We start from the raw sequence: 85,653 nt of genomic DNA on the forward strand, positions 1-85,653 counted from the left end.
CGGCTGGTTTCTTCAACATGACCCAGAGAATCACAAAACCCCCGGCATAGCCAGGGGTTTGTCAGCAGGCTGAGGCCCGCACAAGCGGGCCTTTTTTTGGAAATCAGTTCTGGGCTGGCGGATTGGCAGGGGTTGCCGGGGCCGGTGTGGCCGGTTCGCTCTGCGTCGCGGGCGGTGGTGTTGCCGTGTCGGTCCTCGTGCCGTTATTGTAGAAGAAATAGCCGAGAATGATGATTGCAACGAGCAGAACAGCACCCAGAAGATAGCCGCTGCCGCCCCGTTGTGGCGGTGGCATGCCGGAAGGGTCCGACAGTCTCGGATCAGTATTGACCGGGTTTGTTCTGGGGTCGTTTCGCGGATCGAGGGGATCAACCATTGCGCGCTCCTCCAGTTTTCGCATGGGGCTTGCGCGGTCTCCAGCCGTCACAAACCTTGTGTGGAGAGTGAACGCAGTCAAAAGCCGATTGTTCCGCAGCCACGCCGGAGCTAGAGCGCCGTCAGGCGATAGCCCTTGGCCCGCAGCAGTTCCACCACACCTTCCTGACCCGGCAGATGCAGCGCGCCGATTGCAATGAAGACATTGCCTTTTTCCAGAAGCGGAACGGCGCGATCCGCCATGGTGTGGTTGCGATCGGTGATCAGATATTTCTGGAACAGGTCGTAATCCTGATCGGACAATGCATCCGGCACGATCTGTCGCAGCGCGGGCATGATCATGCCAAGCTCGCCTTTCAGATAAAGTGCGGTCGTCGTCTCCATCGCGTCTTCGGACTTGTCGCCGTAATCGACGGTGGCGATGAGATTGCGAATATGAAAGTCGAGCGGAAGTTTTTCAGTCGCTTCGAACTGTTCGGCAGCCGTTTCCAGCCCCGCTATTTCGCGCCCTTCCGCCTTTGCATTGACGGCCAAAAATTCGTCAAGCGACTTTTCACCTTCGCTTTTGCGTTCGCGCTCGCATTCGGGCAGGGATAACAGCGTGGTCAGAACCCACGGCTTCATCTTGGCGACCGCATCGAGAATAATGCCGCGCTCGGCCAGTTTCTTTTCAATATCGTCGCGCCTGTCGGCAGGCAGATGCGATTTAAGCGTGCTGCCATCGGTGAAAAGCAGCAGTTCCGGGCGCTCCAGCTTCAGGCGCAGAAAGTTCTTCTGATCGAGAACATCGGTGGTTTCGATCACGACGGTTCCGGTCGAACGATAAGCCTCTTCGACAGGCTTCGGCACGTCCAGCACGCGCGGATCGCTGAGATGAATCGTGCCGAACAGATAGGACGGCGCTACGCCGTCTTTTTCGATCCTCCAGAGGCGGCCCTGATGGTTGGGCGTTGCTTCGGCTTCCGCCTGCAATTTTTTCCAGAGGGCGGGATCGCTTTTCTCCACGCCATCGACGAGATTTGCGCCTCGAACGGAGCAGGCGGTGGCCTTTTCGTCAGCGCGGGCGGTGACGGACCCGGCGAAGACGGCGCATAGAAGAACAAGAAGCAGCTTTTTCATAAAGTGAATATAGGCGATCTTCCGCGATGTGAAAGGTGTCCGGTTCAGGCTCTCGGATGCGCCTTGTCATAGACTTCCAGCAAACGCTCCGTATCCACGCCGGTATAAATCTGCGTGCTGGACAGGCTGGCATGGCCCAGCAATTCCTGAATGGTGCGCAAGTCGCCGCCGCGACCCAGCAGATGCGTCGCGAAGGAATGGCGCAGTGCATGTGGCGTGGCGCTGTCGGGAAGGCCCAGCCCAGCGCGCAGCTTCTGCATTTCGCGCTGGATGATCGCGGCATGAAGCTCGCCGCCCTTCGCGCCGCGAAACAGCGGCTTGTCGGCAGAGAGATCATAGGGGCAGAGCGCGCGATATTGCGCGACGGCGCGGTGTATGATCGGCAGCAGAGGCACAAGGCGGGACTTATTGCCCTTGCCGGTTATGGTGATCGAAAGCGCGGAATTGTCGGATAGCGCGTCGCCTTTCAAGCCAAGCGCCTCGGAAATGCGCAAGCCGCAGCCATAGAGCAGGGTCAGCACGGCGGCGTTACGGGCGGCGATCCACGGCTCCTCGGCCATCTGGCCATCGGCTGCGACCACACGGCGGGCGTCGTCTGCGGTCAGCGGTTTTGGCAGCGATTTCGGCTGGCGGGGCGCGCGTATGGCACCGGCGCCAGCGGCATTGGCCAGTCCGCGTTTTTCCAGATGCCGCAGCAGCGAGCGCACACCAGCCAGACCGCGCCCCAGGGTTCGTGCGCCTGCGCCGTCATTGCGGCGGCTGGCGAGGAACGAGCGCAGATCGGCAACGCGCAAGGCGCTCACATCCTTCAGCGAGGGCGCTTCGCCCAGATGGCCGGTGAGAAAATTCAGAAACTGCCGCGAGTCGCGCTCATAGGCTTCGATGGTATTCTCGGAAAGACGGCGCGTATCTTTCAATGTCTTCAGCCATTCCTCACGCGCAGCCGCGAGGTCTGCACGGGCGGGAATCAGGAATTCGCCATTCATTGCCATCTTGAAATCTACCGGTTGAAGTTTCGGCAGACAGTTTGTCAGGCAGAGGTTACCGGCTGGTTGCCTTTGATGCTTCCATCGGCGACTTTGCTGAAACCGTGCATTTTTCTTGGCGTTTCGGTCTGAATTCGCTAAGCGATAGGCTAATCAGCAGCGCATATCGGTCCGACTGTCGGGACGATGCGCCCGAATCCAGATCAGGGGCAACCATGCCACGTCCAGAAAATCCGATCCAGCTTGCCATCGTCGGTGCCGCCCATGGCATTCGCGGCGAAGTCCGGATCAAGACATTCACCGAAGACCCGCTGTCTATCGGCGATTATGGCCTGCTCTATGATGAGCAGGGCAAGGGCTACGAAATTCTTGAAGCGCGGGCCGCCAAGACGGTGGTGATCGTGCGCCTCAAGGGCGTCAATGACCGCAATGCAGCCGAGGCGCTCAACGGCACGGCGCTCTACATCGACCGTTCGCAATTGCCGGACGACGATCTGGACGATGACGAGTTCTTCCAGACCGACCTGATCGGCCTCGCGGCCATCGATGCCGACGGCAAAAGCTATGGCATTGTCAGCGCGGTGTTCGATTTCGGCGGCGGCGACATCATTGAGTTGAGCGAGAAGGGCAAGCGCCCGATGCTCATTCCGTTTACCGAAGCGGCTGTGCCGGAGATTGATTTCGAAAAAGGCACCATTCTGGTGGAGCCTTTCGCGGCGGGCCTGATCGCCGATGAAGACGACAATCCGCTGAAGGGCGGCAATCAGCCCAAGAAGCGACCGAAGAAGTCATGACGGGCGAACTTTTCCATGCTTCGGTCCTGACGCTTTATCCGGAAATGTTTCCGGGGCCGCTTGGCGTTTCCCTGGCGGGCAAGGCGCTGGCCGAGGCGAAATGGCAGCTTGATACGGTGCAGATTCGCGACTTTGCCGAAGGCAGGCATCGCATGGTCGATGACACGCCGTCCGGTGGCGGCGCGGGCATGGTGATGAAGCCTGATGTGATTGCGCGGGCGCTCGATTCCGTTGCCGATGATCGCCCAATGCTGCTGATGACGCCGCGCGGTGCGCCGCTGACGCAAAAGCGCGTGCGCGAGCTTGCAGCCGGTCCGGGCGCGATCATTTTGTGCGGTCGCTTTGAGGGCGTGGATGAACGTGTGATCGAAGCGCGCCATCTCGAGGAAGTGTCGATCGGCGACTATATACTTTCGGGCGGCGAGACGGCGGCCATCGTGTTGCTGGATGCTGTGGTGCGCCTGTTGCCCGGCGTGATGGGCAATCAGCAATCGGGCGAAACGGAGAGTTTCGAGACCGGGTTGCTCGAACATCCGCATTATACGCGCCCGCAGGTTTGGGAGGAGCGTTCCATTCCCGATGTGCTGACATCCGGCAATCATGGCGCCATCGACAAATGGCGGCATGCTGAGGCCGAGCGGATTACCCGGGAGCGTCGTCCAGATCTCTGGGATGTCTATCAGGAGACGAAGCGCAAAAGCTGATCGAGCGCTTGAAAAGTATCGTCCCGCAGAAAAATGCCCGGTTTTCACCGGGCATTTCTGTTTCAGGCATGTTGCTTTGCGGATGCGCGAAGGGCAGCTTCCGGCTTGCGAAGCAGGTAATAGACCCCGCCGCCAATGCCGACCCCGAAGAACCAGCCATAGGTTCCCCACCAGTTCGGCAGAAGATTGGTGGCTATCGGCAGGACTGACGAGAACAGCGCGCCAATGGCAAAGGCGATGAAAGCCTTGACGTGCCAGCCGTTCTGGAAGCGGAATTCGCCATTTTCCTGATAGAGATCGGCGACATTCAGCTGTCCGCGACGCAGCAGATAATAATCGACCATCATGATCCCAAAGATCGGCCCCATGGTGGAGCCGAGGAAATTGACGAAATGCGCAGCGCCGGTTTCCCATGGTGCGAACGGATAGAGGATCAGCGCGATCAGCGCCGCGATAAAACCGCCGCGCTTGAAGGAAACCTTCTGCGGAAATGTGTTCGAGAAATCAAAGGCGGCGGAAACGAAATTTGCCACCACATTGATGCCGAGCGTTGCGACGGTAAATGTCAGCGCGGCCAGCAATGCCAGGAACCAACTGTCGAACTTGGCTGAAATCTGGTCGGGATGCAGCAGCACTTCGCCATAGACCGTGAAGGCGGCTGTGGTCGTGACACCGGCCACGAGGCAGAAGGCCAGAAGATTGACCGGCAGGCCCCAGAGATTGCCGCGCCGCAGTGCCGCCTCATCCTTGGCATAGCGCGAGAAGTCGCAGAAATTGAGATAAAGCGCTGCGAAATAGGTGATCCAGGTGGCGGCAACCGCCGCCAGCGCCGGGATGGAACCCGGTTCGCCGGATACGCCTGCATCTCTTGTCTTCTCCAGCAGAACATCGCGCGGGATTTCGCTGCCGAAGGAGAATGTGCCTGCCTTGATGACCAGATAGATGGCGAGAATGAGCATCATGATCCAGACTGCCGGGCCGGCCCAATCCTGAAAACGGCGCACCGTTTCCATCCCGCGCTGGATGATCAAGAGCTGCGCCGCCCAGACCAGCACGTAGCAGATGACTTCAAGGGTCGAATGACCGAGCAAATGGCTGTTCTGGTGAAAAGCCAGCATGCTGTCATTGCGGATCAGCAGCGCAACAAGGGCGCCGGAAGCTGCCGCCGTCTGCGCGCCATACCAGAAACAGGCGACGACGCCGCGCACGAGGGCTGGGAAATTCGCGCCGAATGTGCCGAAGGAGGCGCGGGCCAGCACTGGAAAGGGCACGCCGGTCCGTACGCCCGCATTGCCGACGAGGCTCATCAGGAAGAAGATGACCAGAGAGCCGAGACCGATGGCAATGATAAAGTTCAGAAAACTGCCGCAAAGCAGGAAAAGACTTGCGGCAAGATAGTAGCCCCACAGACTATGGACGTCCGATGTCCAGACGTTGAAAATACTGAAGGCGCCCCATTTGCGCTCAACAGCCGGCGCCAGATCCTCATTATACAATGAGGGTGACGGTTGTTTGCTTGTCATATTGTCCCCATTTTAGCTTTATGCTTTATTCGATTGCTTGCATGCGCAGCCGTCATTTTTTGCAATATTTCTGACATAGACCATTGCGGCTGGCTATTAAAAATTCTGACAGGGCGTGACAAAACCCTCGCGATGCTGTATTGGCGCGTCTGTTCGGAAAAATCCGACATTGCGATGGCTCGTTCGGGCATAGCCCGGGACGTCCGTAAACCAATAAATGGTGCACCGCTCCTGCCTGATATCAAGGGCATAGCCGCAAGGCCAAGGATTGCTTGGCGGCAAGTGCAGAGCGCTCTGACTGTTTGAGAAGAACATAGAAGGAGTCAGACGATGACCGATATTATTCGTCAGCTTGAAGCCGAACAGGCAGCAAAGATCGAAGAAAAGCGCAAGCTTCCAGATTTCCAGCCGGGCGACACGGTTCGCGTTCAGGTTCGCGTGACGGAAGGTACGCGTACCCGCGTACAGGCCTATGAAGGCGTCTGCATCGCTCGTTCGGGCGCAGGCCTCAACGAAAACTTCACCGTCCGCAAGATTTCGTATGGCGAAGGCGTAGAGCGCGTATTCCCGGTTTACTCGCCGATCGTTGAAGGCGTTGAGCTGGTTCGCCGCGGTAAGGTCCGTCGCGCCAAGCTTTACTACCTGCGTGGCCTCACCGGTAAGGCTGCCCGTATTTCTGAAAAGAAAGACAACCGCACCAAGGCCGAGCGCGAAGCCGACAAGGCTGCCGCCGCTGCCGAAGCTGCCAAGACCGCTGCTGAATAAGTTTCAGCCAGAGATCTTTGAAAAAGGCGGCCTGTGGCCGCCTTTTTTATTTGCCAAACGCATTACGACGCATAATATCAGGCATAATTCTGCCCGCTTTGCGCAAGATTGTTACTGCGACACCCTGTTGCTGTTTCAGTTTCTTGACGAAACGCAACAGCAGGTGCATATGACAGCCAAATTAAGAACCGTTCAAAGGAACTCTCGCAATGAGCGCGCCGCGTACACTTTATGACAAGATCTGGGACGACCATGTAGTGGATCAGCAGGAAGATGGGACCTGCCTCCTTTATATTGATCGCCATCTTGTGCACGAAGTGACGAGCCCGCAGGCTTTCGAAGGCCTGCGCATGGCTGGCCGTCAGGTGCGCCATCCCGAGAAGACGCTGGCTGTGGTCGATCACAACGTGCCGACCTCGAAAGATCGCGTCAACGGCATCAAGAACGAAGAAAGCCGCATTCAGGTTGAAGCTCTCGCCAAGAATGCCGCCGATTTCAACGTCGAATATTATTCCGAGCGTGATCGTCGCCAGGGCGTCGTGCACATCGTCGGACCGGAGCAGGGCTTTACCCTGCCGGGCATGACGATTGTCTGCGGCGACAGCCACACCTCGACCCACGGTGCTTTCGGTTCGCTGGCGCATGGTATCGGTACGTCGGAAGTCGAGCATGTGCTCGCGACCCAGACGCTGATCCAGAAGAAAGCCAAGAACATGCTGGTGCGTGTTGAGGGCGAACTGGCTCCGGGCGTGACCGCCAAGGACATCACGCTCGCCATCATCGGCGAAATCGGCACCGCAGGCGGCACCGGTTACGTGATCGAATATGCAGGCAGCGCCATTCGCTCGCTGTCGATGGAAGGTCGCATGACCGTCTGCAACATGTCGATTGAAGGCGGCGCACGCGCTGGTCTCATCGCACCGGACGAAACGACCTTCGCCTATGTGCAGGACAAGCCGCGCGCGCCGAAGGGCGAAGCGCTGGAACAGGCTATCGGCTACTGGAAGACGCTGCATTCGGATGAAGGCGCGCATTTCGACAAGGTCGTCGAGCTGGATGCGGCCAAGATTTCGCCGGTCGTTTCCTGGGGCTCTTCGCCGGAAGACGTTGTTTTCGTCACCGACATCGTGCCGAATCCGGACGATATCAAGGATGAAACCAAGCGTGCGTCCAAGTGGCGTGCGCTGGACTATATGGGTCTGAAGCCGGGCACCAAGATGACCGACATCAAGATCGACCGCGTCTTCATCGGTTCCTGCACCAATGGCCGTATCGAGGATCTGCGCGACGCAGCCCGCATGGCCGCTGGCAAGAAGGTTGCCGATGGCGTCAACGCCATGATCGTGCCGGGCTCGGGTCTCGTGAAGGAACAGGCGGAAGCCGAAGGCCTCGACAAGATCTTCATCGAAGCCGGGTTCGACTGGCGCGAGCCGGGATGCTCGATGTGCCTCGCCATGAATGACGACCGTCTGAAGCCGGGTGAACGTTGCGCTTCGACCTCGAACCGCAACTTCGAAGGCCGTCAGGGCTTCAAGGGCCGCACCCATCTCGTGTCGCCTGCCATGGCCGCCGCAGCTGCCATTGCCGGTCACTTCGTGGACATTCGCGACTGGAACTAACGTGTCCAGACAACACTGAATAGAACAAGCCGCCGGAGCGATCCGGCGGCTTTTCTTTTATGCGCCGCCATGGGTAAGAAAAAAGCTTTGCTCTTATCCGCTTCTTCACGGTTTCCTCGCATATTCCATGTATAAGTAAGTGCTGCTAGATTGGCGCCTACTTTAGAGAAGCCGCTACGAACCAAAGCAGGCGGAATAGGCATTCATGGGCGGGGCCGATTTCATTCTCATCATCAACATGACCGTATCCGGTCTGTTTGCCTTCGCGTTTTTCGGCATTGCCGTTTATGCGAAAGGCAATGCCGCGGCGCGCGTCTTCGCGACGGGCTTCGTCTTTGCGATGCTCTACTTCCTCAGTGAGCTGGCGATGCCGTCCATGCCGAGCCCGCGCATCGGCTATATGCTCGCATTTGCAACCTATCTGATGACACTGGCTTGTCTCGTCATTGGTCTGGCGCGGATGTATTCTTCGCCCGTGCCGTGGAAGACGCTTGGCGCGCTGGCGTTTGTTTCGCTGGTGATGATCCATGCCATATACGGCATCGCGCGCAGCAGCTTGCCCGGTATGTTCCTCTACCAGACGCCTTATTTTCTGACATTGGCGCTCGCCGTCTGGATCATCCTGCGCTCCAGCAGACGCGGAGCTGTCGATATGCTGATGGCCGTGCTTTTTGCCTTCAGTGCTGTGCATTTTCTCATGAAGCCGGTGCTTGCCAATGTGTCGGGCGGCGCGGGGGCTGAGCCGAACGATTATGTGAATACGGCCTATGCGCTTTTTGCCCAGTCGATCGGGGCCGGCCTGTCGGTCGCGGCGGGACTTCTATTGCTATTGAGCCTGATGCGGGAACTGCTTTCGGACATGACCATTCGTTCCGAAACGGACGAGCTTTCGGCGCTGCTCAATCGCCGCGGCTTTGCGTTGCGGGCAGAGGCGGCCATCGAAAAATCGAAGCGGTCTCGACAGGCCCTGTCGCTGGTGGTTTGCGATATCGACTATTTCAAATTGATAAATGACAATTACGGCCACGCGCTGGGTGACCGTGTCATTGCAGCCTTTGCTGCCGAATTGCGCAAGACTGCCGTTGCCCGAGGCGGATTTGCGGCGCGTATGGGCGGCGAGGAATTTGCGGTCCTGCTGCCCGGCAACACCATTCAGTCGGCGTCTCGCTGTGCCGACGGTATGCGTCTGGCCTGCGGCACGATCCAGATACCGAGCAATCATGGCGATATCGATTTCACAGCCAGCTTCGGCGTTGCCGAAATGGAATTCGACGACATGTTTTCCGACCTCTACAAGCGAGCTGACGGTGCGCTTTATGAGGCGAAGAAGGGCGGTCGCAATTGCGTGCGCGCAGCCTCGCCCATTATCTCTGATGAGAATGTCGTGGAGTTTCGTCCGTCAGGCTCAGCCCGCACACGCGGATAATCGGCCTCAACAGCCCGGATGATCCAGAACCGGGGTTTCGCCGCTGTCCAGCCCGTACATGAATGAGCGTCCGCGCAGGACGATGGCGCTTTCGCAACTGCTGTTCGGAGGGCTGACGATATAGGACACAGCCTTGTCCTGCGACGCGGTTATGGTTGTCGTGCCGTGCACCTTGCGCGGCATCCGCAATGTCGGGTCTTTATGCGCTGCACCGACCCGGATGATCTTTGCGCCGCCGCCAGCCTTCTGCATGACGAGGTTTCCAGACGCGTCGGCATAGCGCAAGGTGGTCTCGGCAGAGGCTGTCGCGACCAAGCCACCAAAAGCCAGTGTACATGACGCCAGCAACGCGATCCTGTTTCTGTTTGCCATGGTGCCGTTTCGCCTTCGCCGTCTGACGCAAAAAGAGTTTCCGCACCATCTTAACTCTTTCTTTACCTTTGTCATCCGTGCTGGCTACAATCGGATAAGTCTTTGGTCGCAACTGCTTCGCGGCGTAGTGAGCAAGGACGACTTGAACCGCCCCGAAGGCCAAGGAATGTTCAATGACCAAAGATCATGCCGTCGATATCGCGCTGCTCCATCTTCGTGATGCTCACGAATTCGCGCCGCTGCTTGCCAGCTATGCGCAGGCGCTGAAGCGTGGCGCACCGCGCCGCCCCGACGATTATTATGCCGAGCATCTTCTGCAGGACCGTGCCACTGAAATTCTAGGCGCGCGCGTGGACGGCAATCTTGTCGGCTTCGTGATTTTCTACGATCTGCCGGAGCCGGTATCGGGTCTGCGCGCAGGGCAGGTGGATCATATCTATGTGCATCACGATCATCGCGGCAAAGGCATCGCCAAGGCGCTCATCGACCTGCTGGCCGACAAGGCGGAAGAGCGCAGCTGGTCCAAGCTTGTCCTCAATGCGCCGCGTGTGCCGGAAGACGGACGCAAGCTCTATGAGCAGGTCGCGACGGCAGCCGACTGGTCGAGCTATGTGATTCGATTCGGCGCCTGATGTGCTTTTGCTAAAGTTGATGAAATTACACATGTTTTTTAAATTGCGGCCTTCAAACGATTGAAGGCCGCATTCACGTGAAAGTGTCGCAAAGGTGCGACCAATTGTTAGTCTTTTCGTGAAAAAGCTTCTTTGACGTGGTGGTAAAAGAGCAGTAGAAAGCGGCACATAAGGCCGTATTCCACGGTCTCGCCATATTTTCAGGTCGCACCGGCGCGGGATCGAAAGTTCCGGTTCATTGCGTAGAGCGCGACTTCAAAACTGGGTTTTTAGAAAAACCCGCCATCCGGTACGCCAGATCGATCATTGTCGGTGGGCATTCCGGGGGAGAAACGTCAGGGAAGCCCCACGAGAGGCCAACGAGAACCATGACACAACCGACCGTAACGCGTCAGCGTCCTTTGTCGCCGCACCTGTCCGTCTATAAGCCGGTCATCACGATGACGATGTCCATCGTGCATCGTATCACGGGCGGCGCTCTCTATTTCGGCACCCTGCTGCTTGCAGCCTGGCTTATTTCCGCAGCCGTCGGCGAAGAGTGCTTCAATGCCGTCAACGCCGTGTTCGGCTCCTGGATCGGCCAGCTTGTGCTGTTCGGCTATACCTGGGCGCTGCTGCACCATCTGGCGGGCGGCGTTCGTCACTTCATCTGGGATACCGGCGCAGGTCTTGAAAAGCATACCGCTTCCAAGATCGCCTGGGCTACGGTCGTCTTCTCGGTCATCACAACGATCCTCGTCTGGGTCGTCGCTTACTCGGTGCGCTAGGAGGCTAATCCCATGAGCGGTTCGAATAATGATATGCGCACGCCTCTTGGCAAAGTTCGCGGTCTTGGCTCTGCCAAGGAAGGCACCAGCCATTTCTGGTATCAGCGCGTGACGGCAGTGGCCCTGGTGCCGCTGGTTCTCTTTTTCCTCGGTCTGGTGATTTCGCTCAATGGCGCAAGCTTTGCGGAAGTCCGGGCTGCTCTCTCGCATCCCATTACCGCCATTGTCATGGCGCTGTTCGTTCTGACCGGCGTTTATCACATGCGTCTGGGCATGCAGGTTATTATCGAAGATTATGTGCATGGCGAAGGCATGAAGGTCGTGCTGGTGATGCTGAACACCTTCTTTGCGGCGGTGGTCGGTTTTGCCTGCGTTTTCGCGATCCTCAAGCTCAGCTTCGGAGGTTGATAGCCCGATGGCTAGTGCAGAAAAGAATGCAGCTCCGGCTGCGGGCGAAAAGTCCTACAAGTTTGTCGATCACAAATTCGACGTTGTCGTGGTCGGCGCTGGTGGCGCTGGTCTGCGCGCCACGCTCGGCATGGCCGAGCAGGGGCTCAAGACCGCCTGTATCACGAAGGTTTTCCCGACCCGTTCGCATACGGTCGCGGCACAGGGCGGCATTGCCGCCTCGTTGAAGAACATGGGCCCGGACAGCTGGCAGTGGCACATGTACGATACCGTCAAGGGATCGGACTGGCTCGGCGACACCGACGCGATGGAATATCTGGCGCGTGAAGCGCCTGCCGCCGTCTACGAGCTTGAGCACTACGGTGTGCCGTTCTCGCGCACGGAAGAAGGCAAGATTTACCAGCGCCCGTTCGGTGGCCATATGCAGAATTTCGGTGACGGTCCTCCGGTTCAGCGCACCTGCGCTGCTGCCGACCGTACCGGCCACGCCATCCTGCACACGCTTTACGGCCAGAGCCTGAAGAACAACGCGCAGTTCTTCATCGAATATTTCGCGCTCGACCTGATCATGACCGACGGTGTCTGCACCGGCGTGGTGGCGTGGAACCTCGATGACGGCACCATCCATCGTTTCTCCGCCAAGATGGTGGTTCTGGCGACGGGCGGTTACGGTCGCGCCTATTTCTCGGCCACCTCGGCCCATACCTGCACCGGCGACGGCGGCGGCATGGCTGCGCGCGCTGGTCTACCGCTTCAGGACATGGAATTCGTTCAGTTCCATCCGACCGGCATTTACGGCGCAGGCTGCCTCATCACCGAAGGCGCACGCGGTGAAGGCGGCTATCTGGTCAATTCCGAAGGCGAGCGCTTCATGGAGCGTTATGCGCCATCGGCCAAGGATCTTGCCTCGCGCGACGTGGTTTCGCGCTGCATGACCATGGAAATCCGCGCCGGTCGTGGCGTAGGCAAGGCCAAGGACCACATCTTCCTGCATCTCGACCATCTCGATCCCGCCGTTCTGCATGAACGCCTGCCGGGCATCTCCGAGTCGGCCAAGATTTTCGCGGGCGTGGACGTGACCAAGGAACCGATCCCGGTTCTGCCGACCGTTCACTACAATATGGGCGGCATTCCGACCAATTACTGGGGCGAAGTGCTGAACCCGACGCCGGAAGACCCGGATCGCGTACAGCCCGGCCTGATGGCTGTCGGCGAAGCGGGCTGCGCTTCGGTGCACGGTGCAAACCGTCTCGGCTCCAACTCGCTGATCGACCTTGTGGTGTTCGGTCGTGCGGCTGCGATCCGCGCTGGCGAAGTCATCGACCGCGCCGCGAAGATCCCGGATATCAACGAAGCCGCTGTCGAAAAGATCATGGATCGTTTCCATCGCCTGCGTTACGCCAATGGCTCCACGCCGACGGCAGAGCTGCGCGAGAAGATGCAGCGCACCATGCAGGAAGACGCTGCCGTGTTCCGCACGTCGGAATCGCTCAAGCAGGGCTGCGAACGCATGGAAAAGATCTGGCAGGAACTGCCGGATATCAAGGTTTCCGACCGCTCGATGATCTGGAACTCCGATCTCGTCGAGACGCTGGAGCTGGAAAACCTGATGGCCAATGCGTTGACGACCGTTGTTTCGGCGGAAGCGCGTCATGAAAGCCGCGGCGCGCATGCGCATGAGGATTTCCCGGACCGTAACGATGCCGAATGGCGCAAGCACACCCTGTCCTGGCTCTCGCCGGACGGCAAGGTGACGCTCGGTTATCGCGCCGTTCACCTCGATCCGCTCACGACGGAAGAAGAAGGTGGCATCAGCCTCGCCAAGATTGCGCCGAAGAAGCGCGTTTACTGATTAAGGGAAAGAGCAATGGTTGAACTCGCACTTCCCAAGAATTCCCGCATGCAGGAGGGCAAGACCTGGCCCCGCCCTGATGGCGCCAAGCGCGTCACGGAATTCCGTATTTATCGCTGGTCGCCGGACGACGACGCCAATCCGAGCATCGACACCTATTATGTCGATCGCGATGATTGCGGCCCGATGGTTCTGGACGGTCTGCTCTATATCAAGAACAAGATCGATCCGACGTTGACGCTGCGCCGCTCGTGCCGCGAAGGCATTTGCGGCTCCTGCGCGATGAACATCGACGGTGCCAACACGCTGGCCTGCACCAAGGGCATGGACGATATCAAGGGCGCCATCAAGGTTTACCCGCTGCCGCATATGCCGGTGGTGAAGGATCTCGTGCCCGACCTCAACAACTTCTACGCCCAGCACCGTTCGATCGAGCCCTGGCTCAAGACGGTTTCGCCGGAGCCGCAGAAGGAATGGTTGCAGAGCCATGACGACCGCCAGAAGCTGGACGGTCTTTATGAGTGCATTCTGTGCGCCTGCTGCTCGACCTCGTGCCCAAGCTACTGGTGGAACGGCGACCGTTATCTCGGCCCGGCTGTGCTGCTGCAGGCCTATCGCTGGCTGATCGACAGCCGTGACGAAGCTAAGGGCGAACGTCTCGACAATCTCGAAGATCCGTTCCGCCTCTATCGCTGCCACACGATCATGAACTGCGCGCAGACCTGCCCGAAGGGATTGAACCCGGCCAAGGCGATTGCCGAGATTAAAAAGATGATGGTCGAGCGCCGCGTGTAGTAGCGCCAGCTATCAATTAAAGTATGCAAAGGGGAAGGCTGTTGCCTTCCCCTTTGTTTTTTGCACGAACCGGCAGCAGATCATGCACTCATTGATTGTATGGTCTTGACCTTTACGTTGCCGCCGATATGTCTTGAGATAACAAGGCAGCACGGAGAATGGGCAATCATGCTCGACCATATCGGCTTCAACATTTCCAGCATGCCCAAGTCGCGCAAATTCTATGATGAGGCGCTTGCCCCTCTGGGCATTACCCGCGCCATGGAATTCGGCGACTGGGTCGGATATGGGCGCAACGGTAAGCCGGAATTCTGGATTGGCAAGCAGAAGGGCGCCAAACTGGAAGGGGTTCTGCATGTCGCCTTTTCGGCGGGCACGCGCTCGGAAGTGGATCGTTTCTATGAAGCGGCCATCGCGGCTGGCGGCAGCGACAATGGAAAGCCGGGCATCCGCGAAGGTTACCATCCCGATTATTACGCTGCTTTCGTGATCGACCCGGACGGGCACAATATAGAGGCCGTCTGCCACCTGCCGGAATAAAAGGCGGGATCTGTAACCCCGCCTTTCGTGGTCTCAGACCAGTTTTGCGTCCAGCGTCACTTCGATTGCGCCAAGCGCCTTCGAAAGCGGGCAGGATTCCTTAGCCTTCTTGGCAAGATCGGCAAAGGCCTCAGCCGAAATGCCGGGAATCTTGGCATTGAGGGTCAGCGCGCTGCGGGTGATTTCAAAACCGCCGCCCGAAGCTTGGCCGATGTTGACGGCTGCCGTTGCTTCCAGTTTTTCCGGCGGGGTGCCGTTCTGCGTCAAAAGGGCGGAAAGCTGCATGGCGAAGCAGCCCGCATGCGCCGCACCGAGAAGCTCTTCCGGATTGGTGCCAGCGCGCCCGCTTTCATCCTCGAAGCGAGCTTTAAAATCATAGGGAAGGTCTTTCAGTGCGCCGCTCTGGGTGTTGAGCGTGCCTTTGCCTTCCTTCAGCGTGCCTTGCCAGACTGCTATTGCTTTTCTTTCCATGGGGAAGCTCCTCTCGGTGATTGTCCGTCACGGATATAGGGCGCTTCGCGATGGCTTCCAGCAATGAATAGGCAGCAATTAGGGGGGGGCGGCGGTCAGATCGGCTGCCCTTTCAAAAGGCGGGGCGTATCGCCGGACAATCCGGCTGCCTGCTTGATGAAGAAGGATTTCAGGCTCGGGACGCGATCCACGAGACCAAGGCCGATATCGCGAATGGAGCGGATGGCCGGATTGTCGTTGGAAAACAGCTTGGTGAGAACATCGGTCGTCACGCCCATCTGCACCGTGTCAAAGCGACGCCAGGACTGGTAACGTTCAAGGGCGGCGAACGATCCGATATCGAGGCCGAGGCGATCCGTTTCGACGATAACCTCGGCAATGGCAGCAGCATCGCGGAAACCGAGATTGAGGCCCTGTCCCGCGATCGGGTGGATGCGATGCGCCGCATCGCCGACAAGGGCAAAGCGCGGTTTCACGAATTCGCGCGCCAGCGTCAGGCCAAGCGGGAAGGCGCGGCGCGGGCCTTCGACATGCAGCGCGCCGAGACGATGCCCGAAGCGCTGTTCCAGTTCGGCTTCGAAAACGAAATCATCTTCGCGGATCAGCCGGTCGGCGTCAGCGGTGCGTTCAGTCCACACCAGCGAGCTGCGATTGCCCTTGAGCGGCAGAATGGCAAAGGGTCCGGCAGGCAGGAAATGCTCGTCGGCGCGTCCGCCATGCGGCTTTTCGTGGGATACGTTGCAGACGATGCCCGATTGGCCATAGTCCCAGTTGACGGTCTTGATGCCCGCCTGATCGCGTAGGCGCGAGCGCGCACCGTCGGCGGCAATCAGAAGGCGGGTCTCGATGGCGTCGCCATTGGAAAGCGAAACGGTAACGGTTTCCGGCTTGGTTTCGAAGCCATTCACGCTGGTTGCTTCGAGGAAGTTAATGCCCAGCGCATCGGCCTTGTTGTGCAGGGCAGTATTGAGAATGCGGTTTTCAACCATATGGGCGAAAGGCTCGCCGGGGTCCACATCGCCTGCAAAGGTCAGGAAAACAGGTCGCACCGGGTCGGATACGCGCGAATCGGTGATGACCATTTCGGTGATCGGCTGCGCATCAGACACGATTTCCTGCCAGCAGCCGAGCTTGTCGAGCATGCGTGATGCGGCAGCCGCGATGGACGAGGCGCGTGGGTCGGTTTTCCACGAACCGGCGGGCGCGCCATCGACAACGGTGACGGAAAGATGTGGCGCCGCCGACTTGACCGCAACCGCCGTGACGAGGCCAACATAACCGCCACCGGCGATTAGCAGGTCGGTGTTGCGAGTGCTTGTCTGTCTGGAAGTCGCAGCCATCGGTTCGTCCTTTTCGGAAAGCCTATACCATGCTTGTGCGCTTCTGGCACAAATACGGCAAGAGTGAAGCCGATATTTTGCCGCGGCACTGTGAGGCACACCGACCGAATCCGAAAAGCCTCCGGGCCACTTGACAGATTTCGACCGGCAGGAACAAACATGAGCCTCAACTTTATTAGCTTCATATATGGTCGCAGGAGCCAGGCTGTCCATGTCCGATCGCGAAAAGTCCGAATATCAGCAGTCCGATCTTACATCTGTCTCAGATGAGAGCGCAGGCCAGACGGCTTCCATGCGGCAGCTGCTGTCGATACTCGATCTGGAAACGCTGGAGGTGGACCTGTTTCGCGGCAACAGCCCGCAAGTGGGTTGGCAGCGCGTGTTCGGCGGTCAGGTGATCGGCCAGGCGCTGATCGCGGCGCAGCGCACCGTGGAGCCTGCGCGGCATGTGCATTCGCTGCATGGATATTTTGTGCGTCCCGGCGATCCGGCGATTCCGATCATCTATGAGGTGGATCGCATTCGCGACGGTTCCAGCTTCAACACCCGCCGCGTGCTGGCCAAGCAGCACGGCAAGGCCATCTTCACGCTGTCGGCGTCGTTTCAGGTGGATGAGGGCGGTCTGGACCACCAGATCGCCATGCCCGAAGGACTGCCGATGCCGGAGCAATTGCTGGGCGACCGCGACATCAAGGAGCAATATCTGCATCTCGCTCCGGCCAATGTTCGCAGATATTGGGAACAGGAGCGTCCCATCGAGATCAAGCCGGTGCAGCTGACGCATTATTTCTCGCGGGAGAAGCTGGAGCCTGCGCAGCATGTCTGGGTGCGCGCAAATGGTATTGTTCCTGATAATCGCGCGCTTCAGGCGGCGATCCTCGCTTATCTCTCCGACATGACGCTGCTCGACACATCGCTGCATCCGCATGGGCGTTCGATTTTCGACCGCGATCTTCAGGCGGCAAGCCTCGATCATGCGATGTGGTTCCATCGTCCGTTCAAGCTGAATGACTGGCTGCTTTATACGCAGGACACACCGAGCGCTTCGGGCGCGCGCGGTTTCAATCGCGGGTCGCTTTATACGCGCGACGGCATTCTGGTGGCTTCCGTTGCACAGGAAGGACTAATTCGTGTGCATGAAAACAAAGAATGATTAAATATTAACCACACCAATGCCTTCTGTATAAATATTATGCAATTCGACGGTTTTCAGCCAAGTTCAGCGCTCGGGCAGGGCGCTGAAAAGATGAATCGCTAGAATCACTTAGCCTGAATTTGCCTAAACCTCCGGCACAAAAAGCCCGGCTTTGCGGGGCTGCCGGAAGCCGCAACGACTCGCTTCACAAAAAAATCACATTTTGCGCCGCGCCTTTCTGCAACTGGCACGATTTTTGTTTCTCTTGGTTCGAACCGGTCTTTCCAGCGCATACGCGTTTGAAACCGCCATTCGACGGAGATATTCGATGCTCATAACAGGAAGAATCAAGCCAGCAGCTCTTTTGGCCTCTTTGCCTGCGCTGGTCGCCATGGCTGGAATGGCGATGGCACAGGACGCAGCGCCTGCTGCGGCTCCCACGCCCACTCTCGATACGGGCGATACGGCCTGGATGCTGACGTCAACCGCGCTCGTGTTGATGATGACCATCCCGGGCCTTGCGCTGTTCTATGGCGGCATGGTGCGCAAGAAGAACGTGCTGTCCACCGTGATGCAGAGCTTTGCCATCACCTGCCTCATGTCCGTTTTGTGGATGGTCGCCGGCTATTCGCTCGCTTTCACCGACGGTGGTTCGTCGAACGCTTATATCGGTGGTCTTTCCAAGGCTTTCTTCTCCGGCGTCACGATGGAATCGCTGACCGGCACCATTCCGGAATATGTCTTCATCACTTTCCAGATGACCTTTGCGATCATCACGCCAGCGCTTATTGCCGGCGCGTTTGCTGAACGCATGAAGTTTTCGTCCATGCTGGTCTTCCTGACCCTGTGGCTGTTCATCGTCTATATCCCGGTCGCGCATTGGGTCTGGGGCGGCGGTTTCCTCGCGTCGGACGGCGTGCTTGATTTCGCCGGCGGTACGGTCGTTCATATCAATGCCGGTGTTGCCGGTCTGGTGGCTGCACTCATCCTCGGCAAGCGCGACGGCTATGGTCACACCAACATGGCGCCGCACAATCTCGTTCTCTCGGTCATCGGCGCTGCCCTTCTGTGGGTGGGCTGGTTCGGCTTCAATGCCGGTTCGGCTGTCGGTGCGAATGCTCTCGCCGGTGTCGCCATGCTCAACACGCAGGTTGCGACCGCCGGTGCGGCTCTGGCCTGGATGTTCGTGGAATGGGCAATTGCAGGTAAGCCAAGCGTGCTTGGCATTATTTCGGGTGCTGTGGCCGGTCTGGTCGCCGTCACGCCTGCTGCCGGTTTCGTCAATCCGATGGGTGCGCTCATCATCGGCATCGTGGCCGGTGCGATCTGCTACGTCGCAGCCGTCAAGATCAAGCATGCGCTCGGCTACGACGACTCGCTCGATGCGTTCGGCGTCCATGGCGTCGGCGGTTTCGTGGGTGCGATTTTGACCGGTTTCTTTGCAGACACCACCATTAATTCGCTCGGCGAAGGCGCTTCCATGGGCAAGCAGTTCTTCGGTGCGGCAATCACCATCGTCTATACCGCAGTCGCGACGGCCATCATCCTTTATGTGATCAAGGCCGTGATGGGACTGCGTCCGAGCAAGCAGGCCGAAATCGAAGGTCTGGATATCTCTTTGCACGGCGAATCTGTTCAGTAAGAACAATTCTCCCAAGAAGGAGAAAGGCGCGGGAAACCGCGCCTTTTTTCATTTATAAGAAGAGAGTCCATGGTTAATGGGGAATTAACTATCGCCGGATTAGGATCGGACCGATTCATTCTGCCCATAGCTATTCCGTTATGGGCGACAGCAGAAATTTCGGTTCGGGACTGGCTATATGCGGCAAGGATATTCGCCCTCATACCCGCTGCGTGACGAGCGGATTACGGAAGACAGGCTCCGCCTGACCAATATCTTCCGCAGGCAGTTCTATATATTGTTCGGTCTGGCGCTTCTGTCGCTGACGGCAATGGCAGTCGGTGCACTGGCCACTTGGAATGTGGCTGATCCAAGCTTCAGCCATGCAACCGACAATCCGGTGACCAATGCGCTTGGCTATCCGGGCGCTGTCTTCTCTGATCTCGCCATGCAGTTTTTTGGTCTGGCGAGCGTTCCTGCATTGTTGCCGCTGGTCGTGTGGTCGCTTCTGATGATGACGCGCGGCGGTATTGGCCGCGTTGCCAAGCGCAGCTTTGCCTGGATCGGCGCAGCCCTTCTGTTTGCCGGCATTGCAAGCTGCTTTGCGGTGCCGGAAAGCTGGCCGATGCCGATCGGTCTTGGCGGTGTGTTTGGCGATATGGTGCTGCGCCTGCCCGGCCTGTTCCTTGGCCAGTTCCCGCAGGGCGCAATCGCTTCGGCCATTGCATTGGTTCTCGCCGTTCCCGCTTTGTGGCTCTGCCTTTTTGCAAGCGGCATTATTGGCCGCGGCATCATCAATCCGGTTCAGCCCGTGCAGCGCGGACGGGCGGAGGAAGATTTCATCGATGAGGATGACGAGGAAACCGCAGGCGGCGGCTTCCAGTTCATTGGTGCGCTGACCCATCTCGTGCTGACAACGACAGCCAACTTCAAGCGTCTGACCGGGCTTGGTCGCCGCCAGTCCCGCGACGAGGATTTCGGCGACATGCGCGCCGTGCGCCGCAGTGCCGAAACGCGTAACGGTGCGGAAGCGGGCAGACGTCGTGAGCCGGGCTTCGGTGGGCCGTCGGCGGACGAAGCGCCGTTCGACATGGATGATCCGATGGATGACGGCATGGACGACGTGCCGCTGGCCGGTCAGGAATGGCACGATGCGCCGCCAGCACGCAGCCGCAAGGCGCGTGTCGAACAGGCTGCGCCGTCGCCCAAGCCGGGCGCCCGCGCACAGCGTGAGGCGCAGCCGTCGTTCCTCAAGGACAAGGGCGTGTTTGAAATGCCATCGCTGCATTTCCTCGCCGAACCAAAGCTTGTTCAACGTGATCCCGCTCTGTCGAAGGATGCGCTGGAGCAGAATGCCCGTCTGCTTGAAGGCGTGCTGGAAGATTTCGGCGTGCGCGGCGAAATCATCAATGTGAAACCCGGACCGGTGGTCACGCTTTATGAACTGGAACCTGCGCCGGGCATCAAGTCTTCCCGCGTGATCGGCCTTGCCGACGATATCGCCCGTTCGATGAGCGCGATTGCGGCGCGTGTTGCCGTTATTCCGGGCCGCAACGCCATCGGCATCGAATTGCCGAACCCGAAGCGCGAAATGGTTTATCTGCGCGAAATGCTGGCCAGCCGCGACTTCGAACAGTCCAAGGCGAAGCTGGCATTGGCGCTCGGCAAGACCATCAATGGCGAGCCGGTGATTGCCGATATCGCGAAGATGCCGCACGTCCTCGTTGCCGGTACGACCGGATCCGGCAAGTCGGTGGCGATCAACACGATGATCCTGTCGCTGCTCTATCGCATGACGCCGCAAGAATGCCGCCTGATCATGATCGACCCGAAGATGCTGGAACTTTCCGTCTATGACGGCATTCCGCATCTGCTGACGCCCGTTGTGACCGATCCGAAGAAGGCGGTTGTCGCGCTCAAATGGACCGTGCGCGAAATGGAAGACCGCTATCGCAAAATGTCGAAGGTCGGCGTTCGCAATATTGACGGTTTCAACCAGCGTGTCGGTCTGGCGCAGAAGAAGGGCGAACCGATTGCGCGCACTGTGCAGACCGGGTTCGACCGCAATACCGGCGAAGCGATCTACGAGACCGAAGAGCTGGATCTGGCGCCAATGCCCTATATCGTCGTGATCATCGACGAAATGGCTGACCTGATGATGGTTGCAGGTAAGGATATCGAAGGTGCGGTGCAGCGTCTGGCGCAGATGGCGCGTGCCGCCGGTATCCATGTCATCATGGCGACGCAGCGTCCGTCGGTGGATGTCATCACCGGCACGATCAAGGCCAACTTCCCGACCCGTATTTCCTTCCAGGTGACGTCGAAGATCGACAGCCGCACCATATTGGGCGAGCAGGGCGCTGAACAGCTGCTCGGTCAGGGCGACATGCTCTTCATGGCGGGCGGCGGTCGCATCCAGCGCGTGCACGGGCCTTTCGTCGGCGACGACGAAGTGGAGCGCATCGTGCAGCATCTGAAGCTTCAGGGCGTGCCGGAATATCTGGATGCCATCACTGAGGATGAAGAGGATGACGAGGGCGGCAGCGGACCGGCTGGAACCTCCAATCTGGAAGACTCCGACGATCCTTATGATCAGGCCGTTGCCGTAGTGCTTCGCGACAAGAAGGCTTCCACGTCCTATATCCAGCGTCGTCTCGGCATTGGTTATAACCGCGCTGCCTCGATTATCGAGCGTATGGAAGACGAAGGGATTGTCGGTCCCGCCAACCATGCCGGCAAGCGCGAAATTCTGGTGCCGACTGGTGAGGATGACTTCTAAGCCGAGTGCAGCAGCGCGCCATACTCGCGCCAAACTGGCGGCGTAGTTAAACAGAATGATGAAAAGAGAAAGTATATCAATGATGTTCTCCCGTTTTTCAGCCTTGGTAAAAGCTGGCCGTCTTGCCGCCATGCTGGGAATGGGAGCGCTTGGTCTTGGCGTATCATCGCTTGTTCTGGCGCCTGTTGCCGCGATGGCGCAGGGCGCAGGCAGCGGTGCGGCGGCGCAACAGATTGCCGACCATTTTTCATCGGTACGCACCATGACGGGTGAGTTCGTGCAGTTCGGGCCGAAAGGCGACCAGACCGGCGGCACTTTCTATATCGAGCGTCCGGGCAAGATCCGTTTCAACTACAACAACTCGCCAATCCGTGTAATTGCCGACGGCGAGTCCGTCGTTATCAACAATCGCAAGCTGGATACGTGGGATCTCTATCCGCTTTCCAAGACGCCGCTCAAGCTGTTGCTGGCGGATCGCATCGACCTTGGCGGAGGCCGTTTGCAGAATGTGAAGCAGGAACCGGACATGACCACGCTGGTGCTCGGCGACAAGTCGATCTTCGGCGATTCGAAAATCACCATGATGTTCGATCCGAAGTCCTATGAGCTGAAGCAGTGGACCATCACCGATGCGCAGAAGCTCGATACCACGGTGATGATCTTCAACGTGCGCAGCGGTGTGCGCTTCACCGACGACATGTTCAAGATTGACTATCAGCGCATCGCCATGAAGCGCAAGCGTCCGTAATCGCCAGTTTATGGTCTGCAAGCCGTTTGCATTTGCGCGATAAATGGTTAGGTTCGCGGCATCTTTTTCGTTGCTGCGAGTCCTTCCCCCATGGCTTTTTCCGTTGCTACCTGGAACATCAACTCCGTGCGCCTGCGCATGCCGCTGGTCGAGCAGTTTCTGCGCGACCATCAGCCCGATGTTCTGTGTCTTCAGGAAACCAAGTGCCCGGACGATCAGTTCCCCTCCAAGGGGTTTCGCGCGCTCGGCTATGAGCATATCGCGATCAGCGGCCAGAAGGGCTATCACGGTGTTGCGACCATCTCGCGCCGTCCTTTGTCCGACGTCGACAAGATCGGCTTTTGCGATATGGGCGATTGCCGCCATTTGAGCGCTGTCGTCGAAGCTGGAAACAAGAAGCTCCGCATCCATAATTTCTACGTGCCAGCGGGCGGTGACGAGCCGGACCCGGCAATCAATCCGAAATTCGCCCATAAGCTCGGCTTTCTGGAAGAAATGCGGGCCGTTGTGGCGGACAGGCAGGACGGTCTGTCGTCGATCCTTGTGGGCGATCTCAACATCGCGCCGCTGGAAAACGATGTCTGGTCGCATAAGCAGCTTTTGAAGATCGTCAGCCATACGCCGATCGAGACCGAGACGCTGGAAGACCTGCGCGTCAAGGGCGGCTGGAGCGACCTCATGCGCCAGATCATTCCAGCGGATCAGAAAATCTATACCTGGTGGAGTTATCGCGCCAAGGATTGGGATGAATCGGATCGTGGTCGCCGCCTCGACCATATCTGGGGTTCCGCTGATCTGGAGGTCCATATGAAGGGCTTGCAAATCTTGCGCGATGCGCGCGGCTGGGAGCGGCCGTCAGACCACGTCCCTGTTATCGCGACATTTGATCTGGATTGATTTCGTAACAGTCCCTATATTGGGAGCAGTCTAAACAAGGAGAGAAGAACGATGGATCAGGCAGCACTGTATCAACCAACCAGTGTTTTCAATGTTTCCATGGTTCGCAATGACTGCTCCTCTCACACTTCAGGACGTTTCCTGCATCACGGCTGATGGCCGCACGCTTTTCGAATCCGTCAATTTCAGCGTGACCGAAGGCCGTATCGGGCTGGTCGGGCGCAATGGTGCGGGTAAATCCACGCTTCTCAATATCATGAGCGGTGCCTTGGCGCCGACTTCCGGCGCTGTCACGCGACACGGCAGGCTCGGTGTTCTGCAACAGAATATTGTGACTGACGGCGGGCGGACGCTGGCCGATCTGTTCGACCTTTCCGCAGCGTTCACCATGCTTTCGCGCATTGAAGCCGGGCTGGGGTCGGATAACGACTTTGAACAAGCGGACTGGCTGTTGCCACAGCGCTTTGCCGATGCCTTGCAGCGCTTCGGGCTGGCGCTTGAACCGCAGACACCCCTTGCAACGCTCAGCGGTGGGCAGCGGACGCGCGCCGCTCTCGCCGCCCTTCTTTTCCATCAGCCTGATATCATTCTTCTGGATGAGCCGACTAACAATCTCGATCATGATGGCCGTCTGGCCGTGATGACTATGCTGGCAGAGTGGCGCGGGGCGGCTATTGTCGTCAGCCATGATCGCGCCTCGTTGCGAAAAATGGATGGCATTGCCGAACTTTCGCAAGGTGGCTTGCATCTTTATGGCGGTAACTGGGATTTTTACCACGACAAGAAGCAGGAAGAACGGGACAATGCGGCCCGCAATCTTCAGCTTGCCCAACGCGATGTGAAACAGGTTCAACGCAAGGCGCAGGATGCAGTCGAACGACAAGCGCGCAGCGATGCGCGTGGGCGCAATTCCCGTACCGATGCAGGCATGAGCAAATTGTTGCTCGATGCGCGAGAAGACAGGGCGCAGAAGACAGGCGGCAAAGGTGAGGCGCTTGCGGATCGCAATATGCAGAAGGCTGAGGCGCAACTGAGAGAAGCCGAGGCGCTGGTCGAAACTGTCAAGCCGATGCGTTTCAGCGTCGAGCGCGAGGCGCTTCCCTCTGGGCGCGTCCTTCTGCAAATGGACAGCGTGTCGGGCGGGCCGCGACCAGAAGCGCCCGTCATACGCGATTTTTCGATGAAGATTGTCGGACCGGAGCGCATTGCAATACGCGGTGCGAATGGCGCGGGCAAGACATCACTGCTGCGGCTTGTCACGGGGGAATTGCTGCCGGTTGCCGGGCGCGTGCAGTGTTTCGTGCCGACCGCCATGTTCGACCAGCAGATGAGCTTGATGGACCGCAAAGCCACGCTTTATGAGAACTTCCGGCATCTCAATCCGGATGCGAATGACAATGATGCCCGCGCAGCGCTGGCGCGTTTTTCATTTCGGGGCGAAGCTTCGTCCCGGCTTGCCGGAGAACTGAGTGGCGGTGAGTTGCTGCGCGCAGCACTTGCCTGCGTGTTGGGTGGAACGCAGAAGCCGGAACTGCTGATCCTGGACGAGCCGACCAATCATCTCGATCTCGATTCCATCGAGGCGCTGGAAGCGGCATTGAACGACTATGAAGGCGGCTTAGTTGTCGTCAGCCACGATCAGGCGTTTCTAGATGCTATCGGGATCGAAAGGATGATTGATCTGTAGGTTCAGCGAATTGCCAGGGGGTCGCGCGGAGGATTTGCAGGCGGCTAACCTGCTCTATTCGTCTACAGTGATTCTTTCAAAATTTGGGGGGAATTTTGGATTTGTCCTTCGGGCCAAACCGCCGAAAGAGACTGAGGGGATAGAATAAGATTAGAGAAGGCCGAAGGTGCGGGCTTTCGCGACCGCCTGAACTTTATTCACCGCAACAAGCTTCGTCAGCACGTTGCTGATATGGAAATTCACGGTACGGGTTGAGATATTGAGAATTGCGCCGATGATTTCCGATGTTTTGCCCTCGCTGGCCCAGTGCAGGATTTCCCTTTCACGCGCCGTCAGATTGACCTCGGAAACGCAGTTCATGGTTGGAACATCGAGATGTTCATACATGGACAGATGAAGCAAATTGGCCGAAATCTGCATCTGACGACGCAACGTGGCGATTTCGCCGGAAGTTAATGGCGGATCGCTTCTGATGAAAGACAGCATGCCGAATACGCCCTGCGCGGCCCAGCAAGGCTGCGAAATACCAACCTTGAAGCCAAAACTCTGTGCATCCGTCCAGATTTGAGGCGCCTCGGCATATAGTTTCGCCGACCAGACCAGCGGCTCGATGCTGTTTAATGCTTTACGAATAAGCGGATCTTCCTCCGCGTATTTTTTTGAAGCGTAATGATCTACCCACTCTTGCGGCAGAGAGCCGAAGCTGAGCCATTTCACCACGCCATTGAGCAGTGGAACGCGCATGATATAGGACACATGTGCGAACCCGCGCTGTTTGGCATAGTTGTCTATATGCTCCAGAAGCTGCCCAGCATCATCAGCGGATTGCATGGATTCATAAATTTGTTCCCATTTCATTGCAGACACCCAATAAGAATGTTTTGTTTATGCTCATACGTATAATTTAGTAGGGTATTGTATTCAGATTTACTGAAACAATTTCACCATATTACTCTCTTTTTTACAAGATTTTAATAGGTTTTCTAACAATTTTAATTTAAATGTCGGATGCTGTTTGAAATGTATTCTAAATTAGAAAATTCTTATTTTTTTTCGCTAATAGAAATCTGTTGAGCAGGAGCAGGAGAGAGAAAGGCCGGCTAGTGCTATTTGGGCTTTTGATCCGTATTTGGCTCAAACATCCCCGCGCCGCTGTATCAAATTGCGGAGTCGCTAAAGGCTCTCATCAGGAATGCACATTCTCGAAGATTGGCTCTCGACTTCTGAAAGCTTCAACATACGAGCGTTCAGGTGTCGCGCATTATCTTCATGCTGCTTTGGTCGCCCCTCCCCTTCCCCCCGAAGGCGATGTGCTCAAGCGCGATAAGTTGCGATTGAGCACATCAGTTGGCATTGGTTATTAATATAAGTCTTGCTGGTTATCTCAAAATATCCTCATTTTATGAGAATCTTTTTGAATACCGAGAGAGAATATTCAGTTCTATTATGTGATCCTTTATTCCAAATTCAGGGTGTTCAAAGTGACTCCATCAAGTACCTTTGACCACTCATTGCTTACTGTATAGTCAGCTTGGAATGTTCCTTTATCATACCCAACTATATATTCAGGTTCGATGTATATAATGGAGTCTGATTCTGGTGTTTCGATTGTGTATTCAATTAGTACGGTTCTTCCGATCGATTCATTATTGGTGTTGAATCCGTTAAGGTACAAATAAAGGTATAATGATTCACCTTCCTTGAAATAAGAAGATGCGGGAATTGTAACCTCTATTCCATCTGACGCATTGCTCAAATTAATTATAGTCGTATCATGAGGAAGCCTTGGCTTATTTAGTTTTCTATCTGTATTCGGGTCTGGTTTATTCTCCAACTTATATCCCAGTACGCGGGGGCTGTTTGTATGCCCCAGATAATTTGAACCAATGTTGTCAATTACCATGTAATTGAAAGTGTTTTTTCCGGTGTTGCCCTGGTCGAGGCAGATCGTGGTATAAGGGAATATTACGCCATCTAATGCCTGATCGTTGGATACAATTTTGATGGTTTCCACCCGATTTTTTCCGTCCTCGCTGCTCGCAATCCAAAATACGACATCAGGGTGAACGGCTGGATTGTAAGATACCCGAGGCATAGAGAGCCGGAAGCCCGGATCAATGCTCGACGGCCTTTCAGGAATGTGAATTGGGTTATCAAAATCGACCGAATCGTCATGCATTTCTCCCGAATCGAATGTTGCGATAACGAAAGTATCTATGAGGCTGGACGCTAGCTTTTCGGATCCCATACGGACCTTAACGTTACCCTTGAAACGGTCGACACAGCCAATCCTGAGAACACAAATCCCTTCGGGATCGGTGTGCATGGATATTTCGTTTCCTTTATCTGGTACGGGCGTCCTGTCAGCGTAAAAGTATCTCAACCCGTCAACATTGGGCGATACGGACCAAATCACTTCCTTGCCACCTTGCGGTTTGCCGCCAGACATATATCGGAAGGTGCACGTTATGAGCTGACTATCGTCGTGCGGATCGACCTCCTGATTGACGTACGGATTGTCGGGCTTAGGTCGCGGATTGTGCGCATAGTGGCTGCTGAGCACTAACGTATAGTCCTCGCCCTCGCCCCCTCCTGCGAATGTCAAATCGAATTCCCTTTTGGCATCCGTGTGGTTTGCCTTCACAAGGAAGTGCGCCGTTCCTGCACTCTTCCCTTTGATAGTCGCCTTGGCTTCACCGTTTTCATCAGTGGCAGTTTCCTTTTCAACGCAATAGATATTGCTGTCCCAACTACCCCAGTCGATCGGGTAGTTTTGCAATGGGTATTCGTGATTATGAGTAAGCTTTACGACAATTGGGATATCCTGCTCGATGGGCCATCCGTCAAGATGCGTGGGTGCTATCAGATCCAAATTATTATAAGGGGAGGGGCCCGCGAAGGTTAGAGTAACAGAATCAGAATGAACAGAATGGTCTTCCGTCCTTGCCGTTACCGTTGTGGTGACTCCATCTCCGGGATAGCCAGAACCCGTTCCGAGCGAGAACGTCATTTCGGCAACACCATTTGGGTCGGAGAATGACGAGTCTTTATGGGCAACCGCCGGTGTCCCGACAAAATCCCAGTATATTTCCGCACTGGGCAGCAGATTGTGGTCTGCGTCTTGGACCTTTGCTCGGATCGTAACGTCGGTGTCATAAAGGATCGTTGAAGGATCCGGTTCGCTTATGGTTATGAATGCGGGTTGGTTGTTTTGTTTGACGAATTGCAGCTTAAAGGGGCGCTCGGCAGTCTTGCCTGCTTTGGGGGCCTTGGGGTCGAAAATGACTGTTTTCTCCACATTCCCCTTAATAGTCGCGCTGGCTTTACCCTCACTGTCGGTCGTTGTTATTGGCTTGATGCCTGTAACCGTGAGGCTGGGGTCCCACTCACCCCAGTCAATTGTGTAATTTTCCAATGGGTATTCATCGTTATGTGTCAATTCCACCACGATATCGAATTCTTCGCCAACGGCATGTGTGCTTTGGTCCGCCGGTGAAATCAGAGCCAGATGATTGTTTGTGGCGGGGCCGGTGAACGTCAGGGTCACTGCCTCGGATAGAACGGAGCCGTTCAGAATCTTTGCGGTCACCGTTGTAGAGACCCATTCCTCAGGATACCCGAACTGCGTGCTCAACGAGAATTTGGCAGAGGCGATTCCGTCGGAATTCGTGGTTGACGGCTGCGGGGATGTAACAGAAGGCTTTCCCTCGAAATCCCATTCCACCGTCACGTCGGGCACACCATGGCCTTCAGCGTTCGTCACAACCGCTCGGATTGGCACGTCGGTGTCATACAGGATCGACGAAGGATCCACATCGCTAATCTTGACGTTCGAGGGCAGCTTGCTGTCCTTGACGAAGGTTAAATAGACCGGCAAGTGGGCATTTGCTTCGTCTGAACCAGGATATAATGTAACTAAACCCTCTTCCGTTCCAGATATAATTGCTTGAACGTTTCCGTTCGACCCGGTTTCTGTATCGTGAGTTCCGACTGTAAAGCTATCTGGAAAATTCCATTCGAAAGGATATTTTTTCAGCGGATAATCTTTGCACGAAAGTTTCATCACAAGATGAACCGATTGGCCGACATTCCATGTCGTGTCATTACCCGGCATAAGCAGTGCGACATTATTCTCATTGCCGGGACCGGCAAACCCGAGACCGTCCTTTACGTCTGACTTGGTCGAACCATCCGCGAAGGTGGCGGTCGCCTTGGCGGACACGACAATCGGCTTTTCAGGCAAGCCGTTGGTGGTGGAGTATCGGAACGTGGTCGCAGCGACACCATCAGAATTCGTGTTACTGGTTTTCTGTTGAATGATATAGCCATCCACACTGAAATCCCAAAATACACTTATCTCTGGTAGCCCGACACCGTTGTGGTCAGTAACCATCGCCTGAATCGGCACGTCGGTGTCATACAGGATCGTGAGAGGGTCTACGTCGTCTATCTTGATATTGCCGATTTGTGCTTCCTGCTGCACGAATTGCAGGTCAAAGGAGCAGTGGGCGGCGTTACCTGCTTTGAGAGCCGTGGGCTCGAAGTGGACCGTTTTTTCCATCGTCCCTTGAACGGTCAACCTGGCTTCACCAGACCCGTCGGTCGTTGGCTTGTTTCCTAAAATGTTTACACTTGCGTCCAAAGTACCCCAGTCGATTTCGTAATTTTCCAGCGGATAGCCTGCATCGCTGGTCAATTTGACCACGATATCGAACTTTTTATCGATATCCCATTTGCTGTGGTCCGTTGGCGAAACTAAATCCAAGTGATTGTTTGTAGCAGGGCCTGTGAAGGTCAGTCTCGCAGGTGTGGACGGAATAAGGCCTTCCTGAATGTATGCGGTCGCTATTGTCGAGACCCAATCAACGGGGAAACCTGAACCAGTGCTAAACGAGAAGTTGGCCTCGGCTACGCCGTCGGAATTCGTGGATGATGTCCATGTGTGAGCAACCGACGGCGTTCCTTTGAAATCCCACTCAACCGTCACGCCGGGCACACCGCCGCCTTGGGTGTTCGTCACAACTGCCTTAATCGGTACGTCAGTGTCGTACAGGATCGTGGACGAATCCACATCGTCAATCTCTATATACTTGGGCGATTGATCTGGTTCTAGGAAGTCCAAATTAAAGTATACGTCTTTCCCAGCGGGTGTAGAATAAATGGTAAATCCAGGATATCCCGGATGCTTTGACGCGATGGTGGCAGTGGCTAAGCCATCCTCGTCTGTGCATTTGTCAAGCCGTTGTATATCGAATACATTTTCAAAAATATTCCATGTGATTTCGTAATTTTTCAATGGGTATTCGTTGTTGTGACTCAATTTTATGACAATATCCAGTGGTACGCCAACGGTCCACGTGCTGTCCACTAGGGGCGAAATCAGATCCATGCTATTATCTGGGGATGGGCCGGTAAAGGTCAGTGTCACAGGATCGGACGCTGTGGAGCCATCTCGGAGACGAGCTATGACTGTTGTGGTGACTCCGTCGCCAGGATAGCCTGCCTCGGTGCAGAGCGAGAATAAAGCTTTGGCGATACCCTCGGAACTCGTGGTCGAGCTCTTGGTGTGCGCCACGGGCGGCGTTCCCTCGAACTCCCAGTCTACCGTTTCGTTACCCAGAAAATTGCCATCCTCGTCTGTCACAATCGCCTTGATTGGAACGTCGGTGTCGTACAGGATGGTGGAAGGGTCCACTTTCTCTATCTTGATATGTTTGGTTTGTGTTTCCTGCCCGAAATTCACGTGGACTGGGCAAGAGATATTCGCCTCTTGTGCCCAAACCGTGAAGTCAATCGGTCCACCGACAGTGGCAACGAGACTGGCCTTTGCGATACCATTGACATCGGTGGTCGCGCTGGGGTTTTTGATAGTGAAGCCAGGCCCCGAAGCGGGCCACTCAATGGGATAATTTGTTAGCGGGTATCGGTGGTTCTGCGACAAATCCACGGTGACTTGGACGGTCTGACCCAGGGGGTAGGTCTCAGTTGGTTCGGGAGTGATTAAATCCAGCGCGTTGTCTTTTGCAGGACCAGTAAAAGTCAGCTGCATAGGCTTTGACGCGACGCCGCTCGTGGTTTGCGCTGTCAGCTTTATGGAAGCCCATGGCGCAGGATATCCCGATTGTGTACGATATACAAACGAGCCTTCGACGTGGCCGTCAGAGCCGCTAGTTGATGGGTCGCAGGAGATGTTCGGTGGGTTTCCGTCAAATACCCACTTTACGGTTATTCCAGGGACGCCACTACCGGTCTCGTCCAAAACGGTCGCCTTTATAGCCACCGGGGTGTCGTATAAAAGAGCATCACTTTCTATTGGATCTATCGTGATGTCGCTAGGCAATGTGCCCTGCTCGACATAATTCAGCTGGACGGCAACATCGCCAGCGTCCGTGTTTGGAGCGCTAACAATTATTTCGGTCGTCCCTGTTCTTGTTCCCGTAATTTCCGCCGTAGCTTCACCGTATGTGTCGGTCTCTGACTTATGGGTTCCTAACACGCCTCCATTGCTCGGCTGCCCCCAAGTGATAGGAAAGCGTTTCAGCGGATACTCATCATTATGATCGTTGTGGACGAGTTTAACGCGTACGGTGGTCGATTGGTTAACGACATGTGGGGTCTCGTCGGCTGGCGAAGTGATTTTCAGCCGAGCTTGAGCAGTTTTGCCAGTGAACGTCAGGGATGCTGATTGAGTATGGCCATAATCATCCCTTACTGTCACCGACGTAGCGACTGGTGAAGTTGGTAAACCGCTGTTCTTGGTAGAATATTCCAGCCAGGTCTGGGAGTCGTTCTGAAGATCTGGCGTTTGTGTGCTTTCTTGCCCGGTCACGCCGTTCGTATAGCTCCAGTGCAACCCCACAGAAGATATTTTCCTGTCTTCGGCGTCATAGACGCACGCAGACAAACCCACCTGAGTGTCGTACAGCATGTCTGTACTTTTTGGAGGGTGCAACTCAATTCTTTGCGGATAAGCCGTCAGAGTCTGGAAGAAGTAATTTTCCGAAGTATCAGAGTGGGGTATTGTAATTGGAAGATCCAAGCCTAACCAAGTATGTGGTTTGTATTGAAGAGTGGCTTCGCCCTTATCATTCGTCTTATCGTCAAATCCTATCAGTTGGTCGTCTAATGGCGAAATGCCCCATTTGACGTCATAATTCTTCATCAAGCTGCCAAATTGATTGGTTAGTCGCACCGTGATATTATTTTTAATCATGTAGATAATTACGTTCATGCTTGGTTCTACCAGCGTTAACGCAATTTTTTGAGTTTTCCCGTTGAATGTGACCACCGCCGTTTGGCTACCGGTATAAGGGTCGGCCTCATCAAAGGTTCCCGTTATGGTCAAAACGATATCGTCCGTAGGAAACCCATTCGATGTATCATACCGGAATACGAGTTTTCCTGCCCCATTACTTAATAACGTCGACTTGTCATAAACCAAACCGGCAGCTGACTGGCCGCTCGCTACGGTCACATCCCAGTTTATCTTTGCGGTGCCTATGTTGCCAGTCCACTGGGCTTTAGCGGCGACCCCTATAGTCAAATTGGTATCGTAAAACGACTGACTTTTGTCCGGCACAGTTAAGGTGATAAAGGCGGTTTCCAACGTTGAAATGACGGAGGAGTCCGATTCTTCCGGATATAGGGCTGTCGCTGAAACGTGATCATTGCCGTCGAAATTATCTGCTGAACCCTTGTGTTTGGCAGCTTTGGATACAGTAAATTCGAGCTCAAGCGAAGCATCCGGTTCGTCTTGCGGTGAGACGGCGATGCGGACCAAGGTGCTGGCGCTTGCATCGTCAGGCGATGCTTTAATACGATTGGCGCCCTGACCCTTGCTGTCGGTCACCGTGGTCGACTGCTCCAGAACGGCATCGCCCTCGATAACGCGCCACACGAGTTTGCGATTGGTTAACGGCTTCTGTCGGCTGTCCTTGTAAATGACGGCCAGCTCGACGAATTCATTATTGGGAAGCACAAGATCGGAATCTGCGACCGAAGGCTTAAAAAGCAGCGTATTATTTTTCTGAGTGAGAATGAACTTTTTCATTCTGCTCTCCTATTTGTTTCAACGGGAAAATGTTGCCAGCTCCATCGGAACTGGCAACTCAAGGGCTCCAGAGCGCATAGTGGCTTTTTCAACTGGCAGCGTGTACTTGCACAATTGACAGCTGCATGCTGCGATCTGGCGCTGCAAACCGTATTGTAATTCTGGGCCTCACGCGTTTCGGAACGGCGTGAACGGGCGGTTCGAACAAATCCGGGTGGATCCAAATAGGGGAGAGGCGTCGGTGTTTTAAACTGAAATGGAACCGTTAGAGAAAATCTCTCTTGGTCCCGATAACATCCGCTTTCACGCCACAGCTATTTCCGAGTTAGATTGCGGCCCGAATATTCATCCGCATGGCTTTGTTCTGGCTGTCGAAATGGCCACTGCGGGGTGGGAAACCAGTTCACCGAACTGATTTCCCTGTAAGAAAATTTTTTCTAAGCCACCTGGGTTCGAAGCAACCGGGAGGCTTTGAAGTCAATTAGCTTGCTGCTGGACCGACTGTATTCAAGTCACCAATATTAATTTCTCTGGGCTGAGCCAACCCTTTACCATTTGGGTCTCTCAACATGTAATCAATAGCGAATGTCCCAGCATGACCATGATCATCCATACCATAACCCTGGATGTTCGTCTTTGGGACTGTGATCTTATACGGATCTCCTAATTGACCAGCCACCAGCACCCGACCTTTAATTGAAATCTTATCTGATTTCGGATCATGGTAGAAGCCGTCAAAGCCATTTAGATAGAGGTACAATTCAACGTAATTGCCGTCTTTCCACAAAGGAATAGCATAAGCGTCCTGGGGCGCAGGAATAGTAATAACCAAATCGTCTCTTGCATTGTTTATAATAGTTCCGTCCCACGGCAATTGCGCTCTTTCCATCCAGCGATGGATACCCACTCCGGGCGTATTGTCATCTGGAGTGCCCATGACGGCACGGGTAGGCACTAAAGCAGAAGCGGTATTGCCCGCAAACATTGTAAGAGCAAAGAAGTTTTCTTCGCCTGCTACCGTGTTTAACCAGTCAATCGGAACCCTGAAACCAGTGGTATAAGCTTTCTCAGGCTGCTGTGTTTGAGCGTTACCGCCGTTCACCAACAGGGTTACCAATGCACCTTCCTTGCCCATCATGTTGAGACGCAAGTCGTCGGGTATGTGGAGGGTAATATGGTCTGAGTTATCACCGAAAGAAAGATTTCCGTCGTCATCGCTAGGATATTCGATAGGGCTGAATTCATCATCTTCGTCAGTATCATCGGTGAATGTGACGTAGTTGGGCATACCCTGTGGTGGAGTGAAGAAAGTGGATCCTTCAACGGTAAGAGACGGTTTCAATATTATCTTGTCGTGCGACCAGATGTAAAAAGTCACGATTCCGTCCTGTGCCGACGTGAGTTCAAAAGTAGCACTTCCTGAGTGAATCGTGTCTACTCTCTTTTTATTGGCGTCAAAAACCTGTATGCTGGTTTGGTTAGATGTGAATCTACACTTTGCTTTTGAAACGGGCCCAGTATCACCGTCTACCCTGAATTTCACTTGCAATGCTTTGTCTGCAGAAGGGTTATCCGAGCGGTCTGGCGTGAATAAGTTCGGAAAATTGATAATTGTTATATAATTACTCATAGGGAAGTCCTCTTGTTTGCTATTGCTCACAAAAGGTGCCTTTTTCCGAAGTAAGCAACAACTGTCAGGTTCGGTATGATAATTGGTGGTTTTACCGGTTGCGTGGGCGGCTTTCCCGATTCAGCTGCGATATGGGTAAAGCTTGACCTTCCTCTTATTGGAATAATGAAAGCCGGGGATATAAGTCGTATTAATAACTAAGTTAAATATACATATATTTTATTAATTAATAAATTTTCATTTACACACTAAATTTGTTCTAAATTGACTTAGCATCGATTGTATTTTAATGTAACTATAAGTATACAATATTAATTATTATTATATTCTATATTATTAATATATAATTAAAAATTATTAAGTGACTTTCATGGATTATTTATATATTTAAACAAGTATCAATCTTAATTTAAAATCAGAAGGTGTTAAATGAGGTATTTATTTTATAAAATATCAATTAATAACGATGTGTGGCGTGGAGTACTGAGAAGGTATAAAAATTTCCTGAGTGCGGGCGTGGTGCTCACCATGTACATTTCATTTCCGGTAGCGCCGACACTTGCGCAGACAGTTGGTGGTGCTGGGGGCTATAATGCCTACGAACAAGATTCGGCATCACTGGGCGGTGAGCCCGAACACTCCGGAACTCATCCATTACATGTGAATCCCGATGCGTTGGGCGGTGGGGGAGGTGGTGCCGGAGGGGGGGCTGGCGGCAACGGAAGCGAAGGCCAAGGTCATGAGTTCGGTGGCAAAGGCGGAGATGGTGGCGCTCACGGGCTTGTTATAACGACGATTGCCCCGGCCGGTGAGAGTATCACGGGGGATCAGCTTGGGACGAAGGGGGATGACGGTGCCCCCGGCGATGATGCCCAAAAAACATATTCCAGCGGTGCAGCAGGCGGCGGCGGTGGTGCGGGCGGTTATGGTTTGGTTGTAAAAGTTGGTGGAACAATTACCAACATGGCAACGATCAGCGGCGGTGCTGGCGGCAACGGCGGCGATGGCGGACGCGCGATAGCGACTGTTGTCGCTGGGGTTTTAAATGGCTCCGGGGGGCAGGGCGGTGGCGGCGGCGTTGGTGTCTGGATGACGGCCAAAAATATATCACTGATAAATGGCAAGATCATAAGCGGTGCAGCAGGCGGAAAAGGCGGGGAAACTCAACTTGATGCTGCGTTGGCTGGTAATTCTACCCGTATAGCCGATGGGGGTAATGGCGGCGCGGGGGTTTATAGTTCGGACCCGACAGGAACTTCCGTCGAAAATCAAACAGGGGCTGCTATACAAGGCGGGGCTGGTGGTGATGGCGGCGATACGCAGACCGGGGTCAATGTGATAGGAAGACCCAACCAGGACCTAGGTAATGGTGCTGGCGGCGCCCGTGGGGGGGAAGGGATTTTCGGCGTTCTGCGTGTGGATAATGACGGTACGATCATTGGCGGCGCGGGCGGAAATGGCGGTGTTGGCGATCAGTGGCATCATCAACAGACAACTTCAACTCTCTTGCATGAAGCGACCGGCGGCAATGGCGGCGCAGGAGTGGTTCTCCCTTCACTTCCCGTTGCGGCTAGGGTCACGAACAACGCTAACGGCGTTATCCAAGGGGGGAGAGGTGGAAACGGCGGTAATGCTGCAACAGAGGGTTCAAAAACTCGAGAGCAGAGCATCGGTGGAAATGGGGGTGGAGGTGTCGAGGTAACTGTAGGCGCGGTAATCACCAATGTCGGCCAAATAGCCGGTGGGGATGGTGGTAACGGTGGTACCACGCTGGCAAGTGATTCAAGCAACGGAAGAGGAGGTAAGGGCGGCGGTGGCGTTTATGGGAATGAGTTCACCGTAAACAACAGCGGCAACATTCAGGCTGGCCAGGGAGGTGTCGGGGGAAGTGGTGGTGGGGGCGATGGCGGCGATGGTATTAATGGAGGTGGCCTTACTATTATCAACAGTGGAACTATCCAGGCTGGTCAGGGCGGTGCTTCGGGAAGCTCAAATTTTGCTGGGGGGAATGAAGGACTTGCCATACATTTCCTTGCTGCTCAGGGACCGACTCACGCCAACACGCTGGAAATCCATAATGGCTCAAATATTGTTGGGAAAGTTGTCGCTGAAGCCAATATTGGCGGAAATGTTTTCATACTCGGCGGGGACGACGATGCTACATTCGGTAAAACGCTGTCGGCAACCATAGACCACACCTCAGATTATCAGGGGTTTGGTAAGTTTCAGAAGGCAGGCACGAGCACGTGGACACTCGAAACCCGTTACGATAACCGTTGGGATATTCTCGATGGTTCGCTGAAAATAGACGATCAAGGCTCTCTGGGTGATAACACGATCATCGCAGCGAGTGGTTCTTCCACAGTGGACAGATTTTTGATCTATGATCTTTCCGGCGGCGTAACACAAACATTCAACGGGTTGCTTTCCGGTGAATTCGGACTCCGCAAGGAGGGGGACGGTACACTGGAACTCACGAATAACAATAATGTGGTGAACCTGGGCATTGAATTGAACGGGGGGGTGATTTCGACGAATACGGTGGACGCCCTTGGCAATCGCAATTTGAGTTTCGACGGCGGAACACTACGGTTGGTCGGATGGACGCCATCATCGATGCAATCATTGCAAACGGTCACCCTGAACCCCCATGGCGGTACTTTCGATATTGCCGATCAACTCGGTTCGCTTAGCATTGCGAAAGCCATAACCGGTGTCGGTGGTTTAACCAAGATGGGTTCCGGCGCTTTGATTCTGACCGGTGATAGCAATTATATGGGCGGCACGACCATTTTGGGAGGTGCAATACTGCTTGGCAATAGGGGGACAAAGGGAAGTGTGGAGGGAACCATTAATGTCAGTCAGAATGCACAGTTGATCATCAGCCGTGGGGACAATGCTGCTACGCCTTATGATTTCGACAACAAGACCACGGGTGATGGCCAAGTCGTTGTTGATGGCCCTGGTACTGTCAAGTTCTCCAATGAGGACAGCACCTATTCGGGCGGTACGAAACTAGCCGATGGTACGCTCAGGATTGACTCCGATAAAGTCCTCGGAGCTGGCGGCCTGATATTCGATAGCGGCACGCTCTCGATTGGGTCTAATATCTCGATTGATCATGCCGTTAATGTTCTGACGAGCGGTATATTTGATACCGATCATGACCTGACGTTAACGGGTCCGGTAGACGGAGCCAGCATATCCAGTTTCGATAAAATAGGTAACGGTCGCCTCACATTTGACAGTAGTGCCGACACAACGCAATTTTTCGGTACAGCCAATGTTAAGGCCGGAACGATGGAGGTCAACAGTCAATTCGGCGGCGGGGTCAATGTTGATAACGGCGGCGCATTGGGTGGTGAAGGTTCTGTTGGGCGCACCGAAATTGCAGGTGGTGGAACGCTGGTGGGGACCGCAGGAAAGACGATGACATTTGGCAATGGTTTGGTGCTGGATGCTGATAGCACCGTTCATATCACAATTGGGGCGACGCCGACGAATCCTCCGATGTTCGAGGTTAACGGTGATTTGATCCTCGACGGAACGCTTGAGGTGGAAACCAATCAGTCAACAGCGGGTGTCTATCAAGTGTTCCATTATAGTGGCACCTCAACCGATAACGGATTCCAGTTGGGTACGATCCAAAATGTTGCGAATCAGAACGACTGGTCGCTTCAAATCGGTTCTGGTGCGGTCAATCTTGTCCATACCAACGGCGTTGCGTATCACTACTGGGATGGTTCAAATACGACCGGCGGCAACGGCGTTGCTGGTGGTAACGGAACTTGGAATGCGACAAACACCAATTGGACAAGCGATAATGGCGCGCAGAACGGTATCTGGGATGACGACGCGCTTGCCATTTTTGAAGGGGCTGCGGGTACAGTCGCGGTTCAGGGTCCCGTAAACGCGTCTGGACTGGTATTTCAAACAAATGGTTACGTAATCAACGGTGATCCTTTGACTTTGGTTCAGGCCGGGGGCCAAGCGCCCATCATTCAGGTCGGTGATATTAGCGAGGCCAGTAAATCCTCAATGACGGCGACAGTCGATACCGTTTTGCACGGAACGGATGGGTTGAACAAGACTGGTAACGGTACGTTGATCCTGACCAAAAATGCTGACTATCGCGGCACTACCACTGTATCGGGGGGCACGCTCCAACTGGGCGATGGGGGCACACAAGGGCTAGTCAACACCGATATCATTCTCGCTGGAAATCATTTTGACGACAGCGTTTTGGTTTTCAATCACTCCGGTCCCATCAATTTCGATCATTCAATTTCGGGCGTAGGGGAAGTTATTCAGCGTGGCACCGGAATCACGACGTTTAGTGCAAGCAATAGTTTTTCCGATGGCCTGACCGTCGAGAACGGAACGGCGAAAGCTGGTGTTGCGGTCACGGCATTCGGCTCTGGGCGGGTGAAAATCGATGCTGGGGCTACGCTCGATCTAGCCGATTTCAGTGAAACCGTCGGTGGTCTGATCGGCGACAAGGACGGTGACGGTAATATATCTCTCGGCTCTGGAACATTGACTCTCAATCAGGATTTTAATGATCAGTTTTCCGGTGCAATTTCTGGAACAGGTGGAATTGTAAAAAACGAAAACGGTAAGCTCACCCTATTTGGAAGAACTAGTTATTCCGGTGTCACTGCTGTCAATGGCGGCTCTCTGGTGCAAGGCGCGAAAGATGCCTTCAGCAATACGTCAGCCTATACTGTGGCCAATGGCGCCACGCTCGATTTCGGCGGTTTTGCCACCGGCGTTCGGTCGCTGGAGAATGTTGGTACAGTTGATTTCGGCGGTATGGGTGGCACTACGCTCACCATTGCTGGTGACTATGTTGGTGGCGGTCGACTCGTCATGAGCACTGTGCTGGGAGCGGATAATTCCACCACGGATTTGATGAGGGTCGGTGGCAATACATCTGGAACCACATCGGTTGTCGTCAAGAACCGAGGCGGCCTCGGTGCCGCGACGGTAAATGGCATCGAACTGATCGATATCGCTGGGAACTCGGGCGGCACATTCAATCTTCAAGGTGATTACACGACCAAGGATGGGCAGCAGGCCATTCTGACCTCGTCGGCCTATGCCTACACCTTGCAAAAGGGCGATGCGAGCGGATCGAATACCAAGGATTGGTACTTGGTCAGTCAGTACACCAGAAGCAATCCAGATGGCCCCAATCCGCCGGATTGTGATGATCCGAATGGCTGCCCTGAGAATCCTACTAATCCAAGTGGACCATCCCGCTTTAGTCCTGCCGCTCCGGTATATACGTCCTATGCTGCAAGTATGCAGGCACTGAACCAACTGCCGACATTGCAACAGCGCCGCGGGGATCGTTACCTTAACAAGTCAGGATCACTTCGCGGCTCCTCGGAGGCTGGCGAGACGGATGATCGCGCCATTTGGGCACGTATCGAAGGAGCGCATAACCGTCTGGAGCCGAATACGACCGCCGGGCATGTGCAGCAGGATATCAATACTGTCATCATGCAGGCTGGTGTCGATGGGCAGTTCTACGAGGATGAGAGCGGCCGGTTGATCGCAGGCATTACCGGTCAATACGGCAATGGTCGTGCCAGAACGTCGAGCAATTTCGACGATGTTAACGGTGGTGGCGAGCTGAACACCCAAGGCTGGGGTCTCGGTGCAACCATTACCTGGTATGGCAATGACGGTTTCTATGTCGATGGACAGGCGCAGGCCAACTGGTACAAAACCGACCTTCGCTTTGGCGGCGGCAACAACGGGCTGACGAACGACAATAATGGTTTCGGTTATGCGTTCAGCGTGGAATCTGGAAAGCGTTTCGATATCGATGAAAATTGGTCGCTGACGCCGCAGGCTCAGCTGATGTTCTCATCGGTCGATTTCGATACGTTCTCGGATAGCTACGGCGCGACTGTCAGCAATCGTGACGGCAACAGCCTCAACGGTCGTCTCGGGCTTGCCGCCAACTACGCCAATAGCTGGCAGGGAGCGGATAGCCGCATGGTCAATGCCAATGTGTATGGCATCGCCAACCTCTATCAGGAGTTCCTCGGTGGAACGAGCATCAACTATGGCGGTACCCGGATGAAAGTCGACCAGGACCGTACATGGGCTGGCGTTGGTTTCGGCGGTACCTATGCCTGGGCGGACAACAAATACTCCGTCTATGGCGAAGGCACCGTGAACACTTCGCTCAACCACTTTGCGGACAGCTATGCCGTTAAAGGAAACGTAGGTTTCAAGGTGAACTGGTAGGATAAGCATATCAAGAAGAGCCCAACGGGCTCTTCTTGTCGCTCTATCTCGATGCTGGCGCTGGGCTTGTGGTTTCCCGCTTTTGCTATCGGTTAAGGAGTGACATCAGGCCGTAATGCATTGGATGGACTGAGCGATGTTGACAGACATTCGTCTGTTGCGAGACCTTGAAGCAAAGACTGGTCGAGAGCATTTCCGGTAAATCCGATGGACTTGCAGGGAAAATCGGACGAGACGGCTTCCCATTCATTTTGGATAGGCAAAACATACCCTAAGCACAAAAGAAGCGCCGGTTTGATTGTATCAAATCGGCGCTTTCGTTTTCAGAGCAAGAATTCCGCTCGCCGTGAAACTTCGGTAGATTGTCGCGGTTCAGTCCGAGGGACTGATGGAGCGTTTTAATTCGAGTGGACAAGCTCTACCGAACTCACAGATGGAGTTGGTTCAGTGAAAGTTGGATCGCTTTAGCCGGTTCAACCGCTGCTTCTCACGCGCATCTTATCCGAAACAGTTTCGGACATTTCCGTCCGCGCTCTCGAAGTCAGTCGCCATTCGTCAGGCGGGGCGCGACTTTTTCGATCTCGCCGATCAGTTCCAGCAGATTGCGGCTGATATGGCCATGCAGCGAGGCTGCCACTTCCGGGTATTCTTCCAGAATGCGCCGGAAGATGGAGCGGCTGATGCGGATCACTTCGGTTTCCGCTTCGGCAACCGCGCCGGTCAGGCGTGATGTCTGGGCGATGAGAGCCATCTCACCAAGCATCGCACCGGGGCCAACGGGGCGGATCGATATCCGCCCCTCATCAGCGTCGTGAAACAGGGTAATGTTGCCGGAAACGACGATATAGGCACAGTCCGCGCTCTGGCCTTCACGGAAAAGCTCGCGTCCCGCGCGCAGCACAAGCCGCTCGGCGCCGAAGGCAAGGAGGCGCAACTGTTCCGGAGTGAATGACTCGAACAGGCCCACCGTGCCCAGAATGCGAATATCGTCGTCTAGCGCCATAGAGTGTCAATACACCTGCATCGGGCGCTGTCCATCACGGGACAAGCTTGTATCCCCCGCTTTCTGTGACGAGAAGCGTCGCGTTGGACGGGTCCTTCTCGATTTTCTGACGCAGACGATAGACATGGGTTTCAAGCGTATGGGTCGTCACGCCTGAGTTATAGCCCCAGACTTCCTCCAGTAGCACATCGCGACCGATGACCTTGTCGCCAGCACGGTAGAGATATTTGATGATCGCCGCTTCCTTCTCGGTCAGGCGAATCTTTGCACCCTTCTCGTCGATCAGCAGCTTCTGTCCCGGCTTGAACGTATAGGCGCCGACCGTGAAGGTCGCGTCTTCACTCTGTTCATGCTGGCGCAATTGCGCGCGGATGCGGGCAAGCAAAACGGCAAATTTGAACGGCTTGGTGACATAGTCGTTCGCGCCGGATTCGAGGCCGAGGATCGTGTCCGATTCGGTGTCATGTCCGGTCAGCATGATGATCGGGGACTTGAAGCCGCCTTTGCGCAGAAGCTTGACAGCCTCGCGGCCATCCATGTCCGGCAGACCCACATCCATGATCAGAAGATCGACGATGCCATTGCGGGCAGTCTGAATGCCCTTGGTGGCATTGTCTTCCTGCAGGATCTGGAATTCTTCACACAGCTCAAGCTGCTCGACGAGGATGGAGCGGAGATCTTCGTCGTCATCCACAATCAGAATTGTACGGCCTGTCATGCCTGTCCTCGTTACTCTTTGATTTAAATATGGCTCTTCGTGTTTTATGACACTTAATGGCCAGAAGTTGAAGCGGCGAAACGCGAATCAGGCTTTCGCGCGCCTCAGGGGCGAAGTGTAAACATATTTTGCCCGAAAACTGAAAATGGAGACGGCAGCGTGACCAGATACCAAGGAGGCCGTGGGGTCGGCATCATCAATGTTCGGGCCAAGCCGGGCCACAAAACGCGCGGGCTGCTTACTGCTGGCAATCTGGTGCTGGAATGTGCGCTTGGCAAGGGGGGCATCAGCGCTTTCAAGCGCGAGGGCGATGGTGCAACGCCTCTGGCCGCCATGCGTCTGCTTTATGGATATCGTCGCGGTGACAAGGGCAACCTGCCCTCGTCGCGGCTGCCTCTGCGCCAGATCCGCCGTCTGGATGGCTGGTGCGATGCGCCGGGCGACCGCAACTATAACCGGCCGGTGCCGCTGCCTTACAAGGCCAGTCACGAGGATATGTGGCGCAAGGACGAGCTTTACGATGTTTGCATCGTGATGGACTGGAACATCCTGCCGCGTCGCCGCGGCTGCGGCAGCGCCATTTTCTTCCACCTGGCGAGGCCGGGCTATACGCCGACCGAGGGCTGTATCGCATTGAAGCGCGCCGACATGGCGCGCCTCTTGCCGCATCTATCGGACCGAACGGTCATTCGCGTCCTGCGATAGTTCCGATTTTCAGTGCGCCGGTGCGGGCACGATTTTCACCTCGTTGCCCTGCACGTCGTAGAGCTTTCCGCCGAGGAAATAGTCGCCGTCGTGCAGTTCGGCGATGTGGTGATGACGGATGATGCGCTCGGTACCTTCCGAAAACACCGACATTTGATCGGAATTACCGGTCTTGAACTCATTGAACAGGAGGTTCAGCACGATGGCCATCAGCGCAGCCGAGCTGATGCCCGAATGGAAGATGGTTTCAAACCAGTCGGGAAACTGATGGTAGAACTGCGGTGCAGCGATCGGGATCATGCCGAAACCGATGGAGGTGGCGACGATGATCAGATTGACGTTGTTCTGATAATCGACCCTCGACAGCGTGCGGATGCCGCTGGCCGCGACCGTGCCGAAAAGTACGATGCCCGCACCGCCCAGAACCGCTGGCGGAACACAGGCAATCACGCGCCCCATCACCGGCAGCAGGCCGAGCGTGACAAGAATGAGACCGCCGGTCGCGACGACAAAGCGGCTTTTAACGCCCGTCACCGCCACAAGTCCGACATTCTGCGCAAAGGCGCTCTGCGTGAACGAGCCGACGATTGGGGCAAAAATGCTCGACGCCATATCGGCGCGCAACCCGTTGCCGAGCCTGCGGGAATCGACCTTGGTGCCGATGATTTCGCCCACGGCCAGAATATCCGCCGAGGTTTCCACAAGGGTCACCAGAATGACGATGAACATGGAAATGGTCGCAGCGATGCTGAAGACGGGCATGCCGAAATGAAAGATTTCCGGAAAAGCCATGATCGGGCCTTCGCTGACGCGCGAAAAATCCGTCATGCCGAGCGCCCAGGCGATCAGCGTGCCGCACACCATGGCGAGCAGGATGGACAGGCGGGAAATGGTGGCGCTGCCGATCTTGCTCAGGATAAGCACGAGCGCCAGTGTAAGCCCGGCCAGACCGATATTGGACATGCTGCCGAAATCGGGCGCATTGCTGTTGCCGCCCATCGCCCAGCGGGCCGCAACGGGCATCAGCGTCAGGCCGATGGTTGTGATGACGATGCCGGTCACGAGCGGTGGAAAGAAGCGCGTTATGCGTGAGAAAATCGGCGTTATCAAAAAGCCGATAAAGGCCGCCGCCATGACGGAGCCAAGCACGACTTGCAGGCCTGCTTCGCCGCTGCCGCTGGACGTGACAATGGCCACCATCGTTGCGACACCGGCAAAGGAAACGCCCTGCACGAGCGGCAGCTGGCATCCGAAAAAGGGAATGCCGATGGTTTGCAGCACAGTGGCGACACCGCCGGCAAACAATGAGGCAGTGATGAGCAGACCCACTTCACCGGGGCTCAATCCTGCGGCCTGACCGATAATCAGGGGAACCGCAACAATGCCGCCATACATGGTCAGCACATGCTGAAAACCATAGGCAAGGTTTGCAGCAACCGACAGTTTTTCATCTTCAGGGCGCGAAACTGCATCCGCCCCGGACAGGTGCGTATTCAATGCTACTCCCTCCCGGCAGACGGGTTTAGACCAGTCTGCCCTCTCCGTTCTCCCTGCGCAATCGTGTTGTGGCTGTCCGAGTTGTGCCGCACACAAAAATACGCAATGTCTCCTCCAAGACAGTCGTCAGAGTATAACGGCACCCGTCCGCATGACTGTGCGTGTTTTGCTTGAAATTGTTTTCGACGCGGGAAGGCTAATGTCGTGGTTGGGTTTAGCAACCTGTCATTTTCATCGCTTCTTGCAGAACCGTGAAAACAGCGGGGTCTGTCGATTGCGCCACGTTGAAGCGCAGATAGGCGCTTGCCGTGCGTGACGGGCTGAATACATCGCCGGGCGCCATAACGACACCCTTGTCCAGCGCGTGCCTTGCAATGGTGCCGGAATCCATGCCGTCGGGCAAGCGCGCCCAGAGAAACATGCCGCCTTGCGGTTCGGCCCAGAGTTCCAGCCCTGCGGCTTTCAGGCGCTTGGCGGTCAGCGTCATGGCATCGGCAAGCTTGGCGCGCATGCCTTCGATGTGGCGGCGATAGGTGCCGTCGGTCAAAAGCGCATGGACGATTTGCGCCGAAATTGAATTGCCGCCAAAGGTTGTGGCGAGCTTCAGATCGGTCAGGCCATCGATCCAGTCACTGCGCCCGGCAATATAGCCGACACGCGCCGCAGCCGAGAGTGTTTTGGAAAAACTGCCAATGTGCAGCACGCGCTCGAACCCGTCGAGTTCCGCCAGCAGCGGTGCTGGCGACGGATGGAAATCGCCGAAAATATTGTCCTCGACGAGAATGATGCCGTGTGCTTCCGCGAGCTTCAGAAGACGATGCGCGGTTGCGGGCGACATGACGCCGCCGGTCGGATTTTGCAGGCCCGCATTGGAAATATAGAGTTTCGGGGCGTGTTCGGTGGCAGCCTTGGCGAAGGCGTCGAGGTCCGGGCCGCTATGCGTATAGGGCACGCCGATCAGCTTGACCCGGTGGGTCAGCAGCACGGCCTGAAAGTTGAAATAGCACGGATCGTCCACCAGCACGGTGTCGCCCGGCTGGAGCAGAAAGCGGCAGATGAGATCAATGGCCTGCGTGCCGGAATCGGTCAGCAATATCTCGCCGCCGGAAATATCCATGCCCTGTTCCGCCAACCGGTGCGCGAGATGGCTGCGCAACGGGCGGAAACCGAGTGGTTCGCCATAGGTGGCGAGATCGCTGCGCTCGTCGCGGGCAATGGCGCGCAGCGCACGGCGGATGCCTTCCAGCGGCAGCCATTCATCCGGCAGCCAGCCGCAGCCGGGCTTCAATGTCTTGCCTTCGGTTTCCAGCGATTGGCGCATGACCCAGAACGGGTCGATCTGCCGGTCCTTGTGCGGCGTGGTGGTGGCCAGCGAAAACGGCTGGCGCGCTCGCTCTGACACATAGAAGCCAGCACCACGGCGCGAGTGGATGATGCCTTCTGCCACCAGCCGGTCATAGGCTTCAACCACGGTGGATTTGGAGACGTCCATGGTTTCGGCAAGGCGGCGGATCGACGGCAGGCGGGCGCCGGGCGCAAGGCTCATGGCCGCAATGCGTCCGCGAATAATGGACATGACTTTTTCGACGAGCGAGGTTTTTTCAGCCATGCCATTTTCATCACCGCGCGCGCTATCGACGCCCGCATAGGCGGCTTCCACGGCTTCCAGGCTGCGCAACAGGCCCGTCGATATCATCTGTACTCTCTTTCGTATCAGTACAGTTTGCCAGAATTGTCCGGTAACTGTCTCTGATTATTTCGGCAAGTTCGCGGCATTGTCCGCGAAATTCATAAACGATTTTGCTGAAAGCTGAAAAGACACATGCGTGAGAATGTTGGGAACAACGGTATTGGCAACAAGACCGCCGGTTGGATGAATGGGTTTCTGGGCGTGCTGATTTTCTCCGGCTCGCTGCCTGCGACACGTCTTGCCGTGATCGATATCGATCCGACCTTCCTGACCATGGCGCGCGCGTCGATTGCCGGGCTGTTGGGCATGGCGCTGCTGCTGGCATTTCGCGAACCGTTTCCGCGCAAAAGCGATGTCATTTCCCTGATCGTGGTGGCGCTGGGCGTGGTGGTCGGCTTTCCGCTGCTCACGGGTATTGCGCTCCAACATATGACCTCGGCGCACGCGATTGTCTTTATCGGCCTGCTGCCGCTTTCGACGGCAGTGTTCGCTGTGCTGCGCGGCGGCGAGCGGCCGCGTCCGCTGTTCTGGCTGTTTTCGATCGTGGGTGGGGCTATTGTCGCGTCCTATGCTTACGGGCAGGGCAGCCAGTCCACGCTGCTCGGGGATGTGCTGATGCTGGGCGCCATCATTGTCTGCGGGCTTGGCTATGCGGAGGGTGCTAGTCTGTCGCGCAGGCTTGGCGGTTGGCAGGTCATTTGCTGGGCGCTGGTCTTCTCGCTGCCGATCATGCTGCCGCTGACCATTCTCATGCGTCCTGAAACATGGACAGGCATTGGCGCGATGGCATGGGGCGGGCTGGTTTATGTGTCGCTGTTTTCGATGCTGATCGGGTTTTTCTTCTGGTATCGCGGGCTGGCGCAGGGCGGGGCTGCGACGGTCGGTCAGCTTCAGCTTCTGCAACCGTTTTTCGGCCTGATGCTGGCGGCAGGCATTGCGGGAGAGCCCGTCAGCATGGGCATGGTCGCGACAGCGGGCATCGTCGTGCTGTGCGTCGCGGGAGCGAAACGCTTCGCTTAAGCGGGTCTAAATGAATGCCCAGACGGTCGTGCGCTTGACTTCGGAATCTTCCAGCGCACGCGTCACGGGCACCGTATAGACCGCAAGCTGCTCCAGCCGATCCTTGGGCAAATAGGCGCGGCCCGGATCGCCAACGATGATTTGAGCGCCGCGTTCCGCCAATTTTGCGAACCATGGAATAAGCCGGTCGGCCAGCGGCTTTTCATAGAAGACATCGCCCGCCAGAACCACATCCCAGCCGTGATCGGCGCCGATGAGATCGTCAAGGCTGGCCGTCACTGCAACGCCATTGGCCTTGGCGTTGATATCAATTGCGGGAAGCGCGAAGGGATCAATATCCGAAGCGACGACGCTTTTCGCGCCCGCTTTCATGGCCGCGATGGCGACAAGACCGGAGCCGGATGCAAAATCCAGCACAGTCTTGCCACGCACGGCTTCCGGATGGTCGAGAATATAGCGCGCCACGCCCTGACCGCCCGCCCAGGCAAAGGCCCAGAAGGGCGGCGGCAGGCCGATTGTGGCCAGTTCTTCCTCTGTCTTGTGCCAGAGGTCGTGCGCTTCGTCAGCCAGATGCAGGCGGATTTCCGGCACATGCGGCGGTGCTTGCAGGCCGGTATTGGCCAGAATGAAGCTGCGCGTGCTGGTTTCCGCCGGATCGAGCATCAGATATCTTTGGCGTCGAGGCCGCCCATGCGGCAAACCTCAATCCATTCATCTTCCGTCACCGGCTGAACGGACAAGCGCATGGAGGTGACAAGCGCCATATTCTCAAGCTTCGGGTTCGCCTTGACATCCTTCAGGGTGACCGGCTTCGGCACATCGCGAACAGCCTTGATGTCCACGCAATCCCAGCGCGGGTCGTCGGTGGTGCTGTCAGGGTGCGAAAGCGCGCAAACCTCGACAATACCGACCACTTCCAGCCCTTCATTGGAATGGTAGAAGAAGCCTTTGTCACCGAGTTTCATGGCGCGCATGTTGTTGCGCGCCAGATAATTGCGCACGCCATCCCATTGCTCGCCTTTTTCACCACGGGCCTTTTGCATTTCCCATGACCATTTGAACGGTTCGGATTTGAACAGCCAGTAAGCCATTGTGCGTTCCTCGGTAAGCGACTCAGGCGTTGGCGGGATTTTTGAACGACCAGTTCCACGGGCGCACGGTCACGTCCTGAAACAGACCAGCCTTCGCATAGGGATCGTTGGCGCCGATGGCTGCTGCTGCGGCCTTGTCTTCGGCTTCGACAACGAGAAGGCTGCCATTTGGCTTGCCATCTTCGCCAAGGAAAGGACCGGCAAACTTCAGCACATCGCCAAGGCTCGTAAGGTATTCGAGATGCGTCGGGCGCGTATCGAGGCGCACCTGCAGATGGTCGGGCTTGTCGTTGCAAAGAAGTGCAAAAAGCATCGTCTGGTCCTCTAGTCTTCGGTCTTGAGTGGTCGGTTGATAAGGTTGGTTACAGCCTCGTCGATGGTGATCTTTCCGCTGAGCAAAGCGCCAACCGCATCGATGATGGGCGCGGAAATGCCGTGCTTGTCGCACAGTTCCGCAGCAATCGGCGCGGTCGCGACACCTTCGGCCAGAGGCCGGTTGGTCAGGTCTTCGCCGCGTCCAAGTGCGAGGCCGTAGGAATAATTGCGCGATTGCGAGGATGAGCATGTCAGCATCAGATCGCCGAGGCCGGAAAGTCCCATGATGGTTTCCGGCTTTGCGCCCATGGCCTGACCGATGCGGCGCAGTTCGGCAAAACCGCGCGTCACCAGTGCAGCCTGCGCGCTGGCACCATAACCGCGCCCGACGGCGGCACCCGCCGCAATCGCCAGAACGTTTTTCAACGCACCTCCGATCTCGACACCTTTGAGATCGGTGGTCGAATAGCAGCGGAAAGCAGGGCCAGAAAGAAGTGCAGCCAGCTGGTCAGCGGTGTCGGCGTCCTCGCAGGCAACCGTTACTGCCGTTGGCAGGCCACGCGCAACATCGGTGGCAAAGCTTGGGCCGGATAGGGCGGCGAGGCGGTGGTTCGGCAAAACTTCCGCCACCACTTCCGACATCAGGCGTCCGGTGCCGCGCTCGATGCCCTTTGCGCACAAAACGACGGGCGCGGATTGCGGGATGAGGTTGTTCAGTTCGGAAAGGCCTGCGCGCATGGCCTGTGCCGGGATCACGGCCAGGACGGCGTCAGCGCCGGTTACAACCTCCGAAGCGCTGGCGCTGGCGTGGATGCCAGCGGGCAGTTCGATGTCACCCAGATAGCGCGGATTGCGCCGATCATTGTTGATGGCTGCGACAGTTTCCGCATCGCGGGCAAAGAGCCATGCTTCGTGGCCGCTGGTCGCCGCCATGGCGGCAAGCGCCGTGCCCCATGCACCGCCACCGAGAACGGCGATCTTCGTGTGAGCGCTCATGCCTTGGCTCCACGCCGTCCCGTGCCGATCAGCGGCGCGGATTTTTCATCGAGCGGCCAGCGCGAGCGCGGTGCGATGGCAAGCGAATCCGGAGCCTTGGTCGCGGCATGTTCTGCCCCGGCCCAGGCGATCATGGCCGCATTGTCGGTGCAGAGATTGAGCGGCGGCGCGATGAAGCTGAAGCCGTGTTTGGCGCAAAGCTGTTCCAGCGACGCCCGCAGGGTCTTGTTGGCGGCGACGCCGCCCGCAACCACCAGCGAAGGCGTTGCACAGTCGGGAAACTCTGTCTTGAACCGTTCAAGCGAACGCCCGACCCGGTCTGACAGCGTGTCTGCCACGGCTGCCTGAAACGAGGCGCAAATATCCGCAACATCCTGATCGCTAAGCGGCACCAGCTCGGCTGCCGTCTGGCGCACGGCGGTCTTGAGACCGGAGAAGGAAAAATCGAGCCGCGCTTCGCCTTTCAGCGGGCGGGGCAGGGCAAAGCGTTTCGGATCCCCCTGAAGCGCCGTGCGCTCAACCGCCGGGCCGCCGGGATAAGGCAGGCCCAGAAGCTTTGCCGTCTTGTCGAAGGCTTCGCCCAGCGCGTCGTCTATCGTGGTACCGAGACGCTCATAATCATTGAGCCCGCGCACCAGCACCATCTGCGTGTGACCGCCGGAAACCAGCAGCAGCAGATAGGGAAATTCGAGCTTGTCGGTCAGCCGCGCCGTCAAAGCGTGGCCTTCCAGATGGTTCACAGCATAGAACGGCTTTTGCGCGGCCATAGCGAGCGCCTTTGCCGTCATCAGGCCGACGATCAGCCCGCCGATGAGGCCGGGACCGGCGGTGGCCGCCACGGCATCCACCTCGTCGAGTTGCATATCCGCATCCTGCAAGGCGCGTTCGACCAGCCGGTCAAGCGCCTCGACATGGGCGCGCGCGGCAATTTCCGGCACAACACCGCCATAAGGCTCATGTTCGGCGATCTGGCTCAGAACCACATTGGACAAAATACGGCCTTCGCCCTTATCGTTGCGTTCAACGATAGCGGCGGCTGTTTCGTCGCAACTGGTTTCTATTCCAAGAATGCGCATTTGCGGTTAGACCCTGCCAGTCTCATATTTCTGATACGTCAAGCAACCCGGTACCATGGACGACGCGATATGCAAACACCATCCTTGAAGATTGGCACGCGCGGTAGCAAGCTGGCTCTGGCCCAGGCTTACGAGACGCGTCGCCGCCTGATGGAGGCGCATGGTCTGCCGGAAAAGGCGATTGAAATCCTGCCCATGTCCACGGCGGGCGACCGCATTCAGGACCGACCGCTGTCGGAAGTCGGCGGCAAGGGGCTGTTCACAGAGGAAATCGAACAGGCGCTGAAGGACGGGCGAATCGATATCGCCGTGCATTCGTCCAAGGATATGCCGACTGTTCTGCCTGAAGGACTGCATCTTTCCGTCTTTCTCGAACGCGAAGACCCGCGCGATGCCTTCATTGGTCGCACGGCCAAACGGTTCATCGATTTGCCACAGGGTGCTGTCGTCGGTTCGTCGTCGCTGCGCCGTCAGGCGCTGATCCGGCGTCTGCGCCCGGACATTCAGGTGGTGATGTATCGCGGCAATGTCGATACCCGCCTGCGAAAACTTGAAGCGGGCGAAGTGGACGGCACTTTTCTGGCCTGCGCTGGCCTGAAGCGGCTGGGGCTTGATGCGGCAATCACCGAACTGGTGGATCCGCTGACCTTCCCGCCAGCGCCGGGACAGGGCGCCATCGGCATTGAAAGCCGCATCGGCGATGCCCGCATCGATGCGCTACTGGCGCCGCTGGCGCATCGCGACACGCAGGTTGCGCTGGCTTGTGAACGCGCTTTTCTGGGTGCGCTGGACGGTTCCTGCCGCACGCCGATTGCTGGTCTTGCCACGGTGGACGGCGACAAGGTGCAGTTCCACGGCATGATCCTGACGCCCGATGGCACAAAGGCGCATGAAGTGACGCTCGACGGCACAGCACCAGAAGCGGCGGCGCTCGGTGTCGAGGCTGCAAGGCAGGTTCGCGCGGCGGCTGGCCCGCATTTCTTCACCGACTGGGATTGACCTTGACCGGGCTAGGCACAGCGACCGCGATCAAGCGGGTTCTGGTGACAAGACCGGAACCGGCAGCATTGCAGACTGCCGCCAAGCTCACTGACGCCGGTTTCGAGCCGGTGCTTTTGCCGCTCAGCCGCACTGTGCCGCTGGGCTTCTCGGTTCCCGATGCCCGGTTTGATGCATTGACCGTCACAAGCGCCAATGCTTTTCGGCATGCGGGGCATGCTTTGCCGCACCGCGATATGCCGCTCTTCGCCGTCGGCGAGGGTACGGCGCGCGCCGCGCGCGAAGCGGGCTTCACCGACGTTATTGATGGCGGCGGTGATGCGGTGCGCCTTGCGGAAACCATGCGCAAAGCTTTGCCACAAGGTGCGCGTGTTTTGTATCTGGCCGGGCGGGTGCGCCAGCCGGTGTTTGAAGAGCGCGTGTCGGTAGCCGGTCTCGATATGACGGTGTGTGATGTCTATGATATCGAAACCATCGACTATTCCCGCAGCGAACTTGAGCGCTTGTTAGGCCCGCAGCCGCTTGCGGCGGTGATGCTTTATTCCGGCGTTGCTGCGGAAGCATTCGCGGCGGCAATGGACAGGATCGACCCGCCTTTTAACGATAAGACCCGTTTTTTGTGCATATCGACGCGCGTGGCCGAAAAACTGCCATCGAACTGGCAGAGACATGCGCTGGTGGCGGAACAGCCGGATGAGACAGGACTTTTCCGACTGTTTCCCAAACTTTGATTCTTTTAGACGCAACCTTCCTGCGACAGAAGATTTTATCTGTTAGAGTCACACCGAGTTACCGGCAGGCAATCGACGATTACGAGAGGACCCATGGCGAAATCCGGCACCCCGCGACATTCCAAACCGGCCCGCAATCCCGTGACGATCAATCTCGATCCGTCTGATGTAAAGCGTGTCGACGAACAAGCGGGAGCCAGGACGACACCGCCCGCCGAACCGGTCGGGAACTTTGCTCAGGCAACGACCGCCAGGCCCGCTGAAACGAAAGCCGAGCCGAAACCGGCTGCAAATGCCGCAAGGCCGCCCTTCACCGCTGGTGTAAAACCGGAAACGGAAAAGCCGGGCGCGTCTTCAACCGTGCCGCCCGTCGGCAACTCCAGCCCGAAGCAAAGCACCGGCGCGTCGCATCTTCTGGCGGGTATTGCCGGTGGCGTCATCGCGCTTGGTGGCATGTTTGCGCTGCAATGGGGCAATGTCATTCCGTCGCCCGGCGCGCGCGTGACCGCCGAGCAACTGGCCGCGATGGAGCAGCAGATCTCAGAACTGCGCACCAACCCGACGCCCGCACCGCTTGATGCTGCGAGCCGCACGCAATTTGCCGATTTGCAGAAGAATGTTCAGGCCGCCGAAATCAAGGCTGAAGCGGTCGCAGGCACGCTGACGCAATTGCAGCAGCAGGTCGAGACATTGCCGCAGGGGAGTGCAGGCGCTGCTTCGGGTGACATTGAAGCGCTGACCGGGCGCCTCGACGCGCTGGAATCGAAATTGTCGGCGGCCCAGAATCAGGCGGATCAGGCTGCAGCCGGTGTTTCCGGTAATACCGGCACGATTTCTTCGCTGGAATCGAAGCTGACCTCCTTGCAGGCAACGGTCGGCGAAGCCGCCCGCCAGCCGGATGCAACAGCGCTGATTGCCGCCAATGCGCTGAAAACGGCCATCGATCGCGGCGGTTCGTTCAAATCCGAGCTTGAAACCTATGCGTCGCTGGCACCACAGGATAGTTCGGTCGAGGGCCTCAAGGCCTTTGCCAATACGGGCGTGCCGACCGTGGCGGACCTCAATGCCTGGTTTGGTCCCGTCGCCAATCGTATTGTCGCCACCGAAAACAAGCTGCCCGCCGATGCGGGCGTTTGGGATCAACTCGTTGCCAGCGCCAAGGGGCTGGTGAGTGTTCGGCCCGTCGCGGGCAATGTGGAAGGCGAAGGTGTCGGTCCGACGACCGCGCGCATGGAAGCAGCGCTTCATGCTGGCGATCTGGAGCGCGCCATCGGTGAATGGGAAAAACTCCCTGCCGATGCGAAAGCGGTGTCCGGAGAATTTGCGAACCAGATGAAAGTGCGGCGCGACGCCGACGCGCTGATCCAGCGTCTGGTTGCTGACAGCCTCAAGCCGAAAGCACCGGCAGAAGCGGGTGCCGCGGCACCGGCGGGCAATTAAGGGGGCGGGCCGATGCTGCGTGTTTTATTCTATCTGCTGATCGTTGTGGCCCTTGGTTTCGGCTTTGCCTGGCTGGCTGACCGTCCGGGCGAGCTGGATGTCGTTTTTGCAGGCAACCATTATAATGTGCCGCTGATTACGGCAGTCGCCGGTATTGTGGCTATCGTGGCGGCGATCCTGCTTTTGTGGTGGCTGGTGAAAAGCATCATCCAGTCGCCCTACACGCTGCGCCGCCATTTTCGCGCCCGCAAGCGCGACCGTGGATATCAGTCGCTTTCGACTGGTCTGATCGCTGCCGGTGCGGGCGATGCGGAAGCTGCGCGCCGCATGACCAAGCAGGCGGGCAAGCTGCTGAATTCCGATCAGGAGCCGCTCATCAAACTTCTGGAAGCGCAGACGGCGATGCTTGAAGGTCGCACGGACGATGCCCGCAAGGGCTTCGAGGCGATGCTGGAAGACCCCGAAACCAAGCTTTTGGGCCTGCGCGGGCTTTATATCGAAGCGCAGCGCGTCGGCGCAATCGAGGCGTCCCGTCATTATGCTTCGGAAGCTGCCAAGCAGGCGCCGCAGCTCGAATGGGCGTCATCGGCAATGATGGGCCAGTTCTGCGCCGATGGCGATTGGGATGGCGCATTGAAACTGGTCGAGGCGCGCAAGCAGGCGCTGGCGCACAGCAAGGATACAGTGAAGAAGGAACGCGCAGCGTTGTTGACCGCCAAGGCCATGGCAACGCTGAATGTCGATCACGCCCATGCCAAGACTATTGCGCTGGAGGCAAACAAGCTTGCGCCCGATCTGGTGCCTGCCGCTGTCGTGGCTGCGCAGGCGCTGTTCACCGATGGTGATGTGCGCAAGGGTTCCAGGATTCTGGAGGCGGCATGGAAGCGTTCCCCGCATCCCGATATCGCTTCCGCTTATGTCTATGCCCGCGCAGGCGACACGGCGCAGGATCGTCTGAAACGCGCACGGCATCTGGTGTCGTTGCGTTCCAACACGGCGGAAGGCAGTCTCGTTCTGGCGCGCGCTGCCTATGAGGCTGGAGATTTCAAGGCAGCCCGCGACAATGCCGAACAGGTGTTGCGGGCACGCCCGACCGAAAGCGCCTATCTGCTGCTGGCCGATATCGAGGAAGCCGAAACCGGCGATCAGGGCAAGGTGCGTCAGTGGCTCGCGAGAGCGCTCAAGGCGCCACGCGATCCGGCCTGGACTGCCGATGGTTATGTTTCCGAGCGCTGGTCGCCAGTTTCGCCGGTTACCGGCAGGCTGAACAGCTTTGAATGGAAAGTCCCGGTTGTCGAACTTGCGCCGGTTGTTGAGGCCGAAGAGCCGGAAATCAAAGGACCTGTCCCGGATGTTAAACCGGCAGTGCCCGTGGTGGTGACGCCGCCGGTTCGCGACGCACCTCCGAAAGCTGCGCCGCAGCTTGATGTGGTGGAGGCCGAAGTGGTTGTGCCCGCCGCCGAGCCCGTGAAAGCGGATCCGCCTGCGCCAGTTCTGAAGCGCGATGAAACTCCGCAACCGCCGCTTGATGGAACCTCGTTCGATGACGTCGAAGACGGAGAGGACAAGCGCGGTCATTTCGTGGTCGATGATCCGGGTGTGGATCAAAACAGCACACCGCGCAAGGTGCAGGGTGGTTTACGGCTGTTCTAAGCCAGTTCCACTTGCATAAAGCGTTGCTGAAAAACAACGCTGGCGGCGTCTTCTGCGTCGAACCGTCTTTCATGACGGTTTGTCGCGTTGCCTGCCGTATTTCCCCCGTTAGGTTCGCAAATATGCAGGTCAGCGTTTCCCAGGTGAGACGCTTGAGCGTTAATGTGTCTCGCGAGGGTGAATGTTCGATCGTCTGTTGGAATTTTTGAAAGAACTGCCCGGCAACGGTTTTCGTGACCGGACGGGAAATATTTCCAACGATGATCCGAAACTTGCCGCCGCTGCCCTTTTGTTTCACATCATGGATGTCGACGGAGAAACACGCGAGAGCGAGCGCAAGAAGCTCGCCGCGATGCTGTCGCTGAAATATAACCTCAAGGGCGATGCGCTGAAGAAGCTCATCAAGGCCGCCGAGGCTGCCGATAGCGAGGCCATCGATTTTTCGAGCTTTACATCCGTTCTCAAGCGTCAGTTGGACTATAATGCGCGGCTCGATTTCGTGGGTCTGATGTGGGAAATGGTCTATGCCGATGGCGATGTCAGCGAAGTGGAAGCGGACGTGACATGGCGCATCGCCGAGCTTATCGGCATCCGCGAGGATGACCGCAATGCCCTACAGGCGCGGGTACAGATAGAAAAGGCGAGCCGTAGCTCGCCCTTTTGATCATCAAGTCCGGCCTTGCAGATGGCGGGCCTTGCGCAATTGCGGGAACATGGCTGCCCAGATCATCGCGACGGCGATGGAGCCGACGCCGCCAATCACCACTGCCGGAACCGCACCCAGAGCCGCCGCCATCAGACCTGCGCGGAATTCGCCCAATTCGTTCGACGCGCCGACGAAAACCATATTCACGGCATTGACGCGTCCGCGCACATGATCCGGCGTCCAGAGCTGCATCAGCGTTTCACGGATGTAGACGCTGATCATATCGGCAGCACCGGCCAGCGCCAGTGCGACGACGGAAAGCCACGTCAGCGTTGAAACGCCAAAGATGATGTTGAACAGGCCGAAAAGCCCAACGAAGACGAACATCACCCGGCCTGCATGGTCGCGGATCGGATGACCGGCCAGCCAGATCGCGGTCAAAACCGCGCCAATGCCGGGTGCGGAACGCAACAGGCCAAGCCCCCACGGACCAAGATCGAGAATATCGCGCGCATAGATCGGGAGCAGCGCCACCGTGCCGCCGAGCAGCACCGCAAAAAGGTCGAGCGAGATCGCGCCCAGCACGATCTTTTCCTTCCAGATATAGCGGAAGCCGGCGAGCATGCTCGACAGGGAACGCTGTTCTGCAAGCGTATGCTGCTTCGGCTTTGGTATCGAGAAGGTGAGGACCGCTGCCGCGATCAGAAAGACCGTGGCAATGCTGTAGGCTGCGACCGGCGAGATGCCGTAGAGCAGGCCGCCCGCGACGGGGCCAACGATAGTTGCGACCTGCCAGGCCGACGAATTCCAGGACACGGCATTGGCAAAATCTTCAGTCGGAACAAGGTTTACCACCAGCGATGCCGAAGATGGTCCGAGGAAAGCGCGGGCGATACCGAACAGCAGGAGGCTCGCAAATACGGTCGCTGGCTCGAACAGGCCCGCAAGCGTCAGCGAGAGCAGCAGTCCTGTGACGACAGCTTCCAGAACCAGTGACAGGCCCATGATCAAGCGCCTGCCGAAACGGTCAGCCGTGGCCCCGGTTACGAGAACGAGCAGCAATGCAGGCAGAAACTGCATTAGCCCCACCATGCCCAGATTGAAGGCATCGCGGGTCTGGTCATAGATTTGCCAGCCGACCGAAACGCTGACGATCTGCACCGCAAAGGCGCTCAGAAAGCGTGCGCCCCAGTATTTTTTAAAAGATGAGTGGCGAAAAGCTGCGTAACGATCAGCAGAAGAAGCATCGGTTGAGGGAGACATTGCTCAAAACATCGCGAGGAAAGATTGTGGTTACTTACAGCATCCTTCCCATGATCGGAATCACTTTTTGGTGGCAATTGTGTCGGCAATTCCCGAAGCGGAAAGGACTTCAAGAAAAAGGGCGAAAAAAAAGGCCGACATGACGTCGGCCTAATCGATCCGGGAGGGCGGATCAATCCTTGCCAAGCAGGCCTTTCCAGATGATCGCGCCGAGCGCTGCACCGATCAGCGGAGCAACCCAGAACAGCCAGAGCTGGCTGAGTGCAGCCGTTTCAGCAAAGAGCGCAACGCCGGTGGAGCGAGCCGGGTTAACCGACGTATTGGTCACCGGGATCGAGATCAGGTGGATCAGCGTCAGGCCGAGACCGATGGCGATGGGGGCAAAGCCAGCCGGTGCGATCGACGATGTCGAACCCAGAATGATGATGATGAAGAACGCCGTCAGGACGATTTCGATCAGCAGGGCCGAGGTCAGGCTATAGCCGCCCGGCGACAATTCGCCATAACCGTTGGAGGCGAAGCCGCCCGCCGTGAAGCCGCTTTTCCCCGAAGCGATCAGATAGAGCACTGCCGCTGCGACAATGGCACCCAGAACCTGTGCGATCCAGTAGGGGATAAGATCCTTTGCCGGAAGCCTGCCGCCGATCACGAGACCGAGCGAAACAGCTGGATTGAAGTGGCCACCAGAAATGCCGCCCACAGCAAAAGCCATGGTCAGGACGGTGAGACCAAAAGCAAAGGCGACGCCCAGGAAGCCGATGCCAAGTTCAGGAAAAGCCGCAGCGAGCACCGCGCTGCCGCAGCCGCCGAAAACCAGCCAGAAAGTTCCGAAAAACTCAGCCGATAGTTTATTCAACATGGAAATCCCCAAGGTTGGTGTAGTGAAACTGGCCGAATGCGAATCAGATATCCAAAACTATATCCCTGTCATATTCTTCCGGCAATATTGTTGAAAACAAAGAATGGCGTCTATGCTTTGCTTCGTAGAACTATTTTAAAAGTAAATATCGAAAATTACCCCAATTATATTGTTGTTATTCGCTAATATGATTGATAAGCACTTGAATTGATTAATGTAAATCATGTGCCCTACGGCTGAAGCGAAGGGCGAGCAGCAATGGCGCCCCGGAGGGCGTTGTCACCGGTCGTCGGCTGAATGACGCAATTGCGGGGTTGCTTGACCGCTGACTTCCATAGCCGGGTTATTGCGAAGGGGGCTGCATGCGCGTTATAAGCGAAGAGTAGGCACGGGGCAGGCCCGTAACCGAAGAACAGCCATTTTCAAAGGCTGTCGTAGAGCAGACAGGGAGTTTGCGGTTTGAACATGCATCCTAAGACCAGAGGATCGAGAATCTTTTGGGGTATCGCCATGGCGGTGCCGCTGGTTTCCGCTCTTTCCGGCTGCACGGCGACCGCATGGACGGAAAAGGTCAAGATCGACACCACGCCGCTACCGACCGAATGCGCGGGATGGCAGAAGATCGATCTCAAGCAGCGCACCACAATGGTTCTGCTGCGTCAGGATCCCAAGCTTATTGTCGAGATCGATTCTCACAATCTGAAGGGACGTAATCTCGGCTGCTGGCAGTAAGCGATCCAGCTTTTGAAACACGCGTCGGGGCTCAAGCCGGACGCGCCATCCTGATATCGACCTTCTCGATTGTGCCGCGCAGGGCGGGCAGCATCGTCTCGAAACGGATGTTTCTGCCGGGTTCGATGCTTGTGCGCACCGGTTCCAGCAGGCGTTCACGCTTTTGTCCGTCACGATAGGTGATGCTGACGATCAGAGCCGGTGGCGGCTGCGTTTCGTGGCTGTCATTCCTGATGCTGGCACCCACATTCAGCACATTGCCTTCGGCGCGCTCTGCGATATTGCTGGTGATGTCGGTCACTTTCAACGCGGAAACGAGCGGCAGTGATGGCGATACGCTGGCGACGGCGTCCGACGACTTGCCTGTCATGATCGTATAGCCGCCCGCCATCCAGAAGGCGGTCGTGGCGCAAAAGGCCACCAGAACCCAATAGGCAACACTGGGGCCGCTCGCGGTTTCCGTCGCAATCGCCGGGCGTTGCTGTTTGCGGAAAAGGCTGAACCCCGGCAGCACATGCGGCGTGGCTGGCTTTCGACGTTCCGGCAGCACAGTTTCGAATTCGGCGTCCTCGACTTCGACAGCGGGCGCGTGACGCCAACCGGCAGACGTCGAGGCACGCTCATGGGCGCGCGCATGGTCTGCGGCGGGGGATCGCTTCGCCATCATGAAGTCATCTTCCTTTGCGTTTGCTCACTCATTCCAGCCCCATAGGCTGCCGCAAAATGGTTAATGCTTCGCTCGCGAATATTTTAACGGCCGAAACGGGTCCGATTTAACGCAAGATTAACCATAGAGCGTAAAGGTCGAACGAGTATTGATGTGCGACGCGTGAAGGCTTCGCGCGCGCGAAGAACAAAGAGAAACTGACCGGTGATACGTTTCGAGAATGTCGGGCTGAGATATGGAATGGGACCTGAAATCCTGAAGGATGTCAGTTTCCACATACCGCCGCGTTCATTCCAGTTTCTGACCGGCCCTTCGGGTGCCGGGAAGACGTCGCTCATGCGGCTGCTTTTCATGGCGCTGAAACCGACACGCGGATTGATCAACGTGTTCGGCAACGACGTGGCGCGTCTCGACCATAAGCAGGTGCCGCTGCTGCGCCGCCGTATCGGCATTGTGTTTCAGGATTTCCGTCTGCTCGACCACATGACCACTTATGAGAATGTCGCGCTTCCGCTGCGGGTGCGCGGCAAGGAAGAAGCCACCTATCGGCATGAGGTGGAGGAACTTTTGCACTGGGTTGGCCTCGGTGACCGGATGGGCGTTCTCCCGCCGGTCCTGTCCGGTGGTGAGAAGCAGCGCGCCGCGATTGCGCGCGCGCTGATCGACCAGCCAGAACTGCTGTTGGCTGATGAGCCGACCGGCAATGTCGATCCGCCGCTCGCCAAGCGCCTGCTGCGCCTGTTCACGGAGCTTAATCGCTCGGGCACCGCTGTCATCATCGCGACGCACGACCTTTCCCTGATGGATCAGGTCAATGCGCGCCGCATGATTCTGGAACATGGGCGGCTCGATATCTATGAATAAGCCCCGCAGTGGTCGCCTAAACGGCTGGCAGAAAATTCTGGATGACCTCAAGGTTCGTTTCGAAGACCTGAAGGACATGGTTCTGGTGCGGGTCGGCAAACGCCGACAGCGCAAGGGACCAAGTCCCATCGTGCCCGATGGCAGCGTCACCGGCACGGCTTTGGTGACCGTTATCGCGATCATGACCTTTCTCGCCTGCCTGACCATGGGCGGCGTTTCGCTGGTCCGCGCATCGGCTGCCGCCTGGCAGAGCCAGATTGCGCGCGAGGCGACCATCCAGATCCGTCCGGTCGAAGGGCAGGATATTGAAAAGGCCTTGCAACAGGCGAGCGATATCGCGCGCGGCTTTGCAGGCGTGAAGGCGACGAACATCATCGACAAGGATGCCACGGCGCGTCTGCTGGAACCCTGGCTTGGCAGCGGCCTCAACATTGACGAACTGCCGGTGCCGCGCCTTGTCGTGGTGACCATTGACGAAAGCGCGCCGCCAGATTTCGGCACCATGCGCGCGGAACTGACCCGCGCCATACCGGCAGCCAGTTTCGACGATCACCGGACTTGGGTGGACCGGCTGGTGTCGATGGCGCGGACAACGGTTCTGGTCGGCACGGCAGTTCTTTCGCTGGTGATCGCAGCCACCATTCTCACCGTCATTTTCGCCACGCGCGGCGCAATGTCCGGCAATAGCCACATCATCGAGGTTCTGCATTTCATCGGGGCGGAATCGAAATTCGTGGCGCGTGAATTCGAGTGGCATTTCTTCCGCACCGCGCTGAAAGGCGCGTTGTTCGGCGGTGCCGCCGCCATGCTGGTTTTCCTGATCTTTTCGTGGTGGGCTTCCCGCCATATGGCGACGCCGGAAGGCGATCAGGCCGCGGCGATGTTCGGCAATTTTGCCATCGGTCGCAGCGGCTATCTGGGCGCCGCCGCCATCATCATACTGGTTAGTGTCCTGACCATGCTGACCAGTCGCCTGACGGTTATCCGCCAGCTCGCAACCATGGATGGTCCGGGAGTGCGCTCCGAATGACGATCTTTTGGCCCAATACGCTCCGCCGCTCGCAAATTCCTGGTAGTTTTCCGAGTTATCGCCGCAATGCTGCGTATGATAGCCAGAGGAACAACGGGCGAATCGCGCACGCATTGGGCGGCGGATACCGGGCGAGTAACGATGCGGTGGCAAAGGGACAAACAGCGGAAGAGATGCGAGCGGGCGCCGTGGTCTGGCGACGCAGCCCCCCTGTTGTTGCCCCTTCATCCTTGCTGCTTGCGCCAGCCAGATTCCTGTGGTCTGTCATGATGCGCATGCTGAGACGTTTCCAACCCATTTCCATCGTACTTTTTGGCCTGCTTCTGGCTTTTCTCGTGGGCTTTGTCGTCTTCGGTGAGAAGGTGACGAGCATGACGCCGCCAGTGATCGATGAACCCGCCGACGCCATCGTGGTCCTGACCGGCGGTCAGTCCCGCATTCAGGCGGCGGTCGATCTGTTGCAGGAAAAACGCGGCAAGCGTCTGCTGATCAGCGGCGTGCATCCTTCCACGAATGAAAAATCGATACAGCGCGCTACCCATGCCGATCAGAGCCTGTTCGACTGCTGTGTCGATCTCGACCGTTCGGCACGCAACACCATCGGCAATGCCGAGGAAAGCGAACACTGGATTCGCAACAACGGTTATAACCGGGTGATCGTCGTGACGAACAATTACCATATGCCGCGCAGCATTCTGGAAATGTCCTACCGGATGAAGGACGTGGAATTCGTGCCCTATCCGGTGGTGAACACCGAGGGGCGCGGGCAAAGCTGGGTTGCCGAGGGTGACACGCTGCGCGTGCTGTTCGTGGAATATGTCAAATATCTGGGCGCGGTCGTGCGCGTCGGTACGTCGGAGATTTTCGGCTTCGACATTCTGAACGGCGTCGCCGGTCAGAAAATCAATCGGTAACAAACAGCAAATTCCCGACGATCGGTCACTGTTTTCTGTATGGAAAACGGGGCAGTTCCTGATATACGAGTGCCCGAGATTTCGGAAAGCGAAGGTCTGACAGTTTTTCGAGATTGTGTCTCTCTCTACGGGACGTGCTCTAGCCGGGACATTCGCCGACACGATGCTTCTCTATCTGCGTTCAATCCTCTTCAATGCGGCGTTTTACATCTGCACGCTGGTTCAGATGATCGTCTATACGCCGTTCTATTTCCTGCTGCCGCGCAAGAAGGCCTGGATCGTGCCGAAGCTGTGGGCGCGGGTCAATCTCAAGCTCCAGAAGATCATTGCCGGGACGGATTTCGTCATTGAAGGTCTCGATAATATTCCAGAGGGCGCCTATATCTGCGCGCCCAAGCACCAGTCGGCCTGGGATACCTATGCATTCCTGCCCTATCTGGATGATCCGGTTCTGATCCTGAAGCGCGAATTGATGCGCATTCCGCTGTTCGGCTGGTACGTCGCCAAGATGGAGATGATCCCGGTGGATCGCGGATCGCGCGTCAAGGCGCTGCATTCGATCACCAAGGGCGCGGAAAAGGCCATTGCCGAAGGGCGTCAGATCCTGATCTATCCTGAAGGCACCCGCCGCGCGCCCGGTGCGCCGCCGCAATATAAATACGGCATCGTGCATCTTTACGATGCGCTGAACCTGCCGGTCTTGCCGATTGCCCATAATGCCGGGCTTTACTGGCCGCGCCGCAAGTTTCTGCGCTTTCCGGGCACCATTCGGTGCCGCGTCCTGCCGCCCATTCCGCCGGGGCTTGAAAAGGAAGAATTTCTGCGCCGCCTGATCGAAAGCACCGAAACGGCCTGCGACGAGCTTCTGGTTGCGGCAAGCCGCGACCCCAACCCACCCCCGATGCCACCGACAGCTGTGGACCGCCTGAAGGAACTGGGTGTTTCACCGCGCAGTTAAATGCCCGACATCCTTCCGGCTGTACATGAGCTAAACGACAATTAGTCGCGTTTTATTGAACTTTCGTTTTTCTTGCACGGAAACATGAAACCCGTTATCAGAGCGCGACACGAAAGGACCCATCATGAATATTGATGCCATTTCCATCGGAACCAATCCTCCCGAAGACGTCAACGTCATCATCGAAGTTCCGGTCGGCGGCCAGCCGATCAAGTACGAGATGGACAAGAAGTCCGGGGCTCTGATCGTTGACCGTTTTCTCTACACGCCGATGACCTATCCGGGCAATTACGGTTTCGTACCGCACACGCTCTCGGAAGACGGCGATCCGATCGACGTTCTCGTCTGCAACACCCGTCCGCTGGTGCCGGGTTCTGTGATCAATGTCCGCCCGATCGGCGTTCTGGTCATGGAAGACAATTCCGGCAAGGACGAAAAGATCATCGCCGTTCCGTCGCCGCACCTGACGCGCCGTTACGAGAAGATCCACGACTATACCGATATGCCGGAAATCACGCTGAAGCAGATCGCGCATTTCTTCGAGCATTACAAGGATCTGGAACCCGGCAAGTGGGTCAAGATCGGCGATTGGGGCGATGAAGACTACGCTCGCAAGTTCATCGTTGAAGCGATCGAACGCGCCAAGGGCAAGTAATCGCCTGTTTCATGAGTTGAGTTCAAAACAAAAGCGCCCGATGATCCATCGGGCGCTTTTGTTTTTGGTGTTTGCTGTGCCGGTCAGAGGAAGAGCGGCAGCAGCGTCGTCCACATGAACTGGCGGATGAAGAAGATAATCAACAACAGGACAATCGGCGAAATGTCGATGCCGCCGAGATTGGGCAGGAGATTACGGATCGGGCGCAGAACCGGCTCGGTTACCTTGTAGAGAAACTCTCCGACGGAGGCCACGAAGCGATTGCCGGAATTGACGACATTGAACGCATAGAGCCACGAATAAATGGCGCTGGCGATGATGATCCACGTATAGATGTCGAGCGCCAGATCAATGGTGCGGAACAATGCTATCATGAGTGTCTGTCTCCTTGACGATTGGCCGAGATGTAGCGATTGCTTCGATTGAGGACAAGTGCCCGATAGGCTGCCGGCTCAATTTTCGTAATGGAGGCACTATTCTGGCACCTTCTCTTTGCTCTGCCGGACAATGCCCTGATATGCCATCGGTGTTGCTATGCTTTGTAATAAATGGCAAGTGAGCTTAACAGTGCTGACCGGTGTTTGGCTGAACGGATAAAACGACAATGGATATTTCAGAAAATAGTCGCGATCCTTATAAGGACCGCAAAAGCATCGAGTTTTCCTTCCGTGCCAAACGGTTCGCCCATATCCGCAAATTGATCGAGGCGGCGCTTGCCGAAAAGCCGGAAGGCGAAAAAGTTGAAATCCTCGATCTCGGCGGGTCGGAAAAATATTGGCTGATCGGCGAAGACTTCATCGAAGCCAACCGTGACCGCCTGCATTTCACGCTGATCAATCCTGAAAAGCAGGAAGAGAAAGACACGGAAACCTTCACGTTTCTGGTTGGCGACGCGACCGATCCCGCGCTTTTTGCCGGGCGGATTTTCGACGTGGTTCATTCAAACTCGGTCATCGAACATGTCGGCGACTGGGCTGCCATCACGCGCTTCGCGGAAAATACCCGCAGGCTCGGCAAGCGCTATTACATGCAGACGCCCAATTACTGGTTCCCTTATGAGCCGCATTTCCGCTTTATCGGTTTTCAGTGGCTGCCGGTGGCGGTGCGCATCTGGCTGATGACCAAGATGCGGCTCGGCTTTTTCGAGCGGCAGAAAAGCGCCGACGATGCCCGTTTTCATGTGGAATCGATCCGGCTTTTGACCACGGGACAGGTGCGTAAGCTCTTCCCGGATGGGCGGATCGAATTTGAGAAGATTGCCGGACTGGCGAAGTCCATTCTCGCAATCAGGGATTGATCAGTCGAAATCACGCGGCGGGTGTGATTTCGCGGCAATCAGATTGCCGACATGCTCAAGTGCGTGATCGCGCACCCGCATGTCGCGCAGATGTTTCAGTGTGTTGGCGACATAGTCGATATTCGCGCCGGATTCGCCATGCGCGGATGCCACAATCGCAGCCGCGTCCTCGGCCTTGAGCGCGCCCGCATATTGCACGTGGCGGCGGTCGGCCACATAGACCAGTCCCTGAACGTCGCGTCCGTCGTGGAGGCGCAGTCGCAGCCTTTTCTCGTGATAGACATTGTTCGACATTTCGCGTTCGCGCAGATAGACCATAACCTCGTCGGTCATCTCGCCCGGAACGCGGAACGCCATGCCAAGGCAGGAGCCGCCCGCGTCGAGACCAAGCACCAGTCCGGGGTGGTCGGGCGAGCCGCGATGAAAATGCGAATAGATGCACAGGCTGCGACGATAACCGTGCAGACGGGCGCGAACGGTCTCCACATGCGCGAAGCCGGGCCGCCACATCAGCGAGCCGTAGCCGAAAACCCAGAAATCACTCGTCCGCTTTGCATCGATATGGTGTGTCATGATGGTATAATATTTGCCGTCTTGTGACCGATTTCCATGGGTAATTGATGGATATCCCTCGTTTTTTCTGAAGCGACACTTCACAAGACTCAATCCTGCCATAATATGGCCAAGAGTGAGGTTGAGCAAAACATTGTATCGAAAGATGCGTCGCTGGCGGCTCTGCTGCTTCTCAGGCTCAACTCTCTGACCGACATAAGGTTTTTCGATGGTGCATCCCGGGACGGAAGCTGGAACGAAACAACGGAAGTCCAGAAAGCGATCTATTGCGCTTGGCATTTTCCTGATCGTTCTCGTCGCTGCCTACACTGCCGGGTGGTTCTATGTGGCCGACCGCCTGCAAACGCGCGCCACCGCGGATATGGCAAAGCTGTCCGCTCAGGGCATTGGCGTGCGCTGCGAGGATCTGCGCACAAGCGGCTATCCGCTTCGTGTCAATGTGGTCTGCGACAGCATTTCCTGGCAGAAGCCCAGCGCCGGCATGGCCTTTCGCGCAGGGCGTTTCACCTCCGGCTCGCCGATCTATGCGCCGCGCTCGCTCAGCAATGATCTGACAGGACCTGCCTTTATCGAATTTCCGGGTCTTCAACCGCTTGAAGTGAGCTGGAGCCGGTTCAGCTCCAACACCCGGCTTGCCCGCCCGTTCCCGACCGAGATCGCGCTTGAAGCGCGCGACATCGTGGTCGGTCGCCGCACGGAAACCACGACGACGGAGCCGCTCAGCAGTCTGGAACAGATGGATTTCAGCATGAGCGCCGTCGATGGCGCGCTGAAACTGGCAGGCCGCTTTGCCGGGCTGAAGCTTGCAGCCCCGGTGATCGGCAATGCCAAGAGCCCCGAGATCGACGGCGTTGCCGATATCGAGATTGCCGATGCTGCCACACTGCTGGCGTCGGGCTCTTCCGATTTCAGCCAGCGCCTGCGCGGCCATAGCGGCACGATCCATCAGGCATTTCTCTCCATGCCCAATGGGGCGATGGTGACGCTGACCGGTCCATTCTCTGTCGATGACGACGGGCTGATCAATGCCGATGTGAAGCTGACGCTCGTCAATGCGCAATCGCTGGCGCAGGCTGGCCAGACGGTTTTTCCGGAGCAGGGCAGCAATATCGCCACCATCCTCTTCGCGCTATCAGCCATGCCGAAAGACGAAAACGGCAATCCCACGCTGGAGATTGCCGTTCGCAAGGGCAGAGCCAATGCCGGGTTCATTCCGCTTGGGCGGTTACCGGCGCTTTAGGGGAATAGGGGAATAGGGGAGTATGTTTTTACTGCCCTATCTATTGCCTTACTTCTTTTCGTTGGTGCGCGTCGCAGCCTGACGGCCAAAGTCTGGCGCATCCACTTCCTGACCCGCATCGATAATGCCACGGCGCACCGCACGCGTGCGCGTGAAGAGGTCGAACAAGGCCTCTCCGTCGCCCCAGCGGATCGAGCGTTGCAGCGAGGCTAGGTCTTCCGAAAAGCGCCCCAGCATTTCAAGGATAGCGTCCTTGTTGTGCAGGCACACGTCACGCCACATGGTCGGGTCTGATGCCGCCAGACGCGTGAAGTCACGGAAACCGGATGCGGAATATTTGATGACTTCCGATTTTGTCACCTGCTCCAGATCGCTGGCGGTGCCGACGATGTTGTAGGCGATGATATGCGGCAGATGCGAGACGATGGCCAGCACCAGATCATGGTGCTGCGGGTCCATATGGTCGAGCCGCGAACCGCAGGCCGTCCAGAAGGCCGTAAGCTTTTCCAGCGCCGCTTCATCCGTGTCGGGAAGGGGCGTGAGGATGCACCAGCGATTGTTGAACAGCTCTGCAAAGCCTGCGTCCGGGCCGGAATATTCCGTTCCCGCTAGCGGGTGGCCCGGAATGAAATGCACATTGGCGGGCAGTTCCGGCTGCATCTGTGCAATGACGGAAGCTTTCGTCGAGCCGACATCGGTGACGATGGCGCCCGGCTTCAGGCTGCCAGCGATCTGCTTTGCGACGGTGCCGGACGAACCGACCGGTACCGAGACGATCACCAGATCGGCTTCCCTGACCGCTTCGGCGCTGTCGGTGGTGTAGCTGTCGCCGAGGTTCAGTTCCTCGGCGCGCTTCAGGGTTTCGGCGCTGCGGGTTGCAATTGCGATATGGTTGGCAAGGCCTTCGCGACGGATGACGCGCGCCAGCGACGAACCGATGAGACCGATACCGATCAGCGCGATTTTATCAAAATGGATCGTGGACATTGATCTTACTTTAAAAACTCAGTGAGTGCGGCGACTACGCCGCGATTGGCTTCTTCCGGTCCGACGGTCATGCGCAGCGCGTTGGGGAAACCGTATCCGCCAACACGGCGCAGAATATAACCGCGCTTGGAAAGCCACTCATCCGCCTTGTCTGCCGAGTGTGCGGCGTCTTCGGGGAAATGGATCAGAAGGAAGTTCGTGACCGAAGGCGTCACCCGCAGGCCGAGCTTGGTGAACTCATCCGTCAGCCAGGACAGCCACTTGTCGTTATAGGCGACCGACTTTTCGACATGGTTGCGGTCGCGAATGGCGGCCGCACCGGCGGCAATCGCTGCCGAATTCATGTTGAACGGGCCGCGAATGCGATTGACTGCGTCGATCACATGGGCGGGCGCATACATCCAGCCGATCCGCAGACCCGGAAGGCCGTGGATCTTCGAGAAGGTGCGGGTCATCACGACATTCTCGTTCGACGAAACGAGTTCGAGACCGGCCTCATAATCGTTGCGGCGCACATATTCGGCATAGGCAGCATCGAGGATGAGAAGGACATGCTTCGGTAGGCCCGCATGCAGACGGCGCACTTCTTCGAAAGGCAGATAGGTGCCGGTCGGATTGGCCGGATTGGCGATGAAGACAACCTTGGTGCGCGGCGTAATGCCAGCAAGAATGGCATCGACGTCGATGCGCGCATTGCTTTCCTTCACGGTTACCGGTGTTGCACCGGCTGCCAGCGTCTGGATCTTGTAAACGGCAAAGCCATGCTCGGTGATGATGGCTTCATCGCCCGGCGCAAGATAAGTCTGGCAGAGCAGGCCCAACAACTCATCCGAACCATTGCCGCACAGGATATTGCCAATGTTCAGCCCTTGCGTTTCGGCAATGGCTTCACGCAGCGCGAGCGCCTGTCCGTCGGGATAAAGTTCCAGCTTTTCGCCCGCGTATCGATAGGCCTCCACCGCATGGGGGCTGGGGCCGATCGGGGTCTCGTTGGAGGAGAGCTTATAGACCTTGGCAACGCCTTCCACATGTTCCTTGCCGGGCACGTAGGCTGCGATGTTGAGCAGGCCGGCCTTGGGCTGGGGACGGGAAAGGTTTTGCTGATCGGTCATGATTTTGGCTCCGCCAAAAGAACAGTGTTGCTTTATGGGACGCTCAAGGGATTTGAGCCCCGATGCGACATAAACCGCCATGGGCGCGAAGTCGAGAAAAACCTTGTTTTATGGGGGTTGAGCAAATCCCGAAAAGTGCGAAGCGGTTTTCGGACAAGATGTGCGTCAGAGTAAATATGTAGAGCCGATCTAATGTAATCAGATGGGCTCTAGGCGTCAGACTCTTGTTTGGCCTTGCGCAGTCCGCTGACCGGGGTTCCAAGCACCGGCACGAAAACACGCCGCGACGAGCGCTGCGCAACCGGCAGACCCTGATAGAGACGTTTCTGGGCTTCCACCACCAACACGCCTGAGAAAAGCGGCCACAGCCGCCGCCCCAGACCTTCGATTGCCAGACAAGGCCGCATCATCCAGCGCCGCGTGGCGGGTGGGAAATGCAGGGCGTCGCTGACGGTGTTGACCGTGAAATTGGCTTCGCGCAGCAGGGTGGAAAGCTGGTCGCGGCTGTAAGGCCGCCCGCTGCCGAAAGGCGTATGTTCGAAGCGGGCCCAGACGCCACGGCGGTTGGGCACAACGATCACCAGCCGCCCGTTGGGCGCCAGTACGCGCCACATTTCCTTCAGCGTTTCCGGTGCGCTTTCGGCATATTCCAACGCATGGACCATCAGGATGCGGTCGATGGAGGAATCCGGCAGCGGCAGTTCTTCATCGAAGACCAAAGCCGTGGTGGATTTGTCCGCCGAAGGCCAGGCGATCGCGCCCTGTCCGGCTGGCATGAAGGCAAAAGTGCGTTCCGTATCGGCGCTGAACCGGTCGAGATAGGGCAGGCTGTAGCCCATGCCGATGAGCCGTTCGCCCGGAACACGTTCCCAAAGACCGGCAATCGCCATGCGTATGGCGCGCTCGGCCAAATGACCAAGTGTCGTGTCGTAAAAGGAGCGCAGTTCGATAATGTCCGGATGCATGCGGGCACGCTATATCAAATCCTGTCATCGGGGAATGGATATAAGAGCCTGTTCCAAAAGTCGCCCTGTGTGGCTGCAAATGGCAATTTTCTCCATTCCGGTGCTCTCGTACCAATAGTACGCTCCGCTCCGGTACTCGAAAATCACCATTTTGCACACACATGCCGCTTTTTGTTTCAGGCTCTAAGCCTGGGCTTGTTGACAGGCGGGGTGCATTTTCTTCAAACCGTGCTATAGAGCGTGCCTTCTGCAGGAAAGCGCATCCCGAAAAGCCTGAAAAGGCTTTCGGTTGCCCACGAGCAAAGCAAACGATCAGGAGAGAACCGGCAATGCCAGAAGTCGGCGGCAAGACGATAGAAATTCTATTCAGCCCGGAAGATATTGCCGGTCGCAATCTTGAACTGGCGAAGGCTATTGCCGAACGCAAGTTTCACAATCTGCTGACGATTTCCATTCTCAAGGGCTCGTTCATTTTCGCAGCCGACCTCATCCGTGCCATGCATGATGCGGGCGTGGAACCGGATGTCGAATTCATCACGGTGTCCAGTTATGGCAAGGGCACGACCAGTACGGAAGTTCGCCTGCTGCGCGATATCGACAGCGAAGTGCGTGACCGCGATGTGCTGCTGATCGACGATATTCTGGAATCCGGCAAGACGCTCAAATTCGTCCGCGAACTGATGCTGGAACGTGGCGCGCGCAGCGTCAGCATTGCCGTCCTGCTGGACAAGAGCGTGCGGCGCAAGGTCGATCTGGAAGCTGATTTTGTCGCCTTCGAATGCCCGGATTATTTTGTCGTCGGCTATGGCATGGACGTAGCCCATTCGTTCCGGCAGTTGCCCTATGTCGGACACGTCAAGGATTGAGCGGCAAATTCGTGATGCCGGGCTGCAAAGAGCGCTTTTCTGTGCGCCGGTGCCCACGTACCCTTAAGTACGTTCCGCTCCGGTGCTCGAAAATCACTCTTTTCGCGACGGCCTGACGAATTTGCAACCGTCGTGCGAGTTCGTTGAGCAGCCTCTAATCGAACTGTAACAGGCGCTGCAGATATTCCTTTTCCATCTGCGGCGTCAGCGCGTTGCCGAGCTTGCGGCGGATTTCATCCAGAATTTCACGCGCGCGCTGAATGTCGATTTCGCCGGGAATTTTGGTGCCGTTGCCATCATCGGCTCCCATGCCCTGCTGGCGTCCGAGCGGATCGCGGCCACGAGAACCATTCGCGCCCTGACCCTGCTGGCCGTCCTGCCCCATCGCCTGCTGCATCTTCTGCATCATGTCGCGACCGGCACGGCGCAGGGCGTCCAGAGCGCTGCCCTGATTGTCGTTGGCCTCCGCGCCTTCATTGCGTCCTAGCGCTTCGGCGGCATTGCCCATGGATTTTCCGGCATCGCTGAAATCCTTGCCGGGTTCAATGCCCATGCCTTTCAGGTCTTCCGTCAGCTTTTGCAGTTCCTGCTGCAATTGCTGCTGCTGCTGTTGCAGCTTGCGCATGGCCTCTGCGGTCTTCTCATCCGTCTGGCCGCCTTGCTGCGAACCGCCGCCCCTGGAGCCGTCATCGCCGGGGAACAGGCCTTCCATGTCCTCACCTTCGCCCTCTTCACCGGCACTCGGATTGCCGTCGAACTGGCGCTGCTGCTGCTGGTCGAGATTGAAGGTCTCGTTCATCATCTGTTGCTGGCGGCGCATCAGATCACCAAGCTTGTTCATCTGCTGCTGCATCTGCCCTTGCTGGCCCTGCTGTCCCTGACCCTGCTGGCCGGGTTGTGTCTGACCCATTTGCAGATTGTTCATCAGGTCCTGCAATTGCGACAGAAGCTGTTCGGCCTGATCGCGCGATCCCTGACGGGCCAGATTTTCGATCTGGTCCATCATGCGCTGTAAATCCCGTTCCGTCAGCATCTGCGCATTGGGATCCGGCGCTGACTGGCGCGCATTCGGGTTCTGCTGCTGGCGCTGGGCGAATTCGCGCAGGAAATCCTGCATCGCCTTGCGCAATTCGGCGGTGAGCTTCTCGATCTCTTCCTGCGAGGCACCGTTTTGCAGCGCATTTTTCAGTGCTTCCTGCGCCTGACGCAGACGCTTTTCGGCTGCCGAAAGATTGCCATCCTCAATACCGAGCGCCACCTGCCACATATAATCGGCAGTATCGCGTAGGGCGTCGTCGCTTCTCGCCATGTGAAGCTTGGTGCGGATGGTGACGAGGCCCAGATAATGCGCGGCGTTCTTGATCGTTTCTTCCGGGCGCAGCATCAGCGCCGACAGCATGTCCAGCACATGATCGCGCTGGTTGGCGTCAAGCGCCAGAATACGGCGCTGTTCGGCAATAGCGCGCGCCAGCGGGTTGCTGAAAGGCCGTTCGGGAAGCGTTATCACTTTGGTTTCGCTGCGCCCAACCTGGCCCGCCGCGTCGGTAACGACGAGGGTTAGCGCTATCTTCTGGCCTGCCCACGGATGTTCGGTCAGGTCTTTCGATGTGGTGGTTTCCTTCACGCCGCGGCGCGGCAATGCGAGCGGCAGCTCCGGTGCCTCGTAAAGCGGGGAGGCCTCTTCGTCTTCATCGATTTCCAGCGGCACGATCTCGGCAAAGGCTCTGGCCGGCACATAGTCGTCATCGATTTCATAGGTCAGTTGCAGCGTGCCGTTGAGCGCGTGACCGGGTTCCTTGGTAAAGCGGATCGTCGGCGGCGTGTCTGGCGTCACCGCAAATTTCCAGCGCGCATCGGTGCCGGAAAGGGTCACGGTTTCGTCTTCGCGTAAATCGTAGCGGAAGTTGCGGCTTCCATCGACAGCGCTTTCTTCCGGCGTCTGTACCGGCCTCAGTCCTTGCGCTTGCGTCTGCTCTTCCTTCGGGGCGACGGGCTGGACTTCCCGTTGCTCGCCTTCTGCATTGGTTGCGGTGAGGCGTTCCGAGCTGCCGCCGATGACGCGGACCGAAAGCACACTGCCCTCGGGAACTGTGATCGCTTCGGCATTGCGGCTGTTTTCAGCGCTGGCCGTCAGGAAGACCGGCGCGCGGCCTGTATAGCGCGGCGGCGTCACCCAGGCATCGACACGGGCAAGGGCGGCACCGTTGCCGGGGCGAATGTGGAAGGCGTCGGCAATGCGCCCGCTGCCAGCGCTGGACGTGTAGGCGAGCGCTGTGACGAAAAGCAGCGCCACGACGGCGCGCAGGCCATAAGGATCGCGTTCCGGCAGGCGCGGTCGCGGCAGGCCGGATTGCAGGTTTTTGAGCCGTTCGGCCATACGCTTCTGATGTTCGCGCCACAGAGCCTGCGAAAACGGATCGTGGGTGCCGCTGGCCATATGGCCGGATTGCACGGCCAGCGGTTCGTGCACGAGGCCGTTGACCGCCTCGATGCGCGCCGTGACATCGTCTTCGGTCGGCGGTTGGAAGCGGGAGGGGAGATAGAGCGCAACCAGCCCTGCCAGCGCAAATATCGTCAGCACGGCGATATGCAGCCAGCGCGGCATCATACCGAAGAGGCCAAACCAGCTGATACTTGCGAAAAGCGCAACCAACAGAATCAGTGGCAGGACCAGAGGCCACAGGCGTTCAAACCCGACGGACAGGAAGGTGCGCAGACGCAGGCGGCGCAACAGCGCGCCATCGCCTGAAAACAGGCGCAAAAAGGCATCCCGCATCAGCTGCGGCTTATCCTTCTTGTCTTGGCCTTGATCCGTCATCCGGGCTTTCTGCTCTGTCTGCCAGCGTGCAATCAAATGACAGGATAACATGCATCATGGCAAAGGCGAGGCTTTGCCATGATTAATTGGGCCACGATTAATTGGCCCGATAGCTTACAGCCAGTCCGGAATGGAATCGAGCGCAAGCAGCTCTTCGTAAGTGTGGCGCGGGCGAACGACATGATAGCGGTCGCCATCGACCAGAACTTCCGGCACCAGAAGGCGGCTATTATAGGTGCTCGACAGCACCGCGCCGTAAGCGCCAGCGGTGCTCACCGCGATCAGATCGCCGGGCGCAGGCTTGGTCGTCTCGCGGTCGAGGCCGAGATAATCGCCCGTTTCGCAGACGGGCCCCACGAAATCGGCGCGGATGCGCGGCGCGTCATCCTTCGCAAGCCTGACCGGGCGGATATCGTGGAATGCTTCATAAAGCGTCGGGCGGATGAGATCGTTCATAGCGGCATCGACGATGATAAAACTCTTCGCATCGCCTTCCTTGACGAAAATCACTTCTGTCACCAGCAGACCGGCATTGCCGACGATCAGGCGGCCCGGCTCGAAAACGGTCTTGAGGCCGAGCGGCTTGATGTGCTTGGCGACAATCTCCGCATAGGCCACCGGTAGCGGCGGCGGGTTGTTGTCGGTGCGATAGGGAATGCCGAGACCGCCGCCAACATCGACATGGCGGATGTTGTGGCCATCGGCCTGCAATTCCTTCACCAGCTGCGCCATCAGCGCAAAGGCATTGTCGAAGGGTTCAAGATCAATGATCTGGCTGCCGATATGCATATCGATGCCAACCACGTCGATGCCCGGCAGGCTGGCCGCACGGGCATAGGCCTCGCGCGCCTTGACGCGCGGAATGCCGAACTTGTTTTCAGATTTGCCGGTCGAGATCTTGGCGTGGGTCTTGGCGTCGACATCCGGGTTGATACGCAGCGATACCGAGGCAACCTTGCCCGCCTTGACAGCGCGGGCCGAGAGAATTTCCAGCTCCGGTTCGGATTCGACATTGAAGCAATAGATACCGACCTCAAGCGCGAAATCCATTTCGCGCGGGGTCTTGCCGACGCCGGAAAAGACGATTTTGCTGGCAGGGATGCCTGCGGCGAGCGCACGGCGTATTTCGCCTTCCGACACCGTATCGGCACCGGCGCCGAGCTTTGCGAGCGTCTTCAACACGGCCAGATTGGAATTGGCCTTCAGCGCATAGGCGATCAGCGGTTCCATATCGGCGAAAGCTTCGCTGAACACGCGGAAATGGCGCTCGATCGTGGCGCGGGAATAGACGTAGAAAGGCGTGCCGACCGCCTTGGCGATTTCAGGCAGGCTGACATTTTCGGCGTGCAGCACACCGTCGCGATATTCAAAATGATTCACGGAAGATAGTCCTTGGGAACTAGAGCAGCTTATCAAGAATGAAAGGCTTGTCTTCCTTGGGTTTCGGCTTGGTGTGGCCCTGATCATCGGTGATCAGCGATGACGGCGGCGGTTCCAGCGGGCCTTTACGTCCACAGGCGGCAAGCGTGGCTGCGAGTGCGGCGATCATAAGCACGGTCGAAATGGCGGAGCGGCCTGTCATCAGCTTTGGTTCCTGAATCAAAATCTTGGTTGGGCTAGCTGTAACGCAAAATTCTCAAGAGTGAAATCACCCGTTGGCCGGATGATTTCACATGACTTTATCTTGAACGGCGATCAGGCCTTCAGGATGCGCTTTTTCCAGTACCGGATCTGGCGGCGCACTTCCTGCGGGGCCGTGCCGCCAAAGGACTGGCGGCTCTTGACCGATTTCTCGACCGTGAGATAGCCGAAGATCGCATCGGTGATGCCGGGATGGATCGATTGCAGCTCTTCCAGCGAGAGCTTGGCGAGGTCAACCTTGCGGCTTTCCGCCAGAGCAACCGCGCGACCGGTGACGTGGTGCGCTTCGCGGAAGGGCAGTCCCAGTTCCCGCACCAGCCAGTCGGCCAGATCGGTTGCCGTGGAATAGCCCGAACCGGCGGCTTTCTTCATGGAAGCGACATTGATCGTCAGGTCGCGCACCATGCCCGCCATGGCGGCAATGGCGAGTTCCAGATTTTCGGCAGCGTCAAAAACCTGTTCCTTGTCTTCCTGCATGTCCTTGGAATAGGCGAGCGGCAGACCCTTCATGATGGTCAAAAGGGCGACCAGCGAACCGTTGATACGGCCAGTCTTGGCGCGAACCAGTTCGGCGGCATCCGGGTTCTTCTTTTGCGGCATGATCGACGAGCCGGTGGAGAAGGCATCGGACAGGCGCACGAAGTTGAACTGCGGCGTGGACCAGATGACGATTTCTTCGGCAAGGCGCGACATATGACCGGCGCAGATGGCTGCAAGCGACAGGAATTCCAGCGCATAGTCGCGGTCGGAAACGCTGTCGAGCGAGTTGCGGGTCGGTTCGCGGAAGCCGAGCGTCGTGGCCGTCATATGACGGTCGATCGGAAAGCCGGTGCCAGCGAGGGCTGCGGCACCCAGCGGGGATTCATCCATGCGCTCGATAGCGTCGCGCACGCGGGACAGATCGCGTCCGAACATTTCCACATAGGCCATGCAATGATGGCCGAAAGTGACGGGCTGCGCGGTCTGGAGATGGGTGAAGCCCGGCATCACGGTCGCCGCGTGTTCTTCGGCGCGTTCCAGAAAAGCTTCGATCAGGTTCTTCAGGGCGGCGGCGGTCTTTTCCAGTTCCTGCTTGACCCAGAGGCGGAAATCGACGGCCACCTGATCGTTGCGCGAGCGGGCGGTGTGGAGGCGACCTGCCGAGGGGCCGATCAGATCGGCCAGCCGCGCCTCGATATTCATGTGAATGTCTTCGAGCTTGCGCGAGAAGGTGAATTTGCCGTCCTCGATCTCCTTGAGGATGGTTTTCAGGCCCTGCTCGATCTGTTTGTGATCGTCTGCCGTAATGATGCCCGTCTTTGCGAGCATGGCTGCATGCGCGAGCGAGCCCTGAATATCTTGCGCATAGAGCTTGCGGTCGAAGCCGATGGATGCATTGATCTCTTCCATGATCGCATCGGGTCCTGAGGCAAAACGGCCGCCCCACATCTGATTGCTTGATTTTTGTTCGCTCATGCTCATATGCCCCGAGTGACGATTTGGCCGGATATTAGAAAGAAGTGACGCGACATGGCAGAAGACAACGAAAAGGCGAAATCGGGAAATCGCAAGATCGTCCTTCTTGCAGCCCTTGCCGGTGTCATTGCCGGTATCGGGGCGGTATACGTGATGGAGCGCCCCTCTGGCAATGTGGTAGCCGCTAATGTTTCGTCTGAAAATGACGAAGCGTCCGCCCAATGCGCCTTAAAAGCGGATTCGCTAAAGGCGCTCGACGCGGCTGCAACCGGCGGCGTGGCCGCCATGCGCCCGGCGGAAAAGCCGATTTCCGTGGCGCATCTTGCCTTCACGGGCCCCGACGGCAAGCAGATGACGCTTGGCGATTACAAGGGCAAGACGCTTCTCGTTAATCTCTGGGCAACATGGTGTGCGCCATGCCGCGAGGAAATGCCAGCCCTCGACAAATTGCAGGCCGAAAAGGGCGGCAAGGATTTCGATGTCGTGGCGATCAATATCGACACGGGGTCCGACGATAAGCCCAAGGGCTTTCTGAACGAGATCGGGATCAAGAACCTCACGCTGCACCGGGATGCGACCATGGCGAGTTTCAACGAACTGAAGCGAAAGAACCTCGCTTTCGGCCTGCCGGTTACGCTTCTGGTCGATAAGGATGGCTGCCAGATCGCATCGATGAACGGGCCCGCCCCATGGGAAGGGCCGGACGCCATGAAACTGATCGAAGCGGCGCAAAAACTTTAATCCTCGACAACGGCGCGAATTGGTGGCTTCCTCCTTTTCGAAGGAGACATCGCATGAGCCTCGACGTCTGGCTTGCATTCACCGCCGCATCCATCGTGCTTCTGATCATTCCGGGGCCGACGGTTCTGCTCGTCGTGTCTTATGCGCTGGGGCAGGGATGGAAGACGGCTTTTCCGATGGCGGTGGGCGTGGCGCTGGGCGATTTCACGGCCATGACGCTCTCCATGCTGGGGGTCGGGGCACTGCTCGCGGCTTCCGCAACCGTGTTCACGGCGGTTAAATGGATCGGCGCTGCCTATCTCGTCTGGCTCGGCATCAAGCTGTTCCGGGCCGGAGGCACGATGAATGCCAAGGCCCGGCATGACAAGGTGCATCCGGTTAGGATGCTGGTTCATGCCTGGCTGGTGACGGCGCTCAACCCGAAAAGCATCACTTTCTTCGTGGCGTTTCTGCCGCAGTTCCTCAGCCCGCATCGGGATTTTCTGACCCAGATGCTGGTCTTTGAAAGCACATTTCTGGTGCTCGCCTTCCTCAATGCCTTCGCCTATGCGCTGACGGCGGCACGGGCGCGGCGCTTCTTTGCCAGCGAGCGGGCCCTGCGGATTTTCAATCGCGCAGGCGGCACCTTGCTGATCGGCGCTGGTGTTGCGACTGCAACGATCAGGTCAAGCTGATGTAAAACCGGCGCGCTTTAACCGCACAATGGCGAGATCGAGCGCCGACAGAAACGCCGACCGGTCCTTCGGCGCAAATGGCGCGGGACCACCGGTGATTTCTCCGGCAGAGCGTAGCGAATCCATCAGATTGCGTGTAGCGAGCGTGTTGCCGATGGTGCTTTGCGTATGAACGCGTCCATTGGGGGCGATGACCGATGCGCCTTTTTCGAGCGAACGGCTGGCCAGCGGAATATCGGCGGTGATGACGATTGCGCCCGGCTGCGCATTTTCGGCGATCCAGTCGTCGGCGGCGTCGAGCTTGTCCGATACGACAACCCGCTCCACCCGTTCGGCATCGCGCGGGATCGCCACGAAACTGTTGGCGACCAGCACCACAGGCAGGCCATGCCGCTCGGCGACACGGTAGATTTCAGCCTTCACCGGGCAGGCATCGGCGTCAACGAGAATGCGGATCGTATTGGTTTCAGTGGTCATCCGTTCTCCATAAAACGACGCCTGCCTTTTGGCAAATTGAACGCTGCAATCAGATTTATGCGATAGGTGTTTCTGGCGAAGCGGTATAAGGCGAGCGCAAATAAGAGAGTTTGCCATGGCCGCGCGCTTCTTCCCCATTATGTTCGTCCTGCTCTGGGCCACCGGCTTCATCGGGGCCGGGCTGTCCATGCCCTATGCGGAACCGTTCACCTTCATGGCGGTGCGGTTTTCCATTGCGGCGGTCATCATGACGCTGTGGGCGCTGGCGAGCCGGGCGGTGTGGCCGAAGGGCGCCACACTGGTTCATGCGGCTATCGCCGGTTGTTTGATCCATGGTGCCTATCTTTCAGCACTTTTCTGGGCGGTTCATCACGGCCTGCCTGCTGGCATGTCGGGTCTGGTCGCGGGGCTGCAACCCATGCTCACCACGCTGATTGCGGCAATGCTTATGGGCGAAAGGGCAAGCGGACGCCAATGGACGGGCCTGCTGATCGGCTTTCTCGGTGTGGCGATGGTCGTCTGGCCGAAGTTTTCGGCGGGCAGCGGCGTCGATCCCAAGAGCCTTGCGGCGGCCTTTTTCGCCGTGCTTGCCATCAGCACCGGCACGGTCTGGCAGAAGCGTTTCGGCACGACCAGTGATCTGAAAACCGGTACGGCAGTTCAGTATATCGCTGCTGCCGTCCTGACGGCGCTCTGTGCTTTCAGCTTTGAAACCCGCGTGATTATCTGGTCGCCACAGCTCATTTTTGCGCTGGTCTGGCTGACGCTGGCGATTTCCATCGGCGCCATTCTGGCGCTTCTGGTGATGATCCGCGAAGGCGCGATGTCGAAAGTCGCCTCGTTGTTCTATCTCGTGCCGGGCACGGCGGCGATCATGGCCTATCTGATTTTCGGCGAGACGCTCGGTCCGCTCCAGATTGCCGGCATGGTTGTCACGACCTTGGGCGTTGCCCTGACGACCATGAAGCGCTGACTATTCCAAGACCAGATCTGGTTGCTGCTCGCGTTTGCGGAAATTCATGATCGCGGCGTTGATTTCAGCGCCGATGATGAAAATAGCCGACAGCATGTAGAGAAAAACGATTGCCACCATGATCGAGGCAAGGCCCGCATAGGTGGTGACATAAGTGGCAAAAGTTTCGAGATATTTTGCAAAGGCGGTCGCGGCCGCCAGCCAGGCGACAAGTGTGATGAGAATGCCGGGCAGGATATCGCCGAGACTGCGGCGTCCGGCAGGCAGCCAGATATGCACCATGAACAGCGCCAGCACCAGAACGGCCACGGCGACGCTATAGCGCCAGAAGGCGATGGTGCCGGTGAAAGGCGCGATGTCGGGAAACCATTGCTCGGCAATGCGCACGGCGAGTGGGGCCAGAACCAAGAGGAAGCTGATCGCCATCAGGCTGAGCGTGCCCACCAGAACGAAGCCGAGGCTTTGCAAGCGGCAAAAGATGATTGAGCGCTGGTCGGTGACGCGATAGGCGCGGTTAAGCGCGATGCGCAGCGCCTCTACGCCGTTGGAGGCAAAATAGGCAGCGGCGATCACGCTGAGGGTCAGAAGTCCGCTGCGCTGCACGGTCAGAACGTTGGTCACTTCATTGGCGATGGGGGCCGCGATATTCGATGGCCACATGTCGAAAATGACGTGGACAGCCGTTTCAGCAAATTCCTTGGTGCCGAGAAAACTCGCCAGCGAGGTTGCGAAGATCAGGAAGGGAAACAGTGCCATGAGGCCCGATAGGGCGATGTGACTTGCAAAGGCCCAGCCGTCGTCCGAACTGAAATGGCCCAGCACATCATAGGTAATCTGACGGAGAAAACGTCTGATTTTTCGCATCCGCAGATTTTACCCTTTTCGCCGCCAGCATTGAGTTTCAATGCCTTAAATCTAGCATCACCTGACAGATTGCAAGGGTAGCGCCGTTTTAAAGGCCATGCGAATCAAGCACTGTAGAGGAAACGCGGCGGCAGGATGGGACGAAATGGTTGAGGAACGCGCAAATCGCAGCATCATCATAACCGGCTGTTCTTCTGGCATCGGCGCTCATTGCGCGGAAGCTCTGCACCGTCGTGGATGGCAGGTTTTTGCCACCGCTCGCAAGGAGCAGGACATTGCCGCCCTGCAAGTCAAGGGGATGACTGCCTATTATCTCGATTATGCGGAGCCGGATTCCATTGCCGCCCTTGCCGACGAAGTGCTGCGCAAGACCGATGGCAGGCTGGATGCACTGTTCAACAACGGTGCCTATGCCCAGCCGGGCGCGGTCGAGGATTTGCCGGTGGAAGCACTTCGCGCACAGTTCGAAGCCAATTTCTTCGGCTGGCATGATCTGACGCGGCGGGTGGTGCCGGTCATGCGCGCGCAGGGGCATGGGCGCATCGTCCATTGCTCATCGATCCTGGGGTTGGTGCCCATGAAATGGCGTGGGGCCTATGTCGCGTCCAAATTCGCCATTGAAGGATTGATGCTGGCACAGCGCATGGAGCTTGAAGGTTCCGGGGTGGAGGTTTCGCTGATCGAGCCGGGGCCGATTGCGTCGCAATTCACCTATAATGCCGCCCGGCACGCGCAAGCCAATATCGATATGGAAGCCTCCGTGCATCGCGAGCTTTATCAGCGCCAGATGGCCAAGCTCACCAGCGGCGGCACCAAATCGAAGAACAAGCTTGGACCGGAAGCCGTCTATGATGTACTGCTTCACGCATTGGAGGCGCCGCGTCCGAATCCGCATTATGCGGTGACGAGACCGGCGAAACTGGGAATTCTGGCGCGCCGCCTGATGCCGTCGCGCTGGCTTTACCGGATGCTGTCCGATCAGTCTTGAAGTATTTCCAGCAAAAGTGCGAAGCGGTTTTGCGTCTGAAAATTCAATAGACTGCGGATGATGGGAAGGGAACAAGATGGACGTTGTGTTCAAAGGCGCAGCCATGGTGGCCATGCTCGCCGTTGCGATTGTGTTGATCATCGGCCTGCGCAATATGATGCGTGGTGGCGACGCCAATTTTTCCAACAAGATGATGCAATTGCGCGTCTTCCTGCAATTCATCGCAATCGTTCTGATCGTGGGCGCAATCTATTTCGCACGGTACACGGGCGGACAGTAAGGCATGGTCAAGCTCAACAAGATTTATACGCGCACCGGCGATGACGGCACCACCGGTCTTGCCAGCGGTCCGCGACGGCTCAAATCCGATCTGCGGGTGGAAGCCTATGGCACGGTGGACGAAGCCAATGCCTGTATCGGCATGGCGCGAATTCATACCGGCGAATATGCAGAAATCGACGCGATGCTGTCGCGTATCCAGAACGATCTTTTCGATCTCGGCGCCGATCTTTCGACGCCCGATGACGGCAAGCCGCTGGCCTATGAACCGCTGCGTATCGTTGCGTCGCAGGTCGCCCGCGTCGAAGCCGATATCGATAATCTCAACGCCCATCTTCAGCCATTGCGCTCGTTCATTTTGCCGGGTGGTTCGGCGGCGTCGGCTGCACTGCATCTTGCGCGCACCGTTTCGCGCCGCGCCGAGCGACTGATGGTGGCGCTGGCGAAAATCGAGGGCGAGGTGGTGTCGCCGGAGGCGCTGCAATATATCAACCGCCTCTCGGATTTTCTCTTCGTCGCCTCCCGCGCCGTCAACGATAACGGCGCGAAAGACGTGCTCTGGGTGCCGGGCGCAAATCGCTAAGTTTTTATTTTCGCACATCTTTTCCGATAACCGCTTCACACTTTTCGGGATGTGCTCAGACGCCTCGCTTGTTGCCCCAGATCAGCACATGCAGTTGGGGCAGCACATGCGCCTCGAACCAGCGGTCAGCAATCACCTTTTCCACCAGCCATTCCATGCGGCGCATAATGCCGTCGATGTCGATCAATGCATCGTCCGTTTCTGGCGGTGGCGGCGTGTGATTGCCGGGCTGCAGATAGACCGGCAGATGCGGATAAAGCGCCGAGACGTGTTTTGCGAAAGCATAATCGGCATCGTCGAAGATCACGAATTTCAGCACCGTTCGGGGCTTTGGCCCCGCCGCTTCGACACAGGCTGCCAGTGCGTCGGGATCGAATGCCATCGCGCTGGAAGGCGGTTTCGGGCTCAATACCAGCGTGTCCAGCCCGGAAAACCAGTCTTTTGCGACGGACCCCTGCGTTTCCAGTGCAAAGCGATAGGCCTCCTTCTTGCCATGGGCGATGAGCGGGCCAAGCGGCTGTATGGCCGGATTGCCGCCCGAAAGTGACACTGTTAAGGGTCGATTTCCCGAAAGTGCCGTCACTTCATGCCAGATGGCCTCGACGCCCATCGGCTTCCACTCATGGCGAAAGCGGCTTTCGACCGCGTGCAGGCTGTCGCACCATGCGCAGCGGTAGTCGCAGCCGCCCGTTCGCACGAAGACAGTCGGCTCGCCGATCAGCACGCCTTCGCCTTGAATGGTTGGGCCGAAAATCTCGCTGATGCGGATTTCGGAGACCGGTTTCATGGTTTTGTACCGGGGCGATATTCCGCCCATGTTTTTGGCGTTTCGCTCACCCGCACGGCGGATATTTCCGGCCAGCGCGCATGGCACCAGTCGAAAAAGTGCTTTGCCAGTGTTTCGGCTGTTGTCTGGCCATGGCCCAGCACGTCATTGAGATGCCGATGATCGAAAGCGTCATCGATATAACGCTTAAACGGCGCCAGTTCATGATAATCGCGCACGAAGCCATGGCCGTCGAGATCAGGAGCGGAAAGCTCGACCTCTACAATGTAGTTGTGGCCGTGCAGGCGTGCGCATTGGTGATCGGCAGGAAGTCCGGTCAATTGATGCGAGGCGGAGAAGTGAAACTCCTTGGTGATGCGAAACATCAGGCGTTCCTCCGCGCAACGGCTTCACGCCAGAAATCGGCATCCTCATAGACGGTCGGGTCTTTGACGCCCGCAAGGTGAAAGGCTTCGCGGCGCTCGACACAGGTTCCGCAGCGGCCGCAATGGTTCTCGCCGCCTTTGTAGCAGGACCATGTCGCCTCGAAAGGCGTGTCGTGCCTCGCCCCATCGGTGACGATATCGGCCTTGGATGCGTTCACATAAGGCGCGAGTAATTTGATATCGGCATAGCCTTCCAGCGCATGGTTCTGCATGGTCTGGAACGCATTGATGAAGCCGGGGCGGCAGTCGGGATAGATGAAATGATCGCCGCCATGGACGGCAAGCGCCACCGCTTCGGCCTTTTGCGCAGCCGCCACGCCAAAGGCAATCGCCAGCATGATGGCGTTGCGATTGGGGACGACGGTGATCTTCATCGTCTCCTCGGCATAGTGGCCGTCTGGCACATCGACATTGTCCGTCAGCGCCGAGCCGGTCAGGCTGGCGCCGATGGTGCGGATATCGATGATCTGGTGCGGAACGCTCAGCCGTTCGGCGCAGGCTTTGGCCGAATCGAGTTCCTTTTTATGACGTTGGCCATAATTGAAAGAGAGAAGGGCAGTGAGGTCATGTTCCGCCGCGATTCTATGCGCAAGCGAAACGGAGTCGAGTCCGCCGGAGCAGACGACAAGCGTTTTCATAGTCAGGGTTCCTTGTTTTGACCGGGTAGGCTGCGACCGGTTAGTGCGGGTGTGTCGTAAAGCAGGAAGCCGCCTTTGTAAACGCCACGGATGAGGGAGCAGAAGGCCTCTCAGGGGATGTCGCAATCTGAGAATGAAGTTCTGCCAGAATAAATGGATATTAATCGATATAGATCGCCGAGGCTGATTGACGTGCACGTCAAGCGTCTTTAGGTTTCCCGCCGGTTTCTAATAGGAAGTGCCGTGACAGGACGGTTTGTCACCGTGCTTCCTACGGAGCCGCTTTCACGTCGCATTCCCGTCGGAATCTGGCATGCAGGCGGTGGTTCATGGCGGCATAGTCTGCCGCAAGATTCATGGAAGAGGTGATCGCGGATGAAAGTCCTTGTCGCAGTAAAACGGGTTGTCGATTACAACGTAAAGATCCGTGTGAAGGGAGACGGTTCGGGCGT

76 protein-coding genes and 1 pseudogene are annotated in these 85,653 nt (G+C 57.2%); 41 read left to right on the forward strand and 36 right to left on the reverse strand.

The annotated features are described in order from the left end of the window. Positions 1–103 precede the first annotated feature (103 nt). From FIC94_RS19455 to FIC94_RS19465, 3 genes are all read right to left on the reverse strand, one after another. Entirely contained in the window at positions 104–376 is a 273-nt protein-coding gene (locus FIC94_RS19455; protein ID WP_140026107.1) for a hypothetical protein, read from the reverse strand. A gap of 110 nt (positions 377–486) precedes the next feature. Beyond that, positions 487–1,494 (reverse strand): TraB/GumN family protein, encoded by a 1,008-nt coding sequence (locus FIC94_RS19460; RefSeq protein WP_140026108.1) that lies wholly within the window; start codon positions 1,492–1,494, stop codon positions 487–489. A 44-nt stretch (positions 1,495–1,538) separates the two neighbouring features. Further along, on the reverse strand, positions 1,539–2,486 hold the full coding sequence (locus FIC94_RS19465; RefSeq protein ID WP_140026109.1) for a tyrosine recombinase XerC: 948 nt from the start codon (positions 2,484–2,486) through the stop codon (positions 1,539–1,541). Between the two features lie 209 nt (positions 2,487–2,695). On the opposite strand from FIC94_RS19465, the gene rimM reads away from it, so the two are divergent. Next, positions 2,696–3,274, forward strand: coding sequence for a ribosome maturation factor RimM (gene rimM / locus FIC94_RS19470; protein ID WP_109370331.1), 579 nt, complete (start codon positions 2,696–2,698; stop codon positions 3,272–3,274). Next, entirely contained in the window at positions 3,271–3,978 is a 708-nt protein-coding gene (trmD, locus tag FIC94_RS19475; RefSeq protein ID WP_109369960.1) for a tRNA (guanosine(37)-N1)-methyltransferase TrmD, read from the forward strand. Before rimM ends, trmD begins: the two co-directional genes overlap by 4 nt. Positions 3,979–4,040: 62 nt before the next feature. Here trmD and FIC94_RS19480 read toward each other — a convergent pair whose 3' ends face one another. Next, complete coding sequence (locus FIC94_RS19480) at positions 4,041–5,501, reverse strand: NCS1 family nucleobase:cation symporter-1 (RefSeq protein ID WP_109369959.1); 1,461 nt, start codon at positions 5,499–5,501, stop codon at positions 4,041–4,043. 330 nt (positions 5,502–5,831) lie between these two features. On the opposite strand from FIC94_RS19480, the gene rplS reads away from it, so the two are divergent. The 3 genes from rplS to FIC94_RS19500 all read left to right on the forward strand — a co-directional run bounded on the left by rplS (position 5,832) and on the right by FIC94_RS19500 (position 9,311). Then, complete coding sequence (gene rplS, locus FIC94_RS19485) at positions 5,832–6,266, forward strand: 50S ribosomal protein L19 (RefSeq protein ID WP_109369958.1); 435 nt, start codon at positions 5,832–5,834, stop codon at positions 6,264–6,266. Positions 6,267–6,475: 209 nt separating this feature from the next. Continuing rightward, positions 6,476–7,885 (forward strand): 3-isopropylmalate dehydratase large subunit, encoded by a 1,410-nt coding sequence (gene leuC / locus FIC94_RS19495; RefSeq protein ID WP_140026110.1) that lies wholly within the window; start codon positions 6,476–6,478, stop codon positions 7,883–7,885. A gap of 205 nt (positions 7,886–8,090) precedes the next feature. Next, the gene (locus tag FIC94_RS19500) at positions 8,091–9,311 is read left to right on the forward strand and encodes a GGDEF domain-containing protein (RefSeq protein WP_140026111.1); all 1,221 of its coding nucleotides are present in this window, start codon (positions 8,091–8,093) and stop codon (positions 9,309–9,311) included. A gap of 6 nt (positions 9,312–9,317) precedes the next feature. Here FIC94_RS19500 and FIC94_RS19505 read toward each other — a convergent pair whose 3' ends face one another. Further along, the gene (locus tag FIC94_RS19505; RefSeq protein WP_140026112.1) at positions 9,318–9,683 is read right to left on the reverse strand and encodes a hypothetical protein; all 366 of its coding nucleotides are present in this window, start codon (positions 9,681–9,683) and stop codon (positions 9,318–9,320) included. Positions 9,684–9,856: 173 nt separating this feature from the next. Here FIC94_RS19505 and FIC94_RS19510 point away from each other — a divergent pair, with 173 nt between their 5' ends. The 6 genes from FIC94_RS19510 to FIC94_RS19540 all read left to right on the forward strand — a co-directional run bounded on the left by FIC94_RS19510 (position 9,857) and on the right by FIC94_RS19540 (position 14,677). Next, on the forward strand, positions 9,857–10,315 hold the full coding sequence (locus tag FIC94_RS19510; protein WP_109369953.1) for a GNAT family N-acetyltransferase: 459 nt from the start codon (positions 9,857–9,859) through the stop codon (positions 10,313–10,315). A gap of 368 nt (positions 10,316–10,683) precedes the next feature. After that, positions 10,684–11,082, forward strand: a complete 399-nt coding sequence (gene sdhC, locus FIC94_RS19520; RefSeq protein WP_140026113.1) for a succinate dehydrogenase, cytochrome b556 subunit — start codon at positions 10,684–10,686, stop codon at positions 11,080–11,082. Positions 11,083–11,094: 12 nt separating this feature from the next. Further along, on the forward strand, positions 11,095–11,490 hold the full coding sequence (sdhD, locus tag FIC94_RS19525; RefSeq protein ID WP_109369952.1) for a succinate dehydrogenase, hydrophobic membrane anchor protein: 396 nt from the start codon (positions 11,095–11,097) through the stop codon (positions 11,488–11,490). Positions 11,491–11,497: 7 nt separating this feature from the next. Continuing rightward, positions 11,498–13,342, forward strand: coding sequence for a succinate dehydrogenase flavoprotein subunit (gene sdhA, locus FIC94_RS19530; RefSeq protein WP_109369951.1), 1,845 nt, complete (start codon positions 11,498–11,500; stop codon positions 13,340–13,342). Between the two features lie 15 nt (positions 13,343–13,357). Next, complete coding sequence (locus tag FIC94_RS19535; protein WP_109369950.1) at positions 13,358–14,137, forward strand: succinate dehydrogenase iron-sulfur subunit; 780 nt, start codon at positions 13,358–13,360, stop codon at positions 14,135–14,137. A gap of 168 nt (positions 14,138–14,305) precedes the next feature. Further along, positions 14,306–14,677 (forward strand): VOC family protein, encoded by a 372-nt coding sequence (locus tag FIC94_RS19540; RefSeq protein ID WP_109369949.1) that lies wholly within the window; start codon positions 14,306–14,308, stop codon positions 14,675–14,677. A gap of 33 nt (positions 14,678–14,710) precedes the next feature. On the opposite strand, the gene FIC94_RS19545 is transcribed toward FIC94_RS19540, so the two are convergent. Next, positions 14,711–15,148, reverse strand: coding sequence for an OsmC family protein (locus FIC94_RS19545; protein WP_109369948.1), 438 nt, complete (start codon positions 15,146–15,148; stop codon positions 14,711–14,713). 95 nt (positions 15,149–15,243) lie between these two features. Continuing rightward, complete coding sequence (locus FIC94_RS19550; RefSeq protein ID WP_140026114.1) at positions 15,244–16,488, reverse strand: ubiquinone biosynthesis hydroxylase; 1,245 nt, start codon at positions 16,486–16,488, stop codon at positions 15,244–15,246. Between the two features lie 292 nt (positions 16,489–16,780). On the opposite strand from FIC94_RS19550, the gene tesB reads away from it, so the two are divergent. The 6 genes from tesB (at position 16,781) to FIC94_RS19580 (ending at position 25,355) form a co-directional block, all read left to right on the forward strand. Next, a complete protein-coding gene (gene tesB, locus FIC94_RS19555) occupies positions 16,781–17,641 on the forward strand; it encodes an acyl-CoA thioesterase II (RefSeq protein WP_209445965.1) in 861 nt (286 codons plus the stop codon). A gap of 310 nt (positions 17,642–17,951) precedes the next feature. Then, positions 17,952–19,265 carry an ammonium transporter gene (locus tag FIC94_RS19560; RefSeq protein ID WP_121536776.1) on the forward strand — a complete coding sequence of 438 codons (1,314 nt, stop codon included), beginning with the start codon at positions 17,952–17,954 and terminating at the stop codon, positions 19,263–19,265. A gap of 178 nt (positions 19,266–19,443) precedes the next feature. Then, positions 19,444–22,023, forward strand: a complete 2,580-nt coding sequence (locus FIC94_RS19565) for a DNA translocase FtsK (protein ID WP_140026115.1) — start codon at positions 19,444–19,446, stop codon at positions 22,021–22,023. Positions 22,024–22,102: 79 nt separating this feature from the next. Continuing rightward, a complete protein-coding gene (locus FIC94_RS19570; protein WP_180918067.1) occupies positions 22,103–22,771 on the forward strand; it encodes an outer membrane lipoprotein carrier protein LolA in 669 nt (222 codons plus the stop codon). Between the two features lie 90 nt (positions 22,772–22,861). Next, positions 22,862–23,668 (forward strand): exodeoxyribonuclease III, encoded by an 807-nt coding sequence (gene xth / locus FIC94_RS19575; protein WP_140026116.1) that lies wholly within the window; start codon positions 22,862–22,864, stop codon positions 23,666–23,668. A gap of 109 nt (positions 23,669–23,777) precedes the next feature. Further along, positions 23,778–25,355: an ABC-F family ATP-binding cassette domain-containing protein gene (locus FIC94_RS19580; RefSeq protein ID WP_140026117.1), complete on the forward strand. Its 1,578-nt coding sequence runs from the start codon at positions 23,778–23,780 to the stop codon at positions 25,353–25,355. Between the two features lie 150 nt (positions 25,356–25,505). Here the strand turns inward: FIC94_RS19580 and FIC94_RS19585 are convergent, their stop codons facing one another. From FIC94_RS19585 to FIC94_RS19595, 3 genes are all read right to left on the reverse strand, one after another. Beyond that, positions 25,506–26,213, reverse strand: coding sequence for a LuxR family transcriptional regulator (locus FIC94_RS19585; RefSeq protein ID WP_140026118.1), 708 nt, complete (start codon positions 26,211–26,213; stop codon positions 25,506–25,508). A 598-nt stretch (positions 26,214–26,811) separates the two neighbouring features. Then, entirely contained in the window at positions 26,812–33,405 is a 6,594-nt protein-coding gene (locus FIC94_RS19590) for an Ig-like domain-containing protein (protein WP_140026119.1), read from the reverse strand. Positions 33,406–33,886: 481 nt separating this feature from the next. Next, entirely contained in the window at positions 33,887–35,035 is a 1,149-nt protein-coding gene (locus FIC94_RS19595; RefSeq protein ID WP_140026120.1) for a hypothetical protein, read from the reverse strand. Between the two features lie 429 nt (positions 35,036–35,464). On the opposite strand from FIC94_RS19595, the gene FIC94_RS22775 reads away from it, so the two are divergent. Further along, on the forward strand, positions 35,465–41,296 hold the full coding sequence (locus tag FIC94_RS22775; RefSeq protein WP_140026121.1) for an autotransporter outer membrane beta-barrel domain-containing protein: 5,832 nt from the start codon (positions 35,465–35,467) through the stop codon (positions 41,294–41,296). A gap of 541 nt (positions 41,297–41,837) precedes the next feature. Here FIC94_RS22775 and FIC94_RS19605 read toward each other — a convergent pair. Both FIC94_RS19605 and optR read right to left on the reverse strand, forming a co-directional pair. Further along, on the reverse strand, positions 41,838–42,299 hold the full coding sequence (locus FIC94_RS19605) for a cyclic nucleotide-binding domain-containing protein (protein ID WP_109369936.1): 462 nt from the start codon (positions 42,297–42,299) through the stop codon (positions 41,838–41,840). A gap of 34 nt (positions 42,300–42,333) precedes the next feature. Continuing rightward, on the reverse strand, positions 42,334–43,017 hold the full coding sequence (gene optR, locus FIC94_RS19610; protein WP_078337540.1) for a response regulator OptR: 684 nt from the start codon (positions 43,015–43,017) through the stop codon (positions 42,334–42,336). 159 nt (positions 43,018–43,176) lie between these two features. Here optR and FIC94_RS19615 point away from each other — a divergent pair, with 159 nt between their 5' ends. Further along, the gene (locus tag FIC94_RS19615) at positions 43,177–43,722 is read left to right on the forward strand and encodes a L,D-transpeptidase family protein (RefSeq protein ID WP_121536758.1); all 546 of its coding nucleotides are present in this window, start codon (positions 43,177–43,179) and stop codon (positions 43,720–43,722) included. Between the two features lie 9 nt (positions 43,723–43,731). Here the strand turns inward: FIC94_RS19615 and FIC94_RS19620 are convergent, their stop codons facing one another. Together FIC94_RS19620 and FIC94_RS19625 are read right to left on the reverse strand one after the other, a co-directional pair. Further along, positions 43,732–45,219: a nucleobase:cation symporter-2 family protein gene (locus FIC94_RS19620; protein WP_121536756.1), complete on the reverse strand. Its 1,488-nt coding sequence runs from the start codon at positions 45,217–45,219 to the stop codon at positions 43,732–43,734. A 214-nt stretch (positions 45,220–45,433) separates the two neighbouring features. Further along, entirely contained in the window at positions 45,434–46,915 is a 1,482-nt protein-coding gene (locus FIC94_RS19625; RefSeq protein WP_140026122.1) for an aminotransferase-like domain-containing protein, read from the reverse strand. Positions 46,916–47,041: 126 nt separating this feature from the next. On the opposite strand from FIC94_RS19625, the gene FIC94_RS19630 reads away from it, so the two are divergent. Next, complete coding sequence (locus FIC94_RS19630) at positions 47,042–47,929, forward strand: DMT family transporter (RefSeq protein ID WP_121536752.1); 888 nt, start codon at positions 47,042–47,044, stop codon at positions 47,927–47,929. 6 nt (positions 47,930–47,935) lie between these two features. On the opposite strand, the gene FIC94_RS19635 is transcribed toward FIC94_RS19630, so the two are convergent. The 5 genes from FIC94_RS19635 to tsaD are packed head-to-tail and all read right to left on the reverse strand — an operon-like array spanning position 47,936 to position 51,407. Beyond that, on the reverse strand, positions 47,936–48,592 hold the full coding sequence (locus FIC94_RS19635) for a class I SAM-dependent methyltransferase (protein ID WP_140026123.1): 657 nt from the start codon (positions 48,590–48,592) through the stop codon (positions 47,936–47,938). Further along, positions 48,592–49,020 carry an EVE domain-containing protein gene (locus FIC94_RS19640; protein WP_109369930.1) on the reverse strand — a complete coding sequence of 143 codons (429 nt, stop codon included), beginning with the start codon at positions 49,018–49,020 and terminating at the stop codon, positions 48,592–48,594. Before FIC94_RS19640 ends, FIC94_RS19635 begins: the two co-directional genes overlap by 1 nt. A 22-nt stretch (positions 49,021–49,042) precedes the next feature. Beyond that, positions 49,043–49,333, reverse strand: a complete 291-nt coding sequence (locus tag FIC94_RS19645) for a YciI-like protein (protein ID WP_109369929.1) — start codon at positions 49,331–49,333, stop codon at positions 49,043–49,045. Between the two features lie 11 nt (positions 49,334–49,344). Beyond that, positions 49,345–50,331 carry an NAD(P)H-dependent glycerol-3-phosphate dehydrogenase gene (locus FIC94_RS19650; RefSeq protein ID WP_140026124.1) on the reverse strand — a complete coding sequence of 329 codons (987 nt, stop codon included), beginning with the start codon at positions 50,329–50,331 and terminating at the stop codon, positions 49,345–49,347. Further along, positions 50,328–51,407 (reverse strand): tRNA (adenosine(37)-N6)-threonylcarbamoyltransferase complex transferase subunit TsaD, encoded by a 1,080-nt coding sequence (gene tsaD, locus FIC94_RS19655; protein ID WP_140026125.1) that lies wholly within the window; start codon positions 51,405–51,407, stop codon positions 50,328–50,330. Before tsaD ends, FIC94_RS19650 begins: the two co-directional genes overlap by 4 nt. 69 nt (positions 51,408–51,476) lie before the next feature. Here tsaD and hemC point away from each other — a divergent pair, with 69 nt between their 5' ends. The 5 genes from hemC to FIC94_RS19680 all read left to right on the forward strand — a co-directional run bounded on the left by hemC (position 51,477) and on the right by FIC94_RS19680 (position 56,894). Next, a complete protein-coding gene (hemC, locus tag FIC94_RS19660; protein ID WP_140026126.1) occupies positions 51,477–52,406 on the forward strand; it encodes a hydroxymethylbilane synthase in 930 nt (309 codons plus the stop codon). Between the two features lie 29 nt (positions 52,407–52,435). Then, positions 52,436–53,137: a uroporphyrinogen-III synthase gene (locus FIC94_RS19665; protein ID WP_140026144.1), complete on the forward strand. Its 702-nt coding sequence runs from the start codon at positions 52,436–52,438 to the stop codon at positions 53,135–53,137. Positions 53,138–53,230: 93 nt separating this feature from the next. After that, entirely contained in the window at positions 53,231–54,577 is a 1,347-nt protein-coding gene (locus FIC94_RS19670; protein WP_140026127.1) for a mitofilin family membrane protein, read from the forward strand. A gap of 12 nt (positions 54,578–54,589) precedes the next feature. Beyond that, positions 54,590–56,230 (forward strand): heme biosynthesis protein HemY, encoded by a 1,641-nt coding sequence (locus tag FIC94_RS19675; RefSeq protein ID WP_140026128.1) that lies wholly within the window; start codon positions 54,590–54,592, stop codon positions 56,228–56,230. A 181-nt stretch (positions 56,231–56,411) separates the two neighbouring features. Then, positions 56,412–56,894 (forward strand): tellurite resistance TerB family protein, encoded by a 483-nt coding sequence (locus tag FIC94_RS19680; protein ID WP_109369922.1) that lies wholly within the window; start codon positions 56,412–56,414, stop codon positions 56,892–56,894. 3 nt (positions 56,895–56,897) lie between these two features. On the opposite strand, the gene FIC94_RS19685 is transcribed toward FIC94_RS19680, so the two are convergent. After that, a complete protein-coding gene (locus FIC94_RS19685; RefSeq protein WP_109369921.1) occupies positions 56,898–58,139 on the reverse strand; it encodes an MFS transporter in 1,242 nt (413 codons plus the stop codon). Between the two features lie 172 nt (positions 58,140–58,311). After that, positions 58,312–58,998 carry an aquaporin Z gene (gene aqpZ / locus FIC94_RS19690; RefSeq protein WP_109369920.1) on the reverse strand — a complete coding sequence of 229 codons (687 nt, stop codon included), beginning with the start codon at positions 58,996–58,998 and terminating at the stop codon, positions 58,312–58,314. A 465-nt stretch (positions 58,999–59,463) separates the two neighbouring features. Between aqpZ and FIC94_RS19695 the strand changes: the two genes are divergently transcribed. Continuing rightward, the gene (locus FIC94_RS19695; RefSeq protein ID WP_109369919.1) at positions 59,464–59,730 is read left to right on the forward strand and encodes a hypothetical protein; all 267 of its coding nucleotides are present in this window, start codon (positions 59,464–59,466) and stop codon (positions 59,728–59,730) included. Positions 59,731–59,761: 31 nt separating this feature from the next. Here FIC94_RS19695 and FIC94_RS19700 read toward each other — a convergent pair whose 3' ends face one another. Continuing rightward, on the reverse strand, positions 59,762–60,397 hold the full coding sequence (locus FIC94_RS19700) for a hypothetical protein (protein WP_140026129.1): 636 nt from the start codon (positions 60,395–60,397) through the stop codon (positions 59,762–59,764). 240 nt (positions 60,398–60,637) lie between these two features. Between FIC94_RS19700 and ftsE the strand changes: the two genes are divergently transcribed. The 5 genes from ftsE to ppa all read left to right on the forward strand — a co-directional run bounded on the left by ftsE (position 60,638) and on the right by ppa (position 64,818). Then, positions 60,638–61,261, forward strand: a complete 624-nt coding sequence (gene ftsE, locus FIC94_RS19705) for a cell division ATP-binding protein FtsE (RefSeq protein ID WP_210261380.1) — start codon at positions 60,638–60,640, stop codon at positions 61,259–61,261. Next, positions 61,254–62,291 (forward strand): cell division protein FtsX, encoded by a 1,038-nt coding sequence (locus tag FIC94_RS19710; protein ID WP_109369916.1) that lies wholly within the window; start codon positions 61,254–61,256, stop codon positions 62,289–62,291. The genes ftsE and FIC94_RS19710 overlap by 8 nt, the downstream gene beginning before the upstream one ends. Beyond that, entirely contained in the window at positions 62,288–63,205 is a 918-nt protein-coding gene (locus tag FIC94_RS19715; protein ID WP_121536732.1) for a YdcF family protein, read from the forward strand. Before FIC94_RS19710 ends, FIC94_RS19715 begins: the two co-directional genes overlap by 4 nt. A gap of 163 nt (positions 63,206–63,368) precedes the next feature. Next, positions 63,369–64,163: a lysophospholipid acyltransferase family protein gene (locus tag FIC94_RS19720; RefSeq protein ID WP_140026130.1), complete on the forward strand. Its 795-nt coding sequence runs from the start codon at positions 63,369–63,371 to the stop codon at positions 64,161–64,163. 124 nt (positions 64,164–64,287) lie between these two features. After that, positions 64,288–64,818 (forward strand): inorganic diphosphatase, encoded by a 531-nt coding sequence (ppa, locus tag FIC94_RS19725; protein ID WP_078337519.1) that lies wholly within the window; start codon positions 64,288–64,290, stop codon positions 64,816–64,818. A gap of 83 nt (positions 64,819–64,901) precedes the next feature. On the opposite strand, the gene FIC94_RS19730 is transcribed toward ppa, so the two are convergent. Next, positions 64,902–65,192: a YggT family protein gene (locus FIC94_RS19730; RefSeq protein ID WP_109369913.1), complete on the reverse strand. Its 291-nt coding sequence runs from the start codon at positions 65,190–65,192 to the stop codon at positions 64,902–64,904. Between the two features lie 230 nt (positions 65,193–65,422). On the opposite strand from FIC94_RS19730, the gene FIC94_RS19735 reads away from it, so the two are divergent. Next, complete coding sequence (locus FIC94_RS19735) at positions 65,423–66,115, forward strand: class I SAM-dependent methyltransferase (protein ID WP_140026131.1); 693 nt, start codon at positions 65,423–65,425, stop codon at positions 66,113–66,115. Here the strand turns inward: FIC94_RS19735 and FIC94_RS19740 are convergent, their stop codons facing one another. Further along, positions 66,116–66,688 carry a gamma-glutamylcyclotransferase gene (locus FIC94_RS19740; protein WP_140026132.1) on the reverse strand — a complete coding sequence of 191 codons (573 nt, stop codon included), beginning with the start codon at positions 66,686–66,688 and terminating at the stop codon, positions 66,116–66,118. Between the two features lie 208 nt (positions 66,689–66,896). On the opposite strand from FIC94_RS19740, the gene FIC94_RS19745 reads away from it, so the two are divergent. Continuing rightward, positions 66,897–67,928, forward strand: a complete 1,032-nt coding sequence (locus FIC94_RS19745) for a DUF2125 domain-containing protein (protein WP_140026133.1) — start codon at positions 66,897–66,899, stop codon at positions 67,926–67,928. Positions 67,929–67,976: 48 nt separating this feature from the next. Here the strand turns inward: FIC94_RS19745 and FIC94_RS19750 are convergent, their stop codons facing one another. The 3 genes from FIC94_RS19750 to FIC94_RS19760 all read right to left on the reverse strand — a co-directional run bounded on the left by FIC94_RS19750 (position 67,977) and on the right by FIC94_RS19760 (position 70,992). Continuing rightward, positions 67,977–68,915: a prephenate/arogenate dehydrogenase family protein gene (locus FIC94_RS19750; protein WP_140026134.1), complete on the reverse strand. Its 939-nt coding sequence runs from the start codon at positions 68,913–68,915 to the stop codon at positions 67,977–67,979. A gap of 5 nt (positions 68,916–68,920) precedes the next feature. Beyond that, positions 68,921–70,027, reverse strand: coding sequence for a histidinol-phosphate transaminase (hisC, locus tag FIC94_RS19755; RefSeq protein ID WP_140026135.1), 1,107 nt, complete (start codon positions 70,025–70,027; stop codon positions 68,921–68,923). 209 nt (positions 70,028–70,236) lie between these two features. Further along, positions 70,237–70,992 carry a methyltransferase domain-containing protein gene (locus FIC94_RS19760; protein WP_109369907.1) on the reverse strand — a complete coding sequence of 252 codons (756 nt, stop codon included), beginning with the start codon at positions 70,990–70,992 and terminating at the stop codon, positions 70,237–70,239. Positions 70,993–71,321: 329 nt separating this feature from the next. Here FIC94_RS19760 and hpt point away from each other — a divergent pair, with 329 nt between their 5' ends. Further along, positions 71,322–71,858 carry a hypoxanthine phosphoribosyltransferase gene (gene hpt / locus FIC94_RS19765; RefSeq protein ID WP_124915119.1) on the forward strand — a complete coding sequence of 179 codons (537 nt, stop codon included), beginning with the start codon at positions 71,322–71,324 and terminating at the stop codon, positions 71,856–71,858. Between the two features lie 154 nt (positions 71,859–72,012). On the opposite strand, the gene FIC94_RS19770 is transcribed toward hpt, so the two are convergent. The 4 genes from FIC94_RS19770 to argH all read right to left on the reverse strand — a co-directional run bounded on the left by FIC94_RS19770 (position 72,013) and on the right by argH (position 77,772). Beyond that, positions 72,013–74,676, reverse strand: coding sequence for a TIGR02302 family protein (locus FIC94_RS19770; RefSeq protein ID WP_140026136.1), 2,664 nt, complete (start codon positions 74,674–74,676; stop codon positions 72,013–72,015). Positions 74,677–74,790: 114 nt separating this feature from the next. Next, on the reverse strand, positions 74,791–76,056 hold the full coding sequence (gene lysA, locus FIC94_RS19775; RefSeq protein ID WP_140026137.1) for a diaminopimelate decarboxylase: 1,266 nt from the start codon (positions 76,054–76,056) through the stop codon (positions 74,791–74,793). Positions 76,057–76,075: 19 nt separating this feature from the next. Continuing rightward, complete coding sequence (gene lptM, locus FIC94_RS19780) at positions 76,076–76,258, reverse strand: LPS translocon maturation chaperone LptM (RefSeq protein ID WP_078337809.1); 183 nt, start codon at positions 76,256–76,258, stop codon at positions 76,076–76,078. A 113-nt stretch (positions 76,259–76,371) separates the two neighbouring features. Continuing rightward, entirely contained in the window at positions 76,372–77,772 is a 1,401-nt protein-coding gene (gene argH / locus FIC94_RS19785; protein ID WP_140026138.1) for an argininosuccinate lyase, read from the reverse strand. 54 nt (positions 77,773–77,826) lie between these two features. On the opposite strand from argH, the gene tlpA reads away from it, so the two are divergent. Both tlpA and FIC94_RS19795 read left to right on the forward strand, forming a co-directional pair. Continuing rightward, positions 77,827–78,513 (forward strand): thiol:disulfide interchange protein TlpA, encoded by a 687-nt coding sequence (gene tlpA, locus FIC94_RS19790; protein WP_121536714.1) that lies wholly within the window; start codon positions 77,827–77,829, stop codon positions 78,511–78,513. Between the two features lie 53 nt (positions 78,514–78,566). After that, a complete protein-coding gene (locus tag FIC94_RS19795; RefSeq protein ID WP_121536712.1) occupies positions 78,567–79,187 on the forward strand; it encodes a LysE family translocator in 621 nt (206 codons plus the stop codon). Here the strand turns inward: FIC94_RS19795 and FIC94_RS19800 are convergent. Beyond that, on the reverse strand, positions 79,179–79,664 hold the full coding sequence (locus tag FIC94_RS19800; protein ID WP_140026139.1) for a YaiI/YqxD family protein: 486 nt from the start codon (positions 79,662–79,664) through the stop codon (positions 79,179–79,181). The two genes, FIC94_RS19795 and FIC94_RS19800, sit on opposite strands and share 9 nt — an antisense overlap. Positions 79,665–79,779: 115 nt before the next feature. Between FIC94_RS19800 and FIC94_RS19805 the strand changes: the two genes are divergently transcribed. After that, complete coding sequence (locus FIC94_RS19805; protein ID WP_140026140.1) at positions 79,780–80,637, forward strand: DMT family transporter; 858 nt, start codon at positions 79,780–79,782, stop codon at positions 80,635–80,637. On the opposite strand, the gene FIC94_RS19810 is transcribed toward FIC94_RS19805, so the two are convergent. Next, positions 80,638–81,501 carry a YihY/virulence factor BrkB family protein gene (locus FIC94_RS19810; RefSeq protein ID WP_109369898.1) on the reverse strand — a complete coding sequence of 288 codons (864 nt, stop codon included), beginning with the start codon at positions 81,499–81,501 and terminating at the stop codon, positions 80,638–80,640. A 145-nt stretch (positions 81,502–81,646) separates the two neighbouring features. On the opposite strand from FIC94_RS19810, the gene FIC94_RS19815 reads away from it, so the two are divergent. The 3 genes from FIC94_RS19815 (at position 81,647) to FIC94_RS19825 (ending at position 83,351) form a co-directional block, all read left to right on the forward strand. Next, positions 81,647–82,489 carry an SDR family oxidoreductase gene (locus tag FIC94_RS19815; RefSeq protein ID WP_140026141.1) on the forward strand — a complete coding sequence of 281 codons (843 nt, stop codon included), beginning with the start codon at positions 81,647–81,649 and terminating at the stop codon, positions 82,487–82,489. Between the two features lie 76 nt (positions 82,490–82,565). After that, on the forward strand, positions 82,566–82,769 hold the full coding sequence (locus tag FIC94_RS19820; protein ID WP_109369896.1) for a twin transmembrane helix small protein: 204 nt from the start codon (positions 82,566–82,568) through the stop codon (positions 82,767–82,769). A gap of 3 nt (positions 82,770–82,772) precedes the next feature. Then, positions 82,773–83,351 carry a cob(I)yrinic acid a,c-diamide adenosyltransferase gene (locus tag FIC94_RS19825; RefSeq protein WP_109369895.1) on the forward strand — a complete coding sequence of 193 codons (579 nt, stop codon included), beginning with the start codon at positions 82,773–82,775 and terminating at the stop codon, positions 83,349–83,351. Between the two features lie 55 nt (positions 83,352–83,406). Here FIC94_RS19825 and queE read toward each other — a convergent pair whose 3' ends face one another. From queE to queC, 3 genes are read right to left on the reverse strand one after another with little or no spacing between them, the layout of a single operon-like run. Then, on the reverse strand, positions 83,407–84,138 hold the full coding sequence (gene queE / locus FIC94_RS19830; protein ID WP_140026142.1) for a 7-carboxy-7-deazaguanine synthase QueE: 732 nt from the start codon (positions 84,136–84,138) through the stop codon (positions 83,407–83,409). After that, complete coding sequence (gene queD, locus FIC94_RS19835) at positions 84,135–84,503, reverse strand: 6-carboxytetrahydropterin synthase QueD (protein WP_121536702.1); 369 nt, start codon at positions 84,501–84,503, stop codon at positions 84,135–84,137. The genes queE and queD overlap by 4 nt, the downstream gene beginning before the upstream one ends. After that, entirely contained in the window at positions 84,503–85,201 is a 699-nt protein-coding gene (queC, locus tag FIC94_RS19840) for a 7-cyano-7-deazaguanine synthase QueC (RefSeq protein WP_140026143.1), read from the reverse strand. Before queC ends, queD begins: the two co-directional genes overlap by 1 nt. Before the next feature lie 375 nt (positions 85,202–85,576). Between queC and FIC94_RS19845 the strand changes: the two are divergent. Beyond that, a pseudogene (locus FIC94_RS19845) lies at positions 85,577–85,653 on the forward strand (electron transfer flavoprotein subunit beta/FixA family protein); the annotation flags it as partial.

Source organism: Ochrobactrum teleogrylli, from assembly GCF_006376685.1.
GTDB classification, from domain to species: Bacteria; Pseudomonadota; Alphaproteobacteria; order Rhizobiales; family Rhizobiaceae; genus Brucella; species Brucella teleogrylli.

Bases quoted from the DNA above. Each gene is read 5' to 3' on its own strand.
- FIC94_RS19455 (WP_140026107.1), bottom strand. From the start codon at position 376: ATGGTTGATCCCCTCGATCCGCGAAACGACCCCAGAACAAACCCGGTC.
- FIC94_RS19460 (WP_140026108.1), bottom strand. From the start codon at position 1,494: ATGAAAAAGCTGCTTCTTGTTCTTCTATGCGCCGTCTTCGCCGGGTCC.
- FIC94_RS19465 (WP_140026109.1), bottom strand. From the start codon at position 2,486: ATGGCAATGAATGGCGAATTCCTGATTCCCGCCCGTGCAGACCTCGCG.
- rimM (WP_109370331.1), top strand. From the start codon at position 2,696: ATGCCACGTCCAGAAAATCCGATCCAGCTTGCCATCGTCGGTGCCGCC.
- trmD (WP_109369960.1), top strand. From the start codon at position 3,271: ATGACGGGCGAACTTTTCCATGCTTCGGTCCTGACGCTTTATCCGGAA.
- FIC94_RS19480 (WP_109369959.1), bottom strand. From the start codon at position 5,501: ATGACAAGCAAACAACCGTCACCCTCATTGTATAATGAGGATCTGGCG.
- rplS (WP_109369958.1), top strand. From the start codon at position 5,832: ATGACCGATATTATTCGTCAGCTTGAAGCCGAACAGGCAGCAAAGATC.
- leuC (WP_140026110.1), top strand. From the start codon at position 6,476: ATGAGCGCGCCGCGTACACTTTATGACAAGATCTGGGACGACCATGTA.
- FIC94_RS19500 (WP_140026111.1), top strand. From the start codon at position 8,091: ATGGGCGGGGCCGATTTCATTCTCATCATCAACATGACCGTATCCGGT.
- FIC94_RS19505 (WP_140026112.1), bottom strand. From the start codon at position 9,683: ATGGCAAACAGAAACAGGATCGCGTTGCTGGCGTCATGTACACTGGCT.
- FIC94_RS19510 (WP_109369953.1), top strand. From the start codon at position 9,857: ATGACCAAAGATCATGCCGTCGATATCGCGCTGCTCCATCTTCGTGAT.
- sdhC (WP_140026113.1), top strand. From the start codon at position 10,684: ATGACACAACCGACCGTAACGCGTCAGCGTCCTTTGTCGCCGCACCTG.
- sdhD (WP_109369952.1), top strand. From the start codon at position 11,095: ATGAGCGGTTCGAATAATGATATGCGCACGCCTCTTGGCAAAGTTCGC.
- sdhA (WP_109369951.1), top strand. From the start codon at position 11,498: ATGGCTAGTGCAGAAAAGAATGCAGCTCCGGCTGCGGGCGAAAAGTCC.
- FIC94_RS19535 (WP_109369950.1), top strand. From the start codon at position 13,358: ATGGTTGAACTCGCACTTCCCAAGAATTCCCGCATGCAGGAGGGCAAG.
- FIC94_RS19540 (WP_109369949.1), top strand. From the start codon at position 14,306: ATGCTCGACCATATCGGCTTCAACATTTCCAGCATGCCCAAGTCGCGC.
- FIC94_RS19545 (WP_109369948.1), bottom strand. From the start codon at position 15,148: ATGGAAAGAAAAGCAATAGCAGTCTGGCAAGGCACGCTGAAGGAAGGC.
- FIC94_RS19550 (WP_140026114.1), bottom strand. From the start codon at position 16,488: ATGGCTGCGACTTCCAGACAGACAAGCACTCGCAACACCGACCTGCTA.
- tesB (WP_209445965.1), top strand. From the start codon at position 16,781: ATGCGGCAGCTGCTGTCGATACTCGATCTGGAAACGCTGGAGGTGGAC.
- FIC94_RS19560 (WP_121536776.1), top strand. From the start codon at position 17,952: ATGCTCATAACAGGAAGAATCAAGCCAGCAGCTCTTTTGGCCTCTTTG.
- FIC94_RS19565 (WP_140026115.1), top strand. From the start codon at position 19,444: ATGCGGCAAGGATATTCGCCCTCATACCCGCTGCGTGACGAGCGGATT.
- FIC94_RS19570 (WP_180918067.1), top strand. From the start codon at position 22,103: ATGATGTTCTCCCGTTTTTCAGCCTTGGTAAAAGCTGGCCGTCTTGCC.
- xth (WP_140026116.1), top strand. From the start codon at position 22,862: ATGGCTTTTTCCGTTGCTACCTGGAACATCAACTCCGTGCGCCTGCGC.
- FIC94_RS19580 (WP_140026117.1), top strand. From the start codon at position 23,778: ATGACTGCTCCTCTCACACTTCAGGACGTTTCCTGCATCACGGCTGAT.
- FIC94_RS19585 (WP_140026118.1), bottom strand. From the start codon at position 26,213: ATGAAATGGGAACAAATTTATGAATCCATGCAATCCGCTGATGATGCT.
- FIC94_RS19590 (WP_140026119.1), bottom strand. From the start codon at position 33,405: ATGAAAAAGTTCATTCTCACTCAGAAAAATAATACGCTGCTTTTTAAG.
- FIC94_RS19595 (WP_140026120.1), bottom strand. From the start codon at position 35,035: ATGAGTAATTATATAACAATTATCAATTTTCCGAACTTATTCACGCCA.
- FIC94_RS22775 (WP_140026121.1), top strand. From the start codon at position 35,465: ATGAGGTATTTATTTTATAAAATATCAATTAATAACGATGTGTGGCGT.
- FIC94_RS19605 (WP_109369936.1), bottom strand. From the start codon at position 42,299: ATGGCGCTAGACGACGATATTCGCATTCTGGGCACGGTGGGCCTGTTC.
- optR (WP_078337540.1), bottom strand. From the start codon at position 43,017: ATGACAGGCCGTACAATTCTGATTGTGGATGACGACGAAGATCTCCGC.
- FIC94_RS19625 (WP_140026122.1), bottom strand. From the start codon at position 46,915: ATGATATCGACGGGCCTGTTGCGCAGCCTGGAAGCCGTGGAAGCCGCC.
- FIC94_RS19630 (WP_121536752.1), top strand. From the start codon at position 47,042: ATGCGTGAGAATGTTGGGAACAACGGTATTGGCAACAAGACCGCCGGT.
- FIC94_RS19635 (WP_140026123.1), bottom strand. From the start codon at position 48,592: ATGCTCGATCCGGCGGAAACCAGCACGCGCAGCTTCATTCTGGCCAAT.
- FIC94_RS19640 (WP_109369930.1), bottom strand. From the start codon at position 49,020: ATGGCTTACTGGCTGTTCAAATCCGAACCGTTCAAATGGTCATGGGAA.
- FIC94_RS19645 (WP_109369929.1), bottom strand. From the start codon at position 49,333: ATGCTTTTTGCACTTCTTTGCAACGACAAGCCCGACCATCTGCAGGTG.
- FIC94_RS19650 (WP_140026124.1), bottom strand. From the start codon at position 50,331: ATGAGCGCTCACACGAAGATCGCCGTTCTCGGTGGCGGTGCATGGGGC.
- tsaD (WP_140026125.1), bottom strand. From the start codon at position 51,407: ATGCGCATTCTTGGAATAGAAACCAGTTGCGACGAAACAGCCGCCGCT.
- hemC (WP_140026126.1), top strand. From the start codon at position 51,477: ATGCAAACACCATCCTTGAAGATTGGCACGCGCGGTAGCAAGCTGGCT.
- FIC94_RS19670 (WP_140026127.1), top strand. From the start codon at position 53,231: ATGGCGAAATCCGGCACCCCGCGACATTCCAAACCGGCCCGCAATCCC.
- FIC94_RS19675 (WP_140026128.1), top strand. From the start codon at position 54,590: ATGCTGCGTGTTTTATTCTATCTGCTGATCGTTGTGGCCCTTGGTTTC.
- FIC94_RS19680 (WP_109369922.1), top strand. From the start codon at position 56,412: ATGTTCGATCGTCTGTTGGAATTTTTGAAAGAACTGCCCGGCAACGGT.
- FIC94_RS19685 (WP_109369921.1), bottom strand. From the start codon at position 58,139: ATGTCTCCCTCAACCGATGCTTCTTCTGCTGATCGTTACGCAGCTTTT.
- aqpZ (WP_109369920.1), bottom strand. From the start codon at position 58,998: ATGTTGAATAAACTATCGGCTGAGTTTTTCGGAACTTTCTGGCTGGTT.
- FIC94_RS19695 (WP_109369919.1), top strand. From the start codon at position 59,464: ATGCATCCTAAGACCAGAGGATCGAGAATCTTTTGGGGTATCGCCATG.
- FIC94_RS19700 (WP_140026129.1), bottom strand. From the start codon at position 60,397: ATGATGGCGAAGCGATCCCCCGCCGCAGACCATGCGCGCGCCCATGAG.
- ftsE (WP_210261380.1), top strand. From the start codon at position 60,638: ATGGGACCTGAAATCCTGAAGGATGTCAGTTTCCACATACCGCCGCGT.
- FIC94_RS19710 (WP_109369916.1), top strand. From the start codon at position 61,254: ATGAATAAGCCCCGCAGTGGTCGCCTAAACGGCTGGCAGAAAATTCTG.
- FIC94_RS19715 (WP_121536732.1), top strand. From the start codon at position 62,288: ATGACGATCTTTTGGCCCAATACGCTCCGCCGCTCGCAAATTCCTGGT.
- FIC94_RS19720 (WP_140026130.1), top strand. From the start codon at position 63,369: ATGCTTCTCTATCTGCGTTCAATCCTCTTCAATGCGGCGTTTTACATC.
- ppa (WP_078337519.1), top strand. From the start codon at position 64,288: ATGAATATTGATGCCATTTCCATCGGAACCAATCCTCCCGAAGACGTC.
- FIC94_RS19730 (WP_109369913.1), bottom strand. From the start codon at position 65,192: ATGATAGCATTGTTCCGCACCATTGATCTGGCGCTCGACATCTATACG.
- FIC94_RS19735 (WP_140026131.1), top strand. From the start codon at position 65,423: ATGGATATTTCAGAAAATAGTCGCGATCCTTATAAGGACCGCAAAAGC.
- FIC94_RS19740 (WP_140026132.1), bottom strand. From the start codon at position 66,688: ATGACACACCATATCGATGCAAAGCGGACGAGTGATTTCTGGGTTTTC.
- FIC94_RS19745 (WP_140026133.1), top strand. From the start codon at position 66,897: ATGGTGCATCCCGGGACGGAAGCTGGAACGAAACAACGGAAGTCCAGA.
- FIC94_RS19750 (WP_140026134.1), bottom strand. From the start codon at position 68,915: ATGTCCACGATCCATTTTGATAAAATCGCGCTGATCGGTATCGGTCTC.
- hisC (WP_140026135.1), bottom strand. From the start codon at position 70,027: ATGACCGATCAGCAAAACCTTTCCCGTCCCCAGCCCAAGGCCGGCCTG.
- FIC94_RS19760 (WP_109369907.1), bottom strand. From the start codon at position 70,992: ATGCATCCGGACATTATCGAACTGCGCTCCTTTTACGACACGACACTT.
- hpt (WP_124915119.1), top strand. From the start codon at position 71,322: ATGCCAGAAGTCGGCGGCAAGACGATAGAAATTCTATTCAGCCCGGAA.
- FIC94_RS19770 (WP_140026136.1), bottom strand. From the start codon at position 74,676: ATGACGGATCAAGGCCAAGACAAGAAGGATAAGCCGCAGCTGATGCGG.
- lptM (WP_078337809.1), bottom strand. From the start codon at position 76,258: ATGACAGGCCGCTCCGCCATTTCGACCGTGCTTATGATCGCCGCACTC.
- argH (WP_140026138.1), bottom strand. From the start codon at position 77,772: ATGAGCGAACAAAAATCAAGCAATCAGATGTGGGGCGGCCGTTTTGCC.
- tlpA (WP_121536714.1), top strand. From the start codon at position 77,827: ATGGCAGAAGACAACGAAAAGGCGAAATCGGGAAATCGCAAGATCGTC.
- FIC94_RS19795 (WP_121536712.1), top strand. From the start codon at position 78,567: ATGAGCCTCGACGTCTGGCTTGCATTCACCGCCGCATCCATCGTGCTT.
- FIC94_RS19800 (WP_140026139.1), bottom strand. From the start codon at position 79,664: ATGACCACTGAAACCAATACGATCCGCATTCTCGTTGACGCCGATGCC.
- FIC94_RS19805 (WP_140026140.1), top strand. From the start codon at position 79,780: ATGGCCGCGCGCTTCTTCCCCATTATGTTCGTCCTGCTCTGGGCCACC.
- FIC94_RS19810 (WP_109369898.1), bottom strand. From the start codon at position 81,501: ATGCGAAAAATCAGACGTTTTCTCCGTCAGATTACCTATGATGTGCTG.
- FIC94_RS19815 (WP_140026141.1), top strand. From the start codon at position 81,647: ATGGTTGAGGAACGCGCAAATCGCAGCATCATCATAACCGGCTGTTCT.
- FIC94_RS19820 (WP_109369896.1), top strand. From the start codon at position 82,566: ATGGACGTTGTGTTCAAAGGCGCAGCCATGGTGGCCATGCTCGCCGTT.
- FIC94_RS19825 (WP_109369895.1), top strand. From the start codon at position 82,773: ATGGTCAAGCTCAACAAGATTTATACGCGCACCGGCGATGACGGCACC.
- queE (WP_140026142.1), bottom strand. From the start codon at position 84,138: ATGAAACCGGTCTCCGAAATCCGCATCAGCGAGATTTTCGGCCCAACC.
- queD (WP_121536702.1), bottom strand. From the start codon at position 84,503: ATGTTTCGCATCACCAAGGAGTTTCACTTCTCCGCCTCGCATCAATTG.
- queC (WP_140026143.1), bottom strand. From the start codon at position 85,201: ATGAAAACGCTTGTCGTCTGCTCCGGCGGACTCGACTCCGTTTCGCTT.